This is a genomic window from Roseateles sp. AC306, assembly GCF_979253795.1.
This window is the reverse complement of sequence record NZ_CEEDEB010000003.1, coordinates 115,344-227,288: the sequence shown is the minus strand read 5'-3', so window position 1 is coordinate 227,288 and position 111,945 is coordinate 115,344. Positions and strand designations below refer to the sequence as shown.

Genomic DNA, 111,945 nt, shown 5'->3' with positions numbered 1-111,945 from the left:
CGCCGCGGATGTTCATCGCCGCCAGGCACACCTGCAGCACGACGAGGGCGTGAGCCTGGGCAGCGACGCCCCAGCCTATCCACAGCCCATTGCTGAGCAGGAAGGTCCAGAAGCCCAGGCGGCGACGGCCGTTGCTCGTCGACGCCACGAGCCACGACGCGGCGACCGTGACCAGCATTGCCGGCCACTCAAGCAGCTTCAGCAGGTCCACGGCCTGCCCGCGCGTCGTCGCTCTTCAGCGCCACTGGCCTGTGTCATCTAGCGCTTGCCGGCAAGGCCGTCCCAGGCTTCCCACAGCGTCGCCATGACGACCTGCTTCGCATCCGGATCGCCTTGCAGCAAGGCTTTCGCGTAATTCGCGGCCTGCTTCAGGCTCAGGTGGGGTGGCACGGGCGGCACGTTGGCGTCGGTCATGAATTCCAGCAGCATCGGCCGGTCGGCCGCCAGCGCCTGGGCCCACGCATCGGCGATCTGGTCGGGGCGGTCCACGCGCAGGCTGCGCAGGCCGAGCAGGCTGGCGAACTCGGCAAAGGGGAAGGCCGGCAGGTCCTGCGAGGCGCTGAACTTCGGGTCGCCCGCGCTCACGCGCTGCTCCCAGGTGACCATGTTCAAGTCGCCGTTGTTCAGCACCATCACCACGAGCCGCGGGTCGCGCCATTGCCGCCAGTGGTGGGCGATGGTGATGAGGCCGTTGATGCCCAGCATCTGCATCGCGCCGTCGCCCACCAGCGCGATGGCCGGCCGGTCGGGGTGGCACATCTTGGCGGCCAGCGCGTAGGGCACGGCATTGCCCATCGTCGCCAGCCCGCCCGAGAGCGAGCCCATCATGCCGCGCCGCGCCTTGATGTCGCGGGCATACCAGGCCGCGCTGGTGCCGGAGTCGACGGTCAGCATGGCGTTGTCGGGCAACTGCGGCGAGAGCTCCCAGAACACACGTTGGGGGTTGATCGGCGCGGCCTCGTTCATCGCGCGCTTCTCCAGCACGCCCCACCAGTCGCGCACGTCGGCCGCAATCTTGTCGCGCCAGCTGCGGTCGTCCTTGCGCTTGAGCATGGGCAGCAGCGCCTGCAGCGTGCGTTGGCTGTCGCCGACAAGGTTGATCTCCATCGGGTAGCGGATGGACAGCTTGCGGCCGTCCAGGTCGATCTGCACGCCGCGCGCCTGGCCCTCCTTGGGCAGGAACTCCGAGTACGGAAAGCTGGAGCCCACCATCAGCAGCGTGTCGCAGCCGTTCATCAGCTCCCAGCTCGGCGCGGTGCCGAGCAGACCGATGGCACCGGTCACAAACGGCAGGTCGTCGGGCACCGCGAACTTGCCCAGGAGCGCCTTGGCGATGCCGGCGCCGAGCAGGTCGGCCACGGCGATGAGTTCGTCGGTGGCATGCAGGGCACCGGCACCCGCCAGGATCGCCACCTTCTGGCCGGCGTTCAGCACGTCGGCCGCAGCGCGCAGGCTGGCCTCGTCGGGCAGCTGCGGCTTGGCGGTCATGCCGATGCCGGAATGCACCGTGCCGTGCTCGCGCGGCGGCTGCTCCACGGCGTCCATCTCCTGCAGGTCGTTGGGCAGGATGACGCAGGTCACGCAGCGCTGGTCACGCGCAATGCGCACCGCCCGGTCCACCAGGTGGCGCACCTGCGCTGGCACCGTGGCCATGTGCACGAACTCGTGGGCCACGTCCTTGAACAGGCTGGCCAGGTCCACCTCCTGCTGGTAGTCGCCACCCAGCGCCGCGCGGGCCTGCTGGCCGACGATGGCCACAACGGGCTGGTGGTCGGCCTTGGCGTCGTAAAGGCCGTTCAGCAGATGGATGGCGCCGGGGCCCGACGTGGCCATGCACACGCCCACCTCGCCCGTGAACTTGGCGTGCGCGGTGGCCATGAAGGCGGCCAGCTCCTCATGGCGCGCCTGCACGAACTGCATGCGCTCACCCATGCGGCCGAAGGCGCCCATCAGGCCGTTGATGCCGTCGCCCGGATAGCCATAGACGCGACGAACGCCCCAGTCATGCAGCCGCTGCAGCAGCTGGTCACTCACCGTCCTTGCCATGCCCGCTCCTTGTGGCCGTCAAGGCAACGCTGCGGCAAGCCACGTACCGGGTCAGCTGCCGCCATAGCCCTCGCGGGTGTTTTCGATGGCGACGTCGCTTTGCCGCTTCAGCTTCTCGGCGCTTTCGGGCACGTCCCGCTGCTCGCCCTTGGCCGGTGCGGCACCGCTGTGTTTGTCCTGCTTTTCCGTGCCGCGTCCGGGCAGATCAGGCTGAAGCGGTTCGGCGCGGGGCGGCGAGCGATGCCGTGGATCGTCGTGGGTCATCTGAACCTCCTGGGTGTTGAGGAAAGAGGGCAATGCCAGCCGGCAAACCGCGCGCCCGTTCGCAGTCGCGTCAACACCGTGGCGGGCGCTTCGGGAACGAGCCTTGCCACCCCGAAGGCCGCTCCCCGCGCCAGTCTGGCGGAGCGTTCCACCCACCCCTTCCAAGGAGATTTCCATGAGCGATGTCAGCACTTCCGGCCCCGTCATCTCGTCCGCCGACGTCGAGGGCACCAAGGTCTACAACCGCCAGGGCGAGGCTCTCGGCTCCATCGATGACCTCGTCATCGACAAGCTGTCGGGTCGCGTGCGCTATGCAGCGCTCGAGTTCGGCGGCTTCCTAGGCATGGGCACGGACCGCTACCCGGTGCCATGGAGCACGTTGACCTACGACACGGGCAAGGACGGCTTCGTGGTCGACATCGACAAGTCGACGCTGGAGAACGCCCCGCGCTACGCGGAAGACGCCCGCCCCGAGTACACCGAGGAGTACGGACGCAAGGTCTACGACTTCTACGGCGAGACCTGGGTGTAAGCCGGCAAACACCGACAGGTTTTCTTGGCAGCTCGGAACAAGGAGTTTTCAATGAAGGATGGACAGGAACGGCACGCCCCGCCTATCGACGCCGGGCGGCGCCAGACGCTTAGCGCCGTGGGAGCGGGCCTGGCCGCCGCGCCAGCGCTGATTGCCGGCGCGGCTCAGGCGCAGGACGCCTCAGGTGCCGGCGCGCGGCCGCCCATGCAGGACCCGCGGTCGCAATATCCCAAGCCGCCGTTTGCCGAGCAGAAGCAGCCGCCGCCGGGGCTGGCCTCCCGGATGAACCCGAGGCCCGACCACGGCGAGAAGAGCTATGTGGGCTCTGGCCGCCTCAAAGGCCGGCGGGCGTTGATCACGGGCGGCGACTCCGGCATCGGCCGCGCGGCGGCCATCGCCTTCGCCCGCGAGGGCGCCGACGTCGCCATCGGCTATCTGCCGGCCGAGGAGGAAGACGCCCGCGAGGTGATTGCGCTCATCCGCGCCGAAGGCCGCAAGGCCGTCGCGCTGCCCGCAGACATCCGCAGCGAGCGCGTCTGCCAGCAGCTCGTCGCCGACGCCGTGAAGGGCCTGGGCGGCCTGGACATCCTCGTCAACAACGCGGCCAAACAGCAGGCACGCAAGTCCATCGACGAGATCGACAGCGAGCAGTTCGACGCGACCTTCAAGACCAACATCTACGCGCCGTTCTGGACGACCAAGGCGGCGCTGCAGCATCTGCGCGCCGGCGCCGCCATCATCAACACCGCCTCGGTCGTGGCCTACGACCCGCCGGCGCAGCTGCTTGACTACGCCTCCACCAAGGCCGCCCTGGTCGCCTTCACCAAATCGCTGGCCAAGCAACTGGCGGAGAAGGGAATCCGCGTCAACGCCGTGGCGCCCGGCCCCATCTGGACACCGCTGCAGCCCAGCGGCGGCCAGCTCCCCGAAGAGCTGCCGAAGTTCGGCGAGGACTCACCGCTCAAGCGCCCAGGCCAACCGGCCGAGCTGGCCGCCGCCTTCGTGCTGCTGGCGTCGCAGGAAGGCAGCTACATGACCGGCAGCGTGCTCGGCGTCACGGGCGGGCGCCCGGGGCCATAGGCCGGCAGAACCTGCCGCCGCGTCGGCCTTGAGGAACTGAACTGGCATGGTGCTCGTCGGGCGCCATGCCAAAAAAAAGCACCGCGGCGAGCGGTGCTGTAGGGACGAATCCGGCGCTGCGGATCGTCATGGGCCATCGTCACTTGGTCTTGGCGTCCTTGCTGCTGCCACTGGCGCCGCTGCTGCTGCTGCCCGTGGAGCCACTGCTGCCGCTGGAGCCGCTGGCGCTGCTCAAGCCGCTGGTGCCGCTCGAACCACTGCCGCCACTGGAACCACTGCTGCCGCTGCTGCCGCTGAGTCCGGTGCTGCCGCTGCCAGTGCTGCCACTGCTGCTGCCGCTCGTGGACCCGCTGCTGCCGGAGCCGCTTGCAGACAGGCCGCTGTCCACGTCGGTGTCGTCAGTGCTCTTGCGATTCGCGGTGCCCGAGCCCGAGCCGGAGCCGGAACCAGAACCGGAGCGGGCGCCGCGCCAGGACGAGAACTCGTCCGAGAACTTCTTGAAGCGCTCTTGCCGCCAGGTGTCGTAATCGCGGTCCAGTTCACTGATCTGCTGGTTGCGCCATTGGTCGTAGTCCGGGTCATGGTGGCGGCCGCTTGCCGAACCCTGCCCCTGCGCGCCATAGCTCTGGCGGCCTTCCGACAGACCGCCCTGGCTGGCGCCTTGGCCTCCGCCGTAGCCGCCGTAGCTGCCGCCCTGACCGCTCTGGCCGCCGTAGCCGCCACTCGAGAAGTTGCTCCCGCCGTAGCCGCCCTGGCCCTGACCGAATTGCGACTCCTGCCCGCCGTGGCCATATTGGCCGCGCTGCTGAAAGCTGCGGCTCTGATCCTCATACCCCTGGTGGCTGCCCGTCAGATAGCCGCCACCTTGGGAGCCACCACCCTGGTAGCCCTGCGAACCACCGTAGCCGCCCTGGCCGCCATAGCTGCCGCCTTGCGAACCGCCATAGCTGCCGCCCTGGCCGCCGTAGCCGCCGCCTTGGGAGCCACCGCCCTGGTAGCCCTGGCCACCATAGCTGCCGCCCTGGCCACCGTAGCCACCACCCTGGGAGCCACCACCCTGATAGCCCTGGGAACCGCCGTAGCCGCCTTGGGAGCCATAGCTGCCGCCCTGGCTGCCGTAGCCACCACCTTGGGAGCCACCGCCCTGGTAGCCCTGTGAACCGCCGGAGCTGCTGCCCTGACCGCCGTAGCTGCCACCTTGCGAGCCGCCATAGCTTCCGCCTTGGGAGCCACCACCCTGGTAGCTTTGGGAACCGCCGTAGCCGCCGCCCTGGCCACCGTAGCTGCCACCTTGAGAGCCGCCATAGCCACCGCCCTGGCCGCCGTAGTTGCCACCTTGCGAGCCGCCGCCGTAGCTGCCGCCTTGATGGCTTTGCTGGCCTTGCGGGTTGAAGTTGCGCTGCTGCTGTTGATCGTCGCCGTAGCCTTGGCCGCGCTGTTGATTACCGTGCTGACGGTGTTGATCGTCGTGTTGCGACATGTCTCTTCCTTTCACGAGTTGCTCTAGCGCTGCCGCCCCTGTGGCGGCTGCTAGCCCGGAAATCGAGCAATCCGCGTGCCTCTGGACGGCGGCAAGAGCTGCTGCCTGACCGCTCAACGGGGTGGCGCACTTCGGCAACAAACGCCAGAACCTTTTGCAGTCGAAAAGCCAGCGCCACCCGGCCTGCCGCAAGGCCTCGCCTCTGGAATCGTCGCGCCGAATGCGGGGGCAAACGTAGGGGCCCGCCGACTGCTCTGTCGGGAGGCTGCAGCGTGACAATGCGCCGCTGAAGCGACGACCCGGGCAACGGGCCCGGCTTCCCACCCAACGCCCGGACGTCGCGACTCGGGGCTCGACAAGGACTCAGATGAGCGACGAAGTGACCCCCGCAGGCGAACACGAGCTTCGGTCGGACGACCTGGACAACGTGATCCCGACGGTCGGCTACGACCGGGTGCCGGTGGTGGGGCTCGGCGCCTCGGCCGGCGGCATCCAGGCGCTGAAGAGCTTCTTCGAACAGGCCCCCGTCGATGGCGGCATCGCCTATGTCGTCGTGCTGCACCTCTCGCCCGACCATGAAAGCCTGCTGGCCGACGTGCTGCAGCGCTCCACCACCATGCCGGTCGTGCAGGTGCACGAGCCACAGCCGGTGGAGGCCAACACCGTGTACGTCATCCCGCCGGGCAAGGCACTGCACAGCATGGACGGCCATCTGCGCGTGGTGCCCATGCTGCGCGACACGGCGCGGCATGTCACGGTGGACCTGTTCTTCCGCACGCTGGCCGAGACGCACGGCCCGCATGCCGCAGCGGTCGTGCTGTCGGGCATGGACGGTGACGGTGCCGTCGGCATCCGCCGCATCAAGGAGCGTGGCGGCCTGACCGTGGTGCAGGACCCGCAGGAGGCCGAAGCCGGCGGCATGCCGCGTTCGGCCATCGCCACCGGCATGGTGGACTGGGTGCTGCCCGCCGCCGAGATCCCCAGGCGGGTGCTGAACTACTTCCGGCTGGAGCGCGAGATGCGCCTGCCGCCGGAGCGCGGCGCGCAGCCAGCCGAGCCGGCGCGCAGCGGCATGGAGGGGGACGAAGCCGCGCTGCGCGACGTGCTCAGCTACCTGCGCACCCGCACCGGGCGCGATTTTTCGTACTACAAGCGCGCCACCATCCTGCGCCGCATCGCGCGGCGCATGCAGGTCAACGACATCGAAAGCATCACCGCCTACCTCGGCTGCCTGCGCACGCGGCCGGGCGAGGTGGGCGCGCTGCTGCAGGACCTGCTCATCAGCGTCACCAACTTCTTCCGCGATGCGGAGTGCTTCGACGCGCTGGAGCAGGAGCTGCCGCGACTCTTCCGCGACAAGGGGGCCAGCGACACGGTGCGTGTCTGGGTGGTGGCCTGCGCCACCGGCGAGGAGGCCTACACCATCGCCATGCTGCTCAGCGAATACGCGCGCACGCTGGACGCCCCGCCGCAGCTGCAGGTCTTCGCCACCGACCTGGACGACGAAGCCCTGCGCGTGGCGCGCGAAGGGCTCTACCAGACGGCCATCGAGGCCGACGTGTCGGAGGACCGGCTGCGCCGCTTCTTCGTGCGCGAGCACCGCGGCTACCGCGTGCGGCGCGAGCTGCGCGAGATCGTGCTGTTCGCCGTGCACGACGTGCTGAAGGATTCGCCCTTCTCGCGCCTGGAGCTGGTGTCGTGCCGCAACCTGCTGATCTACCTGACGCGCGAGGCCCAGCAGCGCGTGTTCGACATCTTCCATTTCTCGCTGCAGCCCGGCGGCCTGCTGTTCCTCGGCGCGTCCGAGTCGGTGGACGACGGCAACAGCAAGTTCACGGTCGTGAACAAGGCGTTGCGCCTGTACGACCGCCGCGCCGCACCGCGCACGACCGTGCCCATTCCCGGCGGCCCGTCCACCATGGCACTGGCCCTGGAGGCACAGCAGGCGGCGCGCTCGGGCCCGGTCGTCGTCGGCGCCGCATTCGCACAGGGCTCGCTCGTCCAGAAGCCGCCGACCAGCCTCGAGGGCCGGGCCTCGTCGTGGGGCGAATTGCATTTCAAGCTGCTGGAGCAGCTGGCGCCGCCCTCGCTGATCGTCGACGGCGAGCACGAGGTGCTGCACATGTCGCCCAGCGCCGGCCGATACATGCAGGTGTCGGGCGGCGAGCCCACGCGCAACCTGCTGCGCCTGATCCGGACCGAGTTGCGCATCGAGCTGCGCGCGGCGCTGTACCAGGCCGCGCAGCAGCAGACGGTGGTGTACACGCCGCCGCAGGCGCTGGACAACGGAGCCGATGGCAGCGACCTGGTCGTCCTGGAGGTGCGGCCGCTGGGTGATCTGCGCTCGGGCCTGGCCCTGGTGCTGGTGCATGTGCGCTCGGAGGCCGGCCCGGCGAGCGGCGCAGCCCCGCGGCCGCCGGCCATCTCCACGCGGCGCGACGACACGCTGGCCACCCAGCTGGATCGTGAGCTGGAGCGCATGAAGGCGCACCTGCGCGACACGGTGGAGCAGTACGAGGCCTCCACCGAGGAGCTGAAGTCCAGCAACGAAGAACTGCAGGCCATGAACGAGGAGCTGCGCTCCGCCACCGAGGAGCTGGAAACCAGCCGCGAGGAGCTGCAGTCCATCAACGAGGAACTGACCACCGTCAACCAGGAGCTGAAGGGCAAGATCGACGAGCTGGGGCATTCCAACAGCGACATGCAGAACCTGATGGATGCGACCGCCATCGCCACCATCTTCCTGGACCGCGGGCTGCGCGTCACACGCTACACGCCGTCGGCGCTGGCGCTGTTCAACTTCATCCCCAGCGACATGGGCCGGCCGCTGTCGGACCTGACCAACCAGCTCGACTACGCCGAGCTGCACCGCGACGCGCGCCAGGTGCTGGACCGCCTGGTGCCCACCGAAAGGGAGATCCGCGCCACCAACGGCCACTGGTATTTCGTCCGTGCCCTGCCCTACCGCACCATCGACGATCACATCGCCGGTGTCGTCTTCACTTTCGTCGACATCACCGAACGCAAGCGCGGCCAGGAAGCCGAGCGTTCAGCCGACGAGCGCTTTGCCGCCGTGTTCAACCAGGCCAGCGTGGGCGTGGTGCAGGCAGCGCTGGACGGCACCATCCTGTACGTCAACCGCTTCCATGCCGATCTGCTGGGCTATCTGCCCGAGGAGCTGGCCGGCCGCAACGTGCTGGAGCTGGTGCACCCCGACGACGCGAATGAAGCCCGCGAGGCGGTGCGTGCCATGGTCGAGGCCTGCGGCTATCGCGGCACCATGCGTGCGCAGCGCCGCGACGGCGCCACGCTGTGGCTGCACAAGAGCGGCACGGCGCTGACCGATGCCGAAGGCAAGCCCAGCTCGCTGCTGATCGTCAGCATCGACATGACCGAACGCCGGCTGACCGAGATCGCGCTGCGGCGCAGCGAGGAGCAGCTGCGCCTCATCGTCGAGAACGCACGCGACTACGCCATCTTCTCCATCGACCTGGACCGCCGAGTCACGCACTGGAACGCCGGCGCCGAGGTGCTGCTGGGCTACAGCGAAGCCGAGATGCTGGGCCAGCGCTTCGACAAGCTGTTCACCGTCGAAGACCGGGCCGCCGGCGCGCCGGAGCACGAAGTGCATTGCGCGACCACGACCGGCCGCTCGTCCGACGACCGGCTGCATGTGCGCAGGGACGGCAGCAAGCTGTGGGTGAGCGGCGCACTGATGGCCATGCAGGGCGGCCCCCAGGGCAGCGAGGTGCAGGGCTTCGTCAAGATCATGCGCGACCAGACCGAGGAGCGCCAATCCCGGCAGGCGCTGGAAGACAGCCGCAGCGAGCTCCAGCTCGCTGTGGAGGACAAACAGCGCGCCATGACCGCGCTGGAAGCCGCCGACGCCGCCAAGGACCGTTTCCTGGCCGTGCTGGCGCATGAATTGCGCAACCCGCTCGCATCCATCGGTGCGGCGGCCAGCGTGCTGCAGCTGGACAACGCGGCCGGCAAGGACCGCGAGCGCGCCCTGGCCATGGTGCAGCGCCAGGTGGAGGCCATGAAGGCCCTGCTCACCGACCTGCTGGACGTCTCGCTGCTGCGCCTGGACAAGCTGGTGCTGCAGCTGCGGCCCATCGACCTGCGGCCCATCATCGAGGAGGCCGTGGCCGCCACCCGGCACGCGATGGACGCCGCCGGCCACCGATTCACGCTGAACCTGCCCGACGGCCCCCTCATGCTCGAAGGCGACCCGATGCGGCTGAGCCAGGTGCTGTCCAACCTGCTGCTCAACGCCATCAAGTACACCGGCACCGGCGGCAGCATCGAGCTGTCGGCCGGCGTGGACGACGGCTGCGCGGTCGTGGCCGTGCACGACAACGGCATCGGCATACGGCCCGACGTGATCGAGTCCATGTTCGACATGTTCACCCGCGACCAGCCGAGCGACCAGAGGCGCCAGACGGTGCCCGGCCTGGGCGTGGGGCTGGCGCTGGCGCGCAGCATCGTCGAGCGGCACGGCGGCACCATCACCGGCTTCAGCGACGGCCCGGGCAGCGGCAGCGAGTTCGTCGTGCGGCTGCCGCTGTCGCCTCGCGGGCAGTTGCAGCCGCCGGCACAGCCCGTGGCCGGCGCCGGCCAGGGCCGGCGGCTGCTGATCGTCGACGACAACACCGAAGCGCTGTGGAGCCTGACCAAGGTGTTGCGCGCGGCCGGCCACCAGGTCGACAGCGCCGGCTCGGGCGAGGAAGGCCTGAAGGTCGCCAAGGCACTGCGGCCCGACGTCGTGATCCTGGACCTGGGCCTGCCCGACGTCAGCGGCCTGGAGGTGGCCCGCCGCATCCGCGCCGAGCCCTGGGGCCGGCACCTGCTGCTGATCGCCGCCACCGGCTGGGGTGCCCCGCAGGACCAGCAGGACACGATCAACGCGGGCTTTGACGCCCATCTGGTGAAGCCGATCGACCTGACCGACCTGCGGCGCCTGATCGCGGAGCACGGCAGGCCGGGCTGAGCGCGGCACCGGGCAGCAATCGAGAGGCCCGTTGCGGGGCCGTTCGCCGGAGAACTGGGGAGCGCAATAAGCAGCCTGGACGGCGATCATCCTGGCCTTCTCTCCCTGGCCCGCGGCGCCGTTCTTCCATGCTGTCTTCGATCCGCTCGTCCCTGGTGTTGCTGGCACTGGCCATCGCCGTGCCGGCACTGCTGGGCTCGCTGTGGCTGGTATACGGCACAGCGGCCGCCGAGCATGCCGCCGACAGGCGCCTGCTGCCCTATGCGGTGGCGCTGCTGCTGGCAGCGGCGGCGGGCGTGTGGGCGGTGTCCCGCCGCCTGCTGCGCGCCATCGAGCGGCTGCGGGCGGCGGCAGAGTCCCTGCGCACCGGGCAGGCCGTGGCGCACGCGCCCACCGGCATTGCCGAATGCGACGTGGTGGTACGCACCTTGATGGAGGCGTCACGCGCCGCACAGGACCGCGAGCTTGCGCTGCAGCAGCGCGCGGCCGACATGGCGGCGCGCACGCGGCATGATGAGCAGCGCGCCAGCCACGGCCAGCGCCTGGGCGCCCTGGGCCGGCTGACCGGCGGCGTCGCGCATCACTTCAACAACCTGCTGGGCACCATCAGCAACAACACCCATCTGCTGCAGGACCATGCCAAGGACGCAGAGGCCCAGGCGCTGGTCGACTCCATCCTGCGCACGGTGGAGGCCGGCAGCCAGACAACGCGGCAGCTGCTGCGCCTTGCCGGCCACCGGCCGGCGCAGCCGCAGCGCACGGAGCTGACGCGCTACCTGCCCGAGGTGCCGGATCTGCTGCGCAGGGTGCTCGGGCCCCGCGTGGCCATCACCGTGCATGTCGAGCCGGCCACCGTGCCCATCTGTGTGGACCCGGGCGAGCTGGAGCTGGCACTGATCAACCTGGGCCTCAACGCCCGCGACGCGATGCCCGACGGCGGCCACCTGTGCCTCCAGGCTGGCAATGCCGAGAGCGCAGACCTTTACGGCTTGCCGAACCCAAAAGATCGCTGGGTGACATTGACGGTGACGGACGACGGCGTGGGCGTGCCCGCGGCGCTGGTCGAGCGCGTGTTCGAGCCCTTCTTCACGACCCGGGAGCCAGGCCAGGGCCAGGGCCTGGGGCTGACCCAGGTGGCCGGCTTCTGCCGGCAGGCCGGCGGCATCGCGCGGCTGAGCAGCCGGCCGGGGCAGGGCACCACGGTGACGCTGCTGCTGCCCGGTGCCCCTGACCTTGAGCCGTGAACTGCTGCGGCCCCTTGGCGCCCAGACGCCTTTCGGGCCGCCGGAGGAACGCGGATTGCCGCTGCTGCCGGTCGCCTGCCTTGGGCAACTTCAGGAGCTTTCATGAACACCACCCGCCACACCAAACTCGCGGCCCTGCTCAGCGCCGCCATGCTCGTCACGCTCGCCGGCTGCAAGCGCCAGCCGGAGGACGTGCCGCAGAGCACCACCTCGCCAACCACGACGACGCCGAGCACCACGCCCAGCACGACTCCGAGCACCACGCCGGCGCCCGAGGTCATCCCGCCCCAGCCACCGGCCTCGCCGGCCAGCCCGGCAAGCTACTGATCAGGCGGCCGGCTGCGCGCCGGCCAGCAGGCGCCTGGCCACGGTCAGCGCCTGCGCCACGACCTGGTCCATGTTGTAGTACTTGTAGCTCGCCAGCCGGCCCACGAAGGTCACGTCGCTGAGCTGCTCGGCCTCGGCCTCATAACGCCGGAACAGCGCGGTGTTCTCGGCACGCGGCACGGGGTAGTAGGGGTCGCCCTCGGCCTGCGGGTATTCGTAGACCAGCGCCGTCTCGGCGTGCCGCTGGCCGGTGAGGTGCTTGAACTCGGTGACGCGCGTGTAGGCGTGGTCGTTGGGGTGGTTGACCGTGCCCACGGGCTGCACGAAGCCCTGCCCGCCCGGTGCCGCCAACGTCACATGCTCGAAGCGCAGGCTGCGGTAGGGCAGCTGGCCGAAGCGATGGTCGAAGAAGCTGTCGATGGGCCCGGTATAGACCATGTGCCGCCACGGCAGGCGCTGCACGATGTCGCGGTAGTCGGTGTTGAGCATCACATGGATGCGCGGGTGGGCCAGCATGGCCGCGAACAGCCGGTGGTAGCCATGCATCGGCATGGCCTGGTAGGTGTCGGTGAAATAGCGGTCGTCGCGGTTGGTGCGCGTGGGCACGCGGGCCGTCACGCTGGCGTCCAGCTCGGACGGGTCCAGCCCCCACTGCTTGCGTGTGTAGCCGCGGAAGAACTTGTTGTACAGGTCGCGCCCCACCTTGCCGACCACCACGTCCTCCGAGGTCCGCACGGCGTCCACCTTCTCTGCAACACCGGCGAAGAACGGCTCCAGCTCGAAGGCGCTCAATTGCAGGCCGTAGAGGCGGTTGACGGTATCCAGGTTGATCGGCATGGGCAGCAGCTGCCCGTCCACGCTGGCCAGCACGCGGTGCTGGTAGGGCCGCCAGGACGTGAACTGCGACAGGTAGCCGAACACGTCTGCCGAATTGGTGTGAAAAATGTGCGGGCCGTAGGGGTGCACGAGCAGCCCGGCGTCGTTGTACTCGTCATGGGCGTTGCCGCCGACGTGCGGGCGGCGGTCCACGACGAGCACGCGCTGGCCGCCCTGGGAGGCCAGCCGTTCGGCAATGACGCTGCCGGCGAAGCCGGCGCCCACCACCAAGGTGTCGAAGGTTGTCGCGGTGCCGGCGGAAGCGGCGGTAAATCTGTCTTTGTAGGCATGCATGCCTTGACGGCTGCAAGCCGCATTCCCATCGCCGGGACACGGGCCGAGGCGTTTGTAACGCTTCTGTCGGTGGACACAAGCGGCGTTCCCACGGCGCCGGCGTGTCCCAGACTTCCGCTTCGTATCGGGTAACGGTCTCCCTCAAATCGGTGTCTGCCCTTAAAAATCACGTTTTTGCACGACCTGGCAACAAGCGTTTTGAACAACCCCGAAAGAAGTCATCGCGTCCCGCATGCGTTGATCATTGACGACGACATCGAGTACGCCCGCTCGCTGCAGTCCCTGATCGCGCGCCAGGGCCTCACGGTGGCTACCGCGCAGTCCATCCGTGAAGCGCGCCGCCAGATCTCGTTGCAGCAGCCCGACTTGTTGCTGCTGGACCTGCAGCTCCCCGATGGCAACGGCATGGAGCTCATGAACGACCCCGCCATCGCCGCCAATGCCGAGGTCGTGCTGTGCACGGGCCACGCCAGCATCGACACCTCCATCCAGGCGCTGCGCCTGGGTGCGGCGGACTACCTCGTCAAACCCATCAACCACACCCACCTGCGCGGGCTGCTGTCGCGGCTGATGAAGCCGGCGGAGCTGCAGACCGAAGTGCAGGCGCTGAACGCCAATCTGGACGCCAGCGGCCACTTCGGCCACCTCTGGGGCAAGAGCCCGGCGATGCAGAGCCTGTACCAGCAGATCGCCCGCGTGGCCGGCACCAGCATCACGGTGTTCATCACCGGCGAAAGCGGTACCGGCAAGGAGGTGGTGGCGCAGACGGTGCACGACCTCTCGCGCCGTCGCAAGTTCCCGTTCATCGCCGTGAACTGCGGCGCCATTTCGCCGCAGCTGATCGAGAGCGAGATCTTCGGCCACGAGAAGGGCAGCTTCACCGGCGCCGAGCGGCAGCACCAGGGCTTCTTCGAACGCGCCCGAGGCGGCACGCTGTTCCTGGACGAGATCACCGAGATGCCGCTGGACCTGCAGGTCAAGCTGCTGCGCGTGCTGGAGACGGGCCGCTACATGCGCGTGGGCGGCACGGTGAGCCAGGAGACCGACGTGCGCATCATTGCTGCCACCAACCGCGTGCCCGAGCGCGCAGTGGCCGCCGGCCGCATGCGCGAGGACCTGCTCTACCGGCTCAACGTGTTCCCGCTGGCGCTGCCGCCGCTGCGCGAGCGGCTGGCCGACGTGCCGCTGCTGGCGCAGCACTTCCTGGAGTCCGTCTCCGAGCAGGAGGGCCGCAAGTGCGAGCTGACGCCCGCCGCGCTGGCGCATCTGCAGGACTATCCCTGGCCGGGCAATGTGCGCGAGCTGCGCAACGCCATACAGCGCGCCTATGTGATGGCGCAGGGCGGTGAGATCGACTGCCGCTGGCTGCCGCGCAAGGACAGCCTGACCAAGCCCGCCGCGCCGTGGGCCGGAGCCGGCACGCCGCGTGTCGCCGCGCCCGCGCTGGAGGAAGACTCCGCCCCCACGCCCTTTGACGACATGCTGGCGCAACGCATTTCCAGCGCGCCCTCGGCCACCATCACGCTGCCCATCGGCATTTCGGCGGCCGAGGCCGTGCAGGCGCTGACGATGGCCACGCTGCGGCACTACAACTACCGCAAGGAGCGCACCGCCGCCGCCCTGGGCATCAGCCTGAAGACGCTCTACAACCGGCTGCGCGAATACGGCGGCGAAGCCGGCGAGGCCCTCGATTCCGACATGGCCCCCTGACGGCGCCCTGCCCCGTCAGCGCGCCGCCGCGCTGCTGGCGCCGCCTCCGCCACTGGCCAGCACGGCCACACGGCGCGGGCCCTCGGCGCGCGGTTGCGCCAGCCGCGCCAGCAACTGGCTCACGCGGGCCACGCTCTCGGCCAGGTCGAACTGCGCCACCACGCGCTCCCGGCCGCGCTCGCCCATGCGCTGGCGCAGCGCCGCATCCGCGACCAGGGCGGCGCAGCGGCCCGCCATGTCGTTGATGTCGCCGGCGCCCACCAGCCAGCCGGTCTGCCCGTGCTCGACGATGTCCGGCACGCCACCCACGCGAGTCGCCACCACGGGCAGGCCGCAGGCCATGGCTTCCATCAGCGCCAGCGGCATGGCCTCGGAGTGCGAGCTGGACACGACCACGTCCAGCGCGTTGTAGACCGCCGGCATGTCACCCAGCAGCCCGGCGAAATGCAGGCGCTGCTGCAGGCCCAGCCGCTCGGCCAGCGCGGCAATGTCGGCGTCCATCGGCCCCTCGCCCACCATCACCGCATGCACCTGCGGCAGGCGCCCCAGCAGCACGGCCATCGCCCGCACGAACACCTCCGGCCCCTTCTCAGGCGACAGGCGGCCGACAAAGCCCACCAGCGGCACGTCGCCGGCCAGGCCCAGCGTGGCGCGCAGGCCGGCTGCCTGGCCGCGCTGCGGCCGGAACACGGCGGTGTCGACGCCGTTCAGCTCGCAGCTCAGGTGCGCCGCGTTCACCCCCAGCCCCAGCGCGTGGTAATAGCCCTGGCGGCAGACGACGCTCAGGTGGCTGCCGACCGCGCGGTGCACCTCCAGGTCCAGCATCGTCAGCTGGCGGCCATGCACGGTCGTCACCACCGGCTTGCCCGCAAGGCGGCCGACCAGACCGGCCAGCAGGTGGGCCTTGGGCAGGTGGGCATGCAGCAGGTCGACACCGCTGGCGGTCACCAGCGCCAGTGCCATCTGTATGCTGGCCCAGGGCGGGTCGTCGGGCATGGGCGCGATGAGCACCTCGACGTCCAGCGCGCGCAGCCGGTGCGCGAACTCGCCTTCGAACGGCAGCAGCGCGGTGAACCGAAAGCGCTCGCGGGGCGCCCGCTCGATGAAGCGCTCGACCCACGCTTCCATGCCACCGACGATGGCGTTGCCGATGACCTGCAGCACATGCAGGCGTGGCGTGGAGATGGTGTTGTTCGTCGTCATGGTGAACCTAGATCCGGCAGTTGGGCGCGCCCGAGGGCCTGGCGAAGCGGGCCGATGGCAAGGCGCGACGACGCTGTGGGCTCATGCCCACAAGGAGAAGCAACGCGGCCAGCGGCTCGAAGCGCCAGGCCAGCGGGCGTGCAGCGCTGCTCACCGAAGTGGTGAACGGCGCAAAGTGGACAAGGTATTGAGTCACTGAGACTTTCGACGAATAGCAAGCGGTCAATTGCCGGATCTAGGTTCAGCGCTAGCAACATATTGGCGGCCAGCCGCGCTGCGACCAGAAGCGGAGTGCGGGTTCATCGTCCTCGGCGGCCCGCACGTGGGCCGCTGCCGGCCGCTGCGGCGCCGCACTGGCAGGGAACTGACGCCCCAGCCACGCCGCCGCCGTGCCGCTGAAGATCTGATCGCGCGTCGCCGCGTCGGCATCCAGTTCGTCCAGCAGCGCGACGAGCCAGCCGCGCCGCTCGGCGATGTGGGCGCCGCTGCAGGGCAGAAAGCAGTCGCTGCCGAACTGCAGCGAGCCCGGCCCCAGCACTTCCAGCGCGCGCCTGAGCACCTCCAGCCGGTAGGGCGGCGGCGGGCCGAAGGACAGGTCGAAGCGGAACACGCACTCGGCATCGGGCACGCCGTGGATGCGGTCGATCAGGCCGACGGCGATGGCTTCGTCCGTCCACGGCCAGCTGAGGTGGGCGAGCGTCACGCGCACGCCGGGGTGGTCGCGCAGGGCCTCGAAGAACACCGGCCGGCAGAAGCGGCCGGAGCGGCCGTCGATGAAGATGCCGCTGTGGAAGAGCAGCGGCAGCTTCAGCCGCGCAGCCTCGGCAAAGGTGGGCTGCACGGCGGCGTCGTAGGGGTACCAGCCGCTGGGCACCATCTTTGCGCCGCTCAGGCCGGCCTCGATGGCGCGCCTCAGCTCGGCGGGCGCGCCGGCCTGCGACGGGTTGACGACGGCCAGGCCGACGAGGCGGTCCTCGGCGCCCTGCACCAGCCGCGCCAGGTGGTCATTGGCGCGCCTCAGCGAGGCCGCATCGCTCAGCGAGTAGCCGTCGTTCAGGAACGGCGCAAGCAGCACGCCGACGTCGATGTCGGCGTCGTCCAGCGCGCGCAGCACTTCGCCCTGTGTCTCGCGGCCGGTGCAGTGCAGGTGGGCGTCGATGACCATCGCCGTCAGGCGCGCGCGGCCAGTGGCTCGGCCGCGGGCGGCTGTTGCACATCCACCGCCGCTTTCAGCAGCGCATGCACTGCGTCCGCCGTGTCGCGCCACGAGTAGCGCTCCACCAGGCCGGCCATCCGCGCCAGCCGCCCGATGCGGGCGTGCGTGCCTTCGGCCAGCAGGGCCTCGCAGGCGCGCACGAAGCCGTCGCCCGACGGCGCGACGGCTACGGCGGAGCCGTACAGCGTCACCACGTCGTGGATGGGCGTGCTGACCACCGGCTTGCAGCCCGCCATGTATTCCAGCGTCTTGGTCGGGCTGATGAAGCGCGTGGACTCGTTCTGCGCGAACGGCATCAGCGCCACGTCCCAACCGGCCAGCAGATAGGGCAGCAGCTCGTAGCGCTGCATGCCCAGCCAGCGCAGGTTGGGCCGCTGCGGCAGGCTGGCCGGGTCGATCTTGACGACCGGCCCCACCATCACCAGTTGCCATTCGGGATGCTGGTCGGCCAGGCGCTGGACGAGGGCCACGTCCAGCCGCTCATCGATGACGCCGAAGAAGCCCAGCCGCGGCCTGGGCAGGTCGCCCTGCAGCGCCCGGGCCTCCTGCGCCAGGTCGCCGCCCGGGTCCAGCCGGGCGGGCGCGAAGTGCTCGACGTCCACCGCGCTGGGAAAGCAATGGATGTTGGCGTGCTGGTGCCGCCGCGCCTCGAACAGCGACGGGCCGCCGGTCAGCACCAGCGCCGCCTGCTGCATCAGCGCCGACTCACGCTGGCGCAGCTGGCGCGGCGCGCCGCGGAATGCCGACAGCTCGTCCATGCAGTCGTAGACGAGGCGCCCGGCGCCGAGGGCATGCGCCAGCGGCAGGGCCATGGGCGTGTAGAGCCATGTGGCGTCCACGACCAGCGCGTTTGACTTGAGGTAGGTGCGCAGCAGCAGTTCAAGGGCCGTGATCTGGTCGTCATGGAAGCCCGGCGCCTGCACGGGCGTGTGCGGCACCAGCACGGTCAGCCCGGGTGCGACGTCATTCACTTCCAGTCGCGCCGGGCCGCTGCCTTGCTGCGGCTCCTCGACGAACAGCACGCGCCAGCGGCCGGCCAGGCGCGACAGCAGGTGCTGCGGGCGCTGGAAGACAAAGCCCCAGCGCAGATGCGAGAACACGAGCAGCACCGGCAGTGCCGGGGCGGCGGGCTCCTCCGCGTTGCCAGGGCGCAGGTACTGACGCACGGGCGCCGCAGCTGTGGGTTCGTCGGCTGGGGTCTGGGCCATGGGGCGCTCCTTGGTGATGATGAAGCCGGAGCAGCAAGCGATGTGCCGCTTCTCCCGCGCCGGAGCAAAGCCGCTTGGCGGCACCCTTTGGACACCCCTTGGAGAAGCGTTTACTGAAAACACATCGGTAAACGGCGAACCTGGCCAGCCTCGCGCGGCGCGACTCCCCCGGAAACGACCCGGAGCCGCCAACCCGGCACGCCGGTTGCATTGCAGCAGGCTCACCCAAGCTTGCCGAGTACGCCTTTGACTGCCCTCCACCTCCATGCCCTCGCCCGGCAGAACGCCGCGCTCTCACCACGCATGCAGCATGCGGTGAAGTTGCTGCAGATGTCGTCGATGGACTTCGCCGCGTTGATGCGTGATGCGCTGGCGACCAACCCCTTCCTTGAAGCCGGTGAGGACGGCGAATCCCCACCCGGCGAAAACGCGCCGGAGCGGGAAGCAGCCGACAACACCGCAGACGCTGCCTACGCCACGGCCGGCGAGGCCGGCGAAGGGAACGACCGCGACCTGTGGCACAGCGAGGGTGGCACCGGGCTGCGCCGTGCCGATGACGGCGAGACCCAGGCCATGGAGCAGATGGCCGTGCAGCCGGGCTTGAACGCGTCGCTGCATGTGCAGATCAACGTGCTGCCGCTGACCGACCGGGACCGCGTGCTGGCGCGCATCGTCATCGAGTCGCTGGACGACGACGGTTATCTGCGCACGCCGCTGGAGGACCTCCTCGACGTGCCGGAACTGGCGCCGCCACCATCGCGTCAGGAGATGGAGATCGCCCTGCACCGCGTGCAGGCATTGGAGCCGGCGGGCGTCGCGGCGCGCACCGTGGCCGAGTGCCTGCTGCTGCAGATGCCGTCCATCGACTGCCCCGACACGCGCGCGATGGCGACCACCATCGTCACCCACCACCTCGACATGCTGGCCGTGCGCGACCATGCCCAGCTGGCGCGGCAGTTGCGCGCGCCGGTCGGGCTGGTGGAGAAGGTGTGCGACCGCATCCGCCGCCTGGACCCCCGGCCGGGCTGGAGGCTGGACGCCGCACCGGTGAACTACATCGTGCCCGACCTGACCGTGCACAAGGTGCGGGGCAACTGGCGCGTGCAGCTCAACCCCGCCGTCGTGCCCAAGGTGAGGCTCAACCAGGTGTATGCCGCGCTGTTCCAGCGCCACCGCACGCCGCAGCACGACGAGATGGGCGCCCACCTGCAGGAGGCGCGCTGGACGCTGCGCAGCATGGAGCAGCGCTTCGCCACCATCGTCGACGTGGCCGAGGCCATCGTCAGGCGGCAGCGCGGTTTCCTGGACTACGGCGCGATGGCGATGAAGCCGATGGCGCTCAAGGAGATTGCCGCCGAGGTGGGCGTGCACGAAAGCACCGTCTGCCGGGTCACGAACAACAAGTACATGGCCACGCCGTCGGGCGTGTTCGAGCTGAAGTACTTCTTCTCGCGCCCCATCGTCAGCACCAGCGGCCAAGCCTGCTCGGGCACGGCCATACGCGGCCTGGTGAAGAGCATGCTGGAAGAGGAAGACCCGATCCGCCCGCTCTCCGATGCCGAGATCGCCCGCCTGCTGTCGGCGCAGGGGCTGGCCATTGCGCGCCGCACCGTCACCAAGTATCGGCAGCATCTGAAGATCGCCGCCGCTGAAATGCGCCGCCGCCATGCCGGGGAGCCGGCCCATGGTTGAGCGCACGCAGATCGTCTCGGGCGACGCCGATGCCGGCGGCAGCCGCTTTCTTTCGGCCAGCACCGCGCGCGCCGCGCTGCTGGCGATCACGCCGGCCATCGAGGCGCAGTTGTCGTCGCCCAGCGTCAGCGGCCTGGGCGTGCTGCACCTCGTGGTGCTCGATGCGACGCCGGCCGATGCCATGGGCGGGCCGCGCACGCTGTGCGAGCACTCCATCGGCGACCGCGACCGCTGGGACGTGGACTACGCCGACTACGCCCGCCGCAAGGCGCTGCTGTCGTGGCGGCACCGCATGGACAGCCGCCGCCTGCAGCTGCTGGAACCGCACCGCCTGCGCGCGGACGACTGCACCTTGTGGGGCGGCGTGTGGCTGGACGGCCTCGTCGTCGCTGCCAGCGGCGCCTTTCCGATCTGGGACGAGTGCTTCTCGCTGATGGCCGCCGCGCAGCTGCGCGCCGTCGCCTGGGAAGCCGCAGACCGCGAGTGCAACCGCTGACCTCTTTCACCTTTCTTCCACACGCCATGACCGACAACACTTCAAATCCCCTGCCCAAGACCCCCAGCCTGCCGTCGCTGCAAGGCCAGGTCGCTCTCATCACCGGCGGCGGCCGCGGCCTGGGTGCGGCCATCGCGCAGGTGCTGGGCGAAGCCGGCATGCGCCTGGTGCTGGCCGACCTGGACGTGCAGCGCGCCCAGAACCACGCGGCGCTGCTGGACGAGCACGACATCCAGGCCGTGGCCGTGCCGCTGGACGTGTCCGACCCGGCGCAATGCCAGCGCGCCGTGGACGCCGCGCTGCAGCAGTTCGGCCGGCTGGACGTGCTGGTCAACAACGCCGCCGTGGACGTCACCGCGCCGCTGGGCGAGCTGGCCGTGGAGGACTGGCTGCGCGTGCTGCACACCAACCTGTCCGGCCCGTTCCTGATGACGAAGTTCGCCACCGCCCACATGCTCAAGCAGCCGGGTGGCGGCCAGGTCGTCAACATCGCGTCCACCGCATCCAAGCGCGGCTGGCCGAATGCCAGCGCCTATCACGCCACCAAGTGGGGGTTGCTGGGCCTGTCGCACGCGCTGCATGCCGAGCTGCGCGACCAGCGCGTGCGCGTGACGGCCATCGTCGCCGGCGGCATGAAGACACCCTTCCTGCTGGACCGCTTCCCCGGCATCGACGAGACCAAGCTGCAGGACCCGATCAACGTCGCCTGCGCGGTGCGCTATGTGCTGCAGCAGCCGGAGGGCAGCGTCGTGCCCGAGCTGACCGTGCTGCCCACCCACGAAACCTCCTGGCCGTGAACACGCTGGACCCGCTGTCACTCCTGCTGTCGCATGCCGGCCGCAGCGCGCCGCTGCGTCCCTGCCTGTTCATCGACAAGGACGGCACGCTGATCGAGAACGTGCCCTACAACGCCGACCCCGCGCTGCTGCGGTTCATGCCCGGCGCGGGCGCGGCGCTGGCGCGGCTGCAGCGCGCGGGGCTGGCGCTGGTCATCGTCACCAACCAGAGCGGCCTGGCGCGCGGCTACTTCACGCATGAGCAGTTCGCGCAGCTGCAGCAGCGGCTGGTGCAGCGGCTGCGGGACGAGTTCGCCGTCACGCTGCTGGACGTGGAGATGTGCCCGCATGCGCCCGGCGACGACGAGCGCCCGGCCTGCCTGTGCCGCAAGCCGGCGCCGGGCATGCTGATCCGCGCGGCGCAGCGCCATGGGCTGGACCTGACGCGCTCGTGGATCGTCGGCGACACGCTCGACGACGTCGAAGCCGGGCACCGTGCGGGCGCCGGCGGCCTGCTGTTCGACAGCGGCGGCGAGACGGTGTGGCGGCGCTCGCCGCTGCGCGAGCCCGACGCGGTCTTCACCGATTGGTGGGCGCTGGCCGACCACCTCGAAGCGGACCTCGCCGGGAACGCCACCTGCTCATTGACACGCGACACCGCAGGAGATCCACCGTGCTGGACAAGTGGGACAGTTCCCTGAAGTTTCTGCCGCCCGGGCGGCTGACCGAGATGGCGCCCTGGCTGGCGCGCCCGCTGGTCTTCACCAACGGCGTGTTCGACCTTCTGCATGTGGGCCACGTCAGCTGCCTGGAGGCCGCCAGCCGGCAGGGCAGCTGCCTCATCGTCGCGTTGAACGGCGACGCATCGGCCGCCGCCCTGGGCAAGCCGGGCGCGCCCGGGCAACGCCCGCTGAACACGCTGGAACACCGCGCCCGCGTCGTCGGCGCACTGGCCTGCGTGTCCTGGGTGACCTGGTTCAACGACGCCACGCCCGCCTCGCTGCTGAGCGCGCTGCAGCCCGACGTCTATGTGAAGGGCGGTGACTACGACGCCGAGGCGCTGCCCGAGACGCCGCTGGTGCGGGGCTGGGGCGGCCGCGTCGTCATCGCGCCCTACCAGGCCGGCCACTCCACCACGCGGCTGATGCAGAGGATGCAGGCGCCATGACGACGATGGATGCTTCCACACGGCTCAGTGCGCCGCCGCAGGTGCTCGTCGTGGGCGACTGCATGCTGGACGTCTACCTCGAAGGCGCGGTGCAGCGCATCTCGCCCGAGGCGCCGGTGCCCGTGCTGCAGCTGAACCGCCAGCACCAGCGCGCCGGCGGCGCCGCCAACGTGGCGCTCAACCTGGCGCGGCTGCTGTGCCCGTGCACGCTGACCGGCCTGGTGGGCACCGACACCGCCGGCGCCGGCCTGGTGGCGCTGCTGGACGAGCCGGGCATCACCCAGCATTTCGTGCGCAGCCCCGGCGTGCAGACGACGCAGAAGATCCGCCTCGTCAGCCAGCGCCAGCAGCTGCTGCGCATGGACGTGGAAGCCGCGCCGCCAGCAGACTGCGTGGCCGAGCTGACCACGCTGGCCCGCAGCCTTGCCAGCCGCCACCGCTGGGTGCTGCTGAGCGACTACGGCAAGGGCGCGCTCGGTGATGTGCAGTCGCTGCTGGCGCAATGCCGGCAGCAGGGCATTCCAGCGCTGGTGGACCCGAAGCGGCACGACTGGGCCGCCTATGCCGGCGCCTGGCTGCTGAAGCCCAATGCGGCCGAGCTGCGTGACGCGGTGGGCGGCTGGGCCGACGAAGCCACGCTGTGCGCACGGCTGGCCGAGCTGCAGCAGCGGCTGGACATCGAGCATGTGCTGCTGACCCGTGGCGAGGACGGCATGAGCCTCTACTCCCGCAATGGCCGCTGCCTGCATGTGCCCACGGCGGCGCGCGAGGTCTACGACGTCAGCGGCGCCGGCGACACGGTGCTGGCCGCGCTGACCAGCGCGCTCGTGCACGGCCAGCCGCTGGAAGACGCGGTGCGCACCGCCAACCGCGCCGCCGGCCTCGTGGTCGGCAAGTTCGGCACCGCCTCGGTCACGCCGGAAGAACTGGAAGCTTCTGCATGAGTGCCCTGCCCTCATTCACCCCACGCTGGGACGAAGAGATCGTCGCCAACGGCCTGGCTGCCCACCGCGCGCTGTTCGACCGCCTGCATGCGCTGCAGCCCGACATCCTGCGCGCCGCCGCGCTGATGACGGCCACGCTGCGCGGCGGCGGCAAGCTGCTGCTGATGGGCAACGGCGGCTCGGCGGCCGACTGCCAGCACCTGGCCGCCGAGTTCACAGGCCGCTTCCAGCGCGAACGCCGCCCCCTGGCCGCGCTGGCATTGACGACCGACACCTCGGCGCTGACCTGCATCGGCAACGACTACGGCTTCGAGCAGGTGTTCGCACGCCAGTTGGCCGGCCTGGCGCGGCGGGGCGACTGCGTCATCGCCATCTCCACGTCCGGCCACTCGGCCAACGTGCTGCGGGCGCTGGAGCAGGCACGCGAACTGGGCCTTGCCTGCATCGGCCTGAGCGGCCGCGACGGCGGCGCCATGGCCGCGCTGTGCGACCCCTGCCTGGTGGTGCCGCACGCCGACACGGCGCGCATCCAGGAGGCGCACATCTTCATCGGCCACAGCTGGTGTGCGCTTGTGGAGCAAGGGCTGGATGAGCCCCTCGTCCAAGGCGTACCTTGGCCGGTCCCCCGCGGTGACGGCGATGCTGGCGGCATCGAGCCGCCAGCACACCGCCACGACGGGCCGGCTTGGGAGCGGCCCGGCGCTCGGCCCGAGGACTCGATATGACGACGCAACCCCATCGCGGCTCGCCGCTGCTGTGCTCGTTCTGGATGGGCGGCTACGAGGGTGCCGACCACATCAACGGCCGCGGCGAGGCCCTGGACATGGTGCGCGCCACCGGCCACGACCAGCGGCTGGACGCCGACTACCGCGACGCTCGCCGGCTGGGCCTGCGCTGCCTGCGCGAAAGCATAGGCTGGCGCCTGACCGAGCCCGCCGGTGGCGGCAGCTGGGACCTGAGCCGCGCCGTGCGCATGGCCCAGGCCGCCAACCGCCAGGGCGTGCACATCCTGTGGACGCTGATGCACTACGGCATGCCGGGCGACCTGACGCTGCTGGACGACGCCATGGTGCCGCGCTTCGCGCGTTTTGCCGGCGAGGTGGCGCGCGTGCTGCGGCCGCTGTGCCCGGGGCCGCGCTTCTACACGCCGATCAACGAGATCAGCTTCCTGTCCTGGGCGGCCAGCGCCACCTGCGACATGGGCCCGGCCGGCATGCAGGCGCCCTGCCCGACCGAGGACACGCTGATCAGCGGCTACCTCGTCAAGCAGCGGCTGGTGCGCGCGGCGCTGGCCGGCATGGCGGCCATCCGCGCGGCCGACCCCGAGGCGCGCTTCCTGCATGTGGAGCCGGTGGTGCACGTGGCGCCGCAGGACGAACACGACCCCGACCAGCGCGAGCTGGCGCAGCGCATCGCCTCCTACCAGTGGCAGACGCTGGACATGATGTCCGGCCGCATGGAGCCGCAGCTCGGCGGCCACCCCGATGCGCTGGACTGGCTGGGCATGAACCACTATCACAGCAGCCAATGGGAAGTGCCCGGCGAGAAGCGCCTGGCCTGGCATCGGCGCGACCCGAGGCGCCAGCCGCTCTCGGCGCTGCTGCACAGCGTGTGGCGCCGCTACCGCCGGCCGATGGTGTTGGCCGAGACCGGGCACCTCGGCGTGGGCCGAGCCGCCTGGCTCAACGAGGTCGCCGGCGAGGCGCTGCGGGCCCGCGACATGGGCGTGCCGCTGCAGGGCGTGTGCCTCTATCCACTGCTGGACAGGCCGGACTGGAACGACACCTGGCGCTGGCATCGCAGCGGCCTGTGGCAGATCACGCAGGTGCCGCGCGACCCGGCCGAGTTGCCGGAGTCGCCGGAGCCAAGCGAGGCCCGGCCGGTGCGCCGGCTGAACCGGCCCTATGCGCGTGCACTGCTGTCCTGGCGCAGCCTGAACGAGGCGCGCCCGCCGCTCCACGCCACCGCCACCGCCACCGCCACTTCCGCCGACACCGACCGGCCCGGTCTGCTGCTGCTGCTGCCCTGCGCCTGGGACGACTGGACCGCGCCGCGCCAGCTGCTGCTGGATGCCTGGCGCGCCCGCTGCGCGGTGCGGCTGCTGGAGCCGCCGCGGCCGTGCGCGAGGCCGCCGCTGCTGCGCAGCCACACCGTTGCGCCCGGGGCCGAGCTGCTGGTGCTGCATGGCCAGGGTGCCGCCAGCTGGGCCGAGGCGCCGACGCCCGAACAGCTGAGACTGCTGCGCGAGGCGCTGCAGCAGGACGGCCCGCGGCGCTGGCTGTGCTGGTTGGCGGGCTGGCGCAACGACGGCCATCCGAACTGGTGGCGCGAGCTCGCCGGCGGGGGCGTCGTCGTGCAGCCCGATGCCACCCACCCGCCGGACGGCAACCTGATGCGCCATGTGCACGCGCAGCTGCCGCCCGGCTGGCCGGGCGTGGCCTGCGCCCCGCGCCAGGCGCCACCGCACAGCTACGAGGACGAAGAGCTGAGCCGCCTGCTGCGCGGCATCCCGTCGCCGCGCGTGTGGCTGTCCGCACCCAGCCACCTGCACGGCACGCAGAACCCGGACGCGCTGGCCAAGCTGGGCCGCCGCCTGCGCGCTGCGGCCTGGCGCCAGCCGGCGCTGCACCTGGTGATCGACGCGGCCGAGCTGCCCGGCGACGACCCCGGCCCGCCCAACCTGCACTGGCTGGGCCCCGTGCACGACAGCCTGCACGCTGCGCTGGCCGCCCGCGTGCAGGCCGTCGTGCGCTGGGACGGGCTGCCGGCCTGGACCGGCTGGACCGGCGCCAGTCTCACGGCCCGCCCAGGCCCCAGCCATGCGCTGCGCCCCGAACAGCTTGCCGCCATGGTGGACGGTGCGCTGCAACCGCTGCTGCGGCGGCACCTCGCGCTGCCGACCCGGCATTGAACAGGCGCCGGGGTGCGTGGGCTTACCTGCCGCCCCCGGTCGTCATCGCCGAGATGCAGCCCAGCGAGAACGTCGTGTTGCTCACCAGCATGGCGCCGCTTCGATACAGGCGCCAGGCGCGGTTCGGGTCATCCAGGCGGACAGCCCAGAGCCCACCGAAGCGGTCCACCCACACCACCCGGGCGTCGACTGCCGCCAGCGCATTGAACGCCTGGCCGCTGCTGACGCCGGGGGCGAACAGCACGACGACCTGCGTCGGGTCGGCCGCCGGTGGCAAGGCCGCGAAAGGGCCGGCCACGACAGGCGAGAGGCCGAGGGCCGCAGCAGCGCGGCGCCCGCTTCCGCCATCGCGCGTCCCCGTGCCGCGCAGCAGCCACCAGCCGACGACGGCGGGGAGCACACCGAGTCCGACGAACCAAAGCAGGTCCCACACGAGCGGCGTGGGCGAGTCGACCTTGATGCGGTGGATGCCGGTGACCCAGTGCGACAGCACGCCGTCCACGATGTGCCACGCGCCGAACCCGAGCAGCGCAGCGCCCGACAGCCGCCGGCCCGTGCCAGCCTCGGCGAGGGCATGACGCCCGCGCCACAGCAGGGCCAGCCCGATGGCCGCGATGACGTACATCAACGCATGGAAGATGCCGTCGGCCAGCAGCTGCATGCGCATGTCCCGCACCGCATCGACGTTGGATAGCAGGTGATGCCACTGCAGGATCTGATGCAGCAGGATGCCGTCGAAGAAGCCCCCCAGGGCAAGCCCGATCAGCAGGCCGGCCCAGCGCAGTGAACGGCGCGTTGTCGTCATGGCAAGGCCCGTCAGGCGACGGTCACGCGCCGTTCGCCGAGCAGTGCACGGAAGTGGTGGATGGTGCGCTGCAGGCCGTCTTCCAGGTTCACCTCGGGCTGCCAGCCCAGCCGCTCGCCGGCGAGCGTGATGTCGGGGCAGCGCCGTCGCGGGTCGTCCTGCGGCAGCGGCTTGAAGACGAGCCGCGAGCGGCTGCCCGTCAGCCGCAGCACCATCTCGGCCAGATCCAGCATGGTGTGCTCGCCCGGGTTGCCGAGGTTGATGGGGCCGGCCTCGCCGCTGTCCATCAGCAGCAGCAGGCCGCGCAGGGTGTCGTCGACGTAGCAGAAGCTGCGCGTCTGCTGGCCGTCGCCGTAGACGGTCAGGTCCTCGCCCTGCAGCGCCTGCACGATGAAGTTGCTGACGACGCGGCCGTCGCCGGGGCTCAGACGCGGGCCGTAGGTGTTGAAGATGCGCGCCATGCACGCGTCCACGCCGTGCTGCTGGCGCCAGGCGACCAGCATGGCTTCGGCGCAGCGCTTGCCTTCGTCGTAGCAGGCGCGCGGGCCGATGGGGTTGACGTGGCCCCAGTAGCCTTCGTCCTGGGGGTGCTGCTGCGGGTCGCCGTAGACCTCGCTGGTGGACGTGTGCAGCAGCCGCGCGCCGCTGGCCCGCGCCAGCTCCAGCAGCCGCCAAACGCCGAGGACGCTGCTCTGCACCGTGTCGGCCGGCGCCTTCTGGTAGTGGACCGGACTGGCCGGGCAGGCCAGGTTGAAGATGCGCCCGGCCTGCGCCATGGCGGGCGTGGGCGCCAGCACCACGTCGCGGCGCTGGAAGGTGAAGCCCGTGTGGCCGAGCAGCCGCTCCAGGTGGCTGACGTCGCCGGTGCTGAGGTTGTCCACGGCCATCACGCGGTGGCCGCGCGCCAGCAGCGCCTCGCACAGGTGGCTGCCGATGAAGCCAGCGGCGCCGGTGACCAGCACGGTGTCGGAAACGATGGGGGTCATGAGGCCACCTCCTGCAGTGTGTTCATCCAGTCGGCCACGAAGCGATCGATGCTGAAGCGCTGTTGCGCCAGTGCGCGGCCGCGGCTGCCCCATTCCTTGGCCAGGCCGGGGTCGCCGAGCAGCAGCCGCATGGTGTCGGCCAGCACCGTGGGGCGGTTGTCCAGGAAGCCGTCGTGCCCGCTGCGGATGACGGTGGCCAGTTCGGTGGTGGCCAGGCCGACGACGGGCTGCCCCACCAGCATGGCTTCGATGAGGGCCAGGCCCAGGCTGGTGTAGCGCACCGGGTGGAAGAAGAAGCGGTGCGCCGCCATCAGTTCGGGCAGCGCGTGCTGGGCGATCTCGCCCACGCCACCGGGTGTCTCCTCGCTGCCCATGCCCACAAGCGACAGCGGCACCTCGGTACGCAGCTGGTGGTACAGGTCGGCGCCCAGCCGGCGGCCGCGGCGCTCCAGGTGGTTGACGACGACGAGGCCGCTGGCCTGCCCGCCGTGGTAGCGCACGTCGCTGAGCGGCTTGACGCCGTGCTCGACGACGCGCGTGGGCGTGATGCCCGCATCCCACATCAGCGCATTGAAGTGCGTGCAATGCACAAGCAAGGCGCCCGGGTCCTGCACCCAGTGGCGCGTCTCGGTCGGGTGCTGCTGCGGCGGGTCGTGCTCGAGGTAGATGCGCGGCAGCTCGCGCTGCGCGGCACTGAGCCAGCGCGGGCGGTCGTCGTCCCAGCCGGCGCGGTGCTGGTAGAGCACGACGTCGAACGGCATCTGCGCGATGCGCTCCAGCGGCGCCTCGTGCACGTTGTCGCCCCAGGGCAAGGCGCCGACACGACCGGCGTGGCCCGGCGAACCGGCGGAGTCCGTCGCCAGGTAGAAGTCGTGCGGCACCTGGGTCAGGTTGTAGAGGTAGTTGCCGTGGACGTGCCAGGTCAGGATGCGCAGGCGGCGGGGCATGGGGAGGTCTCCAACCTAGAAACGGGGGTTGAGCGCGGCCGAAGGGGCTGCGCTGGGGCGCGCGGGCAAGGCGCGACGACGCTGCGGGCTCGTGCCCGCGAGGAGAAGCAACGCAGCCAGCGCGCGCCAGGGCAGGCCAGGCGGGCGTGCAGCGTTGCCGCCTGACCGGTGAATGCGGCCGTGGGACCTGCCCGTCGAGCAATCAAGCTTGTGCATGCGATGGGAAGCGGTCAACCGCCGTTTCTGGGTTCGCACGCTGTTCATGCACGGCGGCCAGCACCGTGTCGACGGTCAGCGCCGTAGCGCACGCATGGCCCACCGGGCAGATGGCGTGGGCGCAAGGCCGGCAAGGCGCGGGCTCGGCCAGCACGCGGTGGCGCACGCGGTCCGGCGGAGCCCAGCGCTGGGCATCGCTGCCGCAGGACACGACGACGCTGGGCACGCGCAGCGCGGCAGCGATGTGCGACACGCCGGTGTCGTTGCACACCAGCAGCCGCGCGCCTTGAAGCAGCGCACCGAGCGACCACAGGCTGGTGCGGCCGACCAGGTTCACATGCGGCACGCCGCGCACGGCCAGCCGCAGCGACAGGTCGGCCACCAGTGCGCGCTCCCCGAGCGTGCCGGTCAGCACGACGGTCAGGCCGGCCTGATGCAGGCCTTCTGCCACCGCGGCGAAGCGGTCCACCGGCCAGCGCCGCGACGGCAGCTGGGCGCCGGCATGCACGCAGGCGTAGCGCGTGTCACCGCAGCCAGGCCAGCTGCGGCGCAGGGCCTCGTCGTCCTCGGCGCAGAGCGGGAACTCCAGCGACTCGTCTTCGTCCACCGGCAGGCCGAGGTGCGTGCACAGCGCCAGCAGCCGCTGCGTCTCGCGGCCCTGCGTGGGCCAGGGGCAGTAGCGCGCCGCATCGTCGGCCGGCACCATGGCCCCGTCGCCGTGGAAGCCCGCCGTGGCGCGCGCACCGAACAGGCGCACCAGCGGATTGGTCAGCTGGCCGCTGCCATGCAGCTGGATGGCCAGGTCCCAGGACTGGGCCTGCATCGCGCTCAGGAACGCCGGCAGCGCGCGCACGTCCACTGGATGTTCGGGCAGGCCGGGCCAGCCGGGGAAAGGCAGCCACTCGTCCACGCAGGTCAGCCGCTCGACGTAGTCGCGGCTGGCCGGCAGCCCCAGCACGGCGATGTGCGCCTGCGGCCACGCGCGGCGGATGGCACGCAGCGCCGGCACCGCGCAGAGCATGTCGCCCAGCACCAGCGCGCGCAGCACGACGATGCGGCGCACAGGCTCGTCGATATCGGCGACGCTCACAGGAACGGCGTGCGGAAGTGCCAGGCGCCGCGCAGCCGCCAGTACACCGACAGGAAGGGAATGGCGGCGGACGTGGCCAGCATCTCCCACACATGGCGCGGCGCGTGCGATGTGGGCCGCAGCCGGCGCAGCGTGATGCGCGCGATGAGCAGCAGTGCCACCACCAATGCGAGCGCCGCCAGCAGCGGCTGCATCGCCAGGCCGAGGGCCACCGCCGCCACGGCCAGCGCGACGACGGCGTAGTAGTCCCAGGGCGGCATGCGGCGCACGCGCGAGCGGTAGGTCGCCGGGTGCTTGCGATAGAGCAGCGCATCGAAGAAGACATTGCGCTGCTGGCGCAGCGACACGCCCCAAGGCTCGGGCCGCACCGGATGCCACACGACCGCCAGCGACGCGCGGCCGACCGGGCCTACGCGCTGCAGGCGGAACTGGAGGTCGGAGTCTTCCCGCCAGGCGCGGCGGAAGCGCTCGTCGAAGCCGTCGACGATGACCAGCGTGTCGCGGCGCACGAAGGCGTTGGCAGTGACGAACTCGGCTGTCTCCAGCCCGCGCGTCATCAGCTCGTGATCGGTGGGCCGCTCGCCACTCGCCCTGCCCTCGCGCGGCACCAGCACCTGGCCGCCCGCTGCCACCCAGCGCGCGTTCTGATGCAGCGCCGCGAGGCCGTGGCGCAGCCAGCCGGGGTCGGGCCGCGTGTCGTCGTCGGTGAAGGCGACGATGGGCGCGCTCGTCGCCCGCCAACCGCAGTTGCGCGCCACCGCCGGGCCGCGGCCGGACGCCGGGCGCAGGTAGCGGATGCGCGGCGCCGGCGACAGCGCGGCCAGCGCCTCGACGCAGTCCCGCGTGATGTCGCAATGCCCGTCGTCCACGACGACGATCTCGAAGCGGTGTTGCGGCAGCGTCTGCGACAGCAGCGCCGACAGGCAGCCATGCAGCAGCCCCGGGCGATGGAAGGTGGGCACGACGACGCAGACGTCGACGCCATGGCGCGTTTCTCTCATGCGGCCTCCCGCATCAACTCTCGCGCCGCGTCGGCCACCGCCTGCGGCGCCACGCCGCTCAGGCAGCCATGGTCGGGCTGCGCACACACGCTCTGCTGGCAGTTGCGGCAGGGCACGTCGTGGTTCAGCACGCGCGCGGGCACCTGCCACGGCGTGTGCTGGGGGTTGGTCAGCGCATAGAGGTCCACCACCGGCGTGCCGACCGCAGCGGCCAGGTGCACCGGCCCACTGTTGTTGGCGACCAGCACGCGCGCGCCCGCCACCAGCGCCGCCAGCGCACCGAGGCTGGCGGGCGGCGGCAGCCCGGTGCAGGGCAGACGCATCGCAGCGCGGGTCTGCCGCAGCAGTTCGGCCTCGGCCGGCCCGGCGCACAGCAGCACGCGCCCACCTTCGCGCTGCAGCAGTTCGGCCGCTGCGGCATAGGACGCCGGCGGGTAGCGCCGCGACGGCGCGCTGGCACCCGGGTGCAGCAGCACATAGGGCTCGTCTTGGCCTACGCCGGCCGCCAGCAGCGCATCGCGGGCCGCGCGGTGGTCGGCATCCCGCAGCTGGAAGCGCAGGCGCTCGTCGGCGGTGCGGAAGCCGACCTGCGCCACCAGGTCCAGCTGGCGCCGCACCTCGTGCCGCATGCCGACGCGGATGCGGTCGTCGTCGCGGACCTCGTCGCTCAGCAGGCCATAGGCGCGCTCGCGCACATGGGCGAGGGTGAGCGGGATGCCGGCCATGCGGCACAGCAGCGCGGCCGGCAGCGCACTCTGGGTGCAGACGGTGAAGATGATGGCGGCGTCGAAGCGCTCAGCTTGCAGGCGCCGCAGCAGGACGCGCTCCGCCTCACCGGGCGGCTGGCCGGCGAGCGCGGCCGCACCGGCCTTCATCCAGGGCGCGTCAAAGCCGATGACCTCATCCAGCATCGGCAGGTGCGGCTGCAGCGCCACCACGCCGCGGGCGGCCAGCAAGGTCAGCCGGGCCTCGGGCAAGGACTCGCGCACGGCGGCGATGGCCGGCGTCGTCATCAGCACGTCGCCGAGGTTGTCCAGCCGCACCAGCAGCACGCGTTGCGCGCTGCGCCAGCGGTCCTGCGTGGCGCTCATCCCTCGGCCCCCAGGGTCCGCAGCGGCAGGGCCGGCCGCAGCAGGGCCGGCTGGCGCGCGGACAGCAGGTGCAGCGCGTTGCTGCGCACGCATGAGCGCCGTTCGCTGGCCAGGCGCGCATACAACGCTGCGAGCCGGGCAGCCACGCCGTCCCATGTGAACTCCTGGCAGACGCGGGCACGACCGGCGCGGCCCATCAGCCGGCCCAGCTCCGGGCCGAAGCGCAGGTCCTCCAGCCGCATCGCCAGCGTCTCGGGGTCGTCGGGCGGCACCAGGAAACCGGTCAGACCGTCGACCACCGTGTGCTGGATGCCGCCCACGGCCGCGCCAATGACCGGCGTGCCGCAGGCCATGCTTTCCAGCGGCGTGATGCCGAAGGGCTCGTACCACGGCGTGGTGACGAAGACGTCGGCCGCCTGGTAGTAGTCGCGCAACTGATGGCGGTCGCGCCGGCCGACGAAGGTGACGCGCGCCTCGACGCCCGCCTGCTGGGCCACGGCGCGCAGCCGCGCGATCTCGGGCGTGCGCTGCTCGTCGGGCTCGAACGAGTCGCCGCCCACCACCAGCAGCCGCCACGGCCGGCCGTCGCCCAGACGCGACACCGCGCGGATGACGTTGTCGATGCCCTTGCGCGGCACCAGCCGGCCGAGCTGCAGCACGATGAACTCGTCGGCGGGCAGCTTGAGCCGCCTACGCGCGGCCAGGCGGTCGCCGGGGCCGAACTCGTCCAGATCCACGCCGCACGGCACCTGGGCAATGCGATGGGCCGGCGCGCCGCAGTGCTGCATCAGGTCGGCCGCGTCCTGCGGGCATTCGGCGATGACGCAGTCGGCCTCCTTCGCGATGCGCTGCTCCAGCGCGATGCGCTCGGGCGGAAAGCCGTCGGCCGACTTCTGGTGCAGCCGGCGCACGGCGCCGAGCGCGTGGAAGGTCTGCACCAACGGCACATCCAGCTGGCGCTGCAGCCGCAGCCCGACCACACCGGACATGAAGAAGTTCGCATGCACGACGTCATAGCCCAGGCTGCGCCGCATCAGCCGCAGCGCCTCGGTGCCGAAGGCCTTCATGAAGGGGAGCAGTTCCTCCTTGGGCACGAACTCCGGCGGGCCGGCATCGATGTGGATGACGCGCACGCCGGGCCGCATGTCCACCGCAGTGGGCAGGCTGCGCTGGTCGCGCCGCGTCAGCACGTCCACGTGGTGACCGAGCCGGGCGAGCGCCGCGGCGACGTGCAGCACGTACACGTTCTGCCCACCGGCATCCACGCTGCCCTGGGCGGCCAGGGGCGATGCGTGCTCGCTGATGAGTGCGACTCTCAAGGGGGGTGCCGTCATGACTGCTCCATTGATGCTGATGCGGGGCTTGAGCAATCGCCGTACCGCTGCTGCGCAGAAGCGCTTCTCCCCGCCAAGGCGGCCGCCCAGCCCATTGCTACGCACAGAAGTTCCGGAACTTCTTGCAGAAGCGCTTCTCCGGCGCCCCCGGTTCGGGACTGCGGATTGCTGCGCGGCGGCGATGCCCATGGATGACTCACGCGCACCGATCACCGGGCAGCAGGCGCTCGCCCAGCTGTGGGAGGCGATTCGCCCCTGGCGGGCGAAGGTCGCGCTGGCGCTGGCGCTTCTCGTGCTGTCCAAGCTGGCGGCCGTCGGCGTGCCCGGCGTGCTCAAGGCCATCGTCGACGACCTCACGCCGACCGGCGCCAACGTCGCGTTGACGGCGCCTGTGTGGCTGCTGCTGGGCTACGCACTGCTGCGCTATGCCGGCACCTTGTTCACCGAGCTGCGCGACCTCGTTTTCGCGCGCGTGGGCAAGCAGGTCGTCGCCGACTTTTCGGAACGCGCCTTCGCCCATCTGCTGGACATGAGCCCGCGCTTCCACGCCCAGCGCAGCACCGGCGCGCTGATCCGCGAGGTGGAGCGCGGCGTGGGCGGCGTGGGCTACCTGCTCGGCGCCGGCGTCTTCACGGTGCTGCCGACGGCCGTCGAGTTCGCCGTCGTGCTGGTCATCGTGTCGGCCGGCTACGGGGTCAAGTTCGTCGCCGTCATCGCCGCCACGATGCTGGGCTACGCCGCCTGGACGGGATGGAAGACGCGCGACCGGGTGGAGAGCCAGCGCATCATGAACAGCCACGACACGCGCGCCCACGGCCTGCTGGTCGACACGCTGCTGAACTACGACGCCGTCAAGACACATGGCCGGGAGGCCGCTGAACGGGGGCGCTACCGGGACGTGCTGGCGCAGTGGGTGGCAGGCAGCGTCGGCAGCCAGAAGACGCTCTCTGCCCTGCACCTGGGGCAGGCCGCCATCATCGGCGTGGGCGTCGGCGCCGTCATGCTGATGGCTGGCTTCGACACGGCGGCCGGCCGCATGAGCATCGGCGACCTGGTGATGGTGAACGCCTATCTGATCCAGGTGTTCCTGCCGCTGAACACGCTGGGCTTCGTCTTCCGCGAGACGCGCGACGCGCTGCTCAACACCGAGACGCTGTTCCGGCTGCTGCGCAAGACGCCCGACATCCTCGACGCACCCGGCGCCCAGCCCCTGCACAGCGCCGACACCACGCTGCGCTTCGAGCACATCGACTTTGGCTACGACCCGCAGCGGCCGGTGCTGCACGACTTCTCGCTAACGATCCCGCACGGCCGCACCTGCGCCGTGGTGGGCAGCAGCGGCTCGGGCAAGAGCACGCTGGCGCGGCTGCTGATGCGCCTGTACGACCCCGACGCGGGCAGCGTCAGCATCGGCGGCCAGCCCCTGACGAAGGCGACGCAGGCGAGCCTGCGCGAGGCCATCGGCGTGGTGCCGCAGGACCCGATGCTGTTCAACGACACCATCGCCTACAACATCGGCTACGGCCGGCCGGGCGCCAGCCGAGATGATGTCGCCGCCGCAGCGCGCGCGGCGCAGGCGGACGAGTTCATCCAGCTGCTGCCCGAGGGCTACGACACGCCCGTGGGCGAGCGTGGCGCGCGACTGTCGGGCGGCGAGAAGCAGCGCATCGCCATCGCCCGCGCCTTTCTGAAGAATCCGCCCATCATGGTGCTGGACGAGGCCACGTCGGCGCTGGACACGCGGGCCGAGCGGGCCATCCAGGGCGCGCTGGAGCGCGTGGCGCGCAACCGCACGTCGCTGATCATTGCCCACCGGCTGTCCACCGTCGTCAATGCCGACGAGATCATCGTCATGGACGCCGGCCGCATTGCCGAGCGCGGCCGCCACGAGGCCCTGCTGGCGCAGAACGGCCTGTACGCGCAGCTGTGGGAACTGCAGCGCCAGCAGCAGCAGGCGCAGACGCTGGAGCGGCGCCTGGCGCAGCACGCCGTCAACCTGGCCGGCATGCTGGTGCTGAACCTGGACGGCCTGCGCGACGAAATGGCCGACCGGCGCATCGAGCTGTTCACGCGCATCGACATGGACGTGGCCAGCGTGATGGGCGACGCCAGCCGCATGGCGCGCATCGTGCAGCTGATCTGCCAGCTGGCGCTGCGCGGCGCCTCAAGCGGCCGCATGGAGGCGAGGCTGGCGCGCAAGGCGCTGGCCAGCGAGCTGACCGTGGGCTTCCAGGGCGTGCTGGACGGTGCCACCGGCGGGCCGCCGGACACGCTGGAGCTGCGCACGCTCGTGACGGAGGCCGGCGGCCACCTGACCATGCTGCGCGACACCGCGACGGGCGAGCAGCAGTACCAGCTGGATTTCCCGCTGCCCGCGCTGGCCTTGCCGGAGGACGCGCGCATCGACACACCGGTGCCACCCGCCGCCGAGCCGGAACCCGGCACGCCGAGCCGCCCGCTGACCGGCATGTGCGTCATGTGCGTGGACGACGACGAAGACGCGCTGGCCTCGCTGGGCGCGCTGCTGGAGCATGACGGCGCGCGCACGGAGCGCATGCTCTCCGGGCATGCCGCGCTGCACGCGCTGACGACGCGCGGCCTGGCCGACTGGCCCGACGTGCTGGTCTGCGACATCGCGCTGGGTGCCGAGGACGGCCACACCGTCGTGCGCAACATCCGCGCCATGGAAGCCCAGCGCCAGGTGCCATTGAACAAGCGCCTACCCGCCGTGGCACTCACCGGCCTGGCGCAGCCGGAAGACCGGCTGCGCGCGCTGGCCGCCGGCTTCCAGCGCCACCTGGCCAAGCCGGTCGCGCCGCGCGCACTGGAGCAGGCGCTGCGCCAGCTGGTGAACGCATGACCTGGGAACACGGCTTGCTGCGCTGGCAGCTCCCCACCGTCAGGAGCTTTCATGCAACCCACTCCCGCGCCGGCCATACCGGGTGTTCCCGCGCCTCGCCTGTTCACGCTCGGCATCAATGCGAGCTTTCACGACTCTGCGGCCGCGCTGGTGCTTGATGGCCAGGTGGTGGCCGCGGCCGAGGAGGAGCGCTTCACGCGCATCAAGCACGGCAAGCGGCCGGTACCTTTCAGCGCCTGGGAGCTGCCCTATCACGCCATCGACTTCTGCCTGAAGGAAGCCGGCGCGACGCTGGCCGATGTCTCGCATGTCGGCTACAGCTTCGACCCCCAGCTGTTCATCGGTGACCGCGCGCCGGACCAGCGCTTCACGCTGCCACTGCAGCCGTCCGACTTCGAGCCCGGCGTCTGGGAAAACCCATGGGACCCACTGTTCGCCGCCTACATGCTGAGCGCACCGCGCCAGCTGCGCGACGGCGCACCGCATCACCTGAAGAAGCGCTTTGCGCTGCCGGACCGCAACCAGCCGCCCTATCGCTGGCATTTCGTGGCCCACCACCTGTGCCACCAGGCCAGCGCCTTCCTCGCCGCGCCGTTCCCGCGCTGCGCGGTGATGACGCTGGACGGCCGCGGCGAGCAGGCCAGCACGACCTACGGCCGCTACAGCGACAACCGCTACGAGGCCCTGGGCGAGGTGCGCGTACCGCATTCGCTGGGGCTGCTGTACGAGCAGGTCACGTCGCATCTGGGCTTCCTGCATTCCAGCGATGAGTACAAGGTGATGGCGCTGGCTGCCCTGGGCATGCCCCGCTACGCATCGCTGCTGCGCGAGCACCTGCGGGTCGCCGCCGGCGGGCAGTACACCTGGACGCCCCTGGACCTGGAGCAGGCCTTCGGGCCGCGCCGCGCGGCCGGCGCGACGATGGAGCAGCAGCACCTGGACCTGGCCGCGTCGCTGCAGGAAGTGCTGGAGGACACCACGCTGCAACTGGCCACCTGGCTGCGCGAGCGCACCGGCGAGCACGACCTTGCCATGGCCGGCGGCGTGGCCCTGAACTGCGTGATGAACTCGCGGCTGCGCGACGCCGGCATCTTCGAGCGCGTGTGGGTGCAGCCGGCGGCGGGCGACGCCGGCACGGCACTGGGCGCGGCCCTGTGGATAGACGCACGCGAGCGCCGCGGGTTGGAGGCTGACAGCACGCCGCAGAACGCGCCCGAGGGCTCCGATGCGCGCAGCGGCAATGTCTTCACGCTGGCGCCGCGACGCTGGCAGATGGACCACGCCTACCTCGGCCCGGCGTTCGACGACGCCGAGATCGAGGCGCTGCTGCAATGGGCGCAGCTGCGCTACCGGCGCGTGTCCGACGTCGCCGATCAGACGGCGCAACTGCTGGCCAGCCACAAGATCGTCGCCTGGTTCCAGGGCCGCATGGAGTTCGGCCCGCGCGCCCTGGGCGCCCGCTCGCTGCTGGCCTCGCCCATCGACCCGGCCATGCAGGCACGCCTGAACGAGCTGAAGGACCGCGAGGACTTCCGCCCGGTGGCGCCCGCCATCAACGCGGAACACCTGGCCGACTGGTTCGAGCCGGCCGACGCCAACGGCGGCCTGTCGCCCTTCATGCTGTTCGTCTACGGCGTCAAGCCGGAGCGCCGCGAGCAGATTCCGTCAGCACTGCACACCGACCGCACCGCCCGCGTGCAGACGGTACACAGCGACACCAACCCGCTCTTCCACGACCTGCTCGAGGCGTTTGCCCGCCGCACCGGCGTGCCCATCCTCGTCAACACCTCGTTCAACGTGCGCGGCGAACCCATCGTCGCCACGCCCAAGGCGGCCATCGAGGCCTTCTTCAGCACGCCGCTGGACGCGCTGGTGATCGGGTCGTTCATCCTGGAGAAGTAGAGCTGAACCATCGCCATCCAGAACGGGAAGTCGGCGCAATGCGCCGAATCCGGACCCCATGAGCCGACAGCATCTGCCCCGTCATGTGGGGTTCATCCCGGACGGCAATCGCCGCTGGGCGGCGCTGCGCGATCAACCGAAGGAGGCGGGCTACGCGCATGGCATCGAACCGGGCTTGACGCTGTTCGAGAACTGCAAGCGGCTGGGCATCGAGGAGGTGTCGGTGTACGGCTTCACACAGGACAACACGAGGCGCCCCAGCGCCCAGACGGCACAGTTCCGCGCGGCCTGCGTTCGGTTTGCGCTGGAGATTGCGGAGCGCGGCGGTGCGCTGCTCGTCGTGGGTGACGAACGCTCGCCACAGTTCCCGCCCGAGCTCGCGCGCTTCCGGCAGCGTCAGGGCGACGGCATCAAGGTGAACTTCCTCGTCAACTACGGATGGGAATGGGACCTCCAGGGCCTGCGTGAAGGCGAGTGCCGATCGTCCGACGTCTCGCGCATCGACCTCGTCGTGCGTTGGGGCGGCGGTCGTCGCCTCAGCGGATTTCTCCCCATCCAATGCGTCTATGCCGACATCTATGTGGTCGACTCGCTGTGGCCAGACTTCCATCCTGACCACTTCGACGCCGCCCTGGCGTGGTTCCGGGCTCAGGACCGCACGCTTGGTGGCTGACCGCCGCTGGCGCCTTTGCTGAAAGTGTTGCACCTGGCAGATCCGGCCCCATCCATCAGCTGCCGCATGAAACGCTGCGCTATATCTGCCAGCCGGCCCATCGTCCGCGCGTCCGCCGTGTCAGCCGCCAGATTCGCAAGACCGGGGGCACACCGAGGGTGGCTGCCGTCCGGATACAGCACCATCTCGGCGGGCGCACCGCCGGCTCGCCTCAGCTTCACGAAGAGCTCTTCGGACTGTCCGCGCGGGCAGCGCTCGTCGTCGGCGCCTTGCAGGAACAGGGTCGGCGTGCGCACCTTCTCGATGGTCGTCATGGGCGACAAGCGCGCGAGGAGTTCGCGCTGCTCGTCGGGTTCGCCGTCGGTCGAACAGGCGTCCGCGTAGTCGCCGCTGTCGGACGTGCCGAAATGCGACTCCATGTTGGCCACCGGTGCGCAGACCACTGCCGCACGGAACTGCTCGCTGTGCCCAATGGCGTAGGAACTGATGTAGCCGCCATACGACGAGCCGGTGATCGCGACCCGGTCGTCGGCGATGCCTTCCTTGCGCAACTGCTCCACGGCGGCGAGATGCTGAGGCAGATCGAGTTCGCCCCACTTCTCGCGCAGCCTGTCCGAAAACTCCCGGCCGTAGCTGCTCGACCCGACCGGGTTCAGAGCCAGCACCGACCAACCCCGCGAGCAGAGGATCTGCCAATACGGGTGCGTCGAGAAATTCAATTGCACATAGGCCGCTGGGCCGCCGTGGGCATCCACCAGCAGGGGACCGGGGCGATCTGCATTCGCATCGCCCGGCGTCAGCAGCCAGCCGTCGATCTGCTCCGTGCCGCCGTTGCCGTCCGGCACCTCGAAGCGCCGGTAGTTGACCTTGGGCGCCGTGCGTTCCTTCCACCAGCCGTTGAAGTGACTGAGTTGCTGCTCGCTGCCAGCCGGGGCCTCCACCGGGCACATCCGGTCCTCCGCGATGGCGCTGGCGCAAGCCACCAACCCGGCTAGACAGATATCCGAGGAATTAAAAAATGCGGCAGACATCTCTCCTCAGTTTCTTCGCAGCACTAGCGCAGGGCGCCGAATTGGTGTGCTTCGAAATGCTAGGTAACTGCGTGATGCATGGTCAAGCTAGCAAAGTGCCTGGAGGTAGCCAAAACTGTGGATGCAACCACCGCGCCTTCGTTCTTGCGCTCGACGGGCCCTTCCTCGCCGGTCGGCTGCCGAGTCTGCCGAGTCTGCCAAGTATGGTTGCTTGGGTTCGCTCCTCACTTGTGCAGATCCGCGTAAGCCGCGATGACCTCGGACTGGTTGTCGGTGGAGTACTTCTGGTGCTCCGTCGACATCCGCACGTACTGCGCCAGAGGCAACAGGTTGTCTGGCGTTGCTTGCGTGCCGGCTGCGGCGTGCAGACGCAGGTTCGATCCTTCAGTCATCGCAGCCCTCCCGGGCAGACGGTCATCGGAAGATCATGGTCGCCGCTCGATGTGATGGTTAGATAAAGTCGCAGTTCCCGGACGAACTACCAACTAGGGGGCGCTGGATTCGGGTGCAGGTGTCTGCGCTACTCCGGCGCCTGTGATGACCTTGAGCAATCGCCAAAAGCAACCGCCATGGCCACGCGTCGCTGCGATACCGAATGGCGCGACCAAAGAGTCGACGCCGTCGAAAGGCCGACGATCAAAAATCGTTCGCGACTTCAATCAGCCGCACTGCCCTTTTTCTTCAGATGCCCTGACCGCCGCAACTTACGCTCCAGCTTGCGTCGCAGGGCAGCCAGCAGTTCATTGGAGGATTGCGCGGCTACGACCGCCACAATACCCGATGGCGTCACGAACTTGATCGCCGTCTTGCCTTTGTGGCGCAAGGTCTGCATTGAAGCTCCGTCTATCGAGAATCTGTCTGGAGGAGTGCGACGGTTCGATCAGCCTGGGGCGGAGCGGGCGGCGTTTGGGGACTTGGTTTAGCGAGTGCCGGCCCATGGTCTTCGGCGATCGAACAAAAGCCGTTCAGGTGCACCAACGGTCGTTTAGAGAAACGCACTCACGATCCCGGGCACGGCGGGGGCACAATTTGGGCACAGGATGGGCACAAAGCCCAGAAACGACAAAGCCCGCACTCGGCGGGCTTTGCTAAGTCCTTGTTGGACTTCATATTTCTTGGTTGCGGGGGCAGGATTTGAACCTACGACTGGGTTATGAGCCCCACCTCTATATGCCGCATTAGTTGGCACAAATAGGTGTGCAGTAGCGTATTTCGTTGAAATACACTGGGTGGAGGCCGCTCTGCCGGGCGTCCACCAACGTCGAAGGACGCCGATTGCCGCCGCATCTGCTCATCGTCCCGCCCGCGAGCGGTCCTGCCGGCGACGTCACACCCATGACCGTTGGGCTTACTGAGTACGAACTCCTGCGAGCTTGGGCGGAGGCGTCTGGCCTCGGTCGCGAGGCGGCCCTGATCGACCACGCGCTGCGGGTCCGGACAGACCAACAGAAGCAGTTGCTCCGAACTGTCTACGACAGCTTGGCCGAGATCGAGTCGGTACTGAGCCGATGGGAATCAAAAGGAACCGACGTCCACGGTATGGCCGCCTTCGCTCGCGCGTGGCGCGACCGGCCACGGAGCATGCTCGACCCCAACAGTGCCGTCGGCCGTCAGGGCGTCCCTGGGCGCCAAACGGGGAAATCACCACTCGATGCAGAGTTTCGGGCCGGGGGTGACGACCGCGAGGTAGATCCGGAGCGCGACGCTCTCTACTTGTTGATGCAGTGCCAGGTAGCTCCGGCCGTCTCAGTCGTGTCCGACAAATCCCCGGTGCTCAGTAAGCGCACGGCGGACACATCTTGAGGACGGCCCCGGCAGCGATAACGATCGCTATCCAGTGACGTTGAGTGCTGCCGCTTGGATGCGTCCGTCGTGGGGCAGCAATGTGCGGCGGATTCAACCGGTCAGCGCAACACATTCGCTGAATCGCTCAGCGGGCGTTTGGAAGCCGAGCGTTTTGCGCGGCCTCTCGTTCAATTGTCTGGCGATCGAGTTGAGCTTGGCCTGAGAGTAGCCCGAGATGTCGATGCCCTTGGGCAGGTACTGCCTGAGCAGCCCATTGGTGTTCTCGTTGCTGCCTCTTTGCCAAGGACTTTGCGGGTCACAGAAGTAGACCTTGATGTCTGTAGCCATGGTGAATCGCTTGTGCCCATGCATCTCGGTTCCTCGATCCCAGGTGAGCGACTTGTAGAGCTCCTGCGGCAGCTTTCGGGCATGCTTGATGAGCGCGTTGACGACCGTCGGCGAGTCCTTGCCGTCCAGCGAAGCAGTCCTCTGCAGCAAATGTTTAAAGCGCATTCTCTCGCTCCTTGAGCCGCTTAATCGCGGCGCATCGGACAAACTCCTCGGGGTCCAAGGAAAGCAGACGAAGACTTTCAAGGTCGCACTTCGCGTTGCACGCTAGGCGATCACGCACGGAGGCGTCGGCATCAGCACGCAAGAGCGATCGCAGCGCGGCGCTCAACTTCCGCTTGCTTGCCACTGTTGCCCGTACCGCTGGGTCGCAATCGTGCGCGAGGAGTTCGAGGATTTCGAGCGGAACAGTTTTGTTGTGGGCGACCCAAGACCGCAATTCCGGAAATCTTTCGATCACAGAAAACCAGACGGCCAACGACGCTTCGTCGTTTGAGGCGCGTTCGTACTCCTCTGGGTCTTCGCTCTGGCGAAGACGACGGAACTCTTCGGCGGAATGAATCACGGCGCCTGCGCTTCACGTCGAAGTTGACCGGCGTGCACCAGCAGTGCGTCGGACGACGAAAGCTTGTCCACCCGCCTTGGGGCGCACTGACGGTGCAAGTCCGCGTCAAATGAATGGTTAGGCATCATGGCCGCTGCGGCCGAGGGTTCCTTCACTTCGCCCAGTCCATGATCCGACTCCAACTTTAGGCACCAACAAAGTTCCAGCCGCTTAACGCGCCCGAGACGAGAGATTCCCTCGAGCGAGGTGATGTTAGAGAAGTCAATCTGAACGTATTGCGCAGAGCTGATGTTGCGGATCTAACTCAACCCGGGCTGTTTCGTCTTGAACTTGTGAAGTTGGAAGTAGGTGGCACCGGCAGTCTCGACAGGTGCGGGACGATTGCCCCGAAACTCAATCGCCACAAACTCCCCAGGTCTTAGTTGGTCTCGCCAGACTGTGTTATGTGTCCAATCCACTTTCTGCCTAACGTCTGGAGTAAGCGGACCAGCCAGCGTAGCTGGCGCAGGTCCGCTTGAATGATGGGTTGGCCAGCACCTTACTGCACCTTCATGCTAGCAAATTGGCCGATTGCACCCGACCACATGCCGAAGTGCCCCGACTGCCCACTCACAAATACACCCCGGACGATGACTTGCTTGCGATTGAACGGAGTCCACGAAGCCAACGCCTTCTTGTACCGCAGCTCGTCTGCCACAGATTCGTATGGGCCGCTGTCGATCTCTAACCAGACGCACGAGTCAATGTTTCGGACCTTCCCGCTGATGGAGCAAAGAGTCATGTTTTCAAACTCGACCGTGACCAGCGCGGAAACGGACACAAGCTTTCCGGTGTACTTGGCTGGACGAGCGATGAGTTGCATGACATCAAGGGCAGGTTCCGCAGCGCTGACAGTTTCCGGCCAGATGCAGGCAAGGACAACTGTGGCGCAGAAAGCAGCGATCTTGGGCATTGCTGGCCAACGTCGGAGTTGTGGGGCGGCGAAGCCGTCCCACACGAACGACCGGTTGGACGTCACTGCTTGCCTCCCGCAGCGCCCTTACCCTTTGCAGATGCGATGAGTTCAGCCACGTCTTGGCCGGTCAACCGAACCAGCTCGGCATAAGCCCGATCTGTGAGGTTCTTCGGCCCAGTCCCTTCACCGACGACGACATACTTTCCGTCCTTCGGATAAACCATGAAGTAGAACGGACCAGCTGGGCTGCCAGAGGCGGTAACGGCCACGATGGACTTCCCATCGGAGCATGCATACACAAGCCAAGGCGTTGCCCCATAGCTTTTGGAAACTGGGCCGGTGCTGCAATCGAGCGCCGGTGCTTTGTCATTACCCTGTTGCGCGACAGTGGGCAGCGGCAATGCCAACACGAGTGGGGCCAGCCAAAGAAGTGCCTTCATTGTGATGTTCAACGTCGGCGTTGACCGGCGCACACGAGGCGAGTGCCCGAAGCGCCCGGAAGCGCCTGTGCGTCCGTGTCGAACAACCTGTTAGAGCTAGACACCCTGGAGCTCCGATTGAAGTATTTCGACATCGAATCCGCTTTCGAGCTCGAGGATGAACTTCGGTTCAGGCGCCAAAGAGAGCACCGTCACCAGTGAGCCGGACTTCCCGGAATGTGGCCCGACCACAATTCGAACGTAGTCGTTATGCATGAACGTCACTCCTGGAATCGCGTCGCGGCTCAGGAATGCTTGGCCTAGTTCAGCAGCGCGCATGTTGAGCTCTAACGTTTGACATGAGCTGCGTGACCCGGCCTGCCGGGGAGCGTCAGTTCGATGGAATGGTTAGGCATGCGTGTCGTCAAAGTTGATACCTCAACCATAGCCACAAAGTCAGCGAGACGCTCAGAAGCGCGATCCAGAAGACCTTTGGCCCATGACGATGTCGCAGCCAAACTCCTGCTGTGATGACTGCTAGACCCGTCAAGATGAGGTAGGCCGCTTCTAGCGTTCCGCCCAGATTCTTGTGCAATCGGATTGCGTTACCAAGCGCAATGACGGCAAGAATGCAAACCACCACAAGCACCAGAGCGAGACGCAGCCGTGCAACGAGCACGATGCGTTTGGCATTCCGAACTGCTCGGTCAATCTCTGAATGGGAGTAGCTCATGGAAGCTGGAGTGCGTAGTAGCAACGGCTGCCTTTCGCATGCCTAACGTTGAAGCTCAGCGGACGGCGCAGCCGTCCGCTGCAGCGACAAGTTATGGCGCTGCCTACAGCAGTATGCGAACTCAGTCTTCATACCACTCAATCCATTCGGGTCGTGCACCAGCGTTCTCGTAGAAATAGGCCATGGCTTTGTAGCACTGCTCCACTTCGACGCACCATGACAACGGATAAGTGTCGAACTGCCCATTGGAAAGTTTGAAGCTCGCCGAGCCTGAGCGGTCGCTAGCCGACCTTGAAGAGAATCCACTGTCGCCTTCATGCCGGAGATACATCAGCCACGCGTCGTCGCCATTGCGCAGCATGCAAAGCGAGGGACCCTCCGGGGAATAGGCCCAAAGCTCGAATTGCGGCGACTGATCGAATTGATCGAGAAGTCGCCCCATGTGTCCGGTGGAGAGCACAGGCTCGCGTTGGCCGTTGAAATCGAAGGAGATCACTCAAGCGCCATAACGTGAAGGTGAGCGGACGCCTAAGGCGTTCCGCTTCACTGGCAGGTTAGGCTTCACTTATGGCTTTCCTTGGTGCTCGATGTCCCGGCCGCGAGCCGCCGCAATGCCTTGAGAAGCGGCTCCTCGGGAAAGAGCTTGCCACAAAGGTTCACGGTGTCCCGCTCGACCCACGCAACGAACTCTTCGCCCGACGCAAAACCGGTACCGCACATTGAGCTCTCCGCGTCGAGCGCTTGCAAGATTTGCACGCGCTCACTGCCTTTGAACCGCTCAAGCACGCGAATACGGGCTCGCTTGCCTGGTAGAACCGAAACCACTTGAACGTGCGCAATGTAGGTAGCTGACGCGAAGGCTTCCTGCGCCCAGTCGCTCCGGCCTGTGAATGCGCGCGCTCCAACACAAGAGCAAGCGTGGCTCGCAACAGCGCATCCCGCTAGTGTCAGGACTAGGAGCGCCTTCAGGCTGATGTTGTTCATGAAACCTAACGTCGGAGTTGTGGGGCGTCGAAGCCGTCCCACACGAACGACCAGTTAAACCTCTGGCACATAAACGCCAGCTTTCGGAGCGCCGACGCGAACGGCGAAATCGATGCCCGTATCAAGCATGTTGGCGATTTGCTGCAATGTCATTTCGAGTTCATCTTGATTGCAAAGGTAACGTCGGAGTTGACCGGCACGCGCCGGTGCTACGCCGCTTGGCGTCGTCGCACGCCTTGCGGCGAAGTTCCGGTGCGTGTCCGTGTCGAACAACCTGTTGGACCGCGTGGAATCAAGCATGCTTGTCAGTCTAGTTCGTCGTCGTCGATGGCCAGGCGGCATGAGTTGCCACCAGCCCTTGCAACTGACTGCGCTTCTCCGGTGTTGGCGCCGCGAGGGTCGCGCAGAGTTGATCGGACAAACACTCAGCCGCGCTCTTGCTCTCTGCGTGCGCTTGGAACTCAAGCATTCGAATGGCTCCGTCCGTTTGCCCTGATCGGATTGAAGCAAGCAGGGATGCGTACAGTTTGATTTGATTGGCGCTGGTGCTCACCTGTACGAAGCGCTCTCTCTCGGCTTGTTTTTTGGCGGCATTTTGCTCGGCGATGCGCTTGCCGACAAAGAAGGCAGCTGCGACTGACACTGCAACCAGGAGCGGCAGTACGACCCCAGGCATCTTGACTGCGAACATGCGTCGAACATCACTCATGGGTTGTCGGTCCAACGTGCAAGCTCAGCGGACGGCGAAGCCGTGCGCTGCAGCGAAGGGTTAAGCGGCACAGCGACTCCCTGGCATTGGGATGTTGCTTCCAGGGCCGCCGAATACTTGTCCGTTGATGAGCGCAGCAAAGGACTCGCCAACATCTATGAGGCGTGTTGACTCGAAGTCTTGGGTAAACCCGCCGCCAGTTCCAAGGATGTTGAGCACACCTTTGTCCAGTGCGGGAGGTCCATTCTTGAGCGCTACCAGCAGCGACTCAAGTGCAGCGAGAACTATGGCTTTTCCTTCGGGCGAGTTCGTGTGTTCCTCGAGATCAACCGGGCAGAAGCCTGTGCAATAGCCCAGGGACGCAAAGAGCCACTCGTCGCGGATTTTCCTTGCTAGCGAGTGCTCGTCACGTGGGTCCTCGATGTGCAGTGACAGAAGGCGCAGGAATAGCTCAAGGATGGAATCGTTCATCCAGAAGCCGTTGCCATTGATGCTGACAAACGATGTGCTCATTGCCGCTTAACGTTGGCGCTCAGCGGGCGGCGAAGCCGTCCGCTGCAGCAACTGGTTAGGAAGCATGCTGCTCACCGAAAGTCCGAGAAATTTTTCGCCAGGCCTACTGAACGCGGTAGTCATCAAGATTGAAAGGCGGGCGGATCTTTTCTGGTCGCAGAGCTACCCAAACAAACATACTTATTGGGCAAAACAGCAGCATGACGAGTAGTGCAACAAGCAGCGGGGGCTTGTCACGCAACTTTGCATCCCGGTAGGCCCAGGCTCCGCTCCAACCGATCATGCCTAACCAAAAGATAGCTGGTGCAAAGGAGACTAACGCTTCCATCTCGTGCTTCCTAACGTCTGCGCTCAGCGGGCAGCGAAGCCGTCCGCTGCAGCAACAGGTTAGACGGCCGATGCTTGCCACAGAACATGCATGTCTCCATCAACGAAACCCATTCCGACTCCGCGCGCGCCTTTGAGGATGATCGATTTCTCACCGCTAGCGATGTAAGAGCGCACGAGCTCTACGCTTGTTTGCAGCCATGCTTGCCAGTCCTTGCCGGCAAGGGCGTAAGGTATCTCGAAAATGTCTTCGCCAGTAGTGAACGTCTCGGAACCTGGCCAATAGTCGCGTTCCGGAACCTCACAGGGAACAAAGGAATCGGTGCCCATGAGCTGGACGTGCACCGAATCCTCGCCCTCATAGAGGTTGAAGTGAAATGCGACCGTGGTCTCAGGAATGCGTTGAGAAAGCGCGCCGTCGGTCCAAGCGAAGAAGCTGAGCTTGACTGATGAAAGCGACTGTTCCATAGGCCGTTTAACGTCGAAGCTCAGCGGGCGGCGAAGCCGTCCGCTGCAGTGAAAGGTTGAGCGGTTCGTGATACCTCATGCATTCGCCTCTAGGACAGCCTCAAGCAGATCAAACTGCCTCTGAAAGACGGGTGCACATAGGGAAGAAACCTCGCGCACTCGCTCGACGATGTCGGAGGTCTGCGTAGCTTGCGAGAGGAACGATTCATTACGAATCTTGGGATCGATAAACGGCCCCTTTTCCGAGGCAGTGATACCGCAATAGAACGCGATGCTCCGCACGGCAAGAAATGCGACTTGGGCGTCTGGATCCGACGCCGATTCGAGCAATAGGCGCTGCGCCACTCGGCCGTTACGAGGTTGGAGGATGCAGACGAGGCATGCCCGCCAACCTGCACTGCGTTTCGCGCGAATGGACACCAGTTCGACCCATTCCTGGTCGGACAGCGATAGAGCCAGTGCCATTGCCTCCTCGGCGCCACCGCCATCCGCCCACGCCATGGAATCGACGTCAGATTGCGTGAGGAGCGAATCAAGTGCTTCAACTGAGGATGGCATGTGCAAGTGCCGGCGAGGCCGCTCAACGTGCCAGCTGAGCGGCGAGCGGCGGCTGGGCACGGAAGGCCCAGAATGAAATGAGGGCGTGCAGTGACCGGCCGTTGCGAGTCGGATCGAGCGCCGGGTTATGGTGTCGCAAGCAGCTTTGCATAGATTCCTTCCCGCGCCTGCGACGTATCGGCATTGTCGAATTCCTCGAAGAGCCCAAAGTGAAAGAGCCGCTCGTTCATGGTCATACCGCCGATGCCCTCAATCGCCGTTGTGCAGAACGCCGTCCACAGGCCATGAATGACTACATGCGTCGAATCATCGGCGATCCAGCTATTTCCGACGTAGCGGTCGACCTGTAATCGCAGTTCACCAACGTTGGTGGCATTGCGCTCCCACTCGACCAACAGCCGAGCCAGCCCTTGAACGACAGCATCCGGCGACGTGCGACTGATCGCAGACGCAAGCTCGTCAATCGTCATTTGCGCCATAACGTGAAAGTGAGCGGACGCCGAAGGCGGTCCGCTCCAATGAAAGGTTGAACCTCAGTCGCCGAGGGACACAGCGCATGGCTCGGTTCCTTCAAAGGGCACAGTAATCATTGCATCTGCCCAGTCGGTTAAGGAGAACTCGACCGCGAACTTGCCGGACCTGTACACCGTAAATCCATCGCAGACCAGCTCACCGTTTCCGGCAATGAACTCCTGCGCCTGAGCATCTGATCTGACAAAAGATTTGGCTGCCTGAATCAAATGCGTCGGGTCCCGTAGAAGCTGCCGCGCGACTTCAACAGCCTTTGCGCTAGGGTGCTCCTTGTCCCCCTCCATGCTGACGCCAAGGCCAACGTGTTGTACCGTCGACGAATACCACATCGTGCCCGTCCGCGAGAACTGCCCGAGTTGCGAATCTTCGAACTTTCGCTGGCGCCAGAATCCGAACATCTGAGGTTCAACGTTCGCGCTCAGCGGGCGGCGTACCCGTCCGCTGCAGCAAAGGGTTAGACGACGCGAGGTCTGTGCTACTTCGCATCTGGCACATCGTCGAGCCACGCAGGCCAAGCATCCGTTGAGGCGTAGTGGCAAACAAGCTCTGCGAGTGCTCGCGCGGAGAGCTGCTTGTGCGCAGCATCGGCGACGACCATTGCGGTGTCCTCCTGCCCAAGCACGCATTCGTATCCAGCCGAAATGACCTCATGTGGCACATCGTATTCATCGGTGAACTTAGCAATCACGGCGTCCGAGCCCCAAGTGAATGAGGTTTTTGCGCAGATCACGTGGTCTGCTGACATCTCCAAGATCTGCATTACTGCATCGACTAGCTGCATAGACGGTCCGTCTAACGTCAAAGGTCAGCGGGTGGCGAAGCCGTCCGCTGCAGCGAATGGTTAGGCGCCGCTGCACTACAGAAGAAAAGGGTGCTCTGAAGTGCAGCACTCACGGCGCATTCTCGCGACTTGCCAAGCCGGAAGCACGCTCTTGTTCGATGCGGCGCCCTCGGGAAAACAGCAGCTTGCAGATGAAGGCAACTAAGACGTAGATCGGGATATGCCAAGGCGACCATGGCCACTCTACGGGCTGGCTGTTGACCAACAGCGCGCATACGGCCAGACACGCCAAGGCCGCAATTTCAAGACTCAGGTACCGCATGGCGGCGGTGAACCTGCGGCGCACCAAATGCACGAGAGTCTGCAGCCCAAATACAAAGGCAGCACAGGCCGCAAAAGTCAAGGCAATTACACCAGTTGCGAGTGCAAGGACGAGGAGGAGTCCCACGGATAAGGCGCTTAACGTGCGAGGTCAGCGGGCGGCGAAGCCGTCCGCTGCAGTGACCAGTTAAGTCTCATGTGGGCGCCTTCACTTGCCCGCGAGCCCTGAGATGAAAGAACGCTGCGCCTTGCCAGTGCAAGCACGGCAGATGCAGATGAATTCGAGGACGTCGGCGTGAAAGGAAACTCCAACTTCCTCTTCCGACTTTCCGCAAAATGCACAGACTCGCTCTGGAAACGTCTTTAGCGGCCCCATTCCAAGATGAGTCCGCATTTCGTTTATGCCTGCAAGCATCTCCGCTTTGATTTGATCCAAATCAGGGTCGTTTTGCATGAGACTTAACGTTGGAGGTGAGCGGCGGCCCGAGGCTTGCCGAGGGACGTCCGTTCGAGCGACCAGTTATGGCTCACCCAGGGCCGACTGCACACGCTCTGCCCGCGTCTGGTGATAAACATCGCTGGAAGCTGCGAGAAGAACTGAACATATGAGCATTGCAGCGGCAATGGGACCAAAGTCTCCCGTTAGATAGAGCTTGCCGTGCACGTAAAAATCCAGTGCCAAACAAAGAAGTGCGACTAGCGCGACGGCCAACGCTGAGGTAGTGGTGTCCTCTGCCTTGAGTTTGATGAGTTGAATGCCGCTCGTGAGCGTCACGGCAACTACAGCGATGCCAAGCAACGGTCGCAAACCACCTTGAGAGTTGATAGTCAGCGCGCCGCCGCCACTCAGCAGCACCAACAGCAGACCCACAACCATTCCCAGACCAACGATGCTGCCGATAGCAATGAGCCCATAGGCAGCGATTCTTACAACGTGCATGTTCGCTCTCCACTTTGACTGGTTGAAATCAAAAGACTGACGTACGGTATTGCTGAGCCATAACGTTTTAAATGAGCGGCGGCTTGCGGATGGCGAAGCCAGCCGTAAGACGTCCTCTCAATGGAAGGGTTAGGCCGCTGTCGCAAGAGCTGCCCGAGAGGCCGATTGGAAATCACGCTGCCTTCCCGCCGGGTGTAGCTTTGGCGAGGCGCTCAAGCTCCTCAAAGAGGATCCCAGGCGCACCGTGGCTTAGCCACTCTTCGAATTCAGCAGGATGTGCGAAGTTGACGCGCTTGCCTTCCTTGGCTTCTGACGCGGTGCATCCATGTTTTGCCGTGAACTCCAGGTGAGCGTGAACCCAGGTCATGAGATGGAAGCCTTTGCTATCTCGGCTTTCGAACTCGGTTGCATACACATGACCTGATTCGGTGCCTTCAGTTGAATGCTCTGAGGCGCCGAGGAGTATGTGACGAATGTCTTCCGCCAAGCCTTGAGCGACAAGACGACGCACAAGCTCTATTTTGCGAGCAACCTCGGTCTCGTGCATCGTCGGCCTAACGCCTGTATTAAGCCGAATTGCGTAGTGGAGGCAAAAGCGTGGCAGGATTTTAATGCCACGCTTTTGATGTAACGAAGCAATTTCGGCTTGAATGAATTGTTAGGCCTCAGCCTAGCTCGAATCTTGAGGGAAGCCAATGAGAAAAAGCGACCCGAAGAAAAGAGCGACGGTGACAACTGCGGCCCAATAAGTCACAACCACGGGAAGACGATGCTGCTCGCAGAAGGCGACGCCAGCCGGGTCCGAGCTGGCGCGGTACTGACGTGACTGCAAATACCGAATTGTTCCCCATGCACTGATGAGGTCCATGTCAGTCCAGAGGGTCCGCTGGCCTGAGTGGTCCCATTGGATCGGGTGTCTTCTCTTGAGCCCGCGAAGGAAAAGATAGCTGGTCAGGCTCTCTGCACACAGGGACAACAAGAAGCATCCCATCGCGATGATAGTTGGATGGAAGAGCGCCTGCGGAAGTGCGTCCATGAGGCCTAACGTTGAAGTTGAGCCGCGAGCGGCGGCTTGCCGACGCGAGTCGGCTCGAGCGAGAGGTTAGACGTCTTGTTCACTCCACTACCTCAATCTCCGAGTCATACAAATCGGCTCCCCACTTAATCTCTCCTGCCGAATCAACGCAGTAAACGACTCCGCCAGGCTTCCCATCTGGAAATGTAAAGCCGTGATCGAGCGAAACAATGTCGCCGACCGCTGGCTTACTGCCGTCGCCACATGAGCTGTCTACGCGATCAGCTGGCGGTACTGCGAGGAGACGCGCTTTTCGCATAGACGGCTAACCGTGAAAGTAACCGGCACCGGAGCGCCAGCGAAGGGAGCCAAACTGCGCAGCAGTTTGGTGTCCGGTTGCATGCCAGGTTAGAGGTCACCACGGCCAATTGCTGATCTTGCATTGCACCTCTCCAGAGAGCCAACGAGAAAATACTTCAGCTTGTTCCTTTTGTTCGGCACCGATTGTCAGCCGAGTTTTTTCTCGTGAGCGCCAAAACGATTTCTTGAATAGGCGCAGAAGTAGCTGCCAAGCGTCATTGGCGCGGTAGTAGATGGTGACGACTTCGCCAGCCTCGGAAACGAAGATATACGTTCCCAGACTTTCACCGTCGCCATCGTTAAGCAATGGATACCCAAATCGTTTGAATAGATCGTTGGGGGCCATTTCAGCGATTAACTGTGGCCCAGTCATTCCCCAGAAAGCGGAGAGATCGATCTTGTATTCCGCAGAGCGGGTGGCCATGTGCGTTTGTGATCTCTAACGTTCGCGCTCAGCGGGCGGCGAAGCCGTCCGCTGCAGCAAAAGGTTATGCGTCGAGGCTGCGGTCAAAGCTTTCGCCCTCTCAAATGCGGCCGAGCGCCCTGCAAGAACTTCCGGAACACCACGATTGCGATGAGGACGACCAAGATCGCGCCATAGATCAGCCCATATTCAAGCGCTGCACCGAGTTGCTCGCTCACGCTTGGCGAATAGCTCTTGCCGAGAAGCTTGCCCCCGGTGCATGACGCGGATGCCAGATCGTATGTCGCCATGTAGCCGGCGCAAACATCGGCCCCTCCAAGCCACCACGTGCCTACGACGAACGCAAGCAGGCCGCACGCAGCCACGCCATAAACACGCGCGGACCTATTGGTCTTCATGAGGCATAACGTTTGAATTGTGGGGCGGCGAAGCCGTCCCACACGAATGATTGGTTAGCCATGCTCCGCGCACTCCCTGAGCCACATCTTGTAGTTTGACCACTCTGGGTCCGGGCGGCTCTCGAACTCCAGCCGATAGCTGCCATGCAGTGATTGCAAACTCGGAAGCACCCTCTGAAGTTCGGCATTCCTACCAAAGTAGACGTAGTACTCCCTTAGCCCCGGCGTCTCAAGCCGGCGGACATACACGGCCCATCCATTTCCGAAGCCGCCGCATAGACTGATGAGGTCGCGCTCAATCGCATCAAGGGTGGGCTGCTCTGACCGCAGCCACCATCTGCCGCCAGGCGGTTGTTTAGAGTAGACGCCGAACCAAGCGACGTTAGGAAGTTTGTCCGATGGAATGGCTTCAGCGAATTGCGTGTCCAACAGGGCACTCGCCGTTTTCCCGTTCGCGTCGAACTGGCAGTGGGTCCAGGGCATGGCTAACTACTAGTTTATCCAGCACACCGTGCCGGTTAACTCCGGGCGCTGCTGCTTAACCAAGCGCGCTACGGGCTCAGAAGCTGTTGTCGGCATTGAGAAATCTCCTGTTGACTGTTGTTTTATACAGCATTAAATTCATGCGCAAACCGGCACCCACGTCCGGGACTCTGCCAGCCGTGTGACGGCGAGGCAATCGTGGGTTTTCACCCCACCGAGCGAGGCCCGCCATGTCGAGTTCTGTCGTTGACCTGAGCCAGCGCCGGGGCGAGCTACGGCCGCCCCTGGCGGGAGGGCTACCTCCGCTGCGTGCGGTGCGCCTTTTGGACCAGCTGCGCGAGCGCATCCGCTACCTGCACTACAGCCGCAGCACAGAGGACATCTACGTCTACTGGTGCCGGGCGTTCATCCGGTTCCATCGGTTGCGGCATCCGCGCGAGATGGGCGGTACCGAGGTTGAGGCGTTCCTGACCTGGTTGGCGGACGAGCGGCAAGTCGCCAGCGCGACGCACAAGCAGGCCTTGTCGGCACTGCTGTTTCTGTACACGAAGGTGCTGGAGGTCAACCTGCCGTGGATCAATCAGATCGAACGCCCACGCGTGCGCCGGAGGCTGCCCGTGGTACTGAGTCGCGACGAGGTGTCGGCGGTGCTGGGCGGCATGGCCGAAAAGCTGGGCCTGCTGGCGCGGCTCCTCTACGGAACGGGAATGCGCATCAATGAAGCCTTGCAGCTGCGGGTCAAGGATGTGGACTTCGCCCATCAGGCGGTGATCGTGCGCGCTGGCAAGGGCGGTAAGGATCGCGTCCTGATGCTGCCCCAGGCCCTGGCTCAGCCGCTACGAGAGCAGCTCGCACGCTCTCGCAAAGTCTGGGCGGAGGACGTGGCTGCGGCAACGGCAGGGGTCGAGATGCCACATGCCTTGGAGCGGAAGTACCCGCGCGCCGGCGCGTCGTGGGCATGGTTCTGGTTGTTTCCTCAAGACCACCACTCGACCGACCCGCGCAGCGGCGTTGTACGGCGGCATCATCTGTACGACCAGACCTTCCAGCGCGCCTTCAAACGCGCAGTCCGGGCCGCGCAGATCGACAAACCGGCCACGCCTCACACGTTGCGTCACTGTTTCGCGACCCATCTCCTCCAGGCGGGCAGTGATATTCGGACGGTGCAGGACTTGCTCGGCCACGCCGACGTAGCCACCACCATGATTTATACCCATGTGCTCAAGGTCGGCGGCGGGGCGGTGCGAAGTCCGCTGGACACACTGCCAGTCACCGGGGCGCTTTGAAGCGGACATTCGTGAGCTTCCGCTTCGGGCACATAGCGGGCGTAAGGACACCTACTTCGAACCTCCGCGAATCGCTGCGGAGCAGTCGGTCGAAAGGCACCAGCCACCTCGGGCCACCAGTTCGAAACTTTGACATCGGAGGTTGCGTCCTTCGGATGTGTCGTTTCGATACTTTGACAGCGAGAAGACGCTCTTCATCGCCATCGCGACCGTCACGGCCGCTGCCGCCACCGGCCTGGGCCTGGCCAACTTCACCGCAGCCCCTGCGGCCGAGGCCGTGAAACTGGAGCGCGTGGTCGTGGTCGGCAAGCGCGCGGACACGGTGGTGATTGCCAAGTTGCCCCGCGTCGTCATCGAAGGTCGCCGCGCGGTAGCGACCGACGTAACAGTGGCTTCGGCGCAGACGGCCATCCCGATCGCCTAAGTTCCTGTCGCTGTCAGGCATCCACCCGCCGCTGGCGGGTTTTCTTTTGCCGCGAAGCGGTAACGCGTCCCGGGCAACGGGCATGGCGGGTGATCGGCGCGGCGATCTGGCCAGCAGAGCGCGAAGCGCGTCTCATCAATACCGGCCGGGTCGCCGAGCGGCTCGTTCACGCGAGCGTGAAGGAATGAAGCCGCAATCGCCGGTCACGGGAGGGGCGAACCTACTGATCCTGTGGGATTGCGCAGTAGCCAGCGGCAGCCTCACGGCGCAGTAGTTCACGTCAGCGCCGGAAGCCACCCGCGAAAGGAATGGGTAGGGTCGCGCAGCAGTCAGCGCACCGCATGGATGAGCGCCAAACCCGAACCCGGCAGAGGCTCGTCGGGACGCAGCCCGCGGCTCGCACGTTGGAGCAAGAACATCCGGCTAAGCATGCGGCCGGTGATGCGGTACATTGGCCCTGGGTTTCGGCCCCCTGCTTTACCTCCCTGAGCAGGCGCCTGTCGTGACAGCGACGGCGGTTTGGCCCCGGCTCTAACCGGGGTTTTCTTTTTTAAGCCTGCGAAGCGCGCCTCGAATTCTCGGATCGTTGGACTGATGCCTTGGGCTTGCGCCTACGCGAGACAAGCGAAAGCACCCCCAGGCCACTCAACAACATCAACCACTCGCCCGGCTCCGGCACCGGCGCTGCCGTGAACGCGGCTCCGGTGTCGGGGCTGAAGCTGAAGTTCGTCACCGTGTAGGCGTCGGCGCTGGCGCTGAAGCTCACACCGGCGAACTCGCCGCTGGCGAGCCCGCCCGTGGACCCCTGCACCTGCAGGAACTGGTCAATGCCGAAGTGCCCGCTGGCCTGGAAGGCAGTGGGGTCGGTGTTGCCGAGGAAGTGGAAGGTGATTGCCAAGCCAGCCAGTTCAATCTCGCTGTCTGTCGCGAAGACCAGATGGTCGGTCTTGAACCCGCCGGCGCCGTCGGACTCAATCTCAAGGACCAGACGGCCGCCGGCCAGATTGGTGAACGAGCCGTCGATCACCAGGGTGCCCGGTGAGTTGCCGGGACTGAAGACGCCGCGGTTGATGATGTTGCCAACCAGGGTGCCATTGCCGCCGACATAGCCGCGGGCGCCGATCTCGATCGTCGCGGCGCTGACCAGGCTGTCGTTGACGATCAGGGTGCCAACACCACCGTCCGCGCCCCGTACCGCGCCCACGCCGATGTAGTCGGCATAAAGGGCGCTCCCGCTGCTGAAAGTGGCCGCGCCGGTGCCCGAGTGCCCGATGAACGCGTGACCCTGACCGGAGGCCGATGTCACGTCAATACGGGAGCCGTTCGCCACGTTCAGCACGCCGGTGCCCAGCGGGGCGCCGTCGTAGCCGCCTAACTGGAGTGCGGTGGGTGCCACGCCGCTGTTGTGGATCTGTAGCTGCGCGCCGTGGTCTAGCGTCAGCACGCCGACGCTGCCGAGCCCGGCGCCGACCGACAAGCTAGCGCCCAACGGCGCGGCCGTGCCCTGCCACTCGCCGTTGAGTCTGAGCGTAGCGTTGTCCACACGGGTCGTGCCGGTGGCGCCCAGGTCGGCAATGCCCATCAAGGTGGTCTGCACCAGCGCGCCGTCGCGGATGTTGAGCTGGCCCGTTCCCCAGCTGTTGGCGCCGACAGTGATGAAGGCGTTGGTGCCCGTCACGGACAGGCTCGAGCCCGGCCCGGTGACATTGACGGTGCCGTTGCCGGCCTGCAGGTTGCCGTTGCCAATGGTCAGATCAGTCGTGCGGAAGAAGTTCGCCTGCGAGGGTAGATCGCCCTGCACCCGCATCTGAGCGCCACCGCTAACGTTGAGCAGGCCATCGGCGTTTCGGCCAACGACGACGCTCGGGTTGTACAGGCTGCCGGCCGCGTGGCCGGTCTGATGCAGGGTGATTGCGCTGCCGGCACCGCTGAGGTTGACCACACCCTGACCGCGCATGCTGCTGGTGCCGATGCCGACGTGAAGGAAGGCCGCAGTGGCCGTCGGGTCGGTGCTCAAGGTCGCGCCATTGTTGACGGTCAGCGTGCCGATGCCGTCGCGCGAACCGATGGTCGTGAAGCTGTAGCCGGTCAGGCGGCCCGCCGTGCCCGCGCCATCAAAACTCACGCGACCCTGGCCGTTGTTGCCGACATTGAGCGTGCCCGCACCAGTGAACTGCGCGCCGCCATTGAAAGTCAAGCTGCCATTACCGCCGTTGCTGCCGACCGTCAGCACGCTGAGCGTGTCAGAGCTGATGGCCAGGGCCGAGCCCGCCCCTGTGACGCTGACGTTCGCGACGCCGGGAGCGGTGGCGATGTTGACGAAGCTGCGCGCGCCCGTTGGTGCATTCACCTCCAGGCGCCCGCCGCCGCTGATCGCCATGCTGACCACGGCTTTGCCGCGTGCGCTTGGCGTGATCAAGGAGAAGATCGCATCGCCCGTCGCAGGCTCAGCGCCGTTCACGGCCCAGACCGAGCCCGCGCCGCGAATGGCGAGGCTTGAGAAGCTCGACTCGCTGCCGAAGGCAGCCCCACTGTCGCTGCCGCCCAGGCCGACAGCCACGCGGCTGGTTTCCAGTCGGCCGCCATCGAGCACCTTGACGCTGGCAAAGGTATCGCCTCCGGCCACGCCCTCGTCGTAGCCGTCCAGCGCCTGCGTGGCGACCCAGGTACGGGCGACCTGGAACACGCTGTTGAAGCTGGCGCGCGAGCCGGCGCCGGTGACGGTAAAATTGGCGGTCGAGCCCGCGGTCGCACCGATCAGTGCGCCGCACCAGGCGGTGCTGGGGCACGCGGCCGCATTCGATGCGGCGTCCAGCAGACCGCCGGCGGCCACGGTCAGCTCGCCGTTGCCGAGATACAGGCGGTGATAGTCGACGCCGCTCAGGGCGATCGTCGAGGCCTGGCCCTGACCGTCCTTGGCGGTGACCAGCGCGCCGGCGAACTGCCCCCCGTTGCCGCGACCGATCTCCAGCAGCGGCGCCTCAATGCGCCCGCCGGCACTGACCACGGCCCAGCCCTGACCGCCGCGGCCGACGTGCAGGCCGTTGAAGTTGTCAATGATCGGCTGCGCGATCAGTAGGCGCGAGCCGGCGCCGTCGACCATCAGCGTGCCGCTGCCGCCAAGCTCTCCGACCGTCACGCTGCCGACGCCCGTGACCCGGCTGCCGCTCAGCACACTCAGCTCGCCACTGCTGCCGGCATTCATCCCGAGGGTGAGCCAGCTGCGCTGCAACGGCTGCAGGTCCAGCGCCGCACCTTTGCTCAGCACGAGTGTGCCTCGGGCATCGTTGGCGCCGGAGAAGCCGATGCCCACGCCGATGAACTCGCCGCTCATCTCCACGCGCGAGCTCACGCCGTCCACCAGCATCGTGCTGCCACCCTTGGCGCCCAGCACCAGTCCGGCGCTGCGGCCGGCCGGCGCGCTGATGTTGAGGAGACCGCCCTGGTCGACGCGCCATAGCGACTGACCTGCGGCCCCGTCGTCGCCCACACGCGCCTCTCCACCTTCGAGCTCGCTTCCGAGCACATTCCAGACCGAGCCGGCACCCCGCACGGTCAGGTTAGAGAAGCTTCGCTCATTGCCGTTATTCGAGGGCGACAACCAACCACCCACGCCCACCCGCTGCGTGTTCAGCACTGCACCGTCGAGCACCTCGACGGAGGCCCGGGTCGTGCCGCCCGGCGTGCCGAAGGTGACGCCATCGCGGGCTTGCGTCGCGATGCCAACGCCGCCCACGTTGAAGCTGCCGAGGAAGCTCGCCGTCGAGCCGGTGCCGGCGACCGTGAGGCGGGCCGTGCTGCCCGCGCCGTTGCCGATCATCGTGCCGCACCAGCGGTTGGCGCAGGCCTCGGCTCGTTGGGTGGCATCCACCACCGCGCCGTCTGAGATGACCAGCGTGCCCTCGCCCCACTCACCGACCGAGAGGCGGTGCCCATCGACCGCGGTGAGGCCGATCACCGACGCCGGCCCGGTCAGATGCACGACGCCCCGTCCATTGCCGCCGCTGCCGATGTTCAGCGTAGCGGTCGAGACGATGCCGCCGCCAGTGACGTTCAGGTGGCCGATGCCGCTGTCTCCCACACGCATGCGGTGCCCTTCCGCCATTTGCACGAAGGGGCGTGCGTGGCCGCTTTTGCCGACCACATTGAGCGTGCCGGTACCGCCGTTCAGCCCGATCACCATGTCGCGGCCGCCCTGGATATTGCCGGCCTCGATCAGGTTCACTGTGGCGGTACCGCCGTTGGCGATGCGGATGAAGCCGCGCTGGGCATCGCCAGTCATCACGAAGTCCGTGGCACGGATCGACACGTTCGCCGTGCCTCCGAGCCCGAAGCTGGCGCCGAACTCGCGGCCGGCCTGCCCCTCGATGCGCAGCCGCCCCCCGTGCCAGAGTTCCAGCGTGGCGGTGCTGCGCTCACCGTAAGCCATATTGAAATAGGCGTCGCCCTGGTCGTAGCTGCCGCCGGTGATGCGCCATGTCGAGCCCGACCCCTCCACCCGCCCAATCGCAATGCTTTGTTCAGTGCCCAGGGCCAGGTAGCTCTTGTTAATCGTGCCGAGCGTGGCGTTGTCCGTCACCAGTTCCCCACCGGTGAGCACATTGACTCGACCTGTGGTCGTCCCGCCGGGAACGCCGAAGCCCGAGTCCACATGGACGCCGCCCACCCAGAAATTGCCGAGCAGGCTGGCATAACCACCCGACTTGATGGTGAACGTGGCGTCGGACCCCGCGGAATTGCCAACGACGGCATAGCAGCCGTGCCCACCCGTCACGCAGGCAAGAGGGTCGGCGCGGCCGTTGAGCGTCCCTCCGATGATCTCCATTGTTGCGCGCGCCATGTTGTGGCCGATCTCCAGCCGGCTGCCGGCGCCGTGCAGGCTCATGCCGGCGCGCAGGCCCACATAAGCCTCCGCCTGATTGCCCAGATTCAGCCCCGCCAATCTGACAAATGAGTGTTCTGTCACCACCAAGCTTCCCGTCAGGATCTGGCCGACGGTGAGCCTGACGTTGGGAAGATTGATGTAGTCCAGGGCGAGAACCCCCGAATCATGCGGATCGGTCCACCAGTGACCATTCAAGGCAATTGCGCCATGGCCGGCGGGGCTCGCCAGCGTCAGCAAGGCGGCGGTCACTGCTGCGGCCATCCGGGTAAGGGTCAGGCCGTGCCTGGTGGTGAAAATCTGGTGCACAGACGCTCCTGCTCTTTGGAAGTAATGAATCGACGGCGGCCATTGGCTGCGGTTTGTTGGGAGACACTCGCCGGCGGGGGGATAAGGCAAGTGCATCGGTCCCCCGCTTCTGAACGCTCTGCACACGACTGAAGCCGGCGTTGTGAGCGACCTGATGTCAAGCTCTACCGCCCCTCCCGAGGAGCTTGCCGACCATCACAGGCAACGTCTTAAAAAGTTCTAAATCCCAGACCCTCCAACCGGGGGTGACTCCATCAGATCGACTTGCGTAGCGAACCCCGCGATGAAGCCAAGCCGCGTGCCATACCGTTTTGGCAACTTCGAACTCCTTCCTGAAGATCGCTTGTTGCTTCGAGACGGGCATCCGGTGAAGCTCGGCAGCCGGGCCTTCGACTTGTTATGTGTGCTGGTCCAGCACCGTGACCGGGTGGTGTCCAAGGCCGAGCTGCTGGATGCCGTCTGGCCCGATACCGAAGTGGAAGAGGCCAACCTGCCGGTGCAGGTCCTGGCCCTCAGGCAAGCCTTGGGCAGGGAGGCGATCGCCACCGTCCCCGGCCGCGGCTACGGCTTCGTCTGGCCGGTTGCCGGTCGCGAACCGCTCGCCGAGAAAGCGCGCAACACCGTGGCCCTAGCGAACCACGCCAGCCGGCTGACCAACCTGCCAGCCATCCTCGAGCCGCTGATCGGTCGTGGCGGCGAGCGCGCGACGCTCGGGCGGATGGTGGCCGCACACCGGCTTGTCACGCTGCTTGGCAGTGCGGGTGTCGGAAAGAGCCGCTTGTCCCAGGCTGTTGCGTTCGATCTGCGCGAGCACTATGCGGACGGCGTTTGGTGGATCGAACTGGCTCCGCTGTCCGACGCTCGCCGGGTGCCTCACGCCGTGGCCCGGGTGTTGCACCTGACGTTGACAAGCGCGGAGGACGCATCGCTCGCGGTGGCCGCTCTGCTGCGAGACAGCCAGGCGCTGGTGGTCCTGGACAACGCTGAGCATGTACTGGCCGGCGTGCGCGGCTTCGTCACGGCGCTCAGCCAGCGCGCCCCGCGGGTTCACGTGCTGGTCACCAGCCAGGCGGGCCTGCATCTGCCGAACGAGCAACGCCAGCCCCTCACGCCGATGGCGGTGCCCGACGATCTCAGCTTTGCATCCTGTCGTAGAAGCGAAGCTGTCACGCTATTCGAAGCCCGGGCTCAGGCGGCTCATCCCGCTTTCACGCTCGACAGCACGACGGCGGCGGCCGTGGCAGACATATGCCGCCGGTTGGACGGCATCCCCTTGGCGATCGAACTGGCTGCGGCACGGTTGCCGCTCCTGGGCCTCGACGGCCTTCGGCACCGGCTGGACGAACGTTTTCAGCTGCTGACTGCGGGCAGCGCCGTGGCGATGCCGCGCCATCAGACGCTGCGTGCCGCGCTGACCTGGAGCTTTGACCTGCTTCCCCCTCAGGCTCAGCGGGTGTTCCGCCGGCTGGGCGTCTTCGCCGGCGGCTGCACGCTCGAGGCTGCGCAGCAGGTGGCCGGTGATCCAAAGCTTGGCCCGTGGGACGTGGTCGAACACCTCGCCACCTTGGTTGATCGCTCGCTCGTTCAGGCTGAGGGCGGCGTGGCGCCGCGATATCGCCTGCTTGAGACGGCGCGGCTGTTCGCGCTGGAGCAACTGCGAGCTGCCGATGAACTCGAACAGCTGCGCGAGCGACATGCCAGGGCCCTGGATGCCCTGCTGACCGTGCGCAAGGAAGACGATCGGTTGTGGCGCACTCCGCCGGCATCCAGCGAGGTCCTTGTCGCCGAGCTGGAAAACTCACGTGTGGCCATGAGATGGGCGCGGAGCTTCGCCGATGCCGACTTGGCGCTCAGCCTCGCCGTTGGCACAAGCCATGTGTTCTTGAACGCAGACTTGAATGCTGAGTACATAGAGGAAGCGTTGCCCTTGCGTGACCGGGTGCGCGCCGACACGTCGCCACCTCTCGCCGGACGGTTCTGGTCGCGCATCGCCTTCGCCGCAGGTCGCAACGGGCACCCAGTGGGACTGGAGGCGGGTCGGAACGCGATTGCCGTCTGGCGACGGCTCGACGAGCATGGTTGGCTGTATGACGCGCTGACCTGGACCATCGCCATCGGTGCACGCAACGGCCAGGTGGCAGAGACCGCTCCTCTCATAGAGGAAGGTGAACTCATCGAGCACCCTGACTGGCCACCGGCGCTGCGTTCCAGCTTTTGTTGGGCAAAGCATCGCTGGTGGCAGCTACAGGGGCGCCCCGCAGAGGCCCTCGCCTGCGCACGTGCGCAGGCGGAATTGCTGGCGCAGACCGGCAGTTGGGTCATGCATGTCGCCTGGGGTGCCAACGTCGCCGACTGCGAACTGTCGCTCGGCCGCCCTTTTGAAGCCGAGGCCCATGCGCGCGCCGCCTTAGAAGCGCTCGATGCCCTTCGGATTGACCAGAACATCGTTGGCCACGTGATGGATGCCCTGGTGGTGGCGTTGGTCGAGCTGAACAGAGGCGACGAAGCCCTGCCCGTGGCCCGCCGCGCAAGACGCCTGCTCGCCCGCGAGGGTGACGAACTGCGCTTGCTGGAGCCACTGGCTGCGGCAGCGGGCGCCCGGGGCAACTGGGAAGCGGCCGCGCAGCTCATCGGTCATGCGGATGCCGGAGTGGCCAAGCGCGGCGAGCAGCGATGGCCATCGGCCGTCAAGCGCCGCAATCACCTTCAGAGCCGGTTGGAGCAGGTCTTCCCGGCGGCAAGGTTGCGGGAACTGATGCGCGCCGGCGCTGCGATGGGGCGCGACAACGCCTTCGAGCTGGCATTTGACGATGAGCCAACTCAACAAGTTGGAAATAACGAACCTTGGAAGACGTTTTGACGCCAACTTCAGCGCGACTGCTGCGCACCGGGAAGGCCGCAGGACCGCTTCCAGCCCTTCAGCGTCGGGCGATCTCGCGAGATGAGCGACTGCAATGGGCACATTGCTGACTTCCGCATCCCTTCCGCCTGCGGCTCCGACGGGTCAAGAGCGCCAGGCGACGGCCCGAGACAACAGACCTTCGGACGGCCTCGCGTCAGACCCAACCTTGGCGCACAGGGTGGCGCCGATCAGGTCGCGCCAGCGTGGCAGTTTTGCTCGCTTCGAATGCATGCGCTTCAGCCGCGCTTGCGGAACACCACAATGTGCTGCCAGGGCAGCGTCTGCACGGTGCGTTCCCACACAAGTGGATGCACAGCGGCTTCGCGCTTTATCTGGGCCTCGCTCATCTTGTGCAGCTTCTTGATCGGAACCTGCGGGTCCTCGGCCCGGTACTCAACGAAGACCAACTGACCGCCCGGCTTCAGGGCAAGCACGACGCTGGTCAGCAACTCGTAGGGCAGCGCCAGCTCGTGATAGACGTCAACCATGATGGCCAGGTCCACCGAGGAGGCTGGCAACTTGACATCGCCTTCGGCACCGAGCACTGGCTGGATCTGCGTCAGCCCGCTCAGTCGTACCGCGGTCTGCAGCAGCGCCACCATTTCCGGCTGTACGTCGACCGCCAGGACTTTGCCGCCCGGCATCACGGCCGGCGCCATGCGTCTTGCCAGATAGCCGGTGCCAGCGCCGATGTCAGCCACGACCATCTCGGGCTTCAAGGCCAGCGCCTTCACGAGTAGGTCGGTGCGTTCCTCGCGTTCGCGCTCTTCGCGTTCGAGCCAGGCCGCACCTTGCCAACCCATCACGGCGGCTATTTCTCGCCCCATGTAGCGCTTGCCAATGCCATCGGCGCTGATGGGCACGATGCTGTAGCGCGGACCGGCTTTTTCGGTATCGGCACGCACCGGCTGAGGGATGGCGAGCATCCCGGCAACGAGGCCGGCGACGAACAACTTCAAGACCATGCGAACCATCGTCATCCCCAGTGGGCGGCAGCGCCGCACGTGCTGAACCTTGCCACAGAACGGCACCATGAAGCCAGGTCAGGCAGCCGCGGGCAGTGCCCCGTCGAGCCGAGCAAGAGCAATCTTTCAACCTGACCGTGACGATGGCCAGCGTTGAGCGATGACGTTCTCATCCAGGTATGCCCAACGTTTCCGACAACGTCTGCAATGCCCTGAACCCGGTTGCTGGCGGCGAGTTCCGCTGCTGGCTCGAGCGAATGCAATGTGTTCGAGACCGGGAGTTCGGCCGGCTCCCGCGATGGACCGCAAATGCTGCAACTCCGTCGTCAACTTCAGGCGGCTGATTGCCGACCTTCTGTCTAGGCGCGCTGCGACCGCAAGTGTCCGGCATGCATTTCAAGCTCGGTACGAACGAGCACGACGCGGCTAAAGTGCACGCCAGGGAAAAGTCGCGACAGACGGCCACATCAAGTCAATACGGAGAACTGAATGACCAAATCCTTGCAGCAGGTGCTGAAACAAATCCAGAAGCTGGAGAAGGAAGCGAAGGCCCTGCGCGACAAAGAGAAGATTGGTGTCGTCGCTCGCATCCGCGAAGCTGTCGCCCACTACGAGATCACTCCAGCAGAACTCTTTAGCGCTGCAACTCCTGCCAAAACTCGCAAGGCCCGAACCGCCGCGACAGGAAAGCCTACCAAGCCCGCCACCAAAACCAAGTCTGTGGCCAAGTACACGGACGGCACCGGCCGCACTTGGAGTGGCGTCGGCAAGCGCCCGAATTGGTTCAAGGATGCTCTGGCTGCGGGGAAAGCTGCAGAAGACCTGCTCATTAAGGCCTGAACTCGAAGAACCCGTTCAGGACCCAACGGCGGTGCCGGCGCGTTGAGCGCTCGGCATTGCCTGCCCATCCCGACGTCGATGTCCCCATCGCCTTGGCCAAGTAGCGAGAAGGCCGGAGCCCGATCAAGGGGCTTCCTGCCAAGTCGGGCGAAGCGCAAGCGGGCGCGAGACAGATCGCGCCGCGGACGCTCGATGAGCGGTTCAGCGAGTGGGTTGCGTTGCCCGTCTGAATGCCCCCTCCACGGCAGTCATCCCGCGCCGGGATCGGAAACGAGTTCGCTCCGCTTCACGCCGCGCGAGACACCGCCCACCTTTCGTACTTCCTCGACAACCTGAAGTACTCGACCGCGAGGTGCTGGAGCGTGGCCACCTCCTGCTCGAGTTCATCAATCGTCATCACGGTTGGCGGCACAGCGTCTTCCGGATCCATGTTCCAGTGCAACGGCACGAACTCGATCCGCGGCGGGTTTTCAGCGAAGCTGCGTGGCACACCCCATCGCCCGTGCACATAGTCGTTACGCACGTGCTTGAGGCGATCCGCTTCATCGAACCATTCCTTTAGCTCCACCATCGCGGCAGGCTCCACGTCTGCAAATAGTTCTCTCGTGAGCTCTCGAAGTCTGGTCAGGCGGTGCGCGAACGGGTCTTTTGCTTTCAGTACATCCGTGACGTCCTGGCCAAGGTGTGGCCCCATCCAACTCAACTGCAGGCCCACATTGAAGTCGAGCTGGGCATGCGCGTGGACAAGGCGGCCGAGCAGTCCATAGAACCGCGATGTGAATTCGTCCTCCGGGCGAAGTTTGTACTTCTTCGTCGGCATCGTTGAACCCCCTCCTCTTGATCTCTACGTCAGGGTAGCCGCTTGCGCAGCCCTTCCCGATACAGGACGCCGCCGACCTCGACCAGCACCGCCATATCGTCTTCGGTCAGGTGGTCCTCGGCGAGTCCGATCCAAGCCCCCAGCCGGACCACGGCGTCGTCCAAAGACGCCCGACTCTCCTGCAGGTCGAGCAGCTGCGCCTGAATTTCAAACTGCTGGATCACAGGATGCATCATGGTCAGCTCTAACGCCCGTCAGGGCCGGCATCGGTGGGGTGAGCCCGGCCAAGGTCGCTGCTCACTGGGCCGGCATTCTCCGCCGCCAATTCGAAGCCCGCCAGCCATGCCGCCGTCACTTCCAAGGGCTGCACGCGCATGTCCAAGGCGTCTGCCTGGTCAAGCGCCCACGCCCGCCAGCGCGCAAAGCCCGCTGCTCCTGACGCCGACGAACCGCTGCCCAAATCCGCCACAAACCGCCGAATCTCCTCCGCCCGCCTTGCGCCTGCGATCGCCTTCATGAGCAGCCGGGTTCGCCGCAGTTCCAGCGCGCGCCGTGCCGCCTCGACCCGCTCCCGCTCGAACCGTTGCGCCTCCTCGACCGCGTGCACGGCCCGCGCGCGTGACTCCACCAGATGGCCGTACCGCCAGGCCAGCCAGTCCCGGTATCGCTGCTCCCAGGCCGATATCAACAATACCGTCAGGTCGTGGACGGTGGCGCTGTCCATCCGCTCAAAGACCCGCGCGGGCTTGGCCTTCGGTGTCCGGCTTTCGGGGTCCGAGTCCAGCCAGAACTCCATGGACCGGCGGCGACTCGACGGCGCCCTCGGCTCGCCAGCTTTGGACGGCGGCGCCGGCTCAACGCGAACTTCAAATCTGCTGCTCAGTCCCCCCGCCCCGACCGCCAACACGACTTCGTGCCCACCGCTCGCCGTCACCGTAAAACCGCACCGCGTCCAGGCCCACGCCAGCGTTTCGATCGCCTGGAGCACCGCCTCGCCTGGCGCGCCGCGGTACAGCGGCTGCAGCCAGGAGCGCCAATAGCCCTCGGCCGCGCGGCGTTCGTCCTGGCTCAGCAGCTTCTGAACGACCGGGTGGCGGCCCTCGGCCCGACGCCGTGCCGTCTCGGCACGCGCGAGTTGCGCGTACTGCGCCACGGCCTCCTCCAGCGTTCGACCAAACGCGGGCGCCGGCGGCACCGATTGCGCCAGGTCCGCCGGCTCAAACCCCTCCAGCCCCTCGGCCGCCGCGTCGTGGTCCTCCTGGATGCGCTCGGCCACGGTGTACGTCAGCGGCGGGCGCACGAACTTCGCCTTGGCCTTGCCGCCCACCGCCAGCGCCGCCCAATAGCCACGCGGCGGTGCCGGCACGTTCAGCGCCCTGCACTGCTTGCCGATCCAGACGTCGGAGACGCCCAGCGCCTGGGCCAGCTGGGTGCGCGGACGCGACCAGACCAGCTCGTAGAGCGCGCGACGGGTGAGCGGCAGGTCCATGGCACGGGTCCCGGGTCGTGGCACAGGCCGCCGACCTTAGACGCGCGACGGGCCGGTGCGCCACCCCTCGATTGACAGGCGACGGGTGCCCCTGGCACGCGGTCACCGCGCAACAGGTGTTATGTCAGATGGGGTTCGAGTCCCCCGGGCAGGGCGTGCCAGCCGCACGTGGAAGTCGAAGTTTTGGGACGGGCTGCTCAGGGTCGACTGGCGGAAGTGCAGCGGTTGCGGTCTGCCGCGCCGGCAGGTTCACGCTCCGGGACACGAAGCCGTCATCGGCTCACCCGGCGACGCGGCAGTAGCGACGACCGCTTTCAAAGGCGAAGCTGCCAACCAGCAGGGAAGTGTTGTAGCCCGGCGCTCAGGCTCTGAGCAGCTTCGAGCTGAGCAAGCCCGTCGCGATCGAGAACGGAATGCGGCTCGCCTTGCCTGAGGGCGGCAAGACCGTCGGCGCTGGCATCGTGGATGAAGTGCTCAGCTGAAAGGCTGCGCCTTCCCTGCCGTTGTTGCTTGCTTGTCAGGCAGCAAGGGTTTCTTCTTTCCCGCCGGAGCTGGGCAGCTTCGTTGAAAACGGTATTCGGCTCCACCCCGGGGCGACGCGTCGGCCTCATTCGGCGCCCACGGCAGGCCATATCAGGAGGCGCCACGGTTCTTGGGCGGAGCGATGCGTGGGTTTCCTAGGGCAAGTGAATGAACCGACCTGGAACCGCGTCCGCAAGCCAAAACGTGTAGTTCGCCTTGTAGAAAACGATCCCTTCCGCGTGCGCCCGCGCCGCATCAACGCGCAGCAAGCAGGGCGCGCCGTGCCTGCCTCCGACGGATAGCGCCAACTGGTTGTCCGTTGTCAGATGGACGTACTGGCGCCTCATGGGCAGCAAACCGCGGTCTCGGATTTCAGCCAGTGCATCGCGGCTTGTGCCATGAAAGAGTTCGGCCGGAGGTTCGGCTGGACTGAGTGCGATGCGGTCGGCCACGGAATGCCCATAGTTCGCTCGCACGGCGTCGCCTTCAATCGAATACCGCTGCTTTAGCGGCTCCACTTGGGCCACCACCTCCCTGACCATGTCTTGCGTGACATCAGGGACGGTCAAACGGATTGCGTCGACCACGTCGTCCAGGCAGACATAGCCCTCGGGGTCGAGCCTCAGGCCGGCCTGCTCGGGCGCGTGGCGAAGCAGGTACGCCATCTGCTTGCTGACCCGCTTCAGCAACTTCATGTCGGTCACACAGAGGCCTTCCATGCATTGCCGTTATCTTGCAGAGAAACGCGCAGCCGTTCCGCAGGTGTCGACTTCAAGAGGCCGCGCAGGTGGAAGCAGTGATATCGCAGCGTCGGCAGCTCCGGTATCGGTATGGCCACGACACCGGGTGGCATGCTGCAGCAGGCGTTGACAACGGCAGTGCCGGCACCCATCGCGACAAAGCCCAGCATCAATTCCCACCCGTTGGCCTCCAACGCAACCTCCCAGAGTACCTCTGCCGACTGAAGCAGGGCGGCAAGCATCTCCCGATGTGGCCGGCCACGAGGCGGTACGACGAGCCGCTCACCGGCCAAGTCCTTCAGCCTGAGGCGTGATCGCCGGGCAAGGCGATGTCCCTCTGGTACCGCCAGGACCTGACCGACGGTCGTGAGAACGATCGATTGGAGTTGCTCCGGCACGACGTCCAACGGCGCGACGCCCAGTTGAGCCTTGCCTCCCAGTACCGCAGCCAGCGCCTCATCGCGATTCAGCGTTAGGAGGCGAAGCGGCGCCGATGCGTCCTTCTGGAAATGCGTGATGCCTTCCTTCAGCAAGTAGAGATAAGCACCTTCGCCGGCCGCCAGCGTCACCGGACGCTCTGCCATCCCAAGCAGCTGGGCCAGTAGCTCACTCGTTCCTTCACGCAATTGACGGCCGTGCCTGGCCACCAATTCGCCGTGCTCCGTCAGCTCCAGAGCGCGTCCGACACGGCGGTAGAGCGGCCGGTCGAGCCGCTCGCTCAACTTGCGCACCTTGACGTGGAGGGCTGGCTGAGAAATGTGGAGGCCTCGAGCAGCCTCGCTGAAGTTCAGCGAATCGGCAAAGGCAGCGAACGCCAGCACGGCGTCGAGATCAAGGTTTGCAGGCTGCGTCATCTATATCGCAAGACTATAGCCAATATGAACTCAGTAGTTCTCAGATAGCTATGGCGTTCCTAGCATTGCCTCCCATCAATCACATAGACCTCAGGGAGTCATCATGAAAAATCTTGGTATCGACATCGGGCGCGTTCTCATCGCGCCAGACGCACCCGGAGGGCGCGCAGACACTTCCTTCATCGGAGGAACGCTCGCAGACGCGCTAGCAACGCCGCCCTACAAGGGGATGTTCGACGTCGTGCCTGGTCTTGTTCAACAGTTTGAGGGGCGGGTTTGGCTGGTCTCGAAGGCGGGGCCGCGAGTTCAGGAGAAGACTCGACATTGGCTGCGGCACCACCGCTTCTTCGAGCGCACGGGCATTCCGCCGGACAACCTGCGCTTTTGCTTGGAGCGGTCTCAGAAGGCGGGGCACTGTGCCGCCTTGGACATCACGCATTTCATCGATGACCGTGGCGATGTCCTCGACCACCTCGATGGCGTGGTTCCGCACCGATTCCTGTTCGGTCCTCAGCGAAAGCCCCACGTTTCGAGCGGCGTCGTGCCGGTCATCGACTGGCCGACCGCCGCGGATGCTGTCATCGTCACGCTCGGGAAAGAGCTCGCAGCCCCGCTCCGTTGAGGCGACCCGGTTCAGCACGGCACCGCACCGTGCGACGCCGGAGCAACGGCCTAGTTTTTCCTCATCGCGAGCAGGTAATTGACTCCCTTCCAGGTACCTAGCCCAAAGGTCCTGGTGATGGGGTTGTAGCGAAGACCCTTCTCTTCGCGCAGTACCAGCCCGGATGCTGCGGCCATCTCTTTCAGCTCCGCTGGCTTGATGAACTTCGCGTAGTCGTGCGTACCGCGCGGAAGTACCTTCAGCACGCGCTCGGCGCCGAAGACGGCAACCATCCAGCTCAAGGGCGATCGGTTGATCGTGGAGAAGAACGCCCACCCGCCCGGTTTCAGCAGCGTCGAACAGGCGGCCACGACCTGGGCTGGATCCGGCACGTGCTCAAGCATCTCCATGCAGGTCACCACGTCGAAAGAGCCAGGCATCTCGCGCGCGAGTTCCTCGGCTGCGATATGCCGGTACGTCACCGAAGCCTTACTTTTTTTTTGAGCGCGTGCAGCGCGGCCACCTTCAGCCCCTTGTCGGCCAGGTCGATCCCCAGCACATCAGCGCCGCGATGCGCCATCGACTCAGCCAGGATGCCGCCGCCGCAACCGACATCCAGCGTCTGCTTCCCGGCCAGCGACGCAAGGCGATCGATCCATTCGAGCCGGCGTGGATTGATCGCGTGGAGCGGCCAAAACTCGGACTCTGGATCCCACCAGCGTGAAGCGAGCGCCTGAAACTTGTCGAGCTCAGCGGCGTCGAAGTTGGTATGCGTAGCCATCGAATATTCCTTGTCTGAGTGGTTCACCAGTGACCCTGGCGGCGGTTCCAGCGGTACAGCTGGCGGGCGAACGCGATGTAGGCCCAAGAGGTCAACGTGCGCAGGCCGGGCCAGTTCAACGGCTTGAGCAACCAACTCCAGCGTGACTGCAGGGACCACGTTGTGAGGAGCGCAGGCGCGCCGATCTGAAGGTGACCTTGCGGGTCAACCAGGTGCAAGCGCTCCCGGACGTCCTCCAGATCAAGCCCCAGCGGGGCAAGACGCTCCGGATTGCGATGAACGTCCACCCATTCGACGTCACCCTCAGCGATGCAAGCGCGCATCGCGCACACGCCTGCGTCGCAAACCGGGCAGGCGCTGTTGTAGTAGACGACGTGAGGCCCGGTCGCCGGTGCGGCGGGCTGCGCGGGTGCGGGCGAGATGTCGGACACATGGGCTCCCAAAGGCTGACTCATTGTGCATCGGAATTAGCTAATTGGCTAACTACGCAATTAGCGAGAAGGGAAATTAAGTTGCTAGGATCCCGTCATGGAAAAGATCTTTGAAGCGCTCGCCTCCACACCCCGGCGCAAGATCCTCGCGTACCTGTCCGAGACCGAACTCTCGGCCGGCGACATCGCGAGCCGCTTCGACATGACGAAGCCGTCCTTGTCCAAGCACCTGAAGATTCTGGAAGCGGCTGGACTGGTCAAGGCGGACAAGCGTGGGCAATTCGTCTTCTACAGCTTGCAGAAGGACAGCCTCACCAACACCCTAACGAGCTTCGTCCAGCAGGTCTGCCCGGTTTCCACCAAGCTCCGCAAGGAGAGCAAGGCGATCGCTGCCGCCAAGACTTCGCGGTCTGGTAGCGGCAACGTGTAGGCAAGCAAACGGGCGGCTAAGCATGCCGTCGATGTTTGCCTGCGGAAGGGCATGAGGAGCGTAGCCGCCTAGCGCGCGAGGCTGGTCGCTCCGCTTTAGTCCCACCGTAGATCAGGTAGGTTTTGAGCGGCCAAAAGCCTGTGTACCCTACGCATTGATTGACGTGCCGCAGTTGCAGTTCGTGCTCGTGATGAGTCTCGGTGCTGCCGATGCCTTGATGCCCCGGGGCGTTTCCTGCTTCTAGTCGGGCCAGAGATGGGTTATGGTTGCAACGCGGCTATGGGGGTCCTTCCTTCTAAAACCTCTGAACCTAGGGTCCCCGCTTTCCGCTCATCGCCTGCCTTCCAGCAGGCGATCTTGTTTCCAGGGACGGAACGATGAACGAGATCTACCTGCGCCGTCGCACGCGGTTGTATGTGCGCCCGGGCTCGGGCGGCGTCACGCCACAGCAGATCGCCACGATGCTCAAGGAGATCGAGGCGCTAGGCTTCGTGCTGGCCGATGAGGTGGTTTCGCGCCTGTCTACCCTTTCGCCCGAAGATGCGGCGCGACTGTTGCGTGAGACGACCCAAGAGATGCGCAAACTCCTGGGTGCGCACCGTCAGCACGAGCCGCTGTATCCCGGCTTCCCCACGCAGGTGATGGCGCTGACGGAGGCCCAGCTCTACCTGAACGCGCTGAGCCATTACGTGGGCCTGCGTCGCATGCCGGCAACGGACGAGCAACGCCCGCCACTGCTGCACAACCGCTTCCCGCGCATCGTGGAACTGGGATCGGTGGAGGACTTCGAGGCCATCTGCGCGCGGCTGGCGGGATCCGCTGCAGCGCTGTCGGCACAAGACCAGGCTGACCTGACCTGGTTCGTCCGCCAGTACCGAACCGACGTGTTCCGCCTGCTGCCGGCGAAGTTCCCATTCAAAGAGAATCTGGCTCTTCTTGGCGCTCAACTAATGCTGCATGTGAGCGATGACGAGCGCACACAGCACTTCGTCGAAACACATTTCCGCACGGCGACCGACGTGCTGCGCCTGGCCGTGGGCCTGTCTGGCGGTGACGTGTCGCTCGCCGCGTCCACTCGCTTCGCCCGGTTCCCGCGCCGCCAGCGCCGGTTGCTGCTGGCGCTGATGGAGGGCTGCGGGGGCCTGACCGAAGACATGCGCCGCCGGGTGGAGCCATTCAAGCGCTTGGGCGAGCGACTGCACCCGAGAGAGCACGCAGAGCGCTACCCGAAGACTGCTGCAGCGTTTGCAGTGATTCGCGACGGGCTGCCCTTCGTGAGTTTCAACAGCCGTGTGGAACAAGCCTTGGCCACCGGCGACGTGGCTGGCGCGGCGCAGGCCTTGGAGGCGCGTCCCGGCGAGTACGCCCGTCGGCTGGATGTGCTGCTGCGCAAGAGCGGCGAGCCCGAGGCGTTGCTGAAGCGCTTCGCCGAGTTGGCAACGCGCGTTTCTACCGCTGTGCTGCTGCAGGTGCTGGCGCATTTCAAGGTGCGCGCCGAGCAAGGGCGGCTGCGCGTGTTCTTCCCGAAGGGCGAGGTCGCCAAGGTGTTCGCGCTGCGCGACCGCCGCGTGGCCATCGATGCGCGCGTCGCTCAACAGGTGGTGCGGGGCTGCGAGGAAGCGCTGCTGGCGCGCTTCGCGCAGCTGCCGCCGCTGGGGCGCTGCTTCGTGGATCCAGCGTTAGCGAGCTACGTGGTGCCGCTGGCACAGCGCGCCGCGTCCAAAACGCTGCGCACCTTTGCGCGTGGCAGCCGCATTCCGATGCCGGAGGGCGGCTTCGTCCGGCTTTTCCTTTGGTGGATGAACGGCCGCTCGCGGGTGGACATCGACCTCTCCGTAGTGCTGTACGGCGACGACTACCGCTACGTGGACACCATCGCGTTCTACAACCTGCGCAGCTGGGGTGCCCACCACAGCGGCGACATCGTCGATGCGCCGAAGGGCGCCGCCGAGTTCATTGACCTCGACCTGCAGATGCTGCGTGCACGCGGCGTGCGGTTCGTGATGATGTGCGTCAACAGCTACTCGGGTCAGGCCTACTGCGACTTGCCGGAATGCTTCGCAGGCTGGATGTCGCGCACGGACCTGAACTCGGGCGAGCCCTTCGAGGCCCGTACCGTGGTGGACAGGGTGGACCTGGCTTCCGACGCGCACATCAACCTGCCGCTGGTGCTGGACCTGCAGCGCCGCGAAGTGCTGTGGGCTGACATTGCGCTCAAGGATCATCCACGTTTTGCCAACAGCGTGGCGGGCAACCTGGCCGGGGTGTCGCTGATGCTGCGTGCGCTGCACGAGATGGTGAAGCCCGATCTGCATACGCTGCTGTCGCTGCACGCGCGTGCCCGCGGCTCGCTGGTGGACGACCCGGCGAAGGCCGACACGCGCTTCGGCACAGCACGCGACTCCACCGTCACGCCGCTGGATGGAGACGCGATACGAGCGCACTACCTGCAGTAGCGATCTCGAGGCAGCCAGACTCCTGCTTGACAGCCTGACAGCCTGACAGCCAGCGGTATCTACGGCGTGGCATCTCGAATCAGCTTCGCCGCCGTGTCGACGCGCCGGCTGAGCGGCCCCTCAAGGACCTTGAAATCGATCTGCCGCTTCTTGAGCGCGCCCCGATACCAGGCTTGTTGACGCCGCCGGAATTCCTCCTCCTGCCGAGTCCCGTCCTGTACGAATGGAAAGTTGGCCGCGCACAGAAACGTCATCGCATAGGGGCGGCGAGCCAGATCCGCCAGCGCTTCAGCCACGCTGCCGAACATCAGCTCGCTGTAGAGCAGGGTCGTCAGGGGCGTCGTATCGCAGATCAGCCATTGGCGTGCCATCAACGCTTGTTGCTGTTCCCGCTCGACCTGCGTCCTCGCGATGTGCTCCATGTCCTCCAAGGTCAGCACGCCGCCACGCTGCTCCCAGTGCTCTCGTCCGAATTCGGGCACGTACACGGTATCCAGGGCCTCGGCCAGCGCGCGGGCCAGCGTGGACTTGCCGGTGGACTCGCCGCCCAGCAGCGCGATGCGGGGCACAAAGTCGACGTAAACCTCGGGGCCCAGCAGGTGCCGGCAGGTGAGAGGATCGCGGCGCACCTGGGTTCCGGACACGGCTAGCTCGGTGCGTGCCTGGTCTACGCACACGTGGCGTACCGTTGCGCCGAACGCCTCTGCCAGCACGGCTGCGAAACCGTCGCCGTAGCTCTCACTGGTGAAAACCGCATCCACCGGACCGCCCAGCAGGTTCTGCAGCAGCCACGCCACGAAATGGCGATGTACGGCGCCGGGCGCGTCGTCATCGGGCAGCGGGCGGCGTTCGATGCCTTGGGCGTCGCAGCGGCGGGCCAGTTCGTCATCGTCGATGACATGGCAGGCCAGATCCGGGAACCGTGCCTGTAGCCAGCCCGCGCGGCGTTTGCGGTCGTACCCATCGAAGCCGGGCTTGGTGTAGCTCAGCACGATCAGGTCATCGCACTGCGACCGAGCACGCTTGATGAGCAGTTCGTGGCCCAGGTGCAGCGGGCAGAACTTGCCCACCACCAGTCCGCGGTGAAACCGCTCGCTCACGAGATCTGCAGGCGTTGAAGCTGGCGCCAGCGCCACCATCCAAACCACGCGTTCACCCAATAGGCGGCGTAGAGAGTGGCCGTCAGCTGCAGGCCGCGGCTTGCGTACAGCGGCACGGCGATGGTGTTGACGAGCAGCCAGACTGGCCAGTTCTCGACCCGGCGCCGCAGCAGGAAAACTTGGGCCACCACGCTCAGCGCGAGGACCGCGGAGTCGATGAAGGGCGCGTAGGCATCGGTGAACCGCATCAGCAGCGCGCCGTAGCTCACAGTGGCGAGGGCCGCCAGAACGATAGCGCCACCGAACTCACGGCGCGTCGTCCGCGTCACTGGTAGCGCCGCACCCGCACGGCCGCGCAGCCAGTGCCACCAGCCTATCGCGCTGGTCACGATGAAGAATGCCTGCAGCGTCACGTCGGCATACAGCGCCGCGCGGTAGAAGGTCACCGCGAACAGCGCGCAGCCAGCAATGCCGGTCCACCACGTGTGCACGCTATTGCGCGCTGCCAGCAAGATGGAAACGGTTGTTAGCACGCTGGCTGCCAGCTCAACGGAATCGGTCATCCGGTTGTGGTCTCAAGGTCTGAGGTGTACTGCCGTACCTTGTCGTCGGCCAACAGCGGCTGGACGTTGATCGACAATGGACCCAGCAGGGCCTGCAAGGCGCCGCACACGGCATCCGCATGCGTCATCGCGCCAGGTGTAAGGCTCAGCTGCACCGAGGTGTCGGCGCACTGGTGCAACGAATACTGCGTGAGCGGCCAGCGTTCCAGTGCGTGCGTGACGTCGATGTTGTTGACCCATGCACCGGTTGCGGTCTGGAAGCGTACCGGCGCGCGCCCGTGCAGCGCTTGTAGCACCGGGCCGTGCTCGCCATGCACTAGCGCGGCCTGGTCGCCGGTGCGGTAGCGCAGCAGCGGCAGACAAAAGTTGAAGCCACCGGTCAGCGTGATCTCGCCGCGTTCACCTTCTGGCACTGGCTGGCCAGACGCATCGAGGATCTCGACATACATACGCGGTTGCAGCAGCACGTGGCCGCCGGCCGCGGCGTCGAACACGCCGATGGGACCGGCCTCGTTCATCGAATACAGGTCGAGAACCGGGCAGCTGAAACGCGCCTGCAACTCGTCGCGCAGGCCGCACGAGAGCATCATGCCCACGGAAAGCAGCGCACGCGGCCGCGTCTTCAACGGCAGGCGCAGCAACTCGCCGAACGAGATCGGATCGCCGGCGATGACCTCGGCATCCAGCGCGTCGAGGTAGGTCGCCCGGTCGGCCGGGTCACGCCAGTCGTCGGGGTGGAGGTTGATCTTGGCCAGCCCCGAGTCATCCATCAGCGGCGTGACGCTGACGTAGGTGAAGCAGCGCCGCTGCACGCCCAGCAGCACGACGCCGACCTGACCGCAGCGGTGCCGGGGTTCGATGCCGAAGCGCTGCAGGGCGCGCAGGTGAAAGGCCAGGTAGCGCGCCGCCACGACCGGATGCGACGCGATCAGCAGCGGGTTGCCCGTGGTGCCGGTCGTGCGGAAGTTGATGAGCCGATCCAGGGGCACGGAGTCGGGCACGTAGCGCGCGATGTCCGCCGCCAAGTCAGCGCGGGTGATGGTGGGCAGGTCTTCGAAGCGGTCGGGCAGATGCGTCAGCGCGCGGAAGGCGGGCACCTCGCGGCAGGTCTGCTGCACGAAGGCGGCCAGCCAGTCGGGCTTGCTGCCGCGCGGCCAGCCGACCTCGGCAGCCTGCACGTCGCGAACGAAGCCGCGCAATTCATCGACCTCCTCGGCCAGCAGGCGGTTGCCGCTCTGGTTGCTGAAGCGCGGAGCGGCGGGGTGTTCGCGCAGGAAGTCGAGCATGCGCTGGCCGTGCTCGGTCAGCGTCGGGCAAAACGCCAGGTCTTCGTCGCGCAGCGGCATGCGCGCTACTCGCGGGTCCACTTGTCAGCCGACGCCTCGGCGGCCTTGCGTACCAGCGCCTCGCGGATCTCCCGGGCGCGCGCCTCGGCGGCGCGGCTGGCGTCCAGCAGACGCTTGCGCTCGGTGGCGCTCAGCGCGGACAGCCGGTCGGCGGCCTGCTCAGCGGTCTCGCCATGCGGGCGCAGGCCCAGACGCGCCAGCAGCACGCGCACCAGCTCCTCGCGGCGGTCGGGGTCTTGCAGGTACTTAGTGGCCGAGGCCAGGCCGGCCAGTTCAGCGGCGGTGCCGTCCAACAGGTTCAGCACGTCGGCCCGTGTCGCAGATTGCTCGCGCAGGGCATCGTCCGCCAACAACCAGGCCATCACCAGCGCCATGCGCAGCCGGCCGGCGTCGGCGCTGCGGCCCTCGAAGCGCTGCAGCTCCGCCAGGCTGGCGCGGCCCCGGCCCTGGGCCAGCAGGTCGTTGACGACCGCGGCGACGAAAACTTGGCCGGATGCGCCGATGCGCGGCTCGTCGAGGAAGTCGGGAGGCGTGTCAGCCAGTCGACGAAGCAAGGTCTCAAGCGGTGGGCCAGGCAGCAGCATGGGGAGGTGCAATCAGGCGGAAAACTTGGCGAACACGCGCGTGGAGCGGCAATCATCGCAGGCGGCCGCCCGCTTCTCGCGCTGGCGCGCGGCGAAGCGGGCCGGCAGCGCCAGCAGATCGTCCACAGACGTGATGGCAGTGGTGGGCACTCCGTAGCCCACCACGGTGAAGTCGCATGGCGCCATGACGCCATGCTCATCGATGAAAAGGAAATCACGGCCTGGCCCGCAGTCGGCGACGGCGATGCGCTGGCCACGGGCTGTGGCGGCGAAGCGGTCCAGATAGCCACTTTCACCGGTGAGGCGTGCGTCACACGCTGCCAGGCGAGCGCGCAGCGCCGGCAGTTCGGCCCGAAGCCATGCGACGTCGTCGGGCTGCAAGGCATGGGCAGGAAAGAACTCGGGCCGGTCGCGGCCGCCCAGCGCGTTGAACGTGATCTCGTCGATGCCCCAGTCCGCGAGAGCCTCGCAGAGGTCGGGGAATGCATGCAGGTTCTGCCGCATCAGCACGACGTTGGCGCGCAGCCTTAGCGCCGCCCGGCTCTCCCGCCGCGTGGCGAGTGCCATCACCGCGTCGCGGAGCTTGTCGAAGCCGCCCGGCCAGCCGCGCATGGGGTCATGGAAGTCGGCGAAGCCGTCGACGCTGACCGTGAGTTCGGCGAAGCGCCCCAGCACGAGGTTCTGCGCCTTGGCCTGACCCAACGTTGTGCCGTTGGTGGTGGCGCTTTGCGCCAAACCCAAGGCGTGCACCTCCGCGGCGACGCCGGCCAGTTCGGGCCACAGCAGCGGCTCGCCGCCCAGCCAGCTGACCAGCACGCGCCGGCCCGTGGCGGTCTGCCACTCGGCCAGTAGCGTGGCGAAGCGCAGCACCTCCCGCGCATCGGCGTGCTGGCGCGCACGGGGCAGCGACTGATCCCATTCGCAGAACGGGCAGCGGAGGTTGCAATGCTGAGTGATACGCCAAACCACGATCATGTGTAGTGCCGCCGCGAAAAGGCGCGTGCGAACTCGAGCAGGTCTTCCAGGTTGGTGATGGCCGAGATGTCCCAGCGCTGCTCGCTGCGCGCGCGGCGGAGGTCACGGTAGGCGGTGGCGGGCCAGCCACCGTCCTTGTGCTCCCAATTGGACGGAAGCTGCAGCGCCATGCTGCCGCCGCCGCCGGCCGTGGCCAATGCGCGGGCGGACACGTCCCATCCGTCGTTGCCGCGCTCGTCACGGTCGAACATCGTCGTGATGCCGTCATCCGAGATCATCAGCAGGTGCACGGGGCGGTCATGCCTTGCGCTGCCCAGGTAGGTATCGCGCAGGCGATGGATCGGAAAAGCCGTGGCGCCGCCGTAGAAGCCGGTGAGGATGCGCAGGATCGCCTGCTCGTCACGCACGAAGCCAGGCGTGTGCATGACCTGCTGCTTGCCGCTCCACAGCGTGACCTGCACGCGCGACCCCGCACGCAGTGCCGACAGCGCGATGACGGCGCCCGCCAGGCTCATGTAGGAGATGCGCTGCTGCGGGTTGGGCATGGAGCCGGAGCTGTCGACGTAGAGGTCCAGGTCGATGAGGGACTTCGCCAGCGTCTGGCCGGGTTCCAGGCCGTAGTGGCGCTGCACGGTGGTCATGCCGGGGATGACGTAAGGTGACAGCAGCACGCTCTGCAGCGCATCCAGTGTGTCGACGGCGTCGCCAATCTCCCATGGGTCCAGCCCTTCGAGTTGCGGCTCGGGGCTGTCGGGCCGCATGCGACGCGGGAATGGCACAAGGTAGGGCAGCGCGCGCTCCCGGTAGTAGCGCACGGCAGCCTCGTGGTCGTCGATCTTCAGGCCGGCGGCGCGCAGCAACTCGCCGTACTCGAAGGGCTCGCGGTTCTGGCCTTTGCCGGCTGGGCTGCCAGGCTCATCGGATGGCACCGTGCCTTCTTGCGGCGCACCCGGCTCGACATCGTCGCCGGTAATGGCCGGGTCACGAGATGGGTGCGTGGCACGGGTCTCGTCGCCATCGATGTCCACGCCGCCGAACGGCTCGCAGCCTTCGCCGGCATCCAGCGTGTCCAGCAAGTGGCGCACTGCACCCTGCTCGGCCTTCTCCGCGTCCTCCACCAAGTAGGGCAGCAGCAGCGCGGCGAAGCTGCCGGCGCCGGCCAGCCAGTCGTTGGCGTAGACACGCACCAGGCGCGCACCCAGCCACGCGTCGCCGTCGATACGTGCGGCCTTGTCGCCCGAGCCGAGGCTGCCGGGCGTCAGCTTCCACAGCTGCTCGTAGATGCGCAGGTACAGGTCCCAGACTTGGCTGATGGTTTTCTCGGCGCCCGGCGTGCGCTCGCCGGCCAGGCGGCGATAGATGTCGGCCAATCGCAGCCCCTCTTGGCGCTGCAGGCGGTCGTTGATGAGCAGGTCGGCGTACAGGTTGGCCACCATCGGCGCATGGCGCTCCAGCGTGGGCAGGCCGGCGCGGATGCGCGCGAGCAGGCGCAGCTGATCGGTCATGTTGCCGGGTACCAGCACATGGTGGCCGATCTCGTGCGCCAGGATCTCGACGGCGTGATCTTCCAGCTTCAGCGCGGCTATTGCCGGGAGGTCGATGACGATCCGCTGATCCTTCAGCCGGATCATCGCGAAACTGCCCTCGAGGCCTTGCTTGGCAGCTTCCACGCGGCTCTCGCAAAGGTGCGGCAATTGCAGTCGCGTGTAGCGGCTCCAGACGGCGAGCGCCTGCGGCCAGGCAGTCTGCCAGCGGTCGAGCAGGCTCTCGGTCGATGGGAGCGAGGTATCCATCACAACGGCAGCAGGCGCAACGTGTGCGAATACGGCGATGCGATGGCCAGCGTGTGCGCGTCAGCTGCCAGTTGCAGGCCCTCGGCCGGGAGATCCAGTACCAGCTCGCGATCTGCGAACACCAGGGTGGCGCCGCGGCGCTGCGGGACCATGGGCGGCGGCGGCAACGCCCCGGCGGCGAACTCGTCGGCCGTGGCGGGCAGCAGCACGGCACCGAACGCGTCGGCGATGGCAAGGAAGTGACGCGTGCCGCTGCGCACCAGGAAGCCGGCCGACGACAGGCGCAGCTCTGGCGGTTGCGAGAAGCGGCCACCGAAGCCGGTGAAGGCGCCGAGCTGCCAGCCGTCCACGCGCCGCGGTTGCGACGATGCCCAGGGGTCGGACGCCAGCGCAGCGCGCAAGCCACTCGCGGAGCCATCGGCCGGCGCGCCCAGTGCAGCAAGTTGCAGCGCCGGCGGCAGGTTGTCCGCAGCCTGCAGGGCGCCCGCGCGGAAGTGCGCCAGCCCCGAGCGCCAGGCCAGCACCTTGCCCAGTTCCAGAAGCTGCGCCCCCGTGGCGGCGCCGGGCGCAAGCTGCACCATCAGGTCCAACCACTCGTCGCCGCGCGCACCGTCTACGCCGCCCAGATGCACGACGGCGTTGCTCATCGCGCCGAGAACCTCCTGCGGCTCCTCGGCAATGCGTGCGGCCAGCAAGGGGAAGAGTTGCGACCAGGTCTGATTCAGCAACGGGGTCCGCGCCCCGGGCCCGGCCAGGCCGTGCAGGCACAGGCTGATGGCAACGTCGTACGCAGCGAGCGCCACCGCCGTCATGCGTGTGGGCGCTGCCGTGTGGACAGCCACCACCACGCCGTTCACCTGTTGCTGCAGGAAGGCCGCGAAACCCGCAGCATCGAAGCCAGGCGCGCGACGCTTTGCCTCTTCAACGCGGGCGTTGAACTGGCGCCGGCCTGCGGCCAGCACCTGGGCGAAGGGGGCGGAGATCGCGCTCACTGGGTGCGCAGCCAGTGCAGGTAGTTGGTGTAGCGCTGGTGGAGGTACTTCAGCTTCTGGAGGTCGTCGTGCAGCGGGCCGTACAGCTTGCGGCCCTTGGTCAGCTCGCCCACCAGGCGCTCGATGGCTGCCAGTCGCTTTCGAGTGTCGGACTCGGACACACCGTCCAGCCCGCGGTCAAAGTCCTGCGACAGCCGGCCCACCGGATCGTCGCGGTCCAGGTTCAGGCGGTCGTACTCTTCGCACGACAGGTCCAGCAACCGCCGCAGCCAGCTCAGCCGATCGGTGCGGTAGCCGGCGTTGCCGGGGATGGAGAAGAACGGGGCCTCAAGATCGGGCTGCAGCTTGTCGTGCAGCACGAAAGGCAGCACCTGGCGCAGGTCGTCGAGCTCGACGCGGCGCGAGCCGCGGAAGTAGGCCAGCGCCTTGGCGAATACCAGCAGCGACATCAGGTTGCGCACCGACACGCCGTTCAGCGTCTGGCAGCCCAGGTCCTTCACGCGGTCGCGGCCGTTGTCGGCGGCCACTACCTGCGCCCAGTCCACGCCGGACAGCCGTGCGGTGTCCTTGGTCATGTACTCGAACTGCACGCCGGCGGGCTCGAACAACTCGAACTGGCTGCAGAAGAACTCCAGCCGGCGCCGGACCGGCTCGGGCACCTCCACCGCGCGGATCTCCTCGCCCAGGCGGTCGATCTCGGCCTCGGTGAACACGATTTGTGGCGGCACCACTTCCTCGGGGCGCAGGTTCTCCTCCACGCGCAGCAGCAACTCGCCCAGGAAGCGTGGGTTGAATGACAGCGCCTGCACGACCACGTCGATGCGGTCGCGCAGTGCCTCGATGACTTGGTAGGTGCCGCCGCCCTGGTCGTCGTTGGCGGTGAGGTACCAGGCCGAGTCGGGGCATTCGTGGATGTGGTTCAGGATCTCGGCGTAGTTGTCGCCCATCACCGTCAGCAGCGCGCTCTGCGTGCGCGTGGGGATGCGGTTGTACTCGTCGATGATCTTCACGCGCATGCCCAGCCAGCTGCGCCAGGCGATGCGGATGTCGTCCATGCTTTGCGCGTTCACGAGGTCGCCCGGCAGCGGGTTGCCGAGCAGGTCCGCGATGGTCATCTGGGGGTGGCCGTGCTGCATGCCGCGACGCACATCCCGCACTGGGTAGCCGGCCAGGATGCCCATCAGCAGGGCGCTGGCCGTCTTGCCCCGCCCAGGGCCGCCGACGAACAGGCACTTGCGCCGCGTGGCGAAGGTCAGCAGGGGCAGCAGGATGAAGCTGGAATAGCTCTGTGCGGACGGCAGCGTCAGCGTGCGGTGACCGTCACCCACAGTGAACGACTGCGCCGGCCCGTCGTTGAACTCGATGTCGTAGTGCGGGCTGATGATCGCGTTGTTGACGATCCAGAAGTAGGCCTGCCGCAGCTTCTCGTCCAACGGCACCGTTTCGGCCTGCGCTTCGGCGCCCGTCGATATCGCGCCGCGGTACAGGTCGGCCACGTCGAACTGGCGAGTCGGTGGCGTCGTTCCCGGATTGGTGGGCGCCCGGGAGATGCGCTTGAAGAGATCGAAGGCCGACATGGAAGCTGCTGGTTAGGAAACGGCAATGTACCTAGGGCTGTTCGGCTTTTGCTGCAGGAGAAGCGAGCGGGTCAGCCGGGCGTGTCAGCAAGACTCTGCTGCTGAGATCGCCACAACGAATCAGCCAACCCGGTGATCTCCTGCGCGAGATGAAGTCGATCAAGCCAGGCAACGGGAATACCGGCAGCGCCATATGTGGCGCCGGCGAGTTGGCCCACGATGGCGCCTGTCGTGTCTGCGTCGTCGCCGAGGTTCACGGCTTCAAGGACGGCGTCGCGGAAGTTGTAATGCCTGGCGTAGCACCAGAGCGCGGCTTCCAGGCTATCGACGACGTAGCCGCTGCCCCTGATCTGTTCAACTGGTTTGGCGGTGTGATCGGCAGCGGCGATGGCCCGGATCTTGGCGCTTGTGATGGGCAGCCCGCCGAGATCCAGCACCACCTCCTTCGGCATGCCTCGCAGCGCGCGGCTCAGCGCCACGGCAAACACGCGACATGCATCCAGGCATTCAGTGGCGGCGTGCGTCGTTCGCGAGCTGAGGGCTGCCATGTCCTGAACCAACTGCTCGTCGTGACCAAAGCGCAGGGCAATGGGGGCCAGCCGCATCAGAGATCCGTTGCCGGCCGTGTCTGGGTCCGCAGACCCAGAAAGAGCCTCGCCGGTCAGCAGGAACTGATGGATGGCGCCCTTGGTCGTCAACCCGATGTCGAAGCAGATACCCGTCGAACTCCAGTAGCCCCACTCGTACCAGTTGGCATAGCGCGCCATCTGGTCCTTGGGGTCGCACCGGCCAGTCTGTATCAGGCTTTCTGCCAGGCACAAGGCCATCGATGTGTCATCGGTCCACTTCCCCGGCGCAAGCGAGAAGGGGCCGCCGCCCAGCATGTCGGTTACCGGCGTGAAGCTGCCCCTCGGCATGAACTCCACGGTGGTGCCGACGGCGTCGCCGCAGGCCAGGCCCAGCAACGCTCCTCGGTATCCCTCGATCGCTTCCACAGGTGCCGCCCGATTCAGTTCGACGCCAACCGGGCGCGCACTTCCATCAGCGCGAAGCCCAGCAGGTTCAGCCCACACCAAGCGCGTGGCTCCAACGCTCGTTCATCATTTGCTGCCAGGCCGATTCCCAGATACGGTCGACGGGGCTGGCCTCGACGAGCACGCGGTCACCAGTGGTGAGCAGGTAATCCCGCAGTGCCGGGTGCTGCGAGAACTTGGCCTCATTGGCGCGGACGACGATCTCAAAACGCGCCTGCTCCCAAAGCGCATCGTCGAACCCCTTCACGCCGCGCCCCAGCTTCTTCGCCTCTGCGGGCGTTCTGGCTGCCAGGATGCTGGCGCGTGTCTCCCCGTCACCGAAGAGGCGGGCCTTCTCGGCCATCATGAAATGCTCTGCCGTCAGGTATGTCTGGCCATCGGCCTGGAAGCTGGTTTCGAACCATTGGCTGAAGCAGCCCTTGCCGATGGAACCATCGGCATTGGGCTGGTGCCCCCAGAAGAGCATGTACTTCGGCGTGGCGCCAGCTTCAAGCGCATGCAACAGGTCTTCGACACTGCGGAGATTCAAGATGTCAGTCATGGCGCTGCTGTTGGTAGACGTGCTCCAGCGGGGTCATCAGTCGCGGGTTGTCATCCTGGGCGTACTGGCGCTGCTCGGCGACAAAGTCGGTCATGTCGATGACCTCCATCAGTTCAGTCGTCGCGAACGCACGCAAAAGGCTGCCGCGCAGGCCGAGCTGGATGGCGCGGCGCGTCAACTTGGCGCCGCTGGGTGCATGGTCGGGATCCCACTGCCGTCGCACTTCTGAGCTGGCCACGGCGTCCTGCCATTCTTCCTGGGTGGCGTAACGGGTCGCATCGAAGGACGACGACACCGCAGCATCGAGCAACGCGTCGAAGAAGGTTCGACGAATGCGCAGGCCCAGGATGACTTCTTGCCCCTCCTTCATGCCCCAGCCGCAGCGATACATCATCCACAGGAAATTGGGTTTCACCCAGCTCATGCGGTTGAAGCTGTAGTCCGGGCCGCCGAAGTGGCCGTGCTCAATGGCGTAGCGACCGATGGACGGGCGATAGGCCTGATAGACGACAACGCTGGTGTCGTCATGGTGAGCAAGGATGTGCTCGCCTTGCTCAGGCCACACCGTGGCTTGCTGGACGTGAGGGGCGGTTGCGAGTTTCATGTCCCGTTCTGGTTGTTGTTCTCGGGGAAGCGTCGGATCACCTCGATGGTGCCGACGATGTTGTCGTTCAGGGCTTCCAGTTCCTCAGCCGGTATCCACCACTCGGTGTGGTGCGCGGCGCCCACTTGGTGGACGGCATAGCGCTCCATGAAGGCTTTGCGCACCTCGAAGCGAGTCACGAAGCCGGCGCCACTTGCGGGCACGTTCCAGTCCCGCGCGATCTCCACGGCGTAAGCCTCGTTGGTCACGGGATAGAAGATGGGCTGTTCAGGCAATCTGGGAGGCCAACGAAGGTTGCCGCTGGCCTCCACCAGCGCCAATTCGCTTGGGCCGGTAGGTCGGTAGAGGGTGACGGTGTCGTTCACGGGCTTCCCTGATCTGTTAGTTGTTCTGTGCAACTTGAATAAGTTGCACAATACAACCCATATCGAAATCCGTCAAGCAAGAGAGCCCGCATGGCCGCCAAACCACCTCGATCGAGCACCCCCTCGCTGAGCTTTCCGCTGCCGTTTACCACGGTGGACGTGGTCATCTTCACCGTCGCGGAAGATGCGTTGCGGGTTCTGCTCGTGCAGCGGCCTGAAGACAAGACGTCGGACCCGTTCCCTGGCTGTTGGGCTCTGCCTGGTGGCTTCGTAAACGTCGACGTCGACCATGACTTGCTGGCGTGCGCTGAACGCAAGCTCCACGAGAAGACAGGTGTTCGCAGCCCCTATCTGGAACAACTGGGCAGTTGGGGCGGGGCATCCAGGGACCCGCGCGGATGGTCAGCCACGCATGTGTACTTCGCGCTCATTCCCAGTCGGGACATCGAGCTGGCCAAAGGGGCCAACGCGGTGGACGTGGCTTGGTTCGAGGTCGAAGAGGTGCTAGCGAGTCCGGAGCTGGCGTTTGACCATGCGGTCATCCTGCAAGCCGCCATAGAGCGCCTGCGTGGTCGGGTGGAATACACCTCGCTGCCCGCCTTCTTGCTGGCAGAGCCTTTCACGTTGCCGCAACTGCAGCGCGTCTACGAGATCGTGCTGAACCGCGACATTGATAAAAGCGGCTTCAGGACGCGCATGCTGGGCGCGGAATTTCTCGTGGAAGCGGGCCACGTGGAGGGCAGCTCGAATCGGCCCGCCATGGGCTACCGACTCGCCGATCGCAGCGCGCCGGTCGTGTTTCCTCGGACGTTCAGTCCCCGGGGCTGACGCACCCATCTCTACCGGTTCGCGCGGGTCTTCGTGAAGTTGCGGCAACGGCCTGGACGTTCGGAAGCCTGCTCGGCGGCACGATAGAGGCATGACTTCAGTTCCAGACTGCGGCGCATTGCCATAACACGCGCCGGCTGACAGCTTCGCCGGGGCGCAGCAGTCACTCAGCTCCCGAGCTGTCCAATGACCGGTGCTGGCGGCAGCGGTCGCTTGGCCGCAAAAACTCAGTGTCAGTAAGGCCGGTATGCGCGGCGTACTTGGCCAGACGGTGCTTGAGTTCCCCGCGCCCGACAACAAGACGTGGGATGCCGCGCTCGCTTACACGGACCGGTTCGTCAAACGCTGGCAGGGCCATCCGCTGATCGTGCCAGCGATCGCACCTCACGCGCCTTACACCGTCACTGCGGCACACATCCAGCAAGTTCAGGCCTGGTCAGAACAGAGGAAGGTGCCGGTCCTCATGCATGTGGCCGAGACCGAGTTCCCGGTGCCGCCGGTCGTTGGTCGCGCTTCTGCGCGCGGCGACGTGGCCTATCTCGAGAGTCTGGGTGCGCTGAAGGGCAACCTGATCGCCGCTCACGTGGTCGCGCTCGACGCCAGCGAGATCAAGCTGCTGGCCGACCACCACGTCGGCGTTGCGCACAACCCGACGTCGAACATGAAGACGGCCGCCGGCCTATCGCCGGTGCCGCAGATGCAAGCGGCTGGCATCGCGGTCGGACTCGGTACCGACGGCGCTGCCTCGAACAACGATCTTGATCTTTGGGAAGAGATGAATCTGGCGGCCCTCCTCCACAAGCATGCGACGCGCAGTGCACGCACGCTGAGCGCCGAGCAAGCCTTCGCCATGGGAACCATTGAGGGCGCACGAGCATTGCATCTCGACCGCGAGATCGGATCACTTGAAGCCGGCAAGCGCGCCGACATCGTCATCGTCGATATCGACGCCTTGCATATGTGGCCGGGTGACGGGGGCTCGCCTGCTGTCGAAGCCAATGCGATTTACTCTCTGCTCGTCTACGCAACCAAGGCCAGCGACGTGCGCACTGTGCTGGTCGAGGGGCGCGTGCTGATGCACGACCGCAAGCTGCTGACACTCGACGAAGCCGCGATCAAGCGCGAGGCGCAGGCGTATCGAAAGAAGATCCGATTGAGCTTGTCTCGGCCTTGACCGTCGGACGGGCGCGCTGACAGAAGTTGAACGCGCAACGGCGCCGTGTCGAGGCCTCATGGTCGCCGCCAACGCCAAACTGACCCGAAGCGCCGACGTCGGGGGACCCTTCCAAACAACGTCGGCTGCCGAGCAACCGCGTCAAACTACGTGGCAATCGGCGGGTCAGTCGGTGGTCGGCAGAACTCGCGCAAAGGGGTCAATCTGTGGCTGGCGCAGACACCTCCGCGCAGATGCCACCGTGGGAACCTCGCGCAGCCGCTGGGATTGAACCCCGCATCCGGAGTTTCTTCTGACTGCCCGCGAGGCAGCCCTCCCCCCACCAGCCCCCCCGGGAGAACGCGTCGAGCGGCACGCAGACGGGGTTATGTCAGATAGGGTTCGCGTCCCCCCGGCAGGGCGTGCTCGCCGCGCGTGGAAGCCGAAGTTTTGGGACGGACTGCTCTGGGTCGACTGGCGGAAGTGCAGCGACTGCCGTCTTCCGTGGCCTGTAGCCGGCTTCACGTCCGGGACACGAGGCCGTCATCGGCTCACCTGTCGACTTGCCAACTGCGATGACCGCTGTTGCGGGTGACGTAGCCACCCAGACGGCATGGCCGCCGCTCACCGTGCCAACCCGCGACGAATGTCTGCTGCTCGACGGGCCGAACGGTTGATCTCGACCCTGTGCGGGCGTTGACGAGCGGCTGCTGTAGGGCCGCCTGAATGCACGTCATGGGAACGGAGCATCAACGTTCGGACCGACGCCGCGCAAGGAGGCCGTTGTTCTGGCCTTCGCGTCGCTGCGCATGTGCTGGGCGATACGCTGTTTGCACCGATGCATCTTTAGCCCGATGTCCATCCAGTGCAGGTCCGCGCACGCAACGCGAGCCGCCGAGAAATTTCAGAGGAACGATCGGCGCGGGTCGTTGCGCCAGCGTCCGTAAACTGCCTCCTTCGTTGCACAAGGAGCTGCTACGTGATCGTTCTGAATCAAGGCAAGGAGCTTGTTCGCGTCGAGTCGTGGGACGACATCGTGGGCAGGCCCGGCTTCAACGGAAACCTCAACCCTGCCGAACACGTGCTGAGCGGAATCATTGGGCAGTACGCGTTCTCGGACAGGATCCGCTGCGGCCTCTCGGACTGCCACACACCGCACGGTCGCGGCTATTTGGTGGTCACGAAATCCGGGGTAGAGACCAACATCGGTAAGGACTGCGGGAAGAACTACTTCGGTGTGGACTTCGAGACGATGGCCACGCAGTTCGACCGGGACATGCGGGACAAGCAGGCACGCGAGCGGCTGTGGGACTTCACGTTCAAGTTGGACGATCTCAAGCAACGCATCAAGGCGCTGCGCACCGGTGAGCGCGGCGCTGACTGGGTATACAAGAACTCCCGACCGCTCGTGGAAAGCGGCAAGGGCGTGCCCGGCGTCGTCATCCGACGAATCGCTGATCTGCTGAGAACCGGCGACAACGCGCTCACGACCGAGCGAGAACCCACCGAGCGCGAGATCGACCTCGCTCGCGCGCAGGGCGGTCGGCTACCACGCGTGATCGTCGAGAAGGTCGCCGACATCCGCGGGCTGGCAGCACTGCAGAGCCAGAACGACTTGCGGCAGATCCTGGTGGTCGACCTTGAGGAAGGCATCAAGGAATTCGAGCCGCTCAACGTCGACAAGATGAAATCTACCGAGCTGAGCCGCTGGTCGAAGTGGGTGGGCAGCATCGAGCAGAAGCTCGACAGCGCCACGGCGGCGATCTCCAGCGGCCAAGCGCTGCTGACGGCGGCCAACCTTCAGCCGTTCGCGATTCTTATCCCCAACTTCGAAGGCCCCGAGACCTTCCAGTCCTACCTCAAGACGCTTGCGTGACCGCTAGCCCTGGATGGGCTCGGAACGTTCAGCGCCCGCATGGCCATCCGCATCGGCGGCCGCTGCAGCCGCGCGTCGAGCTGCCAGTTCGCGCATCATCAACCCGGCCATCCCGACGCAGTAGCGGGTCGCGAGTTCGGTCTGGTCGAGCGTCCTCAGCTCATCGATGTTCGGCGCCGCCTGCATCCAGTCCAGGAGCTTGTCCCTGTCAGTCTTCCGGTAGCTCTCCCACAGGAAGTCGAAGTGGTCCATGGCTGTGACAACTTGCTTGCGCCCGGCATTCCGGTCGATCGTGCCGAAGAAGGTGGAAGGGTGCTGCCTGTAGGCCTCCAGTTCGGCATCGGTCAGGGGCACCGTGTTCATGAACCGGTTGCTTCGAGGTGATGCTCTTCTGGCGCCCAGGTCGCGATCACGTACGCGCTGGGCAATGCACTGCTGACGGGGTCCATGTCGTACAGCTTGAGCAGTTGGCGCGCCTCGGCCAACGGCATCGGCACGTGCTCGAACTTGTGGATGTCCAGCCGGCCGTCGTTGGTGTCGACGAAGACGATACGAGGATGCTCGGCGCGTTTGGTCAACGCGCTGTGCAGCAGCTTGTTTAGCTAGAGTTTCTGGCCTTCACGCCTCTTCGCCTCCACCGAGTACTTCGTGCCGGTGGCCGTGTGGGTGGCCACGAACTCGACGTGGGTTGTGCGGCGGTCGGTCTCGTCTTCGAGCTCAAGGGTGAATCCCGCTCTTATCAGCGAAGCGGCCACCCGGACCTCGTACATCGCGCCGGGGAAGCCTCGGGGGCTCTTGATGCGGTCCAGCATCAGCTGCTCGATAGCGACAGAGTGGTGCAGCGCGTACAGGTCGTAGGCGAACCGCATGTAGGCCGACAGCGCACCTGTCGCGGGCTTGCCCGCGGTCTCCACACCCCTGGCGCGGCTCTCAGCCGCCAATTCCCTCGCGCGGACGAACCAGGTGACGATCACATGCCGCTCTTCGATCGGTTTGCGGACCTCCTCGAGGAACCAGTCGTCGCCCAACGCGATGCGCGGGTAGTCGTTCAGGAAGTCGTGGAAGGTGTGCCAGTTCTGCGACCAAAGCAGCCGGCGATTGACCGCGATGACGCGCTGGTCGTTGACCACCGTGGACATGATGGGCTTGCCAAGACCCTGCTGTTCTTGACGCTGGAACTCGCGGGCCTCGTGGCGCGCGCGCGACGTGAGCGCGAACTCCGCAAGCTGCGCCTTCAGCTCAGCCTGCTGCCGATCCAGCTGCTCGAGGGAGCCATGGCACTTCTTGAATTTCTTGCCGCTGTTGCATGGGCACGGGTCGTTGCGGCCGGGCTTGCTGCTCATAAGGCGAGTTTGGTCGAGCGATCAGCCGCCAGCATCAGCAACATCCACGAATCGGGCATTCCCAGCGACTACGCAGGCGCAGTCTACGAAGAGTTTCAAGTGCACCTGCGAACCGGAAGCCCGCCAAGTTCCTTTGGCAATGTTGAAGGCAGCGTTCAGACGCGGTGGCTGCGGCACTGGTCGCTTTTGTCGAAGCAGACCTCACACACGCGGTGCATTCCTAGTTGGCGCCGCCCACCTGACAGCCTTGACGAAGGAGATAGAGGTTCGCGTTGCACGAGAACCGGAAGCTGTCCTGTGGGAGGTATGGAGCAGACCCGGTCGGTTCAGTCGGCGGTAGTCTCCGCCTAGTCAAACGCTCAACCGAACCAGCCACCGAAAGCGCCGTAAATCTGGCCCGCTGCAATTGGTGCATCATCGCGAATCAGGCTTACGGCGCCTGCCTTCACAGGCCGTTTGGCTCGAACATTGGCGTCACTAAGATGCACATAGGAAATTCATGCACGAGAGGAACCGGATTCAGCAGCTTCTTGATGCGCTTAACCATGCGCCCATTCGGGCTTTCCCGCGCGGCAGCGAAAGCATCGTTGTTCCAAAGAAGCTTGGTGTTTATGTCATTCGAGATCCAGCTGAGGCGGTGGTCTATGTTGGACGCACCACAAGAGCAAAGAACGGGCTTCATCAGCGGCTGCGAAATCACATGGCAGGGAAATCAGCGCTCGTGAAAAGTCACCTCAACGGAGATACAAGCAGACTGAGAGAAGGCTTTTCGTATCAGTTTCTTGAGGTTGAAGATGCTCGAGAACGCGCGCTGCTTGAGCACATTGCTACGGCGTGGCACTGCCCCATCGTTCTTGGTTTGAGTAGCTCTCTTTCCATGGGAGCCGATGCCGTTGCGTAGCGCGAGCGGTGACGTCAAAATCAAACGTTGAACGGCCGCTATGAGGAGGCCTGATGCGCCTGGATCAACTTCCGTTCAGGGTCGACATGAGTCTGTCGCAGCGCGCTGGAGCTGCCGTTCGAGCCTTTACGTGGCCTGCTCTGCGGTCGAGCGAGCAGTTCCGGGGGTGAAGTCGCCGGTCGGTGCCAGCTGCGCCCAATGACCTGTGTTCGTAGATGCTGCGGCTCAGGCATCGGCATGCGAATGTCTCAGTGTCGCGGCCGACCGAAAACTTACGAGGGGGGGTCAAGATTCGGTCGGCCGCAACAGACAACAAGTTCCGACTGGCCTTGTTCCTCATCGCAGTCGCAGCAAGATCATCTGCCCACAGCGGCAAGCCCGGTGAGCCGGCGCGCCCGCCCGGGTGAATCCGCACTGGTGGAGCGAGGGGTTTGAAACTTACATTTCCCTATCGCCGTCGCTGCCGCCTCCATCGGTGCGACGGTTCAGTCCAACAGGTTTGTCCGCCGCCGCCCGCCAACACTTCTTCCAGCCTCGATTGGGCGGCGGACAAACGCTATTCGTTAGGCCTCAAAATCTGTCCATGAAAGTCTTCCTTAGCTACACCCGCCTGAAAGACCAATTCAACAAGGTCTCAGAGTTCCGCGAGCGTTTGCAGCAAGAGCTTGAACTACGCGAGCCGGGCTCGCAGGTCTTTCAAGACAAGAAGAATCTACGAGATGGTCAGCATTTTCCAGAGGAGCTGGAGAAAGCCGTCGTCGAGTCTGATGTGTTTCTAGTTCTCGTGTCGCCGGCTTGGCTGCTTAGCGAATGGTGTCGCCGGGAGTTTGGCCTGTTCACGTCAGAGGCTACGGATTCTTCTCGACTACACCGCATCGTGCCGGTGCTTTGGGTTGAAGCACCTGAGATGCGGAGCAACTCGCTTGACCTGATTGCCAGGACGCTCGCCCCAATCAACTACTCCGATTGGCGTGACCTGCGCTATGAGCGCTGGGAAGAGCCCGCGGTACAGCGTCTGGTTGGCCGCTTGGCCGAGAGCGTGCTTGCCCTCGCTAGGTCGCCCGCAACCGCTGCAGAGAAGACAGCCAGCGAGGGCTGCCGACGTTGCGAAACTCTGTCGCAACCTCGCCGAAATGTGTAGCCGAGTGCACCTGCACCTAGTCAAAACGCGTCATTGCCAAGGCTTGACTGCGATGGTTTCGACCGCGATTGCGCAAGACGGCAGACTGGGTGCGCGATGAAGCGGGAAGTCATCAGGTCACTTGACGAGGTGCCACTGCGTACGTAGGTGGGACGCCGACTCACATGCGGCCCTGTTTGCCTGAAGCGCGGTCCAGGAGCAATCTCCGATGGGTACCGCTTAATCGGGCCACAAGCCCAACGGTCACGGCAGAAGAGCGCTAGCAACCGTGGGCCAAAGAAGGGCCACGCGTGGGCCACAAATGGGCCACGAAGACCAAAAACGACAAAGCCCGCACTTGGCGGGCTTTGCTAAGTCCTTCACAGGACTCATTATTTCTTGGTTGCGGGGGCAGGATTTGAACCTACGACCTTTGGGTTATGAGGCTAATACTGAGGCAAGGAGTTAAAAGTCTGCAATCGGTTCTACCAGGCTTTATTCAACGCTAACAAGCACTTAGCCTCAATCACATTCACACCCCTCTTCGCCATTTAACGCCAACGTGGTCTCCACTCGCCGAACAGCTCAATTTGCAAACTGCAACTTCCAGATGACCGTTGGGTCGTTTTTCGAAACTCGGGACGGCGGCATCATCTACCCGAACCTTCACCAACACAGCAATTGTGGCCGGCCAGCCGTCTAGGAGCGTATCCGGCGATTCGCTCAAGCTTGACCACCAGGTCTGGGAGACGCGCTTGACTCGCCCCATCGCCAGGAAGGTGGCCTGGGAGGCTGTCCTGGAATCCGCGCGAAGCCAACAATCGGCCTACCTCCTCTGCGATACCGGCCTGCAGCTCGGGGGCGCTGTGTCGGAGTTCTTCGATCAGTGATGCCCGACCGTCTATGACACTGATCAGATCTCCAAGGTCATGGCTGAGCAGGTAGTCACCTTGCCCCCGCCCCAACCACGCCTCCAGCTTGGTCGCCACGAATGCAGGTGCTGAGATCACCTGAACTGCGCGCCCGCTAGGCAGTTGTGCTGTCCACGCCGTCTGCATCGCCAGCGGGTACCAGCGATTGGCGAACCCCAGGACCCCTGGAATGGTGGGCATCACGTCGACGATCACGCCGTCGACCAGCCAACGGCAGATGGGTGCATGAGGACGCATGTCTTGCTCGAAGCCTCGGGCCCGCAACTGCTGCTCCAGCGCGTAGTAGTCCGACCTCGCCAGAACCTGCGCCAGCAAATCAACGTCTTCAGTGGGTCTGATGGCCGGCTGAGCCGGATCGCTGATCAACAAGCCCGCCACCGCTCCGCCCACAAACACCAGTTGGCCGCAAAGATCCTCTCCAAGGCGCGCGGCGACAACGTCGAGCATCTGCACGTTCGGATCGTTTTGGTTCATGGCTGCATCACCGTTTCCTCAGCACGCCACCGCCGGTCCAACTCCTGAATAGCGAGCGCCCGCTCACGTGGACTCCCAGCACGAATCGCGTCGAACAGGACCAGAAGTTCGTACAGAGCCGGGTTGCCACGCGCCGCCGATGGTGCTGTTGGATAAAGCGGGTACAGCGTCTCTCCGCGCACGGTGCCGTCCTTGTCTGGCCAGACCGGCAGCGGCTCGGTCGAAGAAGCCCGAACCAGCGCGCTGAGCGGAGGCGCGCCATAACTCGTTGGCACCCCGCGCGTTAACGGACCGCGCGTCGCGGGGAAGCTGTACCGCGCGCCGTGCTGCACGAACAAGCGCAGTGGCTCCAGGCGCACCCTCGGCCGGCCGGCCGAATCCTTCGTTGCCAGCTGGGCCGTGACTGCACGCTCAACAGCTCCATGGACTTCGGAGGCAGTCAGCCCCAGCTCGGCTCCCAATGCTGCGTAGCTGGGCGCGCTTTCTGCACTGCCCACCAAAGCAAGCCTCATCAAAACCATCAGATCTTGGGGGCGCAGCACCAGCTGCGGGTTGGACTTGGATCGCGCCATGCCTTGCCTTCAATATTCATGCCACTCATTCGCCATTCGCAAATAGCGAACACAGAGTCTATGCGAGTTCGGTTGCCTTCGCTACCCGCCAGCTCTCTACGCGCTCGCCCGTCCATTCACCCCCCCGATCTAAGGGGTCTTAGTTTTATTGCTGAATGCAGGCCATTTCAAAGGGAACCTGGGGTTAGGGGCAGCCCTGGATAACGTTTACTTGAAACTAAAAAAATCTAAGAACAAGCCAAATTTGGCGAGTTGAAATAATTTTGTCCGCCGGTTAGCGTACGCCAAGACTGATCACTCGGAATTTTAATCATGACTGCCGACAACGTGCGACTGCGACGCAAATCGACGGAAGAGAAACGAATATTTCGGACAGCGAGAATCGAATATGTAGAAATTGGCCGAATTGCCGGCATGGATCCGATTGCAGCAGAGTTCTATCGGCACGCCGATATCACGCCGATGCGGCTATTGAATTTTGCCGACTGGTCGCAGCAAGGCCTTGAGGCGTTGATGCTGGCAAGGATGCCGGTCGTCATTGGGCCAGCCGATGGTAAGGGCCCATTGGGATGGCTGGCGAATCCAGCAGTATTGCTGGCCGCACAGTTGCACTGGCCTGACGACACCCTAATTCCGGTGGTGATGCTCGCTCATCAGGTGACCAAACGCACCCGACGACTTGTCGCCGGCGGCGGCCTTTTCGCCGCAAGCACTCCAGCACTGTCGTCATCTTTGACGCCTCCAGCGATGCACCGAGTCTTGTCAACCATGATCGACGAGGGCATCAACCCGCTCGCGAGTTCGCAAAAAATGAACTTGGTTCGCGCTCTCGAATGCGATCCACGCAAGCTCCCTTCCGTGCGCAACCACGGCTCGAACTCAGCATGAGCGCCACTGATCACAAGGGATCCATGGCCGCCAGTTCGGCATTCGCTGCGCTGTCCGGCCACATTGAGCGCGCGGGAGGCTCAACCGACGCTCTCAAGGACATCGCTTGGCTCATTGGTGCTCACCCGCAGTTCCTCGCGCACGGCACGGTCTTCGCAAATCTACGAGCTCTGCTGAGGACTGACACGTTCGCAGAAGCGTCGACTTTCTGGGCCGGCGACTGGAGACATGAAGTCGCCACGTGGATCCAAACCCTGGAGCAGATCCACGCCTTGGAGCCGACCCTAAGAGCCGATCCGGCCTTGCAGCAGATGTACAAGGTGCCGAGACACCACGCCGACCATCTGCTACTGCGGCACGGTGTCACACGGCACCCGGTTGCGGCCGCACTGTTCAACCAACTTGAGCCCGGTGGCACACCGCAAGCCTCAGAAGCCGACGCGCAATATCAGTCGTTACGCGCGCACGTCTTGACCATCTACTTCGAGGCACGGTGGCGGGCAGCGCTCGGTGTCGACGACTACATGTTGCACACCGGAGCCAAGGAGTTTGCGCCGGTGCCGATCGGCGCCGGCCCGGTTTGTCTTTGCCTGAGAGAGTACAGCCTTGCCAAGTACGGACCGCTCCTCATGCAACTGCCGAGCGAACCATGCACTTTGGACTTCGCCGCGCGGCTGTGTTCAATGCAGCCTGACTTTTCAGCGGTTCAACTCGGGTCCCGGCAAGACGCGGCACGGTATTTCCAGGACTTGCGGCGATACGTGAACACGCTTTCGCACTTACTGAACGCCGAGCATCTGAAAGCGCGAGTCAGACGACGTCATGACGGCGCAGGGGATGGCGGCAGTGAAGCGCGGACGGGCTGGGTTGACGGCGTAAACGCCGTTCAAAGAGAACTCGATGTCGACTGGGCCGAGAACGCACCACCAGTCACCATCGTTTTCCTGCCAGATCAAGACGAACGTGATCTCGGTCAGGAGGAATTCGAGGGCGAAGCGCCCGACACCACCAGGGATGCTGGCATCGAGCTCTATGACCCGACCGAAGCCAGCAAGCGGATGTCACAGATGCGGTTCCGCCGCCTCGCCCTCGAACTCCGGCAACAGGCATTCACGTGGTCACTCGATGTTGCATCGCGAGCAGATCGAGAACGCAGCCTCCGGACGGCCCAAGGACGAATCGATGCCTATCTGGATGGAAACGTGCGCAATCAAGCCAAAGCCCGCTTGGATGCCATCAGTGGCGTACTGCTGAAGGCAGCCGCGCTGTACGGATGGGCCCCAGACACAACGGCCGACATCGCGATCCAGAAGATCGATGCGTTGGACTCGCAGACGCTGGAGTCGATGCTTTACGTCAAGCAAGACCAGATCATCCTCCTAGCCACTTCCGACGATGATCTGGCCGGCGACTGGCGGGCGCTGGCATTCATGGTTCCGGGTCTTGCCCCCAGGTATTCAACTCAGCTCTCCGCTGACATAGCCCGTAGCGGACGCCTGCGGCAGACTGCATTTCTGCTTCCTGACAGTGGAGGCCTCGGCAGCGACATGCTTGCAATGGCCGCGCGCGTAGACAGGCTTCCGAAGACCGCAACGGCGAGACGCCGAGCTCTCGGCGTCGAGAACAAGACAGCTCGAGCGTTGGCTCGCGACTGCGCTGAGGCAGCGTTGGACCCGATCTGCGACGATCCTCGAGCGACCTTGACGGTCGACCGCCTCCGCGCCTCTATGCACGCGGCCATCACGCACGTTTGCGGTGACTCAGTACCAGCCTGGATCATCAGCTTTGACGATCGGCGGACTGGTGAAGCACGGTTGCACTACACACAGGTTCGAGCCTCGAATCTCGTCCGGTGGCATGCACAGGCCTTGCGGTGGCTGCAGGGTGCCGACGTTGTCGAGCATGAGAGCGCCAGCCACATTGCCGCCCTCCAACCGGGCTGGGTGGGTTGTCGACACGCCGTAGACATCGAGAACGTCCATCGCTTGATCGATGGGCTGCAGGCAGACGCCCACAGAGCCATTGATCTGGAGCGCCGCTCGGAAATCCGCCGGTATCACAACGACTTCACGTTGCTTGCCTGGCTCCGACCAACGCTGCTGCTAGGCCTAAGGCCGATGACAGCGGATGGCCCCTGCATTCCCCATCTTTATGAACTGCGCCGTGGACTCGACATGCTCACCAGCTTCGACGCCGCGGGGGTGGTTGACAAGCAGCACGCGCATCAAGACAAGTCGCGGCTCATTCTGATTCTGGCGTCCTGGCAAGCAGTCACTGCACAGCTCGAGCGGCACAACTCCGCCGTGATAGGCAGGCTCGATCTGATTGCGGAATGGCGGGCGCTCGATGCTGGCGCCCAAAGGCTGTTCGTGATCGAAGACGACGAAAGTCTTGTTCCGGCGACGCCTGAATGGATCAAGGCGCGGCTGGCCAAGCGCGGGTGTCCGTTGCCACCAAACTTTGGCCGCGCACTGCTGCGCACAGAGTGGCTGGACCAGCAGTGCAATGGCCGCTTGATCGACCCGCTGCTGGGTCATTTCAACCATGGTCAGAACTGGTTCAGCAAGCACTCAACGCACTCGCCGCGAGCCTACCTGGCTGCGATCGAAAGCAAACTGCCGGAGTACGCCGAGCATTTGCATCTGGCTCCCACTCCCAGCCTTTGCGTCGGCACTTCGGCACGACACGGCCATCACGGTGATGAAGTTCATCTGCCCAAAGTCGGATTGAAAACACCGGTGCCTCGCCCGCGGACACGACCGGTATGGGCAGGCTGTCATCTTCCACCCGCGTTGCCCGACATCGCCAAGGGCGTTTGGTCAGAAGTCGCCCGACATGCTGCTCGCGGTGATCGAGCGGAAGTCGTCAACCTGCAGTGGCTGCTGATGAATTCGAACAATGCGCATGCCAAGACGTTGACGGGACGCTCGCTGGCAGACGCCGAATCCGCAGACTCGGAAAGTGCGCGCGCGTTGGAGGACGAACTACTGCTGGCCATGCAGCGCCACGGCTTCCCGCGAACCGTGGTGGCATCGTGGCTGCGCCTGACGCTTGCGGCCGTCCGGCGAACGCAGTCGCTTGGCGTCCGCATCGCGAACACCATGGTCGCGGCAATCGGCAGCCCGCCGGAGTCGCCGATCACGTCCAAGGCGACATTGCGGCTCGCGGATCTGGCAGCTTGGCGCGCAGCTCTGCATGAGTGGATCCGCCTGCGGTCACTGGACCCAGACGACGACCCGCGCTACTGGGCAATTGGCATTGCGTTGTCCGCAGTCATCAACGGCATGGTCTTGGATAGCCTGCTCCTGGCACGCATCTTTGAAACTCTTGCTGAGCTCGGACCTCGCAGACTGCAGCTGTGCACCGGCCCGGACGGCCACAGCTTCATGACCGTCTGGCTTCCATCTCAAACACCCGGGGGACAACAGCTGACGCGCTGGTTCGTCGATCCGATTACTGAGTTGCTCATCCTGCGTGCTCCATCGTTCCCCGCAGTGCCCACGCTGAGCAGCATGACCAAAGACCTCAACCGGTTTCTCAGACATCACGGTGCACCACAGCACGGATGCCCCGGAAACTTTCGAGTGGTCGTTCGCGTCGCGCGTGCGTTCTGGTCGACACGAGCGCCGCAACACATCGTCCAGGTCGCACAGCGAGGAATCTCAACCACATCGCTCCAGCAGCGAACATGGGACCGCCTTTTCGGCTGCTGGGAACTCCGATCCAGCCGATCTGGTAGCACACCGCTGGCGACGCTCGCCCCCTTTGCCGCTCTCACCATTGACGATCTGGAACAAGGCGATGCGGCTGCCGACGATCCGGATTTCCATCTGCGCCTAGACCGAAATTCAGCGATCGCGCACGCCAGCGCGGACTCGGGCACTGAGATCGACTTCACGACTCTTGATCAGCGATGCGCACATCCGTGGTTGCATGACGCATGGGACGCTATGGCGCCTGACAAGAATATCGAAGAGGTGGTCGCACGACTGGAAGCGCTGAACCGCACGGGCACGACCGATGAATTCCGGCAGGGCGCGCTCAACTGGTTGGTCAGAACGACGCTCGCATTGAACTCGGAAGCCATAGCGGACTCCGGCAACATTCTCATCGGCATGCGACGCATGACGAGCGTGCTGCTTCCGCGGCTGGCTGTCGAGATCGGTCAACGATGGTTCACGACGCTGACGACGCAGCAGAGCATCAGCGCGCTATCAGCGCTCACCCACGAGCTGGAGACCGGTGCATCACGGCCGGACCTGCGCCGTGGCATCAAGTTGCTGAACCGGTTCGAACCTGCCCTGACGGGGTTGAACAAGACGTCTGAATCAGTCTCGGCTGAAGACGAAGACAACGACCTCGAGGAGGGGGACCAGGATGACCGCGTCGACGCCCGAATGTTTAGCATCGACGAATACCAAGAAGCCATTGCAGCGCTGGACTCCGGCATTGATCCGCCGTTGACACCGAAGGAGCGTCAGGATTTGATGGACCTGCTTGGCTTGGGCGCCTGGAGTCTGGCCCGACCTCGCGAGTACCTGATGCTCAGGCTGGGAGACTTCGAGCAGCATGGCGGCGAACTGACCATGTGCGTGCGCGAGTACGCCGGCCACAACCTGAAAACTGCGCAGGCCGTGCGGCGCGTCCCGCTGTCGATCTTGGCACCGCCGGACGTCATCGAGCGCTTGAACTCGCGTATAGCCAGGCGCAATGCGGAGTTCGCCGATCCTGGCGGTCCGCTAGCCCTCCGCTCGCTGCTGTTCCACCCACCGGCTGGAGTGGCTGCTAAAGCTCACCACGACAGACTGCTTGTGCTGCTGCGACGGGTGCTGCGAAACGTGACTGGCGATCCGAAGTTTCGGGTTTACAGCCTACGCCATGCGGGGGCCAACTGGCTGCTGTTGGCCCTCGAGGGTGAGAACAGTGGGCTGTGCAAACGCATCTGGGCATCGCACCCTGCCATGGTCCAATGGCTCGATCGGGGACCAATGCTCAGACGGCGCCTGCTTGGCAGCGAGGATCGAACCGACCGACGGGCACTACTCGCCATCACCAAGCTGATGGGTCACTTGGCCTCAGCGACGACATGCATGCACTACCAGCATGTTTCCCACTTTCTGCAGTTGGAAGCCGTGCTGACACTGGCGGAGGAAGTGCCTCATTCAGTTTTTGCTAATGCGGCCGGCATCGCCCGCTCCAACTACAGCGAACAGCGTGCGAGCGGCTGGCAGACAGTCCTGGCAAATGCTCGCTCGCGTGCCGGCTGGGCTGCGGTTGAGCCCAGTGGTGGCGATCACCGTCCGAAGGATGGGGACGACCACGATTGGCTCGGCTTTGAAGACCTTGCCTCGCTCCTCGACGCGCATGCCCGCCATCACCAACCACTGCGATCGATAGCGGCGCACTTCAATTTGCTTGAAGAGCAGATGCCGAAGGTCATTGCCGCCGCAGCCGAAATGCGAGTACTCGTTGGCGGAGCAAGCGCTGAAGAGGCTGCTACTGACACGGATGTCCAGGGCGTCCTGATGCCAACGGCGCGAATGAACGATGCCGAACGCTCGCAGATGCACCACCTCCTTCGAAACGTGCGGGAGGTATGGCACCGCGACCCGCAGCAGACACAGGCGACGATTTCGCTTCTCATCGAAAACATGGATCGGCGCAATCGTGAGTGGCGGTTCTGCAATCAACAGGAACTCGGCCGCTGCGTCACCTTCCTGGCCGACTGTCGAGTCGAACCTACCCAACTCCAGATCGTGCTTCGCCGGCGGCACTATTCAGCTCAGATTCCGGCCTGGGCGCGGCTAGTGCTCGGGCGTTATGCCGGCTCTCCGGTGAAGGTGGCGCCCCCGGACACCCTCACCACCGACGAGGGGCTAGAGCGATGGATCTGTCTCCGACTAGTTGACCGGCGCGGAAACGGCATTCCTAATGTTGCCGCACGAGTTCTATTCGTCGCATGGCTGAATATCGCGGGGCACCGCCCAGCCTTAGGCGAGATGTTGGCTTGCCCGCAACCGCATCACGTGGCAAAGGCACACCGATCAAGTTGACCTCGCGCGCCGAAGCGCGAAGAACGCCACAGCGGCCGGAGCCGGCGACTGGAAAATCAACGCCGCCATGATCTATCTGCACAGCAAATAACTCGCGGACCGCGAGAGCCCCTCATGAGTGTGACTACCTGTGAGTGGGTCAACCTGCTTAGCACCTCATGTCGCAACCCGAATGCTCATGCGCGGATAGCGCGCTGCGAACTTCTCCGCCGACCATGTCATGCAATCAAAAGCCGCCAACGCGCCCGTGTCGATGATCGGCGGCGAATACTCATAGCCCGCGCCGACGACACGGTTCTGGAAGAAACGCCCGTGGGGGTCGACCATGATGTACGACTGCACCATGTCGTCGTTGTCTTCGACACACATCATGCCCTCCAGGTCACGATGCCTATCAACGAACGCCTGAAACTGATCGTCGCGCAAGGCCAGTGCGTTGGTCACCACAGGCAGCATCCGAAGGACCTTCCAACGACTTGGTGCCAAATCGGATATCAAGGGAATCAGATTCTCTTGCCAATTGGCTTCATTGACCACCGTATTGACCTTGAGCGTCATTGCCGGATTGATTCGGCGCATGAGAGTGATACGGTCGACTAGCCCGGCGAGATCAAGATGGATGTCACGCCCGTCCAGTCGGCCAATCCGCTCATTGGTTATCGATGTTGTCGCGTCAATGCTGATGCCCAGCATCGTCAGATGCGGGGCAATGGCTTCCGCCACATCGGCTGTCAAGCGGCTGCCGTTGCTGATCATTGAAACTTCGAAGCCAACAGCCCGGGCCCGCGCCAGGGCCACAGCAACCTGACTACCGTACAACAGTGGTTCTCCGCCAGCGAAGTTCAAGCGGGGCGGCCTCGTTGTGCTGAACTGGGCGAAGCCCTCGTACAGAGCCCCAATTAAGGCATTGGTTGCCTCGGGATCTCGAATCAGCTCGCGGCTGTCTAGCTGCCGCCACTTGGCGTAGCAGTAACGGCACCGGAAGTTGCACGCTTCCGTGACATGCCAGTTGATGACTATGGGACTGGCGACCGACTGATGGATGCGATGCACATGCGCTCCTTCTGATAGGGTGAAAGCGTGATGGGCAGATTTACTGATGCTCACCACAGCCCGCCGAGCAAGGAGCCGCCGATGCCTCCAAGCGTGGCACCGATGAGCGTGCCGACCGGGCCAAACATGCTGCCGACAAGTGCGCCGCCTTCTGCACCAGCCCACCCGCCCGCGGCGCGAGTTGCGCTTCGAGCTGCCTTTTCCGCCGTCAGTTCGCCCTTGTAGGCATCCGTGACAAGCTCTGCAGCGCACCCGGCCACAGCAAGCGGGCCGGAGCCGGCTGCGAAAACCCTTGCGGCATTTGCCGACAGGGCGCGTTTCGCAACCTCCTTCACGCCTTCGGCCGCCACAGCCGTCGCAGCGGCTCGTGCAGCGCCAGCAGCGCCATCTGTCGCCACTGCTTTGGCAGCCTCCTTGACTGAAATTTGGCCGTTGGCAACCTGAGCCAGGCTGGTTGCTGCACTGATCGCCGTGCTGACGGCAAGCCCGGACTTTGCAGCGTTGGTCGCCGCCGATTTCACGGTCTCCGTGGCGATCGCGCGGGCGATGCTGGACGTGTCGCCGGATGCCAGTGTCTGGGCTTGCTCGTGAGTGATCGCCTTGCTCTCGTGCCCGGCCGCTTTCAGCTTGTTTGTTACCTTGGCAGCTGCTTCCTGGCGATTGGTGCCGATCTCGCGCATGCGGGGGTTCTGCGACGTCGCCTTTGCCTTGGCTGATTTGGAAAGCATGTCCCGCGCGGGCTGCGTCTGGTCGTCGGGCACGATGCGCTGGGTCCCCGCGTATTTCGGCTTGGCGCAGGAGACCGCGCTGCGCGCGGCGCTACCGCAGCACTTGGCCTGCGCCTCGGCGACGATCTTGTCGCCCTGCACGACGCGGATGTCGACTCGCTGATCGCCCGCAAAGCCGCCGGCGCCGCCGGTCAGTGCCGTCGTCTTGAAATCGCCGGCCTTGCGCGCCGCAGCGTTGAACGTGCCGGCGTGCACCTCTTCGAAGATAAAGCCAGCGCGCTTGTCGAGCGACATCGCTGCCTTGCTTGCGTTGATGGCCTCGATGCGGCCGGCCAGCGTCTTCAGCTCGGCAATGCCAGCCTGGTCGTTCGCGCCCAGGCGTTGCGCCAGACGCGCGGTTTCAGCGCCCTGCAGGCGGTACTTCTTTTGGCGGTTCTTGGTGTCCATGATTCTTGATGGTGGATTTGTTCAGTGGCGGTTGATGCGGGTGTGGCGATGGCCGCAGGTGATCACGCGGCCGTCGATGGCGCTTTGCACGACATAAACGTTCATCTGGTTGCTGTAGCGCTTCACGAACTCACGCCCTTTGGCCTGCTCGATGGCTTTGCGGCTACGGCGGTCGAGGTACTTCGTGAGGCCGCCCCGGTTGTCGTATTCGCCGCTGCCGTACGTCAGCACCAGATCAACGATGACGGATGGGATGCCGCGCTGTTGCTGCCGGAGCTCGCCGTGGTGGGTGGTGTTCATCGCACGCCTCATTTCAGTTGGTGGTATACAACCTATAGAAAAATGCGTGCCAGAAGAAATTCATCAGCAAATTCAATAACTTATAGATTCAACGCGGTCAACATTTGCAGCTGTTGAGCCAAATTCATCCATTTCCAAGCAAATTAATGCTTGCGATGCGGTTTGAGCGAAATGTTGCTCGCAACTGGCTTGTACATTCCCGATTACAGACGGCGGCACGCGTAAGTAACTGATTTGTCGGTGAAGACGTCCTGGCACACCGATTGCGGTGCGAGACCTACCGCACTTCTGAACGAAAGCGTCCCGGTTATGTTGATTCAACGCATTGCCCGGCTGGCAGAGCGCCTGGAACTCCCCCTGCCCCGTATTGCCGGCCAGACACGGCTTGGCCTGTCTGGCACGCTGCGGGTGCACGACACAATTCCCCTGAGCTGCTCTGAAAAGCTGCCTCAGCTCATCCAGAAAATTGATCCGGCGCTGGATTTCGCTGCCGCCGTGGAGGAGTTCAACCACCGCGATGTCTGGACCTGGTTCCAGGTCAAAGGCACCGACGGGAAATTCAAGGCGCCGGACCGTGGCGAGCCCATCAGCCCCGCACTGATCCAGGCCAGCGAAGGCCGGTTGCCGGAGAACGATTTCTGCGTAGTGCTCGCCACCAGCCGCATCGCGTTTGCCTGCAGCCCCGCGCGCGACGGCCTGAGCCTGCGCGTTTTCTCCGCCTTCCGCCTAAGGCCGCCGCCGGTCGCGCGCTTGCTGGTGGCCAGCTTCGGCGTGGGCAATCGGCATGGCTTTGATCTTGCCGGCTTGTGTCGGATGGTGGCGGCCCAGACCCGTCTGCGGGCCTGCATCGATCCGCGTGATGCCGAGCGTGAGTCCGAGAAGGACGGCATCTTCATCAGCAATGTGCGCCGCTACCTAGAAGCACTGCGCAACCACGCCGAGTCGTCAGCGCCGCGCGCAAGCTACACGCTGGCCGACCGTGCGCCGGTCAGGCTGCGCAAACTGGAGGCGGACGAGTGGCCGCGCGCCTTCACCCGTCCGGGCACTCGGATCGAGGTACCGACCAGCAAGGGCCGGATGCGCACACTCACCTTCGACGACATCTCCGATGACGGCGAAGTTCTGACGACCACCTTCGTCGACAACGGCGAAGAGTTGCTGGCGCAGGGTGAACTGCGCGTCAAACCCGGCGACGATGCCTTCAAGCGCATGCGCGAAGCGCTCGATGCCATGGCTATGGGAACGGATGAAGCCTATGCCCGGCTGCTGGAAGCGCTCACGCGCCCCGACGGGCTGCCGCACGTGCCGCCGCCCAGCCTGCCTCCCGGCGATGCGCAGACGGTGCGCCAACTGCAGGCTCGGGAGCTGGCGCTGGAGACGCCCGACATCGCCCTCATCCAGGGGCCGCCGGGCACCGGCAAAACCACCGTCATCTGCGGCATCATCGAAGAGCTAGTCAAGGCCGGCAAGCGCATCCTGCTGGTGGCGCCGACCCACGTGGCGCTGGACAACGTGCTGGAGCGCGTTGGGACCCGCCCCGGCGTCACCGCGATCCGCCTGGGCTCCGAGAAGAACGTCGAAGCACAAGCCCACCGCTTCCTGCTGGGCAACCGCTGCCGCGACTTGGCCGCCCAGCTGTCCGAAGAGATCCGCGATGCCGCAGGCGATGACGACCTGGCCAAGGATCCCGTGGCCCAGGTGCAGCGCGAATGGGCCGAGCGCATCAAGAACGACGACGCCATCGGCGCCATGCTGCTGCTCAACGCCAATCTGCTGTGCGCCACCCCCATCGGCATCGCCATGGCGCCCGAGTTCCGTGACGTGGAGGCGGTGTTCGACGTCATGATCATGGATGAAGCCAGCAAGGCGACCATCACCGATTTCCTCGTCCCGGCGGCGCGCGCGCGCAAGTGGATATTGGTGGGGGACCATCGCCAGCTGCCCCCGTATGTCGACCTCGGCGAGCTCGAAGCGGTAGTGTCGGAGCGCGCGAAGCGGGCTGGCCTGTCCGAGCTTGATCCTGCGTGGATACGCGAAGTGAGCAGCCAACTGCGGCAGCACTTCGACAACCGCATGCATCCCGATCCCGAACGCCTTGAAAAGGCCTGGCGTCAACTAGTCGAGGCGCTGTGCGATCCATTCGGTATCGACGACACAGCGCGCGATGAACTTGTGCTGCTCGGCGCCGATCCGGAAAAGTGGCGCAACCAGTCCAAGCGCAACGATGCATCCAGCCCCGATCACGGCCAGTGGAACGCCGCGCTGCGCCTGGGTGCTGAGATGCTGGAACTGCAGAAGCTGGCGCTGCCAAGCGTGTTCGAGCACCTGACCAAGTTGCCGGACAGTCGGGTCGTAAAGCTCAACTACCAGCACCGCATGGCACCGGCGCTCGCGGCGTTTTCGTCAGAGCAGGTTTACGGCCGCGACTACCCATCGGCGCGCGACACCCATCAACTGGGCCTGGACATCCCCGGTCTGCAGGCGCCGTCGATCTGGCTGGACACCGCATACCAGCCGGGCGGGCGGCGCTATGAATATCCGCGCGACACCGAGTGGCAGGGTGGCAGCTACACCAATCCGCTCGAGATCGACGTGGCTCTCGAACTGGTGGAGACGTGCGCTGCCTGGGCCGTCCAGAGCTGGCGCGGCGACCCGCGCGAGCACGGGCGCGGACCCGATGCGCCTTTCGAGATCGGCGTCGTCTGCTTCTACCTGGAGCAGGCGCGCCAGATGCGAGAGGCCATCTTCCGCCGCCTACGCGGCGGCAGCGATCCGTGGCGCCGGGAATGGAGCCGCCCTGCCGCGAACCATGCACCTATCGACATCCACGTCAGCATCGTCGACCGCTTCCAGGGGCGTGAAAAAGACCTGGTGATCTTGTGCACCACGCGCAGCAATCCTAAAGGCCGCCGCGGCCACGTCGACAACCTCAACCGATTGAACGTGGCGGTCACGCGTGCGCGCCACAAGCGCATCGTGATCGGCGACTCCACCACGCTGGCCGGCCAGGAAGGCGGCCGCCGGCGCGATCCCGGCGACCTGCTCGTGCGGTTGTACGAGGACTGCGAGCAGAAGAAGAAATGGGGCCGTGCCCTGGGAGGCCAGTCATGAGCGCGCCTGACCTTCAAGCAATCGCGGCGTTGCTGTACCAGGCCGGCGTCACGAGCAACCCCACCGCGATCCTGGCGCGGGAGCTGGAGCTGTTCGAAGTCGAGTTCGCGGCGTTGGAATGCATGCAGGAGAGTGAACTCCGCTCCGCGGACTGGGCAGTGCTGGCGTTGGCGCGCGCGCTGGGGCGAATCTCGCCGGTGCTGGTCGATGAATACCTGGGCCTGGGCGACACGGTTTCGGAAGCCATCATCCACCGCCTGCTGGGCGACCAGTTGCTGCAGCAGGAAAGCGCCGAGCCCGCCCAGGCCAGCGAGGGCCTGCTGTCTTTCGCTAAGCATCTTCTGAAGTCCCGCCTGTTTGGCGGCGCAGCGCCGGTGCCGCCAACGGCGCCGACGCGCGCGCGCAAGCTGCGTGTCTCGCGCGTGTCTGACTCGTCGCTGTGCCGGTTGAGCGATCTGGGCCACATGGCGCTGGAACGCGGCGCCATTCCGCAGCGGCGCGTGCACAAGGCCAGGCTGGTGTTCCTGGCCGAGCCACTGCTGTTCATCAGGGTCGAAGATGACAGGCAACAACGCCACACGGCTCGTCATCGCCAGCCGTCGCTGCCGCCGCAAGAGGTGCCGCCGTCGCTGCGCACGCTGGACAGCAGCCTTTCCCTGCCAGCCGACGAGCGTATGGCGGCCTGTGGCATCAGCACCGGCGTGGTCGGCCTGAGCGGCCAACTGGTGCGCGTCGTGCCCGGTTCGCAGTGGGAGGTGCGGCGCCTCAGCCGACGCGTCGACGGGCAACACCAACCGCAGACGGCTACGCTGGTGCTGGCAGCGCTTCACACCACGCCCGGCGAACTGCGCTGGAGCGCCTTCCTGCGGCACGGTGGGCACGCGCATGCCTGTCCGCTGATCGATGCCGCCCAACTCATCGATGCCCAGGCGCAGCATCCGACCGGGCTGCTGGCGGCTGTCCTCAGCGAGCTGCCGCTGCCGACCGACACCCCGCTGCGGAGCGACGGCGCGTATGAGGTGTCCTGCGACATCGAACAGATGATCCATATGCTCGGCGATGTCGACCGGCCCTGCGACACCCTGCTGCGGGCGCGGTTCGATCCGTGGCACGCAGGCTTGCGCGTCCATGCGATGCCTGCTGATGGCGAGGCGGCGCGTCAGGCGTTCTACGCCTTCCTGTCGCGAAGCGATGCAGCATTGCGGCGTGACTTTGACACCACTTGCGCGGCCGTGGCAGCCAGCCTTGCCGACTACTGGGGCAGCGACCACGTCCTGCCATCGGCCGACGAAGCAGCGGTGAACCTGTGGCCTCGGGTGGAGTTGCGCGCGGCGCTGTGCATGCGTCGCCTGCAGCGTGACCTAGTCTCTCCCTACGCTGCCGAGGAGCAGTCGGCATGACCAACGACATCAGACTACCCCCGCCTGCACCCGGTGCCCCTACGATCCAGTTAGGCCGGCAGCGCGTGCCGGGTGTGCTGTTCATGCGCGACAAATCGCCCCCGTCTGGCGTTGGCTACCAATTGCAGGACACGGGGCGTGAGGACATCGTGCACGTCTCCACCGACGACCTCAACCAGTCCGCGCACATCCGCGACCAGCTGATCGCGCAAATCCGGGCGGCCAGCCGCAAGGTGCTGTTCTGCAGCTTCCTTTTCGCCGACGAAGAAATCGTGCAGGCCTTGTGCGAAGCGGCGGAACGCCTGCAAGGCGGCGTCTACATCCTGACGGCGCTGGGCAAGCATCTGCGCGCGGAGGTGCTGGAACTGGACGACGAGGTCGACGCGCAGACAGCGAAACAGCGGGAACGCGCCCAGCGTCACGACGAGCACCTGCGACGGCTGGCCCGCGCCGGCGCTTGGCTGCGCAGCGCCGAGGATTGCCACGCCAAGTTCTGCGTGGTCGACGATGCCTGCGCCATCGTCACCTCTGCCAATTCGACCAAGGAGGCCTACGAGATCAATCCGGAGGACGGCCTGGCCCTGTACCAGCCGGTGGCCGCACGGGAGTTCGGCCGACTTTTCGCCCACATCTGGCAGCAGTTGACCACGCTTGAATCCCTGCCCGGCGCCAACCTTGACGTGCACTCGCTGCCGGCGCGGCCTAGCCTTTCTTGGCGCGCCCTAGCCGGCGCCGGTGACAGCCGCGCCGTGACCACGCTGCGCAGATACGAAACCTCGCTGCTGGACGCCGCAGTGCAACTCATCGACCGCGCCCGCGGCCACCTGGCGATCGCCACCTACAGCTTCATCGGGATGGAGGATCACCCGGTGGGGGCGGCGCTTCAGCGCGCGCTGGCGCGCGGCGTCGGCATCGACCTTCTGGTGCAGCCGCGCAACCACATCGAGGCGCAGCGGGCCAGCCTGGCCTGGCTGCTCGGGCTGGCGCCGGAGCTGGTGCGCATTCATGGCCATCGCCGCACGCACACCAAGTCCATCGTTGCGGACGATGAGGCCGTGCTGTTATGGACCGGCAACCTGGACGCCCGGCATGGCTGGATCGAAGGGATCGAAGTCGGCGTGGTGGTGGAGGACCCTGGCGTGGCGGCGGCAGTGGGTCGCTGGACCCACAACGTCATGCAACGCCGCACCGACGTGGCATTGAACGCACCGTCGGTACGCCAACTGGCCGAAGCCGGCTTTCCGACCGCCTTGCCCGGCGACTGGGAGCTCTGGCTGCCACCGAAGACGGCCACCGGGCCGCTGATGGGCTCCCTGGCACGGTATGCCATCGAGCTGATGGAAGCGCCTGGGCAGCAATTGCTGCGCAGCGCCGACGGGCTGGTGATGCACATCAAAGTGGATGCCGCCAGGCGCCGCCTTGACGTGCAGCGCCTGCAGCAAGCCACCGTAGGTGGCAACGGCGTCGCCCGAAGCAAGGGCTGGCTGGCCAACAGCACGCTGAAGATTCGCGTATCGCCGTTGCCTCCCGCACAGCAACCCGCACGCCACAAGAAGAGGCAACGGCCATGAGCAATAGAACAGTCAGCGTGTCGTGGGTATCGTTCAACAACGACCCCTACAGCCGCGAAAAGGATGGCCACTACAGGCTTGTCGGCAACCAGCGCGAGGCCGGCCCGACGCTGGAGTTCCTGCTGAACGAGAGATCGCCCGTGCGAGAGCGAATCGACAAGCACTACCTGTTGGTGCGTCGGCGTCTCACGCCCGAGGCTGGCGAGCGTGACGTCCACCCGTCCGAGGTGGACGTGGCCAAGGTGCTGCAGCATGAGATCACTGCGCTGGGCGGCCCCGAAGTAGAGCTGGTCCATTGGGATACGGACGAAGCACCGACCAATCACCAGGCCTTGTTCCGCTTCACCGCATCGGCCCTGGCAGAGATCCGGCGCAAGCATCCGAAGGCCGAGGTCGTCGTCAACCTCAGCCCCGGTACGCCGGCGGCGCAGACGGTGATGTTGCTGGCGTTGCAGGCCCGGATACTTGGCGACAACGTCCTTGCTTATCAGGGCATTCCACGCAGGCACCGACGAGCCGGACAGGCGCTTGAGGAAGTGTCATGGAACCTGCTCGCCGAGCTGGGCAGGCGCGACGACGCCCACGCGGCTGACGAAACATGGGACATTGCCAAGGCCCGAACGCCAAGCCTGCGCAAGGTCGCCGAACTGGTGCAGCGATTCGGCAGCGTGCCATTCCCGGTGCTGATCATCGGCAACCGCGGTTCCGGCAAGACCGATATCGCCGCCCGCCTGCGTCAGAAATACCTTGAATGGAAGGTGATGACGAAAAAGGAATGGCAGCACCTGAATTGCGCTGAGTTCCGCGGCGACCCGACGATGCTGCGCAGCAGCCTGTTCGGCTACGTCAAGGGGGCCCACAGCACGGCCAGCCAGGCAAGCGTCGGCTTGCTGCAGCAGGCCGACGGTGACTGCGTATTCCTGGACGAGATCCACTGGATGGACCCGCAGGCGCAGGGCATGCTGTTGCTGGCGTTGCA

At 65.9% G+C, this 111,945-nt stretch carries 102 protein-coding genes and 4 pseudogenes (2 of these 106 running past the window's edge); 36 read left to right on the top strand and 70 right to left on the bottom strand.

From position 1 onward, the window contains the following. The 3 genes in view from AC0IZJ_RS09150 to AC0IZJ_RS09140 are tightly spaced (at most 51 nt apart) and all read right to left on the bottom strand, a layout consistent with a single transcriptional unit that may run on beyond the window. Positions 1 to 211 carry the 5' portion of a hypothetical protein gene (locus tag AC0IZJ_RS09150; protein WP_471848828.1) on the bottom strand. The gene continues 35 nt to the left of window position 1, outside the view, so only the first 211 of its 246 coding nucleotides appear in the window; the start codon lies at positions 209 to 211; the stop codon falls past the left edge of the window. 47 nt (positions 212 to 258) lie between these two features. Then, a complete protein-coding gene (locus AC0IZJ_RS09145) occupies positions 259 to 2,046 on the bottom strand; it encodes a thiamine pyrophosphate-requiring protein (protein WP_471848826.1) in 1,788 nt (595 codons plus the stop codon). A gap of 51 nt (positions 2,047 to 2,097) precedes the next feature. Continuing rightward, on the bottom strand, positions 2,098 to 2,310 hold the full coding sequence (locus AC0IZJ_RS09140; protein WP_471848824.1) for a hypothetical protein: 213 nt from the start codon (positions 2,308 to 2,310) through the stop codon (positions 2,098 to 2,100). 175 nt (positions 2,311 to 2,485) lie between these two features. Here AC0IZJ_RS09140 and AC0IZJ_RS09135 point away from each other — a divergent pair, with 175 nt between their 5' ends. Both AC0IZJ_RS09135 and AC0IZJ_RS09130 read left to right on the top strand, forming a co-directional pair. Further along, entirely contained in the window at positions 2,486 to 2,842 is a 357-nt protein-coding gene (locus AC0IZJ_RS09135) for a PRC-barrel domain-containing protein (RefSeq protein WP_471848822.1), read from the top strand. Between the two features lie 51 nt (positions 2,843 to 2,893). Further along, positions 2,894 to 3,922 (top strand): SDR family oxidoreductase, encoded by a 1,029-nt coding sequence (locus AC0IZJ_RS09130; protein ID WP_471848820.1) that lies wholly within the window; start codon positions 2,894 to 2,896, stop codon positions 3,920 to 3,922. Positions 3,923 to 4,061: 139 nt separating this feature from the next. Here AC0IZJ_RS09130 and AC0IZJ_RS09125 read toward each other — a convergent pair whose 3' ends face one another. Next, on the bottom strand, positions 4,062 to 5,402 hold the full coding sequence (locus AC0IZJ_RS09125; protein ID WP_471848818.1) for a hypothetical protein: 1,341 nt from the start codon (positions 5,400 to 5,402) through the stop codon (positions 4,062 to 4,064). A 367-nt stretch (positions 5,403 to 5,769) separates the two neighbouring features. Between AC0IZJ_RS09125 and AC0IZJ_RS09120 the strand changes: the two genes are divergently transcribed. The 3 genes from AC0IZJ_RS09120 (at position 5,770) to AC0IZJ_RS09110 (ending at position 11,963) form a co-directional block, all read left to right on the top strand. After that, positions 5,770 to 10,392, top strand: coding sequence for a chemotaxis protein CheB (locus AC0IZJ_RS09120; RefSeq protein WP_471848816.1), 4,623 nt, complete (start codon positions 5,770 to 5,772; stop codon positions 10,390 to 10,392). 128 nt (positions 10,393 to 10,520) lie between these two features. Continuing rightward, entirely contained in the window at positions 10,521 to 11,636 is a 1,116-nt protein-coding gene (locus AC0IZJ_RS09115; protein ID WP_471848814.1) for a sensor histidine kinase, read from the top strand. A 102-nt stretch (positions 11,637 to 11,738) separates the two neighbouring features. Further along, positions 11,739 to 11,963, top strand: coding sequence for a hypothetical protein (locus tag AC0IZJ_RS09110; protein ID WP_471848812.1), 225 nt, complete (start codon positions 11,739 to 11,741; stop codon positions 11,961 to 11,963). Here AC0IZJ_RS09110 and glf read toward each other — a convergent pair whose 3' ends face one another. Then, positions 11,964 to 13,133 (bottom strand): UDP-galactopyranose mutase, encoded by a 1,170-nt coding sequence (glf, locus tag AC0IZJ_RS09105; protein ID WP_471848810.1) that lies wholly within the window; start codon positions 13,131 to 13,133, stop codon positions 11,964 to 11,966. Between the two features lie 237 nt (positions 13,134 to 13,370). Between glf and AC0IZJ_RS09100 the strand changes: the two genes are divergently transcribed. Continuing rightward, positions 13,371 to 14,843 (top strand): sigma-54-dependent transcriptional regulator, encoded by a 1,473-nt coding sequence (locus AC0IZJ_RS09100; RefSeq protein ID WP_471848808.1) that lies wholly within the window; start codon positions 13,371 to 13,373, stop codon positions 14,841 to 14,843. Between the two features lie 15 nt (positions 14,844 to 14,858). Here the strand turns inward: AC0IZJ_RS09100 and AC0IZJ_RS09095 are convergent, their stop codons facing one another. From AC0IZJ_RS09095 to AC0IZJ_RS09085, 3 genes are all read right to left on the bottom strand, one after another. After that, positions 14,859 to 16,046, bottom strand: coding sequence for a glycosyltransferase (locus AC0IZJ_RS09095; RefSeq protein ID WP_471848806.1), 1,188 nt, complete (start codon positions 16,044 to 16,046; stop codon positions 14,859 to 14,861). Between the two features lie 247 nt (positions 16,047 to 16,293). Beyond that, positions 16,294 to 17,211, bottom strand: coding sequence for an amidohydrolase family protein (locus AC0IZJ_RS09090; protein ID WP_471848804.1), 918 nt, complete (start codon positions 17,209 to 17,211; stop codon positions 16,294 to 16,296). Between the two features lie 5 nt (positions 17,212 to 17,216). Continuing rightward, entirely contained in the window at positions 17,217 to 18,470 is a 1,254-nt protein-coding gene (locus AC0IZJ_RS09085) for a glycosyltransferase (RefSeq protein WP_471848802.1), read from the bottom strand. Positions 18,471 to 18,716: 246 nt separating this feature from the next. On the opposite strand from AC0IZJ_RS09085, the gene rpoN reads away from it, so the two are divergent. The 8 genes from rpoN to AC0IZJ_RS09045 are packed head-to-tail and all read left to right on the top strand — an operon-like array spanning position 18,717 to position 26,457. Then, a complete protein-coding gene (gene rpoN / locus AC0IZJ_RS09080; protein WP_471848800.1) occupies positions 18,717 to 20,162 on the top strand; it encodes an RNA polymerase factor sigma-54 in 1,446 nt (481 codons plus the stop codon). After that, a complete protein-coding gene (locus AC0IZJ_RS09075) occupies positions 20,155 to 20,658 on the top strand; it encodes a hypothetical protein (RefSeq protein WP_471848798.1) in 504 nt (167 codons plus the stop codon). The genes rpoN and AC0IZJ_RS09075 overlap by 8 nt, the downstream gene beginning before the upstream one ends. 26 nt (positions 20,659 to 20,684) lie before the next feature. Further along, entirely contained in the window at positions 20,685 to 21,455 is a 771-nt protein-coding gene (locus AC0IZJ_RS09070; protein WP_471848796.1) for an SDR family oxidoreductase, read from the top strand. Continuing rightward, positions 21,452 to 22,135 carry a D-glycero-alpha-D-manno-heptose-1,7-bisphosphate 7-phosphatase gene (locus AC0IZJ_RS09065; RefSeq protein WP_471848794.1) on the top strand — a complete coding sequence of 228 codons (684 nt, stop codon included), beginning with the start codon at positions 21,452 to 21,454 and terminating at the stop codon, positions 22,133 to 22,135. The genes AC0IZJ_RS09070 and AC0IZJ_RS09065 overlap by 4 nt, the downstream gene beginning before the upstream one ends. After that, positions 22,108 to 22,602: an adenylyltransferase/cytidyltransferase family protein gene (locus AC0IZJ_RS09060; protein ID WP_471848792.1), complete on the top strand. Its 495-nt coding sequence runs from the start codon at positions 22,108 to 22,110 to the stop codon at positions 22,600 to 22,602. The genes AC0IZJ_RS09065 and AC0IZJ_RS09060 overlap by 28 nt, the downstream gene beginning before the upstream one ends. Further along, on the top strand, positions 22,599 to 23,546 hold the full coding sequence (rfaE1, locus tag AC0IZJ_RS09055; RefSeq protein WP_471848790.1) for a D-glycero-beta-D-manno-heptose-7-phosphate kinase: 948 nt from the start codon (positions 22,599 to 22,601) through the stop codon (positions 23,544 to 23,546). The genes AC0IZJ_RS09060 and rfaE1 overlap by 4 nt, the downstream gene beginning before the upstream one ends. After that, positions 23,543 to 24,271, top strand: a complete 729-nt coding sequence (locus AC0IZJ_RS09050) for a D-sedoheptulose 7-phosphate isomerase (protein ID WP_471848788.1) — start codon at positions 23,543 to 23,545, stop codon at positions 24,269 to 24,271. Before rfaE1 ends, AC0IZJ_RS09050 begins: the two co-directional genes overlap by 4 nt. Next, on the top strand, positions 24,268 to 26,457 hold the full coding sequence (locus tag AC0IZJ_RS09045) for a hypothetical protein (protein WP_471848786.1): 2,190 nt from the start codon (positions 24,268 to 24,270) through the stop codon (positions 26,455 to 26,457). Before AC0IZJ_RS09050 ends, AC0IZJ_RS09045 begins: the two co-directional genes overlap by 4 nt. Positions 26,458 to 26,479: 22 nt before the next feature. On the opposite strand, the gene AC0IZJ_RS09040 is transcribed toward AC0IZJ_RS09045, so the two are convergent. The 7 genes from AC0IZJ_RS09040 to AC0IZJ_RS09010 form a co-directional block, all read right to left on the bottom strand. Next, positions 26,480 to 27,262, bottom strand: a complete 783-nt coding sequence (locus tag AC0IZJ_RS09040) for a DUF2243 domain-containing protein (RefSeq protein WP_471848784.1) — start codon at positions 27,260 to 27,262, stop codon at positions 26,480 to 26,482. A gap of 11 nt (positions 27,263 to 27,273) precedes the next feature. Then, a complete protein-coding gene (locus AC0IZJ_RS09035; RefSeq protein ID WP_471848782.1) occupies positions 27,274 to 28,248 on the bottom strand; it encodes a UDP-glucuronic acid decarboxylase family protein in 975 nt (324 codons plus the stop codon). Further along, positions 28,245 to 29,195 (bottom strand): glycosyltransferase family 4 protein, encoded by a 951-nt coding sequence (locus AC0IZJ_RS09030; protein ID WP_471848781.1) that lies wholly within the window; start codon positions 29,193 to 29,195, stop codon positions 28,245 to 28,247. Before AC0IZJ_RS09030 ends, AC0IZJ_RS09035 begins: the two co-directional genes overlap by 4 nt. Before the next feature lie 202 nt (positions 29,196 to 29,397). Further along, on the bottom strand, positions 29,398 to 30,501 hold the full coding sequence (locus tag AC0IZJ_RS09025; protein ID WP_471848779.1) for a glycosyltransferase family 9 protein: 1,104 nt from the start codon (positions 30,499 to 30,501) through the stop codon (positions 29,398 to 29,400). Then, positions 30,498 to 31,502 carry a glycosyltransferase family 2 protein gene (locus tag AC0IZJ_RS09020; protein WP_471848777.1) on the bottom strand — a complete coding sequence of 335 codons (1,005 nt, stop codon included), beginning with the start codon at positions 31,500 to 31,502 and terminating at the stop codon, positions 30,498 to 30,500. Before AC0IZJ_RS09020 ends, AC0IZJ_RS09025 begins: the two co-directional genes overlap by 4 nt. Further along, positions 31,499 to 32,593 carry a glycosyltransferase family 9 protein gene (locus tag AC0IZJ_RS09015; RefSeq protein WP_471848775.1) on the bottom strand — a complete coding sequence of 365 codons (1,095 nt, stop codon included), beginning with the start codon at positions 32,591 to 32,593 and terminating at the stop codon, positions 31,499 to 31,501. Before AC0IZJ_RS09015 ends, AC0IZJ_RS09020 begins: the two co-directional genes overlap by 4 nt. Continuing rightward, positions 32,590 to 33,927 (bottom strand): glycosyltransferase family 4 protein, encoded by a 1,338-nt coding sequence (locus AC0IZJ_RS09010; protein WP_471848773.1) that lies wholly within the window; start codon positions 33,925 to 33,927, stop codon positions 32,590 to 32,592. The genes AC0IZJ_RS09015 and AC0IZJ_RS09010 overlap by 4 nt, the downstream gene beginning before the upstream one ends. A 187-nt stretch (positions 33,928 to 34,114) precedes the next feature. Here AC0IZJ_RS09010 and AC0IZJ_RS09005 point away from each other — a divergent pair, with 187 nt between their 5' ends. Genes AC0IZJ_RS09005 through AC0IZJ_RS08995 form a run of 3 tightly spaced genes read left to right on the top strand, consistent with a single transcriptional unit; the run spans position 34,115 to position 39,362 of the window. After that, positions 34,115 to 36,787, top strand: a complete 2,673-nt coding sequence (locus AC0IZJ_RS09005) for an ATP-binding cassette domain-containing protein (RefSeq protein ID WP_471848771.1) — start codon at positions 34,115 to 34,117, stop codon at positions 36,785 to 36,787. 51 nt (positions 36,788 to 36,838) lie between these two features. After that, positions 36,839 to 38,689: a carbamoyltransferase family protein gene (locus AC0IZJ_RS09000; protein ID WP_471848769.1), complete on the top strand. Its 1,851-nt coding sequence runs from the start codon at positions 36,839 to 36,841 to the stop codon at positions 38,687 to 38,689. Positions 38,690 to 38,747: 58 nt separating this feature from the next. After that, entirely contained in the window at positions 38,748 to 39,362 is a 615-nt protein-coding gene (locus tag AC0IZJ_RS08995) for an undecaprenyl diphosphate synthase family protein (RefSeq protein WP_471848767.1), read from the top strand. Here the strand turns inward: AC0IZJ_RS08995 and AC0IZJ_RS08990 are convergent. The 26 genes and pseudogenes from AC0IZJ_RS08990 to AC0IZJ_RS08865 form a co-directional block, all read right to left on the bottom strand. Then, the gene (locus tag AC0IZJ_RS08990) at positions 39,338 to 40,393 is read right to left on the bottom strand and encodes an alpha/beta hydrolase family protein (RefSeq protein ID WP_471848765.1); all 1,056 of its coding nucleotides are present in this window, start codon (positions 40,391 to 40,393) and stop codon (positions 39,338 to 39,340) included. The genes AC0IZJ_RS08995 and AC0IZJ_RS08990 overlap by 25 nt on opposite strands. 224 nt (positions 40,394 to 40,617) lie before the next feature. Then, positions 40,618 to 40,785: a hypothetical protein gene (locus AC0IZJ_RS08985; protein ID WP_471848763.1), complete on the bottom strand. Its 168-nt coding sequence runs from the start codon at positions 40,783 to 40,785 to the stop codon at positions 40,618 to 40,620. Between the two features lie 263 nt (positions 40,786 to 41,048). Continuing rightward, positions 41,049 to 41,225 (bottom strand): hypothetical protein, encoded by a 177-nt coding sequence (locus tag AC0IZJ_RS08980; protein ID WP_471848761.1) that lies wholly within the window; start codon positions 41,223 to 41,225, stop codon positions 41,049 to 41,051. A gap of 1,064 nt (positions 41,226 to 42,289) precedes the next feature. Then, positions 42,290 to 42,655: pseudogene (locus AC0IZJ_RS08975) on the bottom strand (IS30 family transposase); the annotation flags it as partial. 25 nt (positions 42,656 to 42,680) lie between these two features. Continuing rightward, a complete protein-coding gene (locus AC0IZJ_RS08970) occupies positions 42,681 to 43,091 on the bottom strand; it encodes a hypothetical protein (RefSeq protein ID WP_471848759.1) in 411 nt (136 codons plus the stop codon). Positions 43,092 to 43,629: 538 nt separating this feature from the next. Beyond that, the gene (locus AC0IZJ_RS08965; protein ID WP_471848757.1) at positions 43,630 to 44,043 is read right to left on the bottom strand and encodes a hypothetical protein; all 414 of its coding nucleotides are present in this window, start codon (positions 44,041 to 44,043) and stop codon (positions 43,630 to 43,632) included. A 62-nt stretch (positions 44,044 to 44,105) separates the two neighbouring features. After that, positions 44,106 to 44,486, bottom strand: coding sequence for a hypothetical protein (locus AC0IZJ_RS08960; RefSeq protein ID WP_471848755.1), 381 nt, complete (start codon positions 44,484 to 44,486; stop codon positions 44,106 to 44,108). A 403-nt stretch (positions 44,487 to 44,889) separates the two neighbouring features. Further along, positions 44,890 to 45,198, bottom strand: a complete 309-nt coding sequence (locus AC0IZJ_RS08955) for a hypothetical protein (protein WP_471848753.1) — start codon at positions 45,196 to 45,198, stop codon at positions 44,890 to 44,892. A gap of 121 nt (positions 45,199 to 45,319) precedes the next feature. After that, positions 45,320 to 45,694 carry an Imm1 family immunity protein gene (locus AC0IZJ_RS08950; protein ID WP_471848751.1) on the bottom strand — a complete coding sequence of 125 codons (375 nt, stop codon included), beginning with the start codon at positions 45,692 to 45,694 and terminating at the stop codon, positions 45,320 to 45,322. Positions 45,695 to 45,759: 65 nt separating this feature from the next. Further along, positions 45,760 to 46,182, bottom strand: a complete 423-nt coding sequence (locus AC0IZJ_RS08945) for a hypothetical protein (protein WP_471848749.1) — start codon at positions 46,180 to 46,182, stop codon at positions 45,760 to 45,762. A 54-nt stretch (positions 46,183 to 46,236) separates the two neighbouring features. Beyond that, positions 46,237 to 46,482: a hypothetical protein gene (locus AC0IZJ_RS08940; RefSeq protein ID WP_471848747.1), complete on the bottom strand. Its 246-nt coding sequence runs from the start codon at positions 46,480 to 46,482 to the stop codon at positions 46,237 to 46,239. Between the two features lie 10 nt (positions 46,483 to 46,492). Then, positions 46,493 to 46,891, bottom strand: coding sequence for a hypothetical protein (locus AC0IZJ_RS08935; protein ID WP_471848745.1), 399 nt, complete (start codon positions 46,889 to 46,891; stop codon positions 46,493 to 46,495). Positions 46,892 to 46,951: 60 nt separating this feature from the next. Then, positions 46,952 to 47,404, bottom strand: coding sequence for a hypothetical protein (locus AC0IZJ_RS08930; RefSeq protein ID WP_471848743.1), 453 nt, complete (start codon positions 47,402 to 47,404; stop codon positions 46,952 to 46,954). A gap of 387 nt (positions 47,405 to 47,791) precedes the next feature. Then, positions 47,792 to 48,199: a hypothetical protein gene (locus tag AC0IZJ_RS08925; protein ID WP_471848741.1), complete on the bottom strand. Its 408-nt coding sequence runs from the start codon at positions 48,197 to 48,199 to the stop codon at positions 47,792 to 47,794. A gap of 75 nt (positions 48,200 to 48,274) precedes the next feature. Further along, positions 48,275 to 48,757, bottom strand: a complete 483-nt coding sequence (locus AC0IZJ_RS08920; protein ID WP_471848740.1) for a hypothetical protein — start codon at positions 48,755 to 48,757, stop codon at positions 48,275 to 48,277. 125 nt (positions 48,758 to 48,882) lie between these two features. Beyond that, the gene (locus AC0IZJ_RS08915) at positions 48,883 to 49,227 is read right to left on the bottom strand and encodes a hypothetical protein (RefSeq protein ID WP_471848738.1); all 345 of its coding nucleotides are present in this window, start codon (positions 49,225 to 49,227) and stop codon (positions 48,883 to 48,885) included. Positions 49,228 to 49,290: 63 nt separating this feature from the next. Continuing rightward, the gene (locus AC0IZJ_RS08910; protein ID WP_471848736.1) at positions 49,291 to 49,686 is read right to left on the bottom strand and encodes a hypothetical protein; all 396 of its coding nucleotides are present in this window, start codon (positions 49,684 to 49,686) and stop codon (positions 49,291 to 49,293) included. Positions 49,687 to 49,763: 77 nt separating this feature from the next. Next, on the bottom strand, positions 49,764 to 50,048 hold the full coding sequence (locus tag AC0IZJ_RS08905) for a hypothetical protein (protein ID WP_471848734.1): 285 nt from the start codon (positions 50,046 to 50,048) through the stop codon (positions 49,764 to 49,766). Positions 50,049 to 50,178: 130 nt separating this feature from the next. Continuing rightward, positions 50,179 to 50,517, bottom strand: a complete 339-nt coding sequence (locus AC0IZJ_RS08900) for a hypothetical protein (protein ID WP_471848732.1) — start codon at positions 50,515 to 50,517, stop codon at positions 50,179 to 50,181. A gap of 81 nt (positions 50,518 to 50,598) precedes the next feature. Next, entirely contained in the window at positions 50,599 to 50,844 is a 246-nt protein-coding gene (locus AC0IZJ_RS08895; protein WP_471848730.1) for a hypothetical protein, read from the bottom strand. 66 nt (positions 50,845 to 50,910) lie between these two features. After that, entirely contained in the window at positions 50,911 to 51,330 is a 420-nt protein-coding gene (locus tag AC0IZJ_RS08890) for a hypothetical protein (protein ID WP_471848728.1), read from the bottom strand. 172 nt (positions 51,331 to 51,502) lie between these two features. Continuing rightward, positions 51,503 to 51,877 (bottom strand): hypothetical protein, encoded by a 375-nt coding sequence (locus AC0IZJ_RS08885; protein ID WP_471848726.1) that lies wholly within the window; start codon positions 51,875 to 51,877, stop codon positions 51,503 to 51,505. A gap of 123 nt (positions 51,878 to 52,000) precedes the next feature. Continuing rightward, positions 52,001 to 52,366, bottom strand: a complete 366-nt coding sequence (locus AC0IZJ_RS08880) for a hypothetical protein (RefSeq protein ID WP_471848724.1) — start codon at positions 52,364 to 52,366, stop codon at positions 52,001 to 52,003. A 394-nt stretch (positions 52,367 to 52,760) separates the two neighbouring features. After that, positions 52,761 to 53,129, bottom strand: a complete 369-nt coding sequence (locus tag AC0IZJ_RS08875) for a hypothetical protein (RefSeq protein WP_471848722.1) — start codon at positions 53,127 to 53,129, stop codon at positions 52,761 to 52,763. Between the two features lie 83 nt (positions 53,130 to 53,212). After that, positions 53,213 to 53,527: a hypothetical protein gene (locus AC0IZJ_RS08870; protein ID WP_471848720.1), complete on the bottom strand. Its 315-nt coding sequence runs from the start codon at positions 53,525 to 53,527 to the stop codon at positions 53,213 to 53,215. Positions 53,528 to 53,581: 54 nt separating this feature from the next. After that, positions 53,582 to 54,010: a DUF695 domain-containing protein gene (locus AC0IZJ_RS08865; RefSeq protein WP_471848718.1), complete on the bottom strand. Its 429-nt coding sequence runs from the start codon at positions 54,008 to 54,010 to the stop codon at positions 53,582 to 53,584. A 314-nt stretch (positions 54,011 to 54,324) separates the two neighbouring features. Here AC0IZJ_RS08865 and AC0IZJ_RS08860 point away from each other — a divergent pair, with 314 nt between their 5' ends. Then, positions 54,325 to 55,296, top strand: coding sequence for an integron integrase (locus tag AC0IZJ_RS08860; RefSeq protein ID WP_471848716.1), 972 nt, complete (start codon positions 54,325 to 54,327; stop codon positions 55,294 to 55,296). Positions 55,297 to 55,453: 157 nt separating this feature from the next. Next, entirely contained in the window at positions 55,454 to 55,720 is a 267-nt protein-coding gene (locus AC0IZJ_RS08855) for a hypothetical protein (RefSeq protein WP_471848714.1), read from the top strand. A 550-nt stretch (positions 55,721 to 56,270) separates the two neighbouring features. Here the strand turns inward: AC0IZJ_RS08855 and AC0IZJ_RS08850 are convergent. Further along, the gene (locus tag AC0IZJ_RS08850; RefSeq protein WP_471848713.1) at positions 56,271 to 60,911 is read right to left on the bottom strand and encodes a beta strand repeat-containing protein; all 4,641 of its coding nucleotides are present in this window, start codon (positions 60,909 to 60,911) and stop codon (positions 56,271 to 56,273) included. A gap of 283 nt (positions 60,912 to 61,194) precedes the next feature. Here AC0IZJ_RS08850 and AC0IZJ_RS08845 point away from each other — a divergent pair, with 283 nt between their 5' ends. Then, positions 61,195 to 63,771, top strand: coding sequence for an ATP-binding protein (locus AC0IZJ_RS08845; RefSeq protein ID WP_471848711.1), 2,577 nt, complete (start codon positions 61,195 to 61,197; stop codon positions 63,769 to 63,771). A 278-nt stretch (positions 63,772 to 64,049) separates the two neighbouring features. Here AC0IZJ_RS08845 and AC0IZJ_RS08840 read toward each other — a convergent pair whose 3' ends face one another. Further along, positions 64,050 to 64,778, bottom strand: coding sequence for a class I SAM-dependent methyltransferase (locus AC0IZJ_RS08840; RefSeq protein ID WP_471848709.1), 729 nt, complete (start codon positions 64,776 to 64,778; stop codon positions 64,050 to 64,052). Between the two features lie 489 nt (positions 64,779 to 65,267). On the opposite strand from AC0IZJ_RS08840, the gene AC0IZJ_RS08835 reads away from it, so the two are divergent. After that, entirely contained in the window at positions 65,268 to 65,618 is a 351-nt protein-coding gene (locus AC0IZJ_RS08835) for an H-NS histone family protein (RefSeq protein ID WP_471848707.1), read from the top strand. A 286-nt stretch (positions 65,619 to 65,904) separates the two neighbouring features. On the opposite strand, the gene AC0IZJ_RS08830 is transcribed toward AC0IZJ_RS08835, so the two are convergent. The 3 genes from AC0IZJ_RS08830 to AC0IZJ_RS08820 are packed head-to-tail and all read right to left on the bottom strand — an operon-like array spanning position 65,905 to position 67,927. Then, on the bottom strand, positions 65,905 to 66,438 hold the full coding sequence (locus AC0IZJ_RS08830) for a hypothetical protein (protein ID WP_471848705.1): 534 nt from the start codon (positions 66,436 to 66,438) through the stop codon (positions 65,905 to 65,907). A gap of 29 nt (positions 66,439 to 66,467) precedes the next feature. Next, complete coding sequence (locus tag AC0IZJ_RS08825; RefSeq protein ID WP_471848703.1) at positions 66,468 to 66,671, bottom strand: hypothetical protein; 204 nt, start codon at positions 66,669 to 66,671, stop codon at positions 66,468 to 66,470. 11 nt (positions 66,672 to 66,682) lie between these two features. Further along, positions 66,683 to 67,927: a hypothetical protein gene (locus AC0IZJ_RS08820; RefSeq protein WP_471848701.1), complete on the bottom strand. Its 1,245-nt coding sequence runs from the start codon at positions 67,925 to 67,927 to the stop codon at positions 66,683 to 66,685. 365 nt (positions 67,928 to 68,292) lie between these two features. On the opposite strand from AC0IZJ_RS08820, the pseudogene AC0IZJ_RS08815 reads away from it, so the two are divergent. Further along, positions 68,293 to 68,409, top strand: a pseudogene (locus AC0IZJ_RS08815) (EF-Tu C-terminal domain-related protein); the annotation flags it as partial. 195 nt (positions 68,410 to 68,604) lie between these two features. Here AC0IZJ_RS08815 and AC0IZJ_RS08810 read toward each other — a convergent pair. Together AC0IZJ_RS08810 and AC0IZJ_RS08805 are read right to left on the bottom strand one after the other, a co-directional pair. Continuing rightward, positions 68,605 to 69,144, bottom strand: a complete 540-nt coding sequence (locus tag AC0IZJ_RS08810; RefSeq protein WP_471848699.1) for an RNA 2'-phosphotransferase — start codon at positions 69,142 to 69,144, stop codon at positions 68,605 to 68,607. 5 nt (positions 69,145 to 69,149) lie between these two features. Continuing rightward, positions 69,150 to 70,043 (bottom strand): LysR family transcriptional regulator, encoded by an 894-nt coding sequence (locus AC0IZJ_RS08805; RefSeq protein WP_471848697.1) that lies wholly within the window; start codon positions 70,041 to 70,043, stop codon positions 69,150 to 69,152. A gap of 103 nt (positions 70,044 to 70,146) precedes the next feature. On the opposite strand from AC0IZJ_RS08805, the gene AC0IZJ_RS08800 reads away from it, so the two are divergent. Beyond that, on the top strand, positions 70,147 to 70,665 hold the full coding sequence (locus tag AC0IZJ_RS08800) for a hypothetical protein (protein WP_471848695.1): 519 nt from the start codon (positions 70,147 to 70,149) through the stop codon (positions 70,663 to 70,665). A gap of 50 nt (positions 70,666 to 70,715) precedes the next feature. On the opposite strand, the pseudogene ubiG reads toward AC0IZJ_RS08800, so the two are convergent. Together ubiG and AC0IZJ_RS08790 are read right to left on the bottom strand one after the other, a co-directional pair. Then, positions 70,716 to 71,425 (bottom strand): annotated as a pseudogene (gene ubiG / locus AC0IZJ_RS08795) (bifunctional 2-polyprenyl-6-hydroxyphenol methylase/3-demethylubiquinol 3-O-methyltransferase UbiG). Between the two features lie 23 nt (positions 71,426 to 71,448). Further along, positions 71,449 to 71,856, bottom strand: coding sequence for a thiol-disulfide oxidoreductase DCC family protein (locus AC0IZJ_RS08790; protein ID WP_471848693.1), 408 nt, complete (start codon positions 71,854 to 71,856; stop codon positions 71,449 to 71,451). 97 nt (positions 71,857 to 71,953) lie between these two features. Between AC0IZJ_RS08790 and AC0IZJ_RS08785 the strand changes: the two genes are divergently transcribed. Both AC0IZJ_RS08785 and AC0IZJ_RS08780 read left to right on the top strand, forming a co-directional pair. Then, positions 71,954 to 72,286 (top strand): metalloregulator ArsR/SmtB family transcription factor, encoded by a 333-nt coding sequence (locus AC0IZJ_RS08785; protein ID WP_471848691.1) that lies wholly within the window; start codon positions 71,954 to 71,956, stop codon positions 72,284 to 72,286. 377 nt (positions 72,287 to 72,663) lie between these two features. Then, on the top strand, positions 72,664 to 74,742 hold the full coding sequence (locus tag AC0IZJ_RS08780; RefSeq protein ID WP_471848689.1) for a TerD family protein: 2,079 nt from the start codon (positions 72,664 to 72,666) through the stop codon (positions 74,740 to 74,742). A 59-nt stretch (positions 74,743 to 74,801) separates the two neighbouring features. On the opposite strand, the gene AC0IZJ_RS08775 is transcribed toward AC0IZJ_RS08780, so the two are convergent. From AC0IZJ_RS08775 to AC0IZJ_RS08720, 12 genes and pseudogenes are all read right to left on the bottom strand, one after another. After that, positions 74,802 to 75,842, bottom strand: a complete 1,041-nt coding sequence (locus tag AC0IZJ_RS08775) for an AAA family ATPase (protein ID WP_471848687.1) — start codon at positions 75,840 to 75,842, stop codon at positions 74,802 to 74,804. Further along, positions 75,839 to 76,405 carry a nicotinamide riboside transporter PnuC gene (pnuC, locus tag AC0IZJ_RS08770; RefSeq protein WP_471848685.1) on the bottom strand — a complete coding sequence of 189 codons (567 nt, stop codon included), beginning with the start codon at positions 76,403 to 76,405 and terminating at the stop codon, positions 75,839 to 75,841. The genes AC0IZJ_RS08775 and pnuC overlap by 4 nt, the downstream gene beginning before the upstream one ends. Then, positions 76,402 to 77,751 (bottom strand): AMP-binding protein, encoded by a 1,350-nt coding sequence (locus tag AC0IZJ_RS08765; RefSeq protein WP_471848683.1) that lies wholly within the window; start codon positions 77,749 to 77,751, stop codon positions 76,402 to 76,404. Before AC0IZJ_RS08765 ends, pnuC begins: the two co-directional genes overlap by 4 nt. Before the next feature lie 5 nt (positions 77,752 to 77,756). Continuing rightward, positions 77,757 to 78,305 carry a hypothetical protein gene (locus AC0IZJ_RS08760; RefSeq protein ID WP_471848681.1) on the bottom strand — a complete coding sequence of 183 codons (549 nt, stop codon included), beginning with the start codon at positions 78,303 to 78,305 and terminating at the stop codon, positions 77,757 to 77,759. A 42-nt stretch (positions 78,306 to 78,347) separates the two neighbouring features. Continuing rightward, entirely contained in the window at positions 78,348 to 79,304 is a 957-nt protein-coding gene (locus AC0IZJ_RS08755; protein WP_471848679.1) for a radical SAM protein, read from the bottom strand. 2 nt (positions 79,305 to 79,306) lie between these two features. Beyond that, positions 79,307 to 81,103, bottom strand: coding sequence for a vWA domain-containing protein (locus AC0IZJ_RS08750; protein ID WP_471848677.1), 1,797 nt, complete (start codon positions 81,101 to 81,103; stop codon positions 79,307 to 79,309). Beyond that, positions 81,103 to 82,095 (bottom strand): hypothetical protein, encoded by a 993-nt coding sequence (locus AC0IZJ_RS08745; protein WP_471848675.1) that lies wholly within the window; start codon positions 82,093 to 82,095, stop codon positions 81,103 to 81,105. Before AC0IZJ_RS08745 ends, AC0IZJ_RS08750 begins: the two co-directional genes overlap by 1 nt. Beyond that, positions 82,092 to 83,672 (bottom strand): AAA family ATPase, encoded by a 1,581-nt coding sequence (locus AC0IZJ_RS08740; RefSeq protein ID WP_471848673.1) that lies wholly within the window; start codon positions 83,670 to 83,672, stop codon positions 82,092 to 82,094. Before AC0IZJ_RS08740 ends, AC0IZJ_RS08745 begins: the two co-directional genes overlap by 4 nt. Positions 83,673 to 83,743: 71 nt before the next feature. Further along, positions 83,744 to 84,667: an ADP-ribosylglycohydrolase family protein gene (locus AC0IZJ_RS08735; RefSeq protein WP_471848671.1), complete on the bottom strand. Its 924-nt coding sequence runs from the start codon at positions 84,665 to 84,667 to the stop codon at positions 83,744 to 83,746. A gap of 14 nt (positions 84,668 to 84,681) precedes the next feature. Next, a pseudogene (locus AC0IZJ_RS08730) lies at positions 84,682 to 85,247 on the bottom strand (NADAR family protein). Continuing rightward, the gene (locus AC0IZJ_RS08725; RefSeq protein WP_471848669.1) at positions 85,240 to 85,851 is read right to left on the bottom strand and encodes a DUF4291 domain-containing protein; all 612 of its coding nucleotides are present in this window, start codon (positions 85,849 to 85,851) and stop codon (positions 85,240 to 85,242) included. Before AC0IZJ_RS08725 ends, AC0IZJ_RS08730 begins: the two are co-directional and overlap by 8 nt. Further along, the gene (locus AC0IZJ_RS08720; RefSeq protein WP_471848668.1) at positions 85,848 to 86,216 is read right to left on the bottom strand and encodes a hypothetical protein; all 369 of its coding nucleotides are present in this window, start codon (positions 86,214 to 86,216) and stop codon (positions 85,848 to 85,850) included. The genes AC0IZJ_RS08725 and AC0IZJ_RS08720 overlap by 4 nt, the downstream gene beginning before the upstream one ends. Before the next feature lie 90 nt (positions 86,217 to 86,306). Between AC0IZJ_RS08720 and AC0IZJ_RS08715 the strand changes: the two genes are divergently transcribed. The 3 genes from AC0IZJ_RS08715 (at position 86,307) to AC0IZJ_RS08705 (ending at position 90,073) form a co-directional block, all read left to right on the top strand. Then, positions 86,307 to 87,044 (top strand): NUDIX hydrolase, encoded by a 738-nt coding sequence (locus tag AC0IZJ_RS08715; protein ID WP_471848667.1) that lies wholly within the window; start codon positions 86,307 to 86,309, stop codon positions 87,042 to 87,044. Between the two features lie 247 nt (positions 87,045 to 87,291). Then, positions 87,292 to 88,218: an amidohydrolase family protein gene (locus AC0IZJ_RS08710; protein WP_471848665.1), complete on the top strand. Its 927-nt coding sequence runs from the start codon at positions 87,292 to 87,294 to the stop codon at positions 88,216 to 88,218. Between the two features lie 958 nt (positions 88,219 to 89,176). Next, complete coding sequence (locus tag AC0IZJ_RS08705) at positions 89,177 to 90,073, top strand: response regulator (protein ID WP_471848663.1); 897 nt, start codon at positions 89,177 to 89,179, stop codon at positions 90,071 to 90,073. A 3-nt stretch (positions 90,074 to 90,076) separates the two neighbouring features. Here AC0IZJ_RS08705 and AC0IZJ_RS08700 read toward each other — a convergent pair whose 3' ends face one another. The 3 genes from AC0IZJ_RS08700 to AC0IZJ_RS08690 are packed head-to-tail and all read right to left on the bottom strand — an operon-like array spanning position 90,077 to position 91,416. Continuing rightward, a complete protein-coding gene (locus tag AC0IZJ_RS08700; protein ID WP_471848661.1) occupies positions 90,077 to 90,436 on the bottom strand; it encodes a hypothetical protein in 360 nt (119 codons plus the stop codon). Then, positions 90,433 to 90,651 (bottom strand): hypothetical protein, encoded by a 219-nt coding sequence (locus AC0IZJ_RS08695; RefSeq protein WP_471848659.1) that lies wholly within the window; start codon positions 90,649 to 90,651, stop codon positions 90,433 to 90,435. Before AC0IZJ_RS08695 ends, AC0IZJ_RS08700 begins: the two co-directional genes overlap by 4 nt. A 24-nt stretch (positions 90,652 to 90,675) precedes the next feature. Then, positions 90,676 to 91,416 carry a YecA family protein gene (locus AC0IZJ_RS08690; RefSeq protein WP_471848657.1) on the bottom strand — a complete coding sequence of 247 codons (741 nt, stop codon included), beginning with the start codon at positions 91,414 to 91,416 and terminating at the stop codon, positions 90,676 to 90,678. Positions 91,417 to 91,915: 499 nt separating this feature from the next. Between AC0IZJ_RS08690 and AC0IZJ_RS08685 the strand changes: the two genes are divergently transcribed. Together AC0IZJ_RS08685 and AC0IZJ_RS08680 are read left to right on the top strand one after the other, a co-directional pair. Beyond that, complete coding sequence (locus AC0IZJ_RS08685; protein WP_471848655.1) at positions 91,916 to 92,317, top strand: GIY-YIG nuclease family protein; 402 nt, start codon at positions 91,916 to 91,918, stop codon at positions 92,315 to 92,317. 583 nt (positions 92,318 to 92,900) lie between these two features. Then, positions 92,901 to 93,458, top strand: coding sequence for a toll/interleukin-1 receptor domain-containing protein (locus AC0IZJ_RS08680; RefSeq protein WP_471848653.1), 558 nt, complete (start codon positions 92,901 to 92,903; stop codon positions 93,456 to 93,458). 629 nt (positions 93,459 to 94,087) lie between these two features. On the opposite strand, the gene AC0IZJ_RS08675 is transcribed toward AC0IZJ_RS08680, so the two are convergent. Together AC0IZJ_RS08675 and AC0IZJ_RS08670 are read right to left on the bottom strand one after the other, a co-directional pair. Next, complete coding sequence (locus tag AC0IZJ_RS08675) at positions 94,088 to 94,843, bottom strand: nucleotidyl transferase AbiEii/AbiGii toxin family protein (RefSeq protein ID WP_471848651.1); 756 nt, start codon at positions 94,841 to 94,843, stop codon at positions 94,088 to 94,090. Next, a complete protein-coding gene (locus AC0IZJ_RS08670; RefSeq protein ID WP_471848649.1) occupies positions 94,840 to 95,415 on the bottom strand; it encodes a hypothetical protein in 576 nt (191 codons plus the stop codon). Before AC0IZJ_RS08670 ends, AC0IZJ_RS08675 begins: the two co-directional genes overlap by 4 nt. A gap of 312 nt (positions 95,416 to 95,727) precedes the next feature. Here AC0IZJ_RS08670 and AC0IZJ_RS08665 point away from each other — a divergent pair, with 312 nt between their 5' ends. Both AC0IZJ_RS08665 and AC0IZJ_RS08660 read left to right on the top strand, forming a co-directional pair. Further along, positions 95,728 to 96,303, top strand: a complete 576-nt coding sequence (locus AC0IZJ_RS08665) for a hypothetical protein (RefSeq protein WP_471848647.1) — start codon at positions 95,728 to 95,730, stop codon at positions 96,301 to 96,303. Then, a complete protein-coding gene (locus tag AC0IZJ_RS08660) occupies positions 96,300 to 102,356 on the top strand; it encodes a hypothetical protein (RefSeq protein ID WP_471848645.1) in 6,057 nt (2,018 codons plus the stop codon). Before AC0IZJ_RS08665 ends, AC0IZJ_RS08660 begins: the two co-directional genes overlap by 4 nt. Before the next feature lie 156 nt (positions 102,357 to 102,512). Here the strand turns inward: AC0IZJ_RS08660 and AC0IZJ_RS08655 are convergent, their stop codons facing one another. From AC0IZJ_RS08655 to AC0IZJ_RS08645, 3 genes are read right to left on the bottom strand one after another with little or no spacing between them, the layout of a single operon-like run. Next, positions 102,513 to 103,409 carry a viperin family antiviral radical SAM protein gene (locus AC0IZJ_RS08655; protein WP_471848643.1) on the bottom strand — a complete coding sequence of 299 codons (897 nt, stop codon included), beginning with the start codon at positions 103,407 to 103,409 and terminating at the stop codon, positions 102,513 to 102,515. Between the two features lie 50 nt (positions 103,410 to 103,459). Then, positions 103,460 to 104,584 (bottom strand): hypothetical protein, encoded by a 1,125-nt coding sequence (locus AC0IZJ_RS08650; RefSeq protein ID WP_471848641.1) that lies wholly within the window; start codon positions 104,582 to 104,584, stop codon positions 103,460 to 103,462. Between the two features lie 21 nt (positions 104,585 to 104,605). Beyond that, positions 104,606 to 104,884: a hypothetical protein gene (locus tag AC0IZJ_RS08645; RefSeq protein ID WP_471848639.1), complete on the bottom strand. Its 279-nt coding sequence runs from the start codon at positions 104,882 to 104,884 to the stop codon at positions 104,606 to 104,608. 240 nt (positions 104,885 to 105,124) lie between these two features. Here AC0IZJ_RS08645 and AC0IZJ_RS08640 point away from each other — a divergent pair, with 240 nt between their 5' ends. The 4 genes in view from AC0IZJ_RS08640 to AC0IZJ_RS08625 are tightly spaced (each overlapping or abutting the next) and all read left to right on the top strand, a layout consistent with a single transcriptional unit that may run on beyond the window. Next, entirely contained in the window at positions 105,125 to 107,995 is a 2,871-nt protein-coding gene (locus AC0IZJ_RS08640; RefSeq protein ID WP_471848637.1) for an AAA domain-containing protein, read from the top strand. Continuing rightward, positions 107,992 to 109,395: a hypothetical protein gene (locus tag AC0IZJ_RS08635; protein ID WP_471848635.1), complete on the top strand. Its 1,404-nt coding sequence runs from the start codon at positions 107,992 to 107,994 to the stop codon at positions 109,393 to 109,395. The genes AC0IZJ_RS08640 and AC0IZJ_RS08635 overlap by 4 nt, the downstream gene beginning before the upstream one ends. Continuing rightward, complete coding sequence (locus tag AC0IZJ_RS08630) at positions 109,392 to 110,966, top strand: phospholipase D-like domain-containing protein (RefSeq protein ID WP_471848634.1); 1,575 nt, start codon at positions 109,392 to 109,394, stop codon at positions 110,964 to 110,966. Before AC0IZJ_RS08635 ends, AC0IZJ_RS08630 begins: the two co-directional genes overlap by 4 nt. Then, positions 110,963 to 111,945 carry the 5' portion of a sigma 54-interacting transcriptional regulator gene (locus tag AC0IZJ_RS08625; protein ID WP_471848632.1) on the top strand. 742 nt of this gene lie beyond the right edge of the window, so 983 of the gene's 1,725 nt are visible here — the first part of the coding sequence; its start codon is at positions 110,963 to 110,965; its stop codon lies beyond the right edge, outside the window. Before AC0IZJ_RS08630 ends, AC0IZJ_RS08625 begins: the two co-directional genes overlap by 4 nt.

What these genes read in the sequence shown, in the direction of transcription:
- AC0IZJ_RS09010 (WP_471848773.1), bottom strand. Translation starts at nt 33,927, where the DNA reads ATGACGGCACCCCCCTTGAGAGTCGCACTCATCAGCGAGCACGCATCG.
- AC0IZJ_RS08940 (WP_471848747.1), bottom strand. Translation starts at nt 46,482, where the DNA reads ATGCTTGATTCCACGCGGTCCAACAGGTTGTTCGACACGGACACGCAC.
- AC0IZJ_RS09070 (WP_471848796.1), top strand. Translation starts at nt 20,685, where the DNA reads ATGACCGACAACACTTCAAATCCCCTGCCCAAGACCCCCAGCCTGCCG.
- AC0IZJ_RS08740 (WP_471848673.1), bottom strand. Translation starts at nt 83,672, where the DNA reads ATGTCGGCCTTCGATCTCTTCAAGCGCATCTCCCGGGCGCCCACCAAT.
- AC0IZJ_RS08820 (WP_471848701.1), bottom strand. Translation starts at nt 67,927, where the DNA reads ATGGACCTGCCGCTCACCCGTCGCGCGCTCTACGAGCTGGTCTGGTCG.
- AC0IZJ_RS08635 (WP_471848635.1), top strand. Translation starts at nt 107,992, where the DNA reads ATGAGCGCGCCTGACCTTCAAGCAATCGCGGCGTTGCTGTACCAGGCC.
- AC0IZJ_RS09095 (WP_471848806.1), bottom strand. Translation starts at nt 16,046, where the DNA reads ATGACGACGAACAACACCATCTCCACGCCACGCCTGCATGTGCTGCAG.
- AC0IZJ_RS08875 (WP_471848722.1), bottom strand. Translation starts at nt 53,129, where the DNA reads ATGGCCACCCGCTCTGCGGAATACAAGATCGATCTCTCCGCTTTCTGG.
- AC0IZJ_RS09000 (WP_471848769.1), top strand. Translation starts at nt 36,839, where the DNA reads ATGCAACCCACTCCCGCGCCGGCCATACCGGGTGTTCCCGCGCCTCGC.
- AC0IZJ_RS08670 (WP_471848649.1), bottom strand. Translation starts at nt 95,415, where the DNA reads ATGGCGCGATCCAAGTCCAACCCGCAGCTGGTGCTGCGCCCCCAAGAT.
- AC0IZJ_RS08825 (WP_471848703.1), bottom strand. Translation starts at nt 66,671, where the DNA reads ATGCATCCTGTGATCCAGCAGTTTGAAATTCAGGCGCAGCTGCTCGAC.
- AC0IZJ_RS08685 (WP_471848655.1), top strand. Translation starts at nt 91,916, where the DNA reads ATGCACGAGAGGAACCGGATTCAGCAGCTTCTTGATGCGCTTAACCAT.
- AC0IZJ_RS08715 (WP_471848667.1), top strand. Translation starts at nt 86,307, where the DNA reads ATGGCCGCCAAACCACCTCGATCGAGCACCCCCTCGCTGAGCTTTCCG.
- AC0IZJ_RS09130 (WP_471848820.1), top strand. Translation starts at nt 2,894, where the DNA reads ATGAAGGATGGACAGGAACGGCACGCCCCGCCTATCGACGCCGGGCGG.
- AC0IZJ_RS09125 (WP_471848818.1), bottom strand. Translation starts at nt 5,402, where the DNA reads ATGTCGCAACACGACGATCAACACCGTCAGCACGGTAATCAACAGCGC.
- AC0IZJ_RS08750 (WP_471848677.1), bottom strand. Translation starts at nt 81,103, where the DNA reads ATGGATACCTCGCTCCCATCGACCGAGAGCCTGCTCGACCGCTGGCAG.
- AC0IZJ_RS09110 (WP_471848812.1), top strand. Translation starts at nt 11,739, where the DNA reads ATGAACACCACCCGCCACACCAAACTCGCGGCCCTGCTCAGCGCCGCC.
- AC0IZJ_RS08955 (WP_471848753.1), bottom strand. Translation starts at nt 45,198, where the DNA reads ATGAGCTACTCCCATTCAGAGATTGACCGAGCAGTTCGGAATGCCAAA.
- AC0IZJ_RS08980 (WP_471848761.1), bottom strand. Translation starts at nt 41,225, where the DNA reads ATGCAGACCTTGCGCCACAAAGGCAAGACGGCGATCAAGTTCGTGACG.
- AC0IZJ_RS08870 (WP_471848720.1), bottom strand. Translation starts at nt 53,527, where the DNA reads ATGAAGACCAATAGGTCCGCGCGTGTTTATGGCGTGGCTGCGTGCGGC.
- AC0IZJ_RS09120 (WP_471848816.1), top strand. Translation starts at nt 5,770, where the DNA reads ATGAGCGACGAAGTGACCCCCGCAGGCGAACACGAGCTTCGGTCGGAC.
- AC0IZJ_RS08840 (WP_471848709.1), bottom strand. Translation starts at nt 64,778, where the DNA reads ATGGTCTTGAAGTTGTTCGTCGCCGGCCTCGTTGCCGGGATGCTCGCC.
- AC0IZJ_RS08935 (WP_471848745.1), bottom strand. Translation starts at nt 46,891, where the DNA reads ATGAGTGATGTTCGACGCATGTTCGCAGTCAAGATGCCTGGGGTCGTA.
- AC0IZJ_RS08925 (WP_471848741.1), bottom strand. Translation starts at nt 48,199, where the DNA reads ATGGAACAGTCGCTTTCATCAGTCAAGCTCAGCTTCTTCGCTTGGACC.
- AC0IZJ_RS08995 (WP_471848767.1), top strand. Translation starts at nt 38,748, where the DNA reads ATGAGCCGACAGCATCTGCCCCGTCATGTGGGGTTCATCCCGGACGGC.
- AC0IZJ_RS08920 (WP_471848740.1), bottom strand. Translation starts at nt 48,757, where the DNA reads ATGCCATCCTCAGTTGAAGCACTTGATTCGCTCCTCACGCAATCTGAC.
- AC0IZJ_RS08800 (WP_471848695.1), top strand. Translation starts at nt 70,147, where the DNA reads ATGAAAAATCTTGGTATCGACATCGGGCGCGTTCTCATCGCGCCAGAC.
- AC0IZJ_RS08945 (WP_471848749.1), bottom strand. Translation starts at nt 46,182, where the DNA reads ATGAACAACATCAGCCTGAAGGCGCTCCTAGTCCTGACACTAGCGGGA.
- AC0IZJ_RS08965 (WP_471848757.1), bottom strand. Translation starts at nt 44,043, where the DNA reads ATGCCCAAGATCGCTGCTTTCTGCGCCACAGTTGTCCTTGCCTGCATC.
- AC0IZJ_RS08890 (WP_471848728.1), bottom strand. Translation starts at nt 51,330, where the DNA reads ATGCACGTTGTAAGAATCGCTGCCTATGGGCTCATTGCTATCGGCAGC.
- AC0IZJ_RS08960 (WP_471848755.1), bottom strand. Translation starts at nt 44,486, where the DNA reads ATGAAGGCACTTCTTTGGCTGGCCCCACTCGTGTTGGCATTGCCGCTG.
- AC0IZJ_RS08930 (WP_471848743.1), bottom strand. Translation starts at nt 47,404, where the DNA reads ATGAGCACATCGTTTGTCAGCATCAATGGCAACGGCTTCTGGATGAAC.
- AC0IZJ_RS09045 (WP_471848786.1), top strand. Translation starts at nt 24,268, where the DNA reads ATGACGACGCAACCCCATCGCGGCTCGCCGCTGCTGTGCTCGTTCTGG.
- AC0IZJ_RS08645 (WP_471848639.1), bottom strand. Translation starts at nt 104,884, where the DNA reads ATGAACACCACCCACCACGGCGAGCTCCGGCAGCAACAGCGCGGCATC.
- AC0IZJ_RS08905 (WP_471848734.1), bottom strand. Translation starts at nt 50,048, where the DNA reads ATGCAGATCTTGGAGATGTCAGCAGACCACGTGATCTGCGCAAAAACC.
- AC0IZJ_RS08710 (WP_471848665.1), top strand. Translation starts at nt 87,292, where the DNA reads ATGCGCGGCGTACTTGGCCAGACGGTGCTTGAGTTCCCCGCGCCCGAC.
- AC0IZJ_RS08665 (WP_471848647.1), top strand. Translation starts at nt 95,728, where the DNA reads ATGACTGCCGACAACGTGCGACTGCGACGCAAATCGACGGAAGAGAAA.
- AC0IZJ_RS09090 (WP_471848804.1), bottom strand. Translation starts at nt 17,211, where the DNA reads ATGGTCATCGACGCCCACCTGCACTGCACCGGCCGCGAGACACAGGGC.
- AC0IZJ_RS08765 (WP_471848683.1), bottom strand. Translation starts at nt 77,751, where the DNA reads ATGCCGCTGCGCGACGAAGACCTGGCGTTTTGCCCGACGCTGACCGAG.
- AC0IZJ_RS08865 (WP_471848718.1), bottom strand. Translation starts at nt 54,010, where the DNA reads ATGCCCTGGACCCACTGCCAGTTCGACGCGAACGGGAAAACGGCGAGT.
- AC0IZJ_RS09015 (WP_471848775.1), bottom strand. Translation starts at nt 32,593, where the DNA reads ATGAGCGCCACGCAGGACCGCTGGCGCAGCGCGCAACGCGTGCTGCTG.
- AC0IZJ_RS08830 (WP_471848705.1), bottom strand. Translation starts at nt 66,438, where the DNA reads ATGCCGACGAAGAAGTACAAACTTCGCCCGGAGGACGAATTCACATCG.
- AC0IZJ_RS08690 (WP_471848657.1), bottom strand. Translation starts at nt 91,416, where the DNA reads ATGAGCAGCAAGCCCGGCCGCAACGACCCGTGCCCATGCAACAGCGGC.
- AC0IZJ_RS08660 (WP_471848645.1), top strand. Translation starts at nt 96,300, where the DNA reads ATGAGCGCCACTGATCACAAGGGATCCATGGCCGCCAGTTCGGCATTC.
- AC0IZJ_RS08845 (WP_471848711.1), top strand. Translation starts at nt 61,195, where the DNA reads ATGAAGCCAAGCCGCGTGCCATACCGTTTTGGCAACTTCGAACTCCTT.
- AC0IZJ_RS09020 (WP_471848777.1), bottom strand. Translation starts at nt 31,502, where the DNA reads ATGAGAGAAACGCGCCATGGCGTCGACGTCTGCGTCGTCGTGCCCACC.
- AC0IZJ_RS08780 (WP_471848689.1), top strand. Translation starts at nt 72,664, where the DNA reads ATGAACGAGATCTACCTGCGCCGTCGCACGCGGTTGTATGTGCGCCCG.
- AC0IZJ_RS09005 (WP_471848771.1), top strand. Translation starts at nt 34,115, where the DNA reads ATGGATGACTCACGCGCACCGATCACCGGGCAGCAGGCGCTCGCCCAG.
- AC0IZJ_RS09030 (WP_471848781.1), bottom strand. Translation starts at nt 29,195, where the DNA reads ATGCCCCGCCGCCTGCGCATCCTGACCTGGCACGTCCACGGCAACTAC.
- AC0IZJ_RS08985 (WP_471848763.1), bottom strand. Translation starts at nt 40,785, where the DNA reads ATGACTGAAGGATCGAACCTGCGTCTGCACGCCGCAGCCGGCACGCAA.
- AC0IZJ_RS08810 (WP_471848699.1), bottom strand. Translation starts at nt 69,144, where the DNA reads ATGAAGTTGCTGAAGCGGGTCAGCAAGCAGATGGCGTACCTGCTTCGC.
- AC0IZJ_RS08650 (WP_471848641.1), bottom strand. Translation starts at nt 104,584, where the DNA reads ATGGACACCAAGAACCGCCAAAAGAAGTACCGCCTGCAGGGCGCTGAA.
- AC0IZJ_RS08880 (WP_471848724.1), bottom strand. Translation starts at nt 52,366, where the DNA reads ATGGACGCACTTCCGCAGGCGCTCTTCCATCCAACTATCATCGCGATG.
- AC0IZJ_RS08785 (WP_471848691.1), top strand. Translation starts at nt 71,954, where the DNA reads ATGGAAAAGATCTTTGAAGCGCTCGCCTCCACACCCCGGCGCAAGATC.
- AC0IZJ_RS09075 (WP_471848798.1), top strand. Translation starts at nt 20,155, where the DNA reads ATGGTTGAGCGCACGCAGATCGTCTCGGGCGACGCCGATGCCGGCGGC.
- pnuC (WP_471848685.1), bottom strand. Translation starts at nt 76,405, where the DNA reads ATGACCGATTCCGTTGAGCTGGCAGCCAGCGTGCTAACAACCGTTTCC.
- AC0IZJ_RS08990 (WP_471848765.1), bottom strand. Translation starts at nt 40,393, where the DNA reads ATGTCTGCCGCATTTTTTAATTCCTCGGATATCTGTCTAGCCGGGTTG.
- AC0IZJ_RS08675 (WP_471848651.1), bottom strand. Translation starts at nt 94,843, where the DNA reads ATGAACCAAAACGATCCGAACGTGCAGATGCTCGACGTTGTCGCCGCG.
- AC0IZJ_RS09115 (WP_471848814.1), top strand. Translation starts at nt 10,521, where the DNA reads ATGCTGTCTTCGATCCGCTCGTCCCTGGTGTTGCTGGCACTGGCCATC.
- AC0IZJ_RS09050 (WP_471848788.1), top strand. Translation starts at nt 23,543, where the DNA reads ATGAGTGCCCTGCCCTCATTCACCCCACGCTGGGACGAAGAGATCGTC.
- AC0IZJ_RS08915 (WP_471848738.1), bottom strand. Translation starts at nt 49,227, where the DNA reads ATGACGATTGACGAGCTTGCGTCTGCGATCAGTCGCACGTCGCCGGAT.
- AC0IZJ_RS08700 (WP_471848661.1), bottom strand. Translation starts at nt 90,436, where the DNA reads ATGAACACGGTGCCCCTGACCGATGCCGAACTGGAGGCCTACAGGCAG.
- AC0IZJ_RS08725 (WP_471848669.1), bottom strand. Translation starts at nt 85,851, where the DNA reads ATGAAACTCGCAACCGCCCCTCACGTCCAGCAAGCCACGGTGTGGCCT.
- AC0IZJ_RS08835 (WP_471848707.1), top strand. Translation starts at nt 65,268, where the DNA reads ATGACCAAATCCTTGCAGCAGGTGCTGAAACAAATCCAGAAGCTGGAG.
- AC0IZJ_RS08805 (WP_471848697.1), bottom strand. Translation starts at nt 70,043, where the DNA reads ATGACGCAGCCTGCAAACCTTGATCTCGACGCCGTGCTGGCGTTCGCT.
- AC0IZJ_RS08630 (WP_471848634.1), top strand. Translation starts at nt 109,392, where the DNA reads ATGACCAACGACATCAGACTACCCCCGCCTGCACCCGGTGCCCCTACG.
- AC0IZJ_RS08680 (WP_471848653.1), top strand. Translation starts at nt 92,901, where the DNA reads ATGAAAGTCTTCCTTAGCTACACCCGCCTGAAAGACCAATTCAACAAG.
- AC0IZJ_RS09140 (WP_471848824.1), bottom strand. Translation starts at nt 2,310, where the DNA reads ATGACCCACGACGATCCACGGCATCGCTCGCCGCCCCGCGCCGAACCG.
- rfaE1 (WP_471848790.1), top strand. Translation starts at nt 22,599, where the DNA reads ATGACGACGATGGATGCTTCCACACGGCTCAGTGCGCCGCCGCAGGTG.
- AC0IZJ_RS09085 (WP_471848802.1), bottom strand. Translation starts at nt 18,470, where the DNA reads ATGGCCCAGACCCCAGCCGACGAACCCACAGCTGCGGCGCCCGTGCGT.
- AC0IZJ_RS08895 (WP_471848730.1), bottom strand. Translation starts at nt 50,844, where the DNA reads ATGCAAAACGACCCTGATTTGGATCAAATCAAAGCGGAGATGCTTGCA.
- AC0IZJ_RS09035 (WP_471848782.1), bottom strand. Translation starts at nt 28,248, where the DNA reads ATGACCCCCATCGTTTCCGACACCGTGCTGGTCACCGGCGCCGCTGGC.
- AC0IZJ_RS09145 (WP_471848826.1), bottom strand. Translation starts at nt 2,046, where the DNA reads ATGGCAAGGACGGTGAGTGACCAGCTGCTGCAGCGGCTGCATGACTGG.
- glf (WP_471848810.1), bottom strand. Translation starts at nt 13,133, where the DNA reads ATGCATGCCTACAAAGACAGATTTACCGCCGCTTCCGCCGGCACCGCG.
- AC0IZJ_RS09040 (WP_471848784.1), bottom strand. Translation starts at nt 27,262, where the DNA reads ATGACGACAACGCGCCGTTCACTGCGCTGGGCCGGCCTGCTGATCGGG.
- AC0IZJ_RS09135 (WP_471848822.1), top strand. Translation starts at nt 2,486, where the DNA reads ATGAGCGATGTCAGCACTTCCGGCCCCGTCATCTCGTCCGCCGACGTC.
- AC0IZJ_RS08885 (WP_471848726.1), bottom strand. Translation starts at nt 51,877, where the DNA reads ATGCACGAGACCGAGGTTGCTCGCAAAATAGAGCTTGTGCGTCGTCTT.
- AC0IZJ_RS08910 (WP_471848736.1), bottom strand. Translation starts at nt 49,686, where the DNA reads ATGTTCGGATTCTGGCGCCAGCGAAAGTTCGAAGATTCGCAACTCGGG.